Raw genomic sequence first — 112281 nt, 5'->3', positions numbered from 1 at the left:
TTCGCCAGCTTCGCCGCCTTGGCGGGCGCCGAAGTAGCATGGGCCGTGCCATGGGCTGCGGCACGCGCAGTGCCAGGTGCAGCGGAAGCGGCCACGGCGCGCCGCGCGGCAGGTGTGGTCGATGTAGCAGTCTTGGCTGCCACCGAGTGTGCCACCGCCGCAGAAACGTATTGCTGTGTGGCATCGAGCTTGAACAAGCCCACCACGTCGGCCAGCTTGGCCGCTTGTTCCTGCATGGATTCCGCCGCTGCGGCCGCTTCTTCCACCAGCGCCGCGTTTTGCTGCGTCACCTGGTCCATCTGGCCGATGGCCTGGTTGACTTGCTCGATGCCAGCGCGCTGTTCGTCGCTGGCGTCCGTGATCTGGTTCATGATCTGCGTCACATGGCTGATGCTTTGCACGATTTCATCCATGGTGCGGCCCGCCTTGTCCACCAGTTGCGAACCGGCCTCGACCTTTTGCACGGAATCGTCGATCAAGCCCTTGATTTCCTTGGCCGCCTGGCTTGACCTCTGCGCCAGGTTGCGCACCTCGGAGGCCACCACGGCAAAGCCCCGGCCCTGCTCGCCGGCCCTGGCCGCTTCGACGGCGGCGTTCAGGGCCAGGATATTCGTCTGGAAGGCGATGGCGTCGATGACGCTGATGATGTCGACAATCTTGCGCGAAGAATCGTTGATCGAGCCCATGGTGCTGACCACTTCCGACACCACCACCCCGCCCTTGCTGGCGATGTGCGAGGCGTCGATGGCCAGCTGGTTGGCGCTGCGCGCATTGTCGGCATTGAGTTTGACGGTCGACGTCAGCTCTTCCATGGAGGAAGCCGTCTCTTCCAGCGAGCTGGCCTGCTGTTCCGTGCGTGACGACAAATCCAGGTTGCCTGCCGCAATCTCGCTCGACGCCGTGCTGATGGAATCGGTGCCGGCGCGCACTTGGCCGACGATACTGACCAGCTTGTCGTTCATGTTTTTCAGCGCGTGCATCAATTGCCCTGTCTCATCGCGGCTTTCCACCACGATATGGCTGGTCAGGTCGCCAGCAGAGACGGCTTCAGCCACTTCGACGGCACGCGTAATGGGGCGCGTGATCGAGCGCGTGATCCAGTAGGCGCAGGCGATGCCCAGCAAAATGGCCGCCACGCCCAGCGAAATGAGCAATAAACGGCCATTTTCGTAGCGCGAACGGATGTGCGCTGCCGTTTCATCGAGCAATCTGGCTTCCAGCATTTCCAGCTTCTTCAGCGACGCCAGGTAGATGTCGCGCTTGACGGCCATGTCGCCTTCGTACAGGCGCTTGCCCAGTTCCAGGTCGCCTGCATTCTTGGCCTTGAAGACGTTCTTGCGCACCTCGGTGTAGGCTTTGCGCGTGCTCAGCACGTCCTGGTAGAGCGCCTGCTCTTGCGCATTCAGCTGGCTCTTGCCGATATCATTCTGGATTTCCGTGGCGCGGGCGGACGAGACCGCCATTTCCTGCTCAAACTGTTTCTGGTGCCCAACGTCGCTGACCTTCCAGGCGGCCGCCGTGCGCGCCGCGTTCACCTCAATGACCTTGGTCCACTCGCCGATCAGGCGCTCATTGCGCACCTTGACGTTGACGAGGGCATCGGTTTCCTTGCTGGCGCTTTGCATCTGCACGATGCCGACCACGGTCAAGGAAGTCAGCAGGAGCAATACGGCGGCAAAACCGCCACCGAGACGCACGCCAATCTTGAGGTTTTTCATTGCAAGATTCCAATCTGAAAGAACACTGCACGGTTGCCGCCGGCCTGGCCTTGCTACCATTCACGATAGCAAGCACCGCCGCTCGGCAATCGCAAGTGGGACCGCAGGGTGTAGCCGTGTCCGGCTCCCAAGGCGCCGCTCACGCACTACTTTGGTGCTGATTGTGAGTGAATCAGAGTGGCATTGCAAGAAATAACATGCAGGAATACAACAACCAGAAGGCGCGATGCCGCCATGAACGGGCGGCATGCAAGCTGCATCAGTTTTGCTTCACATAGATCAATTTTGACGTATCGAAACCCAGTCCCCGGGCCTTGTCGACCAATTTCTGCTGTAATGCGGGGTCCATCGTGGGCGTACGCGACAGCAACCACAAGTAGGATTTGTCGGGTCCGCTGATCAGGGAATAGCTGTAAGCTTGCGGGTCCAGGTCGAAGATGATGTAGGAACCATAGAAGGGGCCAAAAAACGACACTTTCAGATAGCCCACGTCTTTCCTGTCGACGAAATACGCCTTGCCTTCGACTTCCTTCCAGACCGCATCCGCATCCTTGTAACCACGGTTGATCACTTTCAGGCCGCCATCCTGGCGCAGGCTGTAGTCGGCCGTCACCTGGCTCAGGCCACGTTCGAAGGAATGCTCGAGGCGCGCGATTTCGTACCACTTGCCCAAATATTTGCTGCTATCGAAATGGCTGACAGGTTCAATATTCTCGGGCCGGCCCACGCAGCCGGCCAGCAGTAGCGCGCACAGGAATAGCGTTTTTTTCATTATTTCTCCAGGGATAAAATCCTCACGGTACGGATGCCGGGCAGGCTGGCGCAGCGTGAAACCCAGTTGGCCCTGCCGGCTGGCCAGCTGCACCGTTTCGGGTATCGTTACGTTAGCATCGGCGCTCGCGCTCGATGCGCTGCCATACAGCTGCACGGGCTGGCAGCGAAAAACAGGCAGGGCGCGGCAGGTAAAAAGAGCCAGCCGGACATGCTGGCAGGGTAGCATAGAAGGCACAAACATCCTCACCCGTTCGCGCTGTCCGTGCCCAGCATCTCGTCGAGCTGCGCCAGCGTGCCCTGGTCCTTGACGACGGCGCGCAGCCACAAATGCAGGGGCAGCTCGCCCCAACTGGCGGCCTTGTCGGCCAGATAGGCGACGGGACTGTGCGGCTCCGTGCGGCGAAAGAAATCAGCCACCTGGCGCAGCTGGGCCAGCGCCTGCTGGCGCTGCACGATGGCGCCTCCTTGGCCGGCGCCCGAGGAAGAGACCGGCGGTGCGCCGGAAAAATCCCCGTCGGACGCCAGCGGTGCGATGAAGTGGATGGCGTTTTCCAGCGCTTCGCGAGCGGCGCGAAAACTCGGCCCGTCCGTGCCGAAGCGCGCATCGACGCTGCGTTCGAGCGCCAGCAGCGACTGCATGCAGTACTGCGCATCGGCCAGCAAAGCTTCGGAAAACTCGCGCGTGTTTTTCTGCCGCGCCGTCTCCATCTGCGCTAGGGTCGCCGCAGCATCCTGCTGCGGCTCGCCCCAGCCTTGCTCGGGCACGGCCGCTCTGAGCGCGCGCTGGCGCGCCGCGTCGAAATCCTGCAGCGAAAACTGGCCGTCGGCGCCGGCCGTCAGGGCAATCTCGCGCACCAGGTGCGGCGTACGTGACAAAAGCCAGAACAGGTTGCCGATGCGCTGTTCGTGGCCGCCCTCTTCGGCCAGCGGATACAAGCCATCCCAATAGCGCTCGCACAGGCCCGCCAGCAGCATGTAGCCGTCGCCCAGGCCACGAAAATGGCGCGTCTTGGCATGCGCCTCGGCCAGCCACACGGCCACGCGCATGTCCTTGCTGTGCGAGGCGATCAGCTGTTCGCAGCGCGTCGCCACGAACGGCCAATCCGCTTCCTTCAACGCCGTTACCCACTCGCCCTGGTCCAGGCTGGGGTCATCGTGCTGGCGCGCGCGCGCGATGGCGTCAAGCTCCTGGCTGAAGGTGATGTCGCCACCGCATGGGCTGACGGCGCTGACAGGGTGCAGCAACTGATCGAGATTGAACATGGCGTGCTCCGACGGTTGGCCTTACTTCACTGTGTACTTGAACTGCCCCAGCTTGCTGGCGCCGACGCGAATGGAGACGACCGGTTCGCCCTCGGCCATGCGCGCCAGCACCGCTTCGGCAATCGCCGGCAGCAAGCTGCCATTGAGGATCTGGTCGACATTGCGCGCGCCCGAATCGACCTCGGTGCAGCGCGCCAGCACAGCCTCGACCAGCGCTGCGTCGTGGCTGAACTGTGCCTGGTGGTTGCGCGCGATGCGCGCGCCGATGCGCGCCAGCTTCAGGGCGATGATCTCGGCCAGCACGGCATCGTTCAATGGGTAGAACGGCAGCACCTTCAGGCGCCCCAGCAAGGCCGGCTTGAAGTGCGCCACCAGTTGCGCACGCACCAGTTCTTCCAGCGCGCCCGGCGTGGGCAAGTCTTGCGTTGCCCGGTTCAGGCAGGCGGCCATCACGGCGCCCGAGCCCAGGTTCGAGGTGGCGATGATGATGGTATTGCGAAAATCGACTTCGCGTCCTTCGGCGTCATCGAGCACGCCCTTGTCGAACACCTGGAAGAACAGTTCGAGCACATCGGGGTGGGCTTTTTCCGCTTCGTCGAGCAGCACCACGCTGTAGGGCTGGCGCCGCACCGCTTCCGTCAGCACGCCGCCTTCGCCGTAGCCCACATAGCCGGGTGGCGAACCTTTCAGGCCGGCCACGCTGTGCGCTTCCTGGTACTCGCTCATGTTCAGGGTAATGAGTTTGCGCTCGCCGCCGTACAGCAGGTCGGCCAGCGCCAGCGCCGTTTCCGTCTTGCCCGTGCCGGATGGCCCGGTAAACAAAAACACGGCCTGCGGCTTGTTCGGCTCATCCAGGCTGGCGCGCGCCGTGCGCACGCGCTGCGCCACCGCGTCGATGACGTGGTCTTGCCCCAGCACCCGTTCGCGCAGCGCCGCGTCGAGGGTCAGCACCGTGCGAATCTCGTCCTTGAGCATCTTGCCCAGCGGGATACCGGTCCAGGCGGCGACGATGCCCGCCACCACTTGCGCATCGACTTCCAGCGGCGCCAGGGGCGACTCGCCCTGCAGCGCCGCCAGTTCTTCCTTCAGCGCCAGCAGGCGCGCCGCGCCGCCCTCGCCCGGACGCTCGCCGCGCAACTGCACGCGCAAACCGCCGATCTGCGCCACCAGCGCCTTTTCGCGCTCCCAGCGCTGCGCCAGCGCCGCAATCGCCGCCTGCCCGCCCACATGCTCGCGGCGCAGCTGCGCCAGCCGCGTGGCGCCAGCTTTATCGGGCACTTCGCCATCGGCCGCCTCACGCGCCAACGCGGCGATTTCCGCGCCGATGCGCTCGTGCTGGCGGTTGGCGTTTTCCAGCTGCGCCGGCGTGGCGCTCTGCCCCAGCGCCACCTTGGCGCAGGCCGTATCGAGCACGCTGATGGCCTTGTCGGGCAGCTGGCGCCCACTGACATACCGGTGCGACAGGCGCACCGCCTCGACGATGGCGGCGTCGCGCACGCGGATACCAAAATGGCGCTCCATCAGCGGCGCCATGGCGCGCAGCATGGCGCAGGCGATGTCTTCGCTGGGTTCTTCCACCTTCACCACCTGGAAACGCCGCGCCAAGGCCGCATCCTTCTCAAAGTATTTTTTGTATTCGCTCCAGGTGGTGGCGGCGATCGTGCGCAGGGCGCCGCGCGCCAGTGCCGGTTTGAGCAAATTGGCCGCATCGTTCTGCCCCGCCTGGCCACCGGCGCCGATCATGGTGTGCGCCTCGTCGATGAAGAGGATGACCGGGTGCGGGCTTTTCGCCACCTCGTCGATGACATTTTTCAAGCGGCTTTCGAACTCGCCCTTCACGCTGGCGCCGGCCTGCAGCAAGCCCATATCGAGCGTGTGGAGGTGCGCGCCCTGCAGCACCTGGGGCACGTCGCCGGTGGCGATGCGCAGGGCCAGCCCTTCCACCACGGCAGTCTTGCCCACGCCCGCCTCGCCCGTCAGGATCGGATTGTTCTGCCGGCGCCGCAGCAGGATGTCGACCGCCTGGCGTATCTCCGCTTCGCGCCCGATCACGGGATCGAGTTTGCCATCGCGCGCCAGTTGCGTCAGGTCAGTGGTGAACTGGTCTAGCGCGGGAGTCCTGCTGGCCAGCGTGGCGACAGGATCGTCAGGTGTTTCGGAACGTTGCGGCATGGCCGAACTTTCCTCGTCGGAGCCGGCCGTCAGTCTGTCCGGATGGTGCTTCAATTGTTCCACGCTGAAGCGGGCAAACAGCTTCGAGCCGCGGTACGCGAGCTGCGACAGTTCCGGCTCCGTCAGCAACGCCAGCAGCAAATCCCGACTGCGGATCGAGCCGGGCTCGGCCGTGCCCAGCGAGGCGATCAGCCAGGCGTGTTCGAACAGCAGCGGCACATGGGGAGAAAACACGGGCGTGCGCGCGCTGCCCGTCTTGAAGCTGCCGATCTCGCGGCGCAAGTCTGCCTCCAGCGCGGACAGGCTGATTTCGCTGCGCCGCGCGATGGTGACGAAATCGCTGCGTTCCTGCTCCAGCAGGGCCAGGAACAGGTGTTCGATATCGACTTCGTACTGGCCCAGTCCCACGCAGATACCAGCGGCGCGCGTGGCGGCCGTGCGCGCCGTGTCATTCAGCTTGGCGATCAGGGTTTTCAGCTTATTACTCATACGGCGGCTCCCTTGCGGTTGATCGAGTAGCGCAGCGACGACGGCTGCAGCACGGCATCGAAATTGACCGTCTCGCCGCCGGCTGTCACGGCCAGGGTGCCGCTGATGACGAAACCGACCCGGTTGATGGCGCCCGCTTCGCGTTCCAGGCGCGCACGCACATTGCGCAAACGCGGCTCGTGGCGCTCGATGGCCGCGGTCAAAGCGGCGCAGATGCGTGCGCGGTCATCGCTGCTGGACAAACACATGCCGGCAAAATCAATCAGGCCGTAGTTGACGATCGAGGCGGCGCATTCGGGGTAGGCGTCAAGCGCGCCAGGCGGCAAGGCCACGCGCGTGTTGAGCAATTCCTCCAGGTCGCGCGCCACCGCATCCTTGAGCTGATCGAGCGACAGGCGCGCCACCACGCCACCGGCGGCCCCACTGGAATCGCCCATCAGGCGGTCGAACAAGCCAGGTACATAACTGTCCATGCGCACTCCTGAAAAGTCGGCGCGGCACGCGCCGGCATCACCGCCGCGTGCCGCGCACGATGGATCAAGCCACGCGGTTCGCGGCCAGGTCCCAGCCGCCCGAGGTATTGCCACCGGCGCCGCCCGTCACTTTTTGCTGCGTGTATTTCCACTTCACTTTCGAGAACTTGAAGCCGACATGTTCGCCCAAAATATCGCCCTCTGCCACATTGGGCGTGACAGCGCCGATCAGCACATTTTCGATCTCGATTTCAAAGTACTTGACGCGCTCGCCCTGGCCATCGGCACGCATGAATTCAAAGCGCGCCTTGGGGATGGTCTTGCCGGCCGAGCAAGTCTGCAGCAACACCGGCGAGGCCAGGTCGGCCAGCTTGGAGATGACGATGTCCTTGTGCTCGCAGCGTTCGGCCGTGTGGCCGCCACCGGTCGAGGCGGTGGCGGACTTCGGCTGCTCGACGCTCCAGCTGACCGATTTGCACTCGATCCACTCCTTGTGCTTGTCATCGGTGGACTCGCCCTTGATGCCGTCTATCTGCAGATATACATCGATTGCCATGGTGTGCTCCTGTGGTTGAAAGATGATCCGATGGATCAGGAATTGGTCGACTTCGGCAACTCCGCGACCAGTCGGAGTGAAACGGATAATTCATCGAGCTGAAAGTGCGGCCGCAAAAACGACACGGCGCGGTACACGCCGGAGCGGCCCGGCACTTCATGCACTTGCACCGATGCTTCGCGCAAGGGGAACTGCGCCTTTTGCTCCTGGCTGGCGTTATCGTCGAGCAGCACGTACTGCATCAGCCAGCGGTTCAGGAAATCCTCCACGTTGGAGGCGGCGGCAAAGCTGCCGATCTTGTCGCGCATCATGGCCTTCATGTAGTGGGCGATGCGCGAGACGGCGAAAATGTACTGCAGCTGCGACGACAGTACCGCATTCGCATTGGCCGCGTCGCTGCCATACTTGCGGCTTTTCTGCGCCGACTGGGCGCCGAAGAAAGCGGCATACGCCGTGTTCTTGCAGTGCACCAGCGAGATGAAACCCAGGTCGCTTAATTCCTTTTCGCGGCGGTCGGTGATCGCCACTTCGGCCGGGCATTTCAGGGCCACGTCGCCTTCGTCCGTCTTGAAGGTATGCGTGGGCAGATCGTCCACCAGGCCGCCGCCTTCCACGCCGCGGATGGCGGCGCACCAGCCATAGTCGGCGAAGGCGCGCGTCAGCTTGCTGCCAAACGCATAGGCGGCGTTGCACCACAGGTATTTATGGTGGTCGCTGCCATCGACTTCCTCGACAAAATTGAATCCCTCCACGGTGGTGCCGTCGACGGGGTTGAATGGCAGCCGGCCCAGGAAGCGCGGCAAGGTCAAGCCCACGTAGCGCGCATCTTCTGATTCGCGGAAGGCTTTCCATTTCGCGTATTCGATGGTGTCGAAGACTTTCGCCAGGTCGCGTGGCTTGCCCAGGTCGCCGTAGCTTTCCAGGCCAAACAGTTCCGGCGCCGCCGAGGCGATGAACGGCGCGTGCGCGGCGGCCGCGATATGCGACATCTGCTCGACAAAGTACATGTCTTCGGGCTGGCGCGAGATGGCGTAGTCGCCCAACAGCGCTGCGTACGGCGCGCCGCCGAAGGTGCCGAATTCCTCTTCGTAGACCTTCTTGAATATGCTGCTCTGGTCGAACTCCAGCGCCGCCTGGAAATCCTTCACCAACTCGCGCTTGGTGGCGTTGAACATGCGGATCTGCAGGCGCGCCCCCGTATCGGAATTGCCCACCAGGTAGCGCAGCCCGGTCCAGCTTTGCTCTAACTGCTGGAACGGCGCCGCGTGCATGATTTCGCTGAGCTGGGCGGAAATCAGGCGGTCGATTTCAGCCACGCGCGCGTCCAGGGTGGCCGACAGGCTGTGCGACATCAGCACCGTGCCATCGAGCACCTGCGCCACCAGTTCCGAGATCAGGTCGCGGGCGCGCGCATGTTCGGCGCCGGACTTGGCGACACGGCTTTGTTCGACGATCTGGTCGAGCAAGTCCGTCGCCGGGGCTGGCGCGCTGGCTGCCGGTAATGCATTGACTTCTGCCTGGGCGTTCATCTCAATCCTCCTGCACTGGGAACTGCGGTTTCAGGGTGGCCAGGCTGCCGGTGTTGTTCAACACGTCCGTCAGCAAGTCTTCCAGCTTGTCATTGCCCGCCAGCTTGTTGCGCAAATCGGCCAGCTTGGTGCGCGCTTCGAGCAGCTTGCGCAAGGGCTCGACCTGGCGCACCACCGACTCCGGACGGAAGTCGTCCATCGAGCGGAAATGCAGATCGACGGCGAAGGTGCCGGCCGCCTCGCTGATGCGGTTCTGCACGGCGAAGCGCGCCACCGGCTCCACGCCGGCCAGCACTTCGTCGAAATTATGGCCGTCGACGGCGACGAACTTGCGGTCCTTTAGGCGCTTTTTCTCGCTATCGGGATTACCGCCAAAGTCACCCAGCACGCCCACCACGAAGGGCAGCTCCTTGTTTTCAATCGCGTCGCCGATTTCGACGTCGTAGGTCATCTGCACGCGCGGTGCGCGTACTTTTTGCAGGCGTTTCTGCACACTGTCGGACTTGGGCATGTCGATTCCTTTGCAAAGTGGGAGAAGCGGCGCCGGTTTATTTCAAGCCGCTGAACGGGTCGGCCGTGCTGCCTTGCGCGCCTTTCGCCGCCGCAGCTGGCGCGCCGGAGCCGGCCGCGCGTTTTCCTGCCGCCACCGGGCGCCTGGCCGGTGGCACCAGCACTTCCTCGCCGATGCTCAAGCGCAGCAGCTTGGCCAGCTCTTGCGCCTCCGAACGCAGCGAACCATTCAGATTGTTTTGCCGCGACAAATCGGCCAGGGCCTTGCCCGACAAACGCAAGCCGCTGACGGCGACGATGCTGTTGGCGACCTTGTCGTCGGGAGCGCGTTCGAGCGCTTCGAGCGCATGGCCGATGGCGTCGCCGTACTGGCCGCGGTCAAACTTCATCTGCGCCATCTGCAGCCACGGCGCCTTGTCGGTCGGGTAGCTGGCACCGCCACCTTTGAGCAAGGCTATGGCACGTTCATACTGGCCGGCCCGCGCAGCGGCATCGGCGTCGCTCATGACTTGCGCCAGGGTCGGCGCGGCAGGATTTTTGGGCGCCGGCTGTTCCGGCGTGGCGCAGGCGGCCAGCAGCAAGGCGCTGGCAAGGCAGGCAATACGAGACAAGCGTGTGGCTGATTTCATCGGGGTATTCCTTCACGTGGAGGACGCTACCGCTGGGAACGATGGGCGGCGCCTTGGTGGAGGCCATTATTGATCGCCAATTTTGTTGCCAGATTGAGATTAATCAGCAAAGAAGAAGTTCCACTCAACAACGCAATACATCCGCCTGACACCTGATCTGGCACAGCAATGACGACGATCGCAGATCAGTCTTTGCGCCAACGCAAGTAGCGTCATGGCGCATGCGATTAAATGACTGCAGCACTTTCTTTCCACGCATTACTTTTGCGAAGGCTGGCCAGCCATGCCATTTCCCTGCATGCCATTCCCCTTTCCCTTTCCCTATTCACTGCGCCTGCTGTCCTGCGCCACCGTGCTGCTGCCGCTGGCCGGCTGCGCGGGCGGCGCCATCGGCACCTTCGCCAACGCGGCGCTGCAAATGGCGGGCGTGGCCAGGCCGCCTTTGGCACTGCCCGACGCGCAACAGCCGCCGTACGCGGTGAGCATCCGCCTGCACGCGGCACAGCGCCTCAATACCGATGCCGAAGGCCGGCCGCTGGCGCTGGTGGCGCGTATCTACAAGCTGCGCCAGAGCACCGCCTTCGAGCAGGCGCCGTACGACAGCTTCCTCGACGCGCACAAGGAAAAAGCCGCACTAGGCGCCGACTTGATGGAAGTGAAGGAAGTGCTGCTGGTGCCCGGCCAGCGCTACGAGGTGCAGGAAAAGGTTAGCAAGGAAGCATATTTCATCGGCGTGGTAGCCCTGTTCCGCGCCCCTGCGGCGCAGCGCTGGCGCGCAACCTTTGCCGCCGCCGATGTGCAGCGCGGCGGCATTACCGTCGGCCTGCATGCCTGCGCCCTGAGCGTGGGCGGTGGCGCGGACGGCGCCATGGCGTCGCTGTCGGCCCTGCGCTGCCAGTAACGCTCATTCATCGACACGCCACTCACACCAGGAGAAACGACATGGGCATGGCAACGAAAGTCTTGTGGGGCGAAGGCCTGTTCCTGCGGCCGCAGCATTTCCAGCGCCAGGATCAGTATCACGAAATGCGCCTGCATCATACGGCCAGCGCGCTGCACCCGTATCTGTGGGGCGTGGCGCACATGGAGTGGGACCTGGCAGCACTGAAGAGCGGCACCTTGCGCCTGCAGGCGCTGTCGGCGATCTTTCGTGATGGCGAAATATTCGACGCGGCGGGCGACGGCGCGCCGGGCGGCGACGCCCTGCCCCCGCCGGTGGACCTGGCAGCGCTGCCGCCCGCCTTGCAGGAAGTGACGTATTACGCGGCCCTGCCGGTGCTCAACTGCGAAGGCATGAACTACACGGTGCACGGCAAGCCAGAAAGCACGGTGGGTAGCACGCCGCCCACCACCCGCTATGTGCATGCCATGCGCGCCACGCCCGACCTGTTTACGGAATCAAGCGTGGCCGACGTGGCCTACCTGAAAAAAACCCTGCGCCTGATTCCCGACAGCGAGGCGCGCGGCTCCTACGACTGCCTGCCGCTGATCGCGCTGCGGCGCACGGTATCGGGCGGTTACGAACCCGTGCCATCGTTCATGGCGCCCAGCCTGGCGATTGCCGGCGCGCCGCGCCTGCAAGGCATGCTGGAACACCTGCTCGATGCGCTGCAGGCCAAGGTCGCCGCGCTGCATGGCCACCACCGTGAACCGAGCCGCAACGTGATCGAATTTCGCTCCGGCGACGTGTCCTCGTTCTGGCTGCTGCACACGGTCAGCACGGCGGCGGCCGCGCTAATGCATTATGTGCGCCACCCTGCCCTGCATCCGGAGCGCCTGTACGAAGCGCTGCTGGGGCTGGCGGGCGGCTTGCTCAGCTACTCCAGGCACTACACCCTGGCCAGCCTGCCCGCCTACGACCACGCCCAGCCGGGCGCCTGTTTTGACGCCATCGACGCAATCATCCGCGAACTGCTCGATACCGTCATCTCCTCCAAATATTTTTCCATCGCCCTGGCCGAGGACAAGCCGTCCTACTACCTGGGCAAGCTCGATTCGGGCAAGATCGACCAGCACACCACCTTGTACCTGGCCATCCGCGCCGCCATGCCCGCCATCGAGCTGGTGGACGTCGTGCCGCTGCGCGTCAAGGTCGGCGCGCCAGACGACGTGGAAAAATGCGTGCTGTCGGCCATGCCCGGCGTGAAACTGTCGCACGCGCCACAAGTGCCGGCCGCCATTCCCGTGCGGCCCGACACCTATTATTTTGCGCTCGACAACCGCGGCGTGCTGTATGCGCAAATGCTCAAGGCGCAGTCGATTTCCGTGTATGTGCCAGCCGGCATACGCGACCTGCAACTTGAACTGATCGCGATGACAGCATGAGCCAGCTCATCGAACGGCGCGCGGCGCCCTCCCTCCTGGGGCCACGCGGCCCCTCTCCTGCCTATGCCGCCGGCACGGCCAATCGCCATACCGGCAACGCCCTGTTTGAGCTGATGCACGAAGGTTTTTACATGCTGTTCATGCTGAAGAACGGCTCGGCACCCGGCGACGAACAGGGCTTCATGGAGCGCATCACGGCCTTCCTCGGCGACTTCGAACGCGAAGCGAAGAAGATCCGCGCCGATGGCGACGATATCGAAGCGGCCAAATATGCATTTTGCGCGGCCGTCGATGAAATCATCCTGGCCTCGCCGTTCGCCCTGCGCACGCAGTGGGAACGGCGCCCGCTGCAGCTGCTGATCTTTGGCGACCAGCTGGCCGGTGAACATTTTTTCGACCGCCTCGACGCGCTGCGCGGCAAGGGCGCCATGCGCGTGCAGGCGCTGCAAGTGTTCCACATGTGTTTATTGCTCGGCTTCCAGGGTAAATATGCGATCGACGGCGGCGAAAAGCTCAGCTATCTGAGTGGCCGCCTGGGCGACGAGATCGCCCACATCAAGGGCAAGAGCCGGGGTTTCGCGCCGCGCGCTGAACGACCCGACCAGGTAGTCAACAAGCGCCGCAGCGATGTGCCGCTGTGGGTCTTGTCGAGCTTTTTCGCCCTGCTGGCCATCTGCGCCTATCTGGGCCTGAAAACGCATCTGACGCGCGGCACGCAGATCACCTTGGCGGCGTATGCCGACCTGGTCAAGCTGGCGCCACGCCCTGCGCACCTGAGCATCACGTTACCGTGAAGTGCGCCTGACTACTGCGCGTTGATCATTGTGCAATTCTGAACTCGATGCGCCGGTTGCGCGCCCGCCCATCGGCCGTGGCGTTGCTGGCCACGGGACGGTCCGGGCCCTGGCCCGACGTCAGCACCGCCTCGGCCTTGATACCTTGCATGCTGAAATAGCTGCGCACGGCGTCGGCGCGCGCCTGGCTCAGGGCCACGTTGCTGGCGCGCAGGCCCGTATTGTCCGTGTGGCCGATCACTTCCACCTTGCGCTCCTTGAGCTTTTGCATGACGGCCGCCATTTCGCCCAAGATGGCCATGCCGGCCGGCGTGATGCTCGCCTTGCCGCTGTCGAATTCGATGATGCGCTTGTCGAGCGCCGCATCGAGCATGCCCTGTTCGGCCTCGGCCGCCTTGACGCGCAAGCCATTGTTGACGATATACGTGGGATTGAGGCTGGTGGCGATGTCGCTGGCGATCTGCTGGCGCTGCGCTTCATTCGCCACTTCGCCGCGCACGCTGACGTTGTTGCCGTCGATGCTGATCTGTCCGCGTGAAATGAGCTTCAGGTTCGGCACGATCAGTTTCTGCACATAGGCGTTCCAGTTGGCTGGCACGGCCACGTTACCGACGGCGATCTGGTCGACCACGCGCTCGGCGCCATACAACTCGCGCAAACGGGCCAGCACGGCCGCCTTGCCCGCTTCATCGGCCAGGGTGCCGGTGACGAGGATCTGCCCCGGCAAGGGCGTGGCGGGTGCTTGCGCCTGCGCCTGGGCGCGGCAAGGGGCGCCAGCAAGCAGCAGCAAGAGGAAGAAAACGGGTGGTTTCATCGCAATCCTTCAGGCAAAAGTATCGGCAAACATGGCGCAGGCCGAACGCAGCGAGAGCTGCTCTTGCTGCAGGCAGGCGGACAACCGGCGCAGCGCAGGGTCTTGCCCCAGCTGCTCCTCGACCCAGTCCAGCTGGTCGAACACGACCAGCCGTTCGCTGCCCGCCCGCGGCTCGATCAGGGCGCGCAAGCCATGCGGATCGGCGCCGCAAAAGCCGATCACCAGCACCGGTGCTGCATCAAGATGGGCGAAGAACAGCGCCAGTTCGAAATCGGCCTGGCGCAAGAATGGCGTGACCAGGTGCAGCCAGAAACTGGCCACCAGCGCGCGCTCTTGCGCCTCTTGCGGCAATGGCAGCACCAGGCTTTTTTCCAGGCGCGGCCGGCCACTCTGGCGCACTGGCCGCAGCAGCAAGCCGAGCCCCAGCAACAGTTCGCGCAGCGTCACGGAAAACGTAGGCGTGGCCAGCATGGCTTGCAGGCTGTGCACCGTCTGCGTCTGCAGGAAGGCGAACAATTGCGCCGCATGGCAGGCGGCGGCCGTATCGATTTCCACCACATTGCCGGCCAGTGCCAGCAGCGCCGGCCCCGGTTCGGCACTGGCCACGATGCCTTGCGACAGCTGCTCCACGCGCTGCCACAGCGGCGCCAGCACCAGCGGGCTGCAGGCGACAAAGGCGTCGGCGTCATCGACTTCCAGCGCGCCCATGGCCATGAAGGGAAAGCGCCGCTGCGACTGGTCGCTGCTCGCCTGCAAGCGCCCGGCGATGGCGCGCCGGCTGCGCGTGCCGACGAAGGCAAAGCGCAGCGGCGGCAAGGCATCATAATTGAGTTTCCAGCGCGGCTCCGCCGTCAGGGCGTTCATGGCCTGCGCCAGCCAGTCGTCGAGCAGTTGCACCAGCGCGTGGTTGTCGCACGCCTTGATAAAGTCGCCACGCGCGGGGATTTTGCCAAAGTAGCCCAGGCGCACCTGTTGCGGCGCGCGCTTCACGGCGTCACCTCGGCCACGGCATCTGCCACGCCCGCGACGCTTGCCGGTTTGGCAGCTGCTGCGCCGGCGATGGTCTCGGGCAGCTTCATGCCGCGAAAGCCCTGTTCCAGCACGGCCGCAGTCCCGCCCGCGCCCGCGCCCGTCGTCTCGGCGCTGCTGGTGATTTTCAGGTCCAGCGCCACGCTGATGTCGCCGCGCGTCCAGCGCAATTCGAACACGCCGCCATCCTTGCGTTTTTTTGTCGCCGCATCGATCATGCGCTTCAGGCCAAACTGGCCCGGTTCGTTGAACAGTTCCAGCGTGCGCCCGTCGAAGGTGACGGCCGTTATGCGTGCACCCTGCATGCCAGATGCGCCCTGCGGGCCAGGATGCAGCATATTCGTCCACTGCGCCGGCGTATTGCGGTAGCGTAGCTGCTGGCCGTCGATCTCCACCGTGTATTCCTGCGTGCCCGGTGCCGGCGACGGCTGGATTTGAAAGACGGTCTGCGCCGCCGTCGACGTGGCCGCCACGCCGCCCGCACCCAGCGGCGCGATCCAGCCAGGAAAGCGCGCCACTACCTGCGGCGACAGGCTGATGCCCATGTCGGCCCAGGTGCGCGGCGCCAGCACATCGCCGCGCCGCACCACCAGGGGGCCCATGGAGGTGGTGACAAATTTCGCCACCAGCCCTTCCGGCCCGAAGAACTGGCCGATCTCCAGATTGCTCGCCTCGATGCGCGCCGCAGGCGCAAACGGATATTTATTCGCCAGCGACTTCTGGAACGGCTCATACACTTGCGCCGCCCAGGTCTTGTTGATCTCCAGTTCGGCCGGCGCGACGATGACGGCGAAGGTCTGCATCAATGGCCGCACGAGGATGGGGCGTATGGCCTGCTTTTGCGCGTCGCTCATCCCCGTGAGCATCTGTTCATCGACCAGTTTTAGGGCGTCGGCCAGTTCGGAGCCGCTGCCTTCCAGGGTCTGCTGCATGAACTGGCGCGCGCCGGGGCCAGCGTCGCCCTGGTTCTTCAGCTGGTTCAATCGGCTGCGCAGTTTTGACAGCGCTTCCAGGTAGGCGCGCATCAGCGATGCCCCCTTGTCCTTGGCGGCCACCAGCTTGCCCACGCCGGCAAATTCGCGGCCCACGGGCCCCATCGATTTATCCAGGCGGGCCGGATCGATCTGCGCGTTCAGGCCGGGATTGGCCGTCAGTTGCGACGGCGCGCGGCGCAGCAGCGTCTCCTTGAACCAGGCGATGATGCCCCGCTCGGCCTTGCGCAATTGCGCATTTTGCAGCGCCGGATTGTCCCACGAGGTTTCCTGGTAGATGCTCGTCAGCAGCTTGGCGATGGGCGACGCTTGCGGGTCGCCCAGGCGGTTCATGGCTTGCACGGCGCCGTCAAAGCCTTTCAGGTCGGCGATGGCCACGCCCTGCACGAACTTCTGCCATTCGCGCGCATAGTCGGCCTTGTACATGGCCACCAGGTTTTTCTCGATCTGTTCCGGGCTGCCTTCGAGTGTCAGGTCGTCGGTGGACGCGCTTTTCAGGACCCAGTCGGCGCTTTGCAGTTCGCCGTTGGCGGCCTCGCGAAACGCCCCTTCAACGAACGTTTCCCAGGCCTGGCGGGTGTAGGCGCCGGACACCGCATGACTGCCGGCCAGCAGCGCCTGGTCCTGTTCTCCGACGATGCGCGCCACCGTCACGCCGGCAAAACGCGTCGCCGCGCGCGCCTTGATGTCGGCGTACACGCGCTCGCGCGCCGGCATGCCGCGCACCACGCGGCGCAGATTTTCGCGCGCCTGATCGACCAGCGCCAGCTTCTGTTCGATGCGCGGCCACGATGGATCGGCCACCTGCGCCAGATAAAACGTCAGCAGCCGCTCGGCGCTGCGTATCATCTGCTCGCGCGGCATGGCGCCCCGGTTGCCCTCCAGCCAGCCGCGCCAGAAGCGCGTCATCTGGTCATTCAAATGGCTGCTCTCCGCATGCGTTTTATCGGCCAGCATCAGATAGGTTTTCAGCGCGTTATAGGCGTCTTCCACATTCGTCGGCGACGCGGCCTGGTACTGAAAGGTGCGCAGAGCGACGGGAGATACGGCGGGCGATGCGGCTGGAACGGCGGCCGGCGTCTGCGGCGTGCGCGCCGTCGGCTGCAACTGATCGGCGCTGGCGTTCATTTCCGCCAGCAAGCCTTCCAGCGCAGCCACCACGGGGTCGAGCATGACGTGGCGCGCGCCGGCGAAATATTCTTCGCGCAGCTTGCGTTCGAGCAACTCTCCCTGATACAGGCCCATGCGCAAGGACCACGGCCGTTGCGTGCGGTACGCTTCGAGCTGCTCGATGCGGTCCTGCAATATCTCCAGCGCTTCGAGGCGCGATTGCAGGTCCAGGCGCTGCTCCTGCAGGCGCACCACCTTGTTTAGATCGGCCTCGACATTGGCCACCAGTTGCCGGTTGCCCAGGTACGACCAGCTCCAGCCGCCCAGGCAGGCGCCCAGGGTCACGGTGGCCGTCAGGAACACGGCATACTTGAAACGCGTCTTGGCACGGCTGGCATAGTTGGCCACCAGGTGCTTGTCAGCAAAAATTACCTTGCGAAACAGATCGAGCAGGAAATAGCCATGCTGGCGCGCACCCGCGGGCAGCAAGGCCGGCGCTGGCGCGAAGGCCAGGTCGAAGCGGCGCGCCACCTGCTGCGAGGAAGCGCTCACGGGTACGCCTTCCTGCAGCGCGCTGGTCAGGTAAAAGCCGCGGAACACAGGCTGGAACTGGAACGGATTTTCTTCGAACAGAGTGGCGATGAAGGCGCGCAAGGCGGGCTTCATGGCGGCGAACTCGAGCGGAAAAGTAAATACGCCGGGCGCCATCGTCGTGCGTTGCCGGTGCGCCATGTTGGCCAGGCTCAGTTCCGTCAAGCCATCGTGCAATTCGTCGAAACTCTGGTCGAAAAAATTCAGCAGCTGCGCCGTGGGCAGCTTGCGCTGATACGCCATGGTGGCGCCCCAGACGCGCTCGCGTTCGCTGCGTTCGGCTTCCCCGAAAAACTCCGTGAAGCCGGCGATCAGGTCGGCCTTGGTAAATATGATGTACAGGGGCGCGAACACTTCCAGGCGCTCGATGACGTCCTGCACGCGCTTGCGCAGGCTGCGCGCCAGTTGCATGCCGACATCGGGGTCGCCGCCCAGTTCGGCAATGCTGACGGCGATGAGGATGCCGTTGATGGGCGCCTTGCGCCGGTATTTTTTCAGCAGGTCGAGAAAGCCGAACCATTCGCCGCGGTGCTCGTCGACGACGCAATAGCGTCCCGCCGTGTCGAGCACGATGCCATCCGTGGTGAAGAACCAGTCGCAGTTGCGCGTGCCGCCCACGCCTTGCACGACCTTGCCATCGGCGAAAGGAAATTGCAGGCCCGAGTGCACGATGGCGCTACTCTTGCCGGCGGCCGGATTGCCGATGATCATGTACCACGGCAATTCATACAGGGCGGCGGCGCCCGACTTGAGACCCAGCTTGGAACTCTTGATCGTGTCGATGGCTTCCAGCATGCCCGTGCGCACGGCGTCGAGTTCGCCATGCTGCGGATGTGATGCCGTCGATGCCGAGGCTGCCTGAGCAGCGGCGATCTCGGCCTGGTTGAGGATGGCCTGGCCCAGCGCCAGCGCATCGCGCCGCGCGCGGCGCCGGCGCCACAGCCACACGCCCAGCCAGATCATCAAGGCCAGCAGCAGCAAGGCCAGCGCCCAGATCAGCGCCACTTCCAGCACCTCGGCGCCCAGGTAAAGAAACACGGCCAGCGCCACGAAACCGAGGATGCTCAGATTGCCGCTGTCGGTCAGGAAATGCCAGATTCGTCGCAGCATGATGAGCCCAGGGTGAGGTCGCAAAGCAGGAATGGCGCCGCCGCAAAGCAAGGCGGACGCAGCCCATCCTGACAGCAATGCAGCGAGACTTTGTTGATAAATGACAAGTTCCAGTGGGCCGTCCCAGGCGCGCGGCGCCTCGCCGTTGACGCTGCGCAAGCATCAGCTCGCCAGTGAATCAGCCACGCGCTGACGGCGCTAGAATGGCTGGCGCGCCCTGTTGTGACTGCTTACTTGCCCAGGACGCGCGGTTGTGGCAATTCCGTATGGCCGAAATCCATCATGCTCCAGCGCCCGCCCCAGCGCAGGCCCACCGATTCGGCCGTCACGCCATATAAACGGTAGCCGCGCATGGCCCAGGCATTTTTTTCAGAAATGATGAGCTTTCCTTCATGCATGAATGCGCAATCGGCCGCCAGGCCGTACTGGTGATAGCTTTGAAACGCCTTGGCATTCGTCACGTTCGGACCGGCCGCCGCCAGCTGGTTCTGGCGCCCCGGACTGCGGTAACCCTCCAGCAAGACCATCTCATAGCCATGCACGTCTTTCATGATTTTAAAGACCAGTAGCAGCCGTTGCGCGTAGTCATGCTCGAGCAATTGCCAGTTACGGCTGGCGCCGCCCAGCAGCGGTCGCAGCTGCGTCACCTCCGCCGTGGAAAACAGCAGCGGCGGCAGGGTCGGCGGCGGCACCAGTTGCTCGCCCTTGAGCAAGTCGCTGACCTGGTCATTGATGACATGTTGCCGGTCAGCATAGCCGCGCAGGGCGATGCGGTCGCTCGACAGCCAGGCCAGCAGTGGCGGCACGAGGATCAGCACACTGCCCGCCAGCGACAGCCAGCGGTGTTGCAACAGCTGGTGCCAGGCACGCGCCATGCCGGAACCCGTGTGCAGCTGCAGGCGCTGCCATTGCGCGCCACCGCCACGGTTCAGGCGCTGGGCGCGCCGCTGCACGCGCCAGCCCAGGTTGACCATGGCGTGCAGCAGCAGCGCGCGGCCGCCGGGAAACAGCAGCAGCCAGCAAGCGAAACAGGCGAGCAGGAAATACATCAGGACCAGGGCGACGAACATGGGGCGCTCCGTGACAGGGATCAGCGAGGGGCCGGACAGCAATTGCTCGGCAGTATCGCTAGATCGTATGCGCCCACGCGCCGCAGGCACGCGGTTTACATCAAGTTCGATCCAGTTCGGAGGTGATATTTTGTCTTTACTGAAAACCGGGGATGGCCATCCGCGCGGCCCGAACCTGCTGAGCCTGGCCAATGTGGCCGCCAGCGAGGCCGACGGCAACCGCATCCTGTCCCAGCTCGAACATGGCGCAATACCGGCCGCTGCCCCGGTAGTTGCGCGCTGGCGCCCCACCTTGCCGCGCGCTGCAATGGCGGCCGCGGCCGTGGGCGCAGCGGCGCTCATCGTGGCAGTGCTCGTTTATGCGCCCGAATCGGCCCCGCCTCTCAAAACAAACGGGGCAGCCACGCCGCATGCCGCCGCCGTGACTGCCGTGACCGCCGTGCCCAGCATCTCGCCGCAGCAGCTCCCCACGGCGGCCACCATCATCAATGAGGCCGCGCCGCCAGCCGTGCCGGCCCTGGCCACCACAATGCCCGCGCCGCGCAAGACGCCGCCCGGGCGCCAGGCCACCGTCCGCCGGCCAGCACCCAGGCCGGCGACAACGGCGCCAGGCGACAGCGATGTCGCCTTGTTGACGGCCATGGTGGCGCATGCGCATCGGCAAGAAGGCACGGCGGCGCCGGTGCGCGACGTGGTGCTGCGCAAGGAAGAGGAGGAAACAGCGAGTCTGTTGCAGCGCTGCAAGCAACTAGGCCTGATCGAAGGCATGCTGTGCCGCTCGCGCATCTGCTCAGGCCGCTGGGACAGCGATTCCGCCTGCCATTGAGCGGCGCGGTTTAGCACGCTTTAGCGCGGGTCGTCAGCACCAGTTGCTCCAGGTGGATGCGCATCCTGTCCCCGGTGATGGGGCGCATCCATGCGTCCCCGTAAAAAACCTTCCATCAGCGCCAGCAGCGCTTGCGGCTGCTCCTGGTGCGGCGTGTGGCCACACTGCTCGACCATGGCCGGCATGGCGTTCAGCGCCTGCGCCACGATGGTGTCGACCTGGGCCGCACTGCCGTACTGGTCTTGCGTGCCCTGCACCACCAGCGCCGGACATTCGATGGAAGGCAGCAAGTATTCGATGTTCCAGAACTGGAAGCCATAGCTGAGCCAAGTGTCGGACCAGGCCTTGAAGATGTTCCCGGTTTTTTCGCCATGGTACTTCGCCAGTGCACCCAGCTTGCCCGCGCCAAACGCCGCGTCCGCCGTACGGATGCCATCGAGTGTCATGCTTTCCACGAACACGTGCGCTGCTTCCGTGATGATGCCGCGCAAGCGCGGTGCTTGCTGCGCCGCATAAATCAGGGCGATGCTGCCGCCATCGGAGTGGCCGACGAGAAAATGATCCTGCCCCGGTATCAAGCTGGCAAGTACTTGCGGCAGCTCGCACAGTGCGTAGTCATGCAGATAATGGATCTGGCGGCGCACCATCAGCGGCGACGACTGCCCGTAGCCGTGGCGGTCATACAGCAAGCCGCGGCATCGCGTGGCCTGGCATAGCTGCGCCGGAAAATCTTTCCACATCGCACAGCAACCGAGCCCCTCATGCAGGAAGACCAGATAGGGCCTGGCGGGGTCGCCCTCGATCAGTTCGTAATAGATATCGGTTTCGGTGCTCAGGTTCAGTATCGGCATGGGCTAGGCTCACAAGGGGGTCTGCATCGACAGGCTGGACTATTGTGCCATCGTCTGCATGCGCACGCGCACGCCCCACGGAAAAATAGCCGCCTGGAAATGACATGGCCGCCCGCCCGCACGCAGTTTGCGCCAGCACAAATGCCCGCTGCTTTTCCTGCGCCAGGCAGGCCTTTTTGCCTGGCCACTGGCCTAGAATCAATGTCTCCACCTCCTCGGGAGCACACGGCTACCTTATCAGCCAGGACGTGACACTGGCCGTCACGGCAACAGATAGGGCGTCTTGCCGCACGACGACAGGCGCGGCGTCCAAACTATCGATCAGGAGTACATCATGGAAATGAAAACAGAACACCGCACCGGCAGCAACCTGGCCCCGGAAGCCACCACTGCGCCGATGGAACAGGAAGGCAAAAGCGCGCAGGGCGCCGTCGCACAGGACCTGAGCCTGAGCGGCGGCGCCTTCACCACGTATTACACGTGGCGCGCCAATGGCGTGCACACTTCGGTCAACTTCATCAATGCCAAAGTGAAGGCCAATTCGCGCGTGCTCCTCAACATCAGCGAATACAGCGCAAATGCCCAGGACCGCTTCATCGGCGCAGCGCGCATGGCGGTGTACAACATTGCGCCCTACAACGGTGGCTTCCGGGCCTGGGTCGACATCTCCTGGGGCAGCCCGCTCAATATCCGTTTCGACGTGTTCGTCGATCCCTGATACGGGAAGGAAAACCGCGCTGCAAACCCCGGCTACCCGCAGGCAGGCATCGCGTGCGCCGGTAATGCATGGAAGAAATTGAAAGCACAAAACGGGAAAGTGGGAAGTAAGAAGCGGCGCACAAAACAAAGCGGCCACGTGTTGCCACGTGGCCGCTTGCTACTGCTTGTTCTGGCTCCCCGACCTGGACTCGAACCAGGGACCTGCGGATTAACAGTCCGTCGCTCTACCAACTGAGCTATCAGGGAAAAGAGGCCATATTATATAGGGCAAATCCTGTCGGTGCAAGACACCAGAAAACTGTCGAAAAATCTCAGCTGCCAGCATGACGGCATCCTGCTTCAAGTCAGAACGGCCAGCTCAGGGTTGTCCATGCGTGGGGCGGCCGTCATGGTGCACCGCCATCATGACGGCGCGACGCAATTGCGCTGGCAGGGCCGTACGCTAGCGTATGACACCCTGTGGCAATCACCGGGTCCGAGCAATCAATGCGCCCCCGTCGACGGCAAGCAGGTCAACGATCTGGTCGATTGCATCATCGAATCACGCGCCCGGGTGGTGCCAGAAATAGGTCACCCTTGGAAAAAGCGCATGCCGATACTCGACGCCATGGGAAAACCGCCGCATGCAAGGTTCTGACTAAGAGAAAATCCATCAATTGCACTGAACCCAGGGGACATTTCTACTTGGGACAAAAGGGGACATTTCTATTTAGCGTTGACAGATTCCCATGGGGATTCCCATAGGGAAATATGCAGGATGGCACAAACAGGATGCAGTAAGCGCTTACAGCAAGCCAGTGCGGCGCGCTTACACCATACGGAGCAAGCCCGCGCAAGCTGGCTGCGTCCGTCTGCGCAGCGCGCCGCAAGATAGTAGAATAGCCTGGCCTTCTCAGTATGGAAGGCGCAAAAACAGCATGCAGATGGTGGGAGTGCTATTGACGTCGCCACGCTGCCGCATCGGCATGCACTTGCAAGGCCTGGCCTTGCCCCTGGCTTTCTGCTCTCACCTGACATGACCGAATCAAGCGCACCAGCGGTGGACAAGCCCGGCAGCGGCGACAGCTCGCAGGAGATTGCCGAACATATTGCGGCGGCCATCGTGGCGCGCCAGTTGCCGCCCGGCACCCGGCTGCGCGAAGAGGCGCTGTGCCGCCTGTATGGCGTGAGCCGCACCAAGATCCGTGCCGCCCTGCTGATCCTGTCGAAAGACAAATTGATACGCATAGTACCGGACAAAGGCGCCTTCGTCAGCCAGCCCACGGAAGCGGAGGCACGCGACATTTTCGCCGCACGGCGCATCATCGAAGCGGCGCTGGCGCGCGAATTCGTCGCGCGGGCCAGACCGGCCGACTACAAGATGCTGGACAAGCACCTGAAAGCCGAACGCATGGCGCTGGCCCAGGCCACGCCGCTGCGCTCGCAACTGCTGGGCGACTTCCACGTGCTGCTGGCCGACATCGCCGGCAATGCCGTCTTGCGCGATATCGTGCGCGAACTGGTGGGCCGCAGCTCGCTGATCACCATGCTGTACCAGTCCGGCCACGATGCTGCCTGCTCGTGCGACGAACATGGCCGCTTTCTCGACGCCGCGCGCAGCGGCGACGCCGATCTGGCGGCACGCCTGATGGTGGAGCACCTGACGCATGTGGAAGCGGCATTGCGCTTTGACGGCAGCGCCGGCGACGACAGGAAAGACCTGGTGGCGGCGCTGCTGATGTAAGCGGCAAAGCCAAAAGCAAAGGCCGCCGGTGCTGGTGCACGGGCGGCCTTTTCATTGCTGCGCCAACTCTTGGCCGGCTCCTGTCCTTGTTCGCCCAGCTTATTTGCCCAACTTATTCGCCCAGATAAATGAACTTGAACAGGAAGATGGCGGCAATGATGTACGCCACCGCCGACACTTGCTTGCCCTTGCCCGTCAGCAATTTGAGCACGGCGTAGGTGATGAAACCGAAGGCCACGCCGCTGGCGACCGAATAGGTAAATGGCATCATCAGCGCCGTGATGGCGGCCGGAATGCTTTCCGTACTGTCATCCCAGTCGATGTAGGTCAATTCGCGCAGCATCAGGCAGGCCACATACAGCAGCGCGGGCGCCGTCGCATACGGCGGCACGGTGTGCGCCAGCGGAGCGAAGAACAGGCTGCCCAGGAACAGCAGCGCGACGGCCACGGCTGTCAAGCCCGTGCGGCCACCGGCTTGCACGCCGGCCGCGCTTTCCACGAAAGCCGTGGTGCTGGACGTGCCCAGGCAGGCGCCGGCGGCAATCGCCGTGCTGTCGGCCAGCAAGGCCTTGTTCATGCGCTCCATCTTGCCGTTTTTCAACAAACCGGCACGGTTGGCCACGCCCATCAGGGTGCCGGTCGCATCAAATAGTTCCACCAGGAAAAACACCAGCACCACGTTGACGATGCCGATCGACAGCGCGCCCATGATGTCGAGCTTGAACAGGGTCGGCTCGATGGCGGGCGGCACCGAGACGATGCCGTTGAACTGGTTGCCGCCGAAGAAGAAGCTGGCGACGGTGATGGCCAGGATGCCGATCAGGATGGCGCCCGGCACTTTCAGGCGGTCCAGCGCAACGATGATGAAGAAACCGATGATGGCCAGGATGGGCGCCGCCTGGTGCAAGTCGCCCAGGGCGATGATGGTGGCGGGATTGGACACCACCACACCCGCGCTTTTCAGTGAAATGATCGCCAGGAACAAGCCGATACCGACCGTGATGGCCGTGCGCAGCGCCGGTGGAATGCTGTTGATGATCATCTCGCGCACCTTGAACAGGCTCACCAGGATGAACAGGCAGCCGGAAATGAAGACAGCGCCCAGCGCCACTTCCCAGCTCATGCCCATGCCCTTGACCACCGTGTACGAGAAATACGCGTTCAAGCCCATGCCCGGTGCCAGCGCGATCGGATAATTCGCGTACAGACCCATGATCAGGGTACCGATGGCAGCGGCCAGGCAGGTGGCGACGAAGACGGAGTCTTTCGGCATGCCGGCGTCGCCGAGGATGGACGGGTTGACGAAGATGATGTAGGCCATCGTCAGGAATGTGGTCAGGCCGGCCAGCAGCTCCGTGCGCACATTGGTCCCGTTGTCCTTCAATTTGAAATAGCGTTCCAGGAACTGCATGATTAACCCCTTATTTTGGTAGGACCGGGCGCCCGCTTGTGGCCAGTGCGCCTCTTTTTATGACTAAATGACTATTTTCCGCTGGCGCTGGCCGGCTTGAACGCCCACCAGCGGCTGCCGGCAAAATTCCACAGCAGGCCGATGCCTGTCGCCAGCACCTGCGCCAGCCAGTAATACCAGCCCAGGTGATGTACCAGCAGCCACATCAGCCCTGTATTGATGCACCAGCCGATGCCCAGCAAGGTGAAATACTTGCTGGCCGCCTCGCCATGCCCCTTGTCGCTCTTAAAGGTAAAAAAGTAATTGAGCACGTAATTAACCAGCGAACCGAGGATATAGCCGACGCCGGAAGCGGCGGCGGCGCTGATGCCGGCCCATTCGACGCCGCTCCACAGCACGGCATACTGCACGGCCGTGCCGGAAGCGCCGACGGCGGCGAAGCGCAAAAACTGGTGATGCAGGGCATGCGAGGTGGTCGATTGAGACATAGTCGATTGAAACGTGGTCGATTTTCAAATGGGGCGATAGCCAGGGCCAGACAAGAATAAAAAATGGCTACGATTGCTCGTAACCATTTTTCAGCCTGTATTTTACTGCAAGTTGCGCCGAACGTTCAGATTCACGTCCGCTTTGCCGTTGACGCCTTGCGCTGGCGACGCCGCCGCAACCAGACGAATAGGGCGACCAGCAGCAGCACGCCCACGGCGGCGCCCGGCAGCACGAAGGGCTGCACGCGCGCCGTTGATGGACCAACATGGCTGGCAAGCACTGGCGTGCAGCTTTTGTCTTGCTGAAATGCAAAAAGCCCGACCGTAAGGTGGGGCTTCTTGATACTGCGGCTACTTTTCGCCAGCCGTGACGGCAGCAAGGCCGCCAAGCCTGGCAGGACGTCAGTCGCGCAAAGCGCGGCGGCGGCGTACCACCAGACCCATCAGCCCCAGGCCGGCGGCCAGCATGGCATAGGTCGACGGTTCGGGTACGGCTGCAGTCACCGACACATTATCGAGCGCCGCACCCCACGCGCCGTTGGCGCTGCTCCCCTGGAAATACAGGGTACTGCTCGCGCCGGTCGCAATAAAGCTGAAGCCCTTGGTGACCCAGCCCATGTTCGAGTGCGACTGGCCAGTGGCATCAAAGCTGAACGTATGCACGCCAGTCACCCCAGTATCGAGCAACTTGAGGCTGCTGCCGCCGTCCGTATTGCCAGCGAGGCTAAAACTGACGTTGTAAAGCTGCCCAGCCACGGTGCCGAAGGATTGCGAAATGCGCCCTGCCACGTCGCCGTTCAAGTCCAGGCTATAGCTGCCTTCCGCCGGTACCCAGTAATTATTGATCAGGTCAACGCTGCCACTGTCCACGCTCCATGCGCCCAGCGAGCCGCCACTACTGATCGTGCTGAAGCTGCCGTTGAATACGCTCGATTCGAAACCGCCATTGTTCAGCAGATTCGCATGTGCCGCAGGCGCCATCATCGCTAGCGCCGTGATGCTGGCCAGTATCGTCAATTTCATGTTTTCACTCCCCATTATTTTGGACAGGAAATTTATTTCCCCTGAACTACTCAGCTTAGAACATGCCCTTTAAAATATCAACAAGACATTTAAGTTGGCAAAAAATAATTCAAGCAGGTGCAACAGTTGCATGCAATTCTGCCCACACACATACCACAGTAGAGATAGGCTCGACGCGCCCAGGCCCTTGAGCGATGCGACTGCCAGGCAACCACGGCATCGTGTCGCCAGAAACAGTGCCAGAGCAACCTTGGCGGCATGTCCACGCCAGATGGCGACATGGCAAAAAAAAACCAGCCGTTAAGGCTGGTTTTTTCTACTGCTGATGTTCTGGCTCCCCGACCTGGACTCGAACCAGGGACCTGCGGATTAACAGTCCGTCGCTCTACCAACTGAGCTATCAGGGAAAAGAGGCCATATTATATAGGGCAAATTTTCAACTGTCCAGATTCCCATAGGGAAATTCTTACTTTACCGAACGCGCATGCCAGCGGCGAAAAACAAAAAAGGCCACGTTTTTCAACGTGGCCTTTCGAATTCTGGCTCCCCGACCTGGACTCGAACCAGGGACCTGCGGATTAACAGTCCGTCGCTCTACCAACTGAGCTATCAGGGAAAAGAGGCAATATTATATGTCGCTTATTCCGTATTTGCAAGACTGATACTGCAACTTGCCCAACACAGCCATCACTGACCTTCTACTGCCATCAGCGCCACACTTGCATGCAGCGCCGAAGAAGCAATATCTTAAAGCACTTTGGCGATGGCGTCAATGACGATGTCGATATTGCGCGAATTCAATGCTGCCACGCAGATACGGCCCGTGTCGACGGCGTAGATCGATTGCTCGCGCAACGACGCCACTTGTTCCTTGGTCAGGCCCGAGTACGAGAACATGCCGATTTGCTGGCGTACAAATTCGAAATCGTGGCCTGGCGCTTTTTCCTTCAGTTTTTCAACGAAGACATTGCGCATTTCGCGGATGCGCACGCGCATGCCGGCCAGTTCCTCTTCCCACAACTGGCGCAGTTCCGGCGTGGCCAGGACAGTGGCGACCACTTTACCGCCGTGTACCGGCGGGTTCGAGTAGTTGGTGCGCACCACGCGCTTCAGCTGCGACAGCAGGCGGGCCGCTTCGTCGGCGCTGGCAGCGACAACGCTCAGGGCGCCCACGCGTTCGCCGTACAGCGAGAACGATTTCGAGAACGAATTCGACACCAGCAGCGGGCCGCCCGCGTCGGCAAAGCGGCGCACCACGGCGCCATCTTCGGCGATGCCGTTGGCGAAGCCCTGGTAAGCCATGTCCAGGAACGGCACCAGGGCGCGCACGGTGACAACGGCGATGATCTGATCCCACTGGGCGACGCTCAGGTCGGCGCCAGTCGGGTTATGGCAGCAAGCGTGCAGTAGCACGATGGAGCCGGCCGGCATGGCGTTCAGGCTAGCCAGCATGCCGTCGAAGTTCACGCCATGGGTAACGTCATCGTAATAGGTGTAGTTATTCACGACGAAGCCGGCGCTTTCGAACAGCGCGCGGTGGTTTTCCCAGCTTGGGTCGCTGATGTAGACTTGGGCGCCCGGCGCGAAGCGCTGCAGGAAGTCGGCACCAATTTTCAGTGCGCCCGTGCCGCCAATGGCTTGCACGGTCACGGCACGGCGCTCTTGAATGACGGCGCTATCGACGCCAAATACGAGTTCTTGCACCGCCTTGTCGTAGGCAGCGAGGCCTTCGATCGGCAAATAGGTGCGTGGTGCTGCCTGTTCGATCAGGATCGCTTCTGCCTTGCGTACGCAAGCTAACAGAGGCACCTTGCCGTTGTCGTCATAATAGACGCCAACGCCCAGATTGATTTTGGCGGGATTCTGGTCCGCGTTAAATGCTTCGGTGATGCCCAGGATCGGGTCGCGTGGGGCCATCTCGATGGCGCTAAACAGACTGGCAGAAACAGTTGGGTTCGTCATGATAAGATTGGATTCGATTGGAAGCAGGTTCACAGCGGAGTTGTAAACAGCGCCCCTGAATACAACGCCAGGGCCGCCAGCAGAGCACTATTCTAACAAAGGTCTGATTCACATGCCCGAATTATCTACCGCCAGCGAGGCGGAAAGCGCAATTATCTCTTTCCCGGACTCCCCCTTCAAACTGCACCAGCCCTTCCCTCCGGCCGGTGACCAGCCGACGGCGATCACCCAACTGTCCGAGGGCATTGCCGATGGCCTGGCCTTCCAGACCTTGCTGGGCGTGACCGGTTCGGGCAAGACCTACACCATGGCCAACGTCATCGCGCGCATGGGCCGGCCAGCCATCGTCTTTGCGCCGAACAAGACGCTGGCCGCACAGCTGTACAGCGAATTTCGCGATTTCTTCCCGCAGAACGCCGTCGAATACTTCGTCAGCTACTACGATTACTACCAGCCCGAAGCCTACGTGCCGCAGCGCGACCTGTTCATCGAGAAGGATTCGTCGATCAACGAGCATATCGAGCAGATGCGCCTGTCGTGCACCAAGTCGCTGATGGAGCGGCGCGACGTCATCATCGTCGCCACCGTCTCGGCCATCTACGGTATCGGTAACCCGAACGAATACCACCAGATGATTTTAACCTTGCGTGTGAAGGACCGCGTCAGCCAGCGCGACGTCATCGCGCGCCTGATCCAGATGCAGTACACGCGCAATGAAGTCGATTTCGGCCGCGGCACCTTTCGCGTACGCGGCGATACCATCGACATCTTCCCCGCCGAACATGCGGAGCTGGCCGTGCGCCTGGAAATGTTCGACGACGAAATCGAATCGATCCAGCTGTTCGACCCGCTGACGGGCCGCGTACGGCAGAAAATCCCCCGCTTCACCGTGTATCCGGGCTCGCACTATGTGACGCCCCGCTCCACCGTGCTGCGCGCCGTGGAAACCATCAAGGATGAGCTGCGCGAACGCCTGGAATTCTTCCGCAAGGAAAACAAGCTGATCGAGGAACAGCGGCTGGAACAGCGCACGCGCTTCGACCTGGAAATGATGGCCGAAATCGGTTTTACCAAGGGCATCGAGAACTATTCGCGCCACCTGTCCGGCGCGCAGCCGGGAGAACCGCCGCCGACCCTGGTCGACTATTTGCCGCCCGACGCCCTGATGTTCCTCGACGAGTCGCACGTGCTGACGGGCCAGCTGAGCGCCATGTACAACGGCGACCGCTCGCGCAAGACCAACCTGGTCGACTACGGCTTTCGCCTGCCGTCGGCGCTGGACAACCGCCCCTTGAAATTCGAGGAATTCGAGCAGAAATTGCGCCAGACCATATTCGTCTCGGCCACGCCAGGCGAATATGAAAAAACGCATTCCGACCAGATCGTCGAGCAGGTGGTGCGCCCCACCGGCCTGGTCGATCCGCAGATCATCGTGCGCCCCGCCAGCACGCAGGTGGACGACCTGATGTCGGAAATCGTCGAGCGCATCAAGAAGGACGAGCGCGTGCTGGTGACGACCCTGACCAAGCGCATGTCGGAACAGCTGACGGAATACCTGGGCGACCATGGCATCAAGGTACGCTACCTGCACAGCGATATCGAGACAGTGGAGCGCGTGGAAATCCTGCGCGATCTGCGCCTGGGAACCTTTGACGTGCTGGTGGGGATCAACCTGCTGCGCGAGGGCCTGGACTTGCCGGAAGTGTCGCTCGTCGCCATCCTCGACGCGGACAAGGAAGGCTTCTTGCGCTCCGAGCGCAGCCTGATCCAGACCATCGGCCGCGCCGCGCGCAACCTGAACGGCACGGCAATCCTGTACGGCGACCGCATTACCGACTCCATGCGCCGCGCCATCGACGAGACGGAACGCCGCCGCGCCAAGCAGATCGCCTTCAATACGGCCAACAACATCATCCCGATCGGCGTGAAGAAATCGATCCGCGACATGATCGACGGCGTCTACAGCCCGCAGGAAGCGCGCGAAAACCTGCAGGTGGCGCAGGAAGCGGCGAAGTTCGAATCCATGAGCGAGAAACAAGTCAGCAAGGAAATCAAGCGCCTGGAAAAACTGATGCTCGACCACGCCAAGAACCTGGAGTTCGAAAAAGCGGCGCAAGTGCGCGACCAGCTGCACATCCTCAAGCAGCAGCTGTTTGGCGCGCCAGGCACCGACAACGTGGCGTCCATCCTGGGCCAATAAGGTCCAGGGTCGTCAGGGCGCCAGCACAAACGCCGCCAGCGCCTCGGCCAGCCCGAGAGCGAGCGGCAGTTCGGGATTACTGTAGGACGGCATCTGCAGCGCCTGGTCGCCGCTCACCATCTTCAGCACATGGTTCATGCCTGGCACGACGAGCAGCCTGGCCGATGGCGCAGCAGCCGACAAGGCCTGCGCATCGGCGACGGAGACCTGAAGATCGGTCGTTCCCTGTACGATCAGCACCGGCATGCGCAGCCTGGCGACCGTGTCGCGCGGTGCGTATTTCAACGACGAGATCAAATACGGCTGTACCGAAGGCCGGTACAGCGCCAGCAAGGCAGGCGGCACGTCCGGCACCAGCGCGCCCTGTTTCAGCGCCAGCAGGATGCGCTCGTTTTGCTGATACAGCTCGGGTGGCAGGCGCGGCTTCAATTGCATGCGCAAGATGTCATCGAGCGCGCTGCCCGGGCCGGCAATCGATAAGGGGAATCGTCACCTGCGTCAAACGGCTTACTCTGACGCTGGCAACGAATAGTCGAGGTCGTAGAAATGCTGGCCACCCTCGATGCGAATCACCATCGTCCCCCTGATGCCCGTGAGTTGCCCCGTGCCGGAATGCGGCACGATCACGATGGCCAGCTCCTGTTTGCCGTCGGCCATCGTGCCCGCATGCTGCACCACGAAACTGCCCTGCCTGCCCTGCAAAACGCCCGTAATGGCTTCCATGGCGACATAGCCGGCCGCGCCTTTGGTATCGGTAACGGCACTGAGCATCTCCCCGCTGGCCGTGGCAGCCAGTTCGCCCGTGTAGACCTTGTCCAGCAGTACCCTGCCCAACGCCGTGCGCCCCGAACGTTGCGGCGTAGCCGCCGGCGTCATGGTGATGCTAAAATTTCCCGAAACACGTGTACTCATGCGATGATTTCCTTGTGTGGACGGCGCCGCGATGGCGGGCGCCGAAAAATGACAATAGCCGGCCAACATCAAGCCCAGCATCGGGCCCACTACTACGCTGTGCGATTTCATGATCGTCCTTCAGTCAATGCGAGAACGCCACCATAACGCCACGTGCGAGATCAATATTGGATAAAACCGACAACCGCAGCAATGTGCTTGCAGAGCGCGAAGATACGCCCAAGGGCATCGTCGATCCGCGCGCCACGGCGCGCCGGATACGGCTGGCGACCTATCCGCCCACGGCCGCGCTGGCGCCGTTTGTCGATTACTTCTGGGTGGTTGAATGGGACTTTCGGGACCGCGCGCCCGAAACGCAGCGCGTGCTGCCGTATCCGAACGCTCATCTGGTTTTCGATGCGGGCCGCACCGCCATCCATGGCGTGGTGCGCGGCGCTTTCGATCGGCCTTTGGCAGGCTCGGGCAAAGTACTGGGCGTGCGTTTTGCACCGGGCGGCTTGCGCCCGTTCATTGCCCAGCCGCTGGCGTCGTTTACCAACAGCACGATCACCGTCGATGCACTGCTGGGCATGCCGGCTGATCGCGCCGAGGCGCTGGTATTGCGGCAAGTCGATGACAGCGCGATGGTGGCGCAGGCACAGGCGATGCTGCTGGAGGTACTGCCGGAAATTGATGGCGCAGCGCTGCTGGCCGGCCAGCTGGCCGCCGCGGCGGCCGCCCATCACGGCCCTGTCAGCGTCGCGCAACTGTGTGAAACAATGGCGATCAGCGAGCGCAAGCTGCAGCGCCTGTTCGCCAACTATATCGGGGTCAGTCCAAAATGGGTGATTCAGCGCTACCGCCTGCAAGAGGCGATCTGGCGGCTGGCCCAGCCAGGCGCGCCCGACCTGGCCAGCCTGGCGCATGATCTGGGCTTTTTTGACCAGGCACACTTCAGCCGCCAGTTTGCGGCGCTGGTGGGCAGCACGCCGCTCGACTACCGCCGCTCGCAGCTGCCCGGGCTCGCCTAGGCAACGGCCTTCGTATCGTCAATATAGGCACGGATGATGGCGGCGAAATCCGCATCGGCCGTCAAACCCAGCGCTTCAGCGCGGCGGGTGTCCCAGGCGCCGGGCCAGCTCTTGACGATACGTTCGACTGCCGCATCGGGCACGTAGCTGATCTTCGCTACCACCTCGGGGCCGGCCACCTGCTCCAGTGCGGCGATCATCTCGCCCACGCTGACGGACAGGCCCGGCAGGTTGACCGTGCGGCTGGCGCCAAATGCTTCGCCCGCCAGTTCATGGCCGGCGATCAGGGAAGCGATGGCGCCGCGCGGCGACAGCAGCCACAGGCGCAAATCAGTCGCTACCGGGCAGACGGCCGCCTCGCCATTCAAAGGCTCGCGGATGATGCCACTGGCGAACGAGGATGCGGCCTTGTTCGGCTTGCCAGGACGCACGCTGATGGTCGGCAGGCGCAGCACGCGTCCGTCGACAAAGCCACGGCGGCTGTAATCGTTGAGCAGCAATTCGCCGATGGCCTTTTGCGCGCCGTACGACGATTGCGGATTCAGGGCCGTCGCATCTTGCACCACCTCCGGCAGCTTGCCGCCGTAGACGGCCACCGAGCTGGTAAACACCACTTTCGGCTTATGCCCCAGTTCGCGGCAGATATCGAGCAGCAAACGCGAAGCATCGAGGTTGATACGCATGCCCAGCTCAAAATCGGCTTCCGCCTGGCCGCTGACGATGGCGGCAAGATGGAAAATCGAGGACGTCTGCGCATCGACGGTGGCGCGCATCAGGGCGCCGTCGGCGATATCGCCCGTGACCACCTTCACCCGCGCATCGTTGAAATCATGCGCGGGCACCACGTCGACCAGCACCAGCTCACTGATCGTGTGCAATTGGCCATGGCTGTCCGTCAGCTGGCCTTGCGCCAGCAACTGGCGCGCCAGGCGCTGTCCGAGGAAACCGGCGCCGCCGGTAATCAATACTTTCATGTGATCTCTCCTTACTTGTTGTTGTATGCGGCGAGCCAGCCGAGGCCATCCTCGGTGCGCCCGCGCGGACGGTATTCGCAGCCGATCCAGCCGTCGTAGCCCAGCTCATCGAGCAGGCGGAACAGATACGGGTAATTGACTTCACCATCGTCCGGTTCATTGCGCGCCGGGACGCTGGCGATCTGTACGTGGCCGATGCCGTCGAAGTTGTTCTTGAACGTCATGGCGATATCACCCTCGACGATCTGCGTATGGTAAAAATCCATCTGCACCTTGACGTTGGGCTGGCCCGATTCAAGACGCAGCGCATGGCCCTGCGCTTGCGTGACGAGGAAGTAGCCGGGCATGTCGCGCCCGTTGATCGGTTCGATCAGCAACGCAATACCATGCTCGCCCACGGCCTTGGCCGCATAAACCAGGTTGGCCAGGTAGGTGGCGCGGTGCAGTTCGATATCGGCCCCTTCTGGCACCAGCCCGGCCATCATGTGCACGCGCGGTGTGCCCAGCGCCAGCGCATATTCGATGGCGCGCGCTACGCCCGCGCGAAATTCTTCTTCGCGGCCCGGCAGCGAGGCAATGCCCCGCTCGCCCGCCGCCCAGTCTCCCGGCGGCAGGTTGAACAGTACATTTTTCAAACCGTGCTCGCGCAGCCAGCCGGCTACTTCCTGCGGCGCGTAATCGTAAGGGAACAGAAATTCGACGGCCTGGAAGCCCGCTTGCGCCGCTGCGGCAAAGCGCTGCGGGAAGGCGACTTCGTTGAACATCATGGTCAGATTGGCGGCAAAACGGGGCATGCGGTATCTCCTTGCAACTTGTTGGTCTATATATCGAGCTTGAATGTATTTTTCAGCTCAAGGATCTGCTCTGCATCGAGTGGCCGCGTGGGCACGTCGCGCAGCAGCAGGAACAGCTTGGCCGTCTCTTCCAGCTCCTCGGCCGCATACACGGCCGCTTCCAGGTTCGTGCCCGACACCACGGGACCGTGATTGGCCAACAGCACGGCCGAATGCTTGCGTGCCATGACGCCAATCGCCCGTGCCAGGGCCGGATCGCCCGGACGGTGGTACGGCACGAGCGGCAAGCGCCCCACCTTCATCACGAAATACGGCGTCAGCGGCGGAATGCAGTCGTCATGATTCAAGCCGCACATGCAGGACACGGCCGCCGAATACGTCGAGTGCAGATGCACGATGGCGCCGGCGCTACCGCGCTCCTCGTACATGGCGCGGTGCAGAAACGCCTCTTTGGAAGGCTGCGCGCCGCTGATCAATTTGCCGTCCCAATCGAGCTTGGACAATTGCGCAGGATCGAGCCGCCCGAGGCTGGCGTTCGTTGGCGTCAGCAGCCAGCCGTCGGACAGGCGCACGCTCAGATTGCCGCTGCTACCGGCCGTCAGGCCACGCTCGAACAGCGACCTGCCGAAATCGACGATCTGCTCGCGCTGGCGCATTTCCTCGGGCGAGGTGTGGATGGCAGGGGTGGCAGTAGTCATGCCAGTACGTCCCAGGCTTTGCTGAAGAAATCGACCGTACCAAAGTTGCCGGACTTGAGCGCCAGCAGCAAAGGCGCACCGCCCTCATCGCCCAGTGCGGGCATGGCTTGCGTCCAGGGCACGCCCGGATCGATTTCCGGCCCGATGCGCAAACCCGCCACGCCGAGCGCCTTGACGACGGCGCCCGAGGTCTCGCCGCCAGCGACAATCAGCTGGCCCACACCCAGGCGTACCAGTCCTTGCGCGATGGCGGCCAGGGTTTCCTCGACCAGGGCGCCGGCCCGTTCCACGCCCAGCTGCGCCTGCACGGCGCGCACGGCATCCGGCGTGGCCGTGGCATAAATTAGAATTGGTCCTTGCGCCAGGTGTGCACCGGCCCACTCCAGGGCTTGCTCGACGACCGCATCGACCACCTCGCCGCCAGCAGCGAGCTGCAAGGGATCGACATGAAACGACGGTGATCGCTCGCGCAAGTGCGCCACCTGCTGCTGCGTGGCCACCGAGCAGCTGCCCGAGATCACGGCGCGCATGCCGGACGGCGGCGGCAAACGGCCCGCCTGGCCCGCATTCGATGGCGCCAACTGGCCACGCTGGCGGAAATTCTGCGGCAGTCCCAGCGCGATGCCGGAGCCGCCCGTAATCAGTTTCAAGTCGGCGCAGGCTGCGCCGATGGCTTCGAGGTCGCGGTTAGAGACGGCATCGACGACGGCGAAGCGGCAGCCTTGCGCGCGCAAGTCCGTGAAGCGCTGCGCAATGGCAGCCGCGCCTTTTTCCACCACGGAGAAATCGGCCAGGCCCACTTTCGCCTGCACCTGCTGCTGCAGCACGCGCACCAGGTTCGAATCCGTCATCGGCGTCAAGGGATGGTCGCGCATGCCCGATTCGGCCAGCGGCACATCGCCGACAAACAGATTGCCCTTGTAGATGGTGCGCCCGTTGGCGGGAAACGCCGGGCAGGCAATCGTAAAGTCGGTGTCGAGCGCCTGCATCAGCGCCTCGGCCACGGGGCCGATATTGCCGCGCGGCGTGGAGTCGAACGTGGAGCAGTACTTGAAGTAGAACTGGCGGCATCCGGCCTGTTGCAGCCAGGCCAGCGCGGCCAGCGATTCGGCCACCGCGTCTGCCGACGCAGTCGTGCGCGACTTGAGCGCGATGACGACCGCATCAACGTCCGCCGGTGGCGGCCCTTGCGGCACGCCGATCAGCTGCACCGTGCGCATGCCCGCCTTGACCAGCATGCCGGCCAGGTCGGTACCACCCGTGAAATCGTCGGCAATACATCCCAGTAGTACAGTCATGATTCTTCCTTCCTTGATTCGTTACGCTTTCGCTGGCAATGTAATTCCAGGGAAAAGCTTGATGACTGCAGAGTCGTCCTCGCCGCCGTAACCGGCGGCCGAAGCCTGCATGAACATCTGGTGGGCCGTGGCCGACAGGGGCAAGGGGAAGACGCTTTTTTTCGCGTAATCGAGCACGATGCCCAGGTCTTTCACGAAGATGTTGACGGCCGACAGGGGCGTATAGTCGCCCTTCAAGATGTGCGGCACGCGGTTCTGGAACATCCAGGAACTGCCAGCGCTGTTCGAGATCACTTCGTACAGTGCATCCGGGTCGCAGCCGGCGCGCAAACCCAGCGCCATCGCTTCGGCCGCGGCGGCGATATGCACGCCGGCCAGCAGCTGGTTGATCATCTTTACTTTCGAGCCCTGCCCCGGCTGTTCGCCCAGGCGATACAGCTTGGCGCAGATGGCATCAAAGATGCCGGCGCAGGCGTCGAAGGCGTCGGGCGTGCCGGCCGCCATCACCGACATCTCGCCGGCAGCCGCCTTGGCCGCGCCGCCGGAAATGGGTGCATCGATGAAACGCAAGCCCATGGCCGCCAGGCGCACCCCGAGCGCTTCGGCAAATTCGGGCGCCACGGTGGCGCAGGCGATCACCACGCTGCCCGGCGCCAGATTGGCTGCGGCGCCATGCTCGCCAAACAGCACGGTTTCCGTCTGCTGCGCATTGACGACAACGATCAGCAAGGCCTGCACCTGCGCCGCCAGGGCGGCCGGCGAGGCGGCAGCATGGGCGCCGCCATCGACCAGCTTTTGCACGGTTTCAGGGCGCACATCGCAGGCATGCACTTCAAAGCCGGCGCGCAGCAAGGATTGCGCAATGCCCATGCCCATGGCGCCAAGGCCTACCACGCCAACTTTTTTGATTATTGCAGTCATTGTTTGCTCCACTTATTTATTCACCAGCTTGGCCGGCACGCGCATGATGATGGCCGCGCCGATCACCAGAATGCCCGCCAGCAGGTAGATGGCCATGTCGGTCGATTGGGTCATATCCTTGATGGAGCCGATCATGTAGGGCGCAGCGAAGCCGGCCAGGTTGCCTACCGAGTTGATGGCGGCGATGCCGGCGGCGGCCGAGACGCCACCGAGGAAGGCCGTCGGCAAGCTCCAGAACATGGGCGAGGCGGCCAGGATGCCACCGGCGGCGATCGTCAGGAAGAAGATGGCCCAACCCGTGTTGTCGGCGCCAGCCAGCGCGCTACAGACGATGGCTGCGGCGCCCACCACCAGCGGGATGGCCATGTGCCAGCGCCGTTCGCGGTATTTGTCCGAGCTGCGTCCCAGCAAAATCATCGTTACCACGGCAAACGAGTACGGAATCGCCGTGAACATGCCAATATTGAGCACGCCCGTCACGCCGGCCGCCTTGATCAGGCTGGGCAGCCAGAAGGTCAGCGAATACTGGCCCATCACGCAGCAGAAATAAATCAGGGCCATGAGCCAGATGCGCGGGTCGGCAAACATGGCGCGGATCGACGGGTGCGATACCTTGCCATTCGCTTCCGTGGCGATGCGCTGCTCAAGGATGACTTTTTCGTCTTCCGTCAGCCATTTCGCAGCGCGGATACTGTTGTCCAGGTACAGCAGCACGGCCACGCCCATGATCACGGCGGGAATCGCTTCGAGCACGAACATCCACTGCCAGCCTGCATAACCATGCCAGCCGGCGAAGGTTTCCATGATCCAGCCCGACAGCGGGCCGCCGATCAGGCCAGCGACGGGAATGGCGGCCATGAAAGTGCACACCATGCGCGCACGGCGTTCAGATGGATACCAGTAGGTCAGATACAGGATGATGCCAGGGAAGAAACCCGCTTCGGCGATACCGAGCAGGAAGCGCATGACGTAGAACATGGTCGGCGTAGTGACGAACATGAAGGCGCCCGAGATGATGGCCCAGGTGATCATGATGCGGGCGATCCAGACGCGCGCGCCGATCTTGTGCAGCATCACGTTGCTGGGCACTTCGAACAGGAAATAGCCGAGAAAGAAGACGCCGGCGCCCAGGCCGTACACGGTCTCGGAAAATTGCAGGTCGGCCAGCATTTGCAGCTTGGCAAAACCCACGTTGACACGGTCGAGGTACGCGACGATGTAGCACAGCATGAGGAAGGGGATGATGCGCCAGGTGACCTTGCGGTATACGGCGTCGTCGATGGTTTTCTGGCTTGCGGCGGTGCCGGCCGGCTGGCCCGGCATTGCTTGCGGGTGTACTGGTGAAGCTTCCATGCTTGTCTCCTGATCACTAAGGGATCGACCGTGCCGGATTTTTATGGTCCACCGGAGGTGGCTGGCAACTTGTCTAAAATTTGTATTGATGTATATTATGTGTGTGTTTTATGTGTGTCAAGCTGTATATTCCATATAATGGCAAGCAGGCAAACTTGATCCCCACCCAAAACCCAAGACCAGGATGCATCCGATGGACCGCACGTTCCGCTTTACCCTCCCCGCGCCGGAGTCCGCTGCGGGCAGTTTCACCACTGGCACCCTGGGGGCGCGGGTGGCGGCACGACTGCGCCAGCAAATCCATCACGATGGCCTGGCCAGCGGCACGCGCCTGCCGTCGGAGCAAGCCATGGCCGAGCATTTCGGTGTCAGCCGCACCGTGCTGCGCGAAGCCATCGCCCTGCTGCAAGCGGAAGGCATCCTCGTCACGCGCAAGGGCAGCGGCACGTTTGTGTGCGCACAGGATGGCGCGAAGGGCGGGGAGCGCGGCGACGCGCTGACGGAGCAATCCGTGCAGTCGCTGCTGAACCTGATCGAGGTACGCCAGGGACTGGAAGCGGAAATCGCCGCACTGGCGGCCGTGCGGCGCACGCCGGGCCAGCTGGCCGACATCGAACATGCGCTGCGGCGCATCGAGGACGCCGTGGCGGCCGGGGTCGATGGTGTGGAAGAGGACGTGCGCCTGCACCTGTGCATCGCCGAGGCGACCGGCAATCCCTATTGGCCGAAATTTGTCGCCATGTTCGCCGACCCGATCCGCTCGGCTGTCAAGGTGACGCGTGCGAACGAAGCGCGACGCAGCGACTTCTCCATCGAAGTGCGCCGCGAGCATGAAAAGATCGTGCAAGCCATCGCTGCCGGCGACCCGCAGCTTGCCCGCCAGGCGGCAATGGAACACATGCAGCATGCGGCCGAACGGGTGCGTCTGGCCGACCGCGAATTCTGGCGCGGCGACGGCGGCGCGCTGGCGCGCACCCTGGGACGCGATCCCATCATGCAAAAATAGCGCGCTGCAGTCACCCGATCAAGGGTAGCCGGGCCGGCGCATCTGAAACAGGCTGTGCGGCCCGATTTCAAAATAATCGGCCGGTCCGCCGCCGCGCAGGATCGGCTTTGCTGCCGCCGTGTCATAGATTCCGTCGGTCAGCAGATGGCGCGCGATATGCACGCCAACCACTTCGCCCAGCACCAGCCAGCTGCCGACGCCCTCCCCATTCACGCCTTGCAGTTCGATGATCTGCGTGCGCCGGCATTCGAAAGACACCGGGCTTTCGGCAACGCGCGGCACCTTGACGATGCGCGAGGCAACCGGCGTCAGGCCGGCCAGCACGAATTCATCCACCTCGGGCGGCGCCGGCGCGCAGCTGGCGTTCATGGCCCCGGCCAGCGGACGCGTCGCCAGGTTCCACACGAATTCGCCGGTCTGCTCGATATTGCGCAAGGTGTCCTTTCGGCCAATGCTGGAAAAGCCGATCAGCGGCGGATGGTAATTGAAGGCGTTGAAAAAGCTGTACGGCGCCAGATTGAGCACGCCCTCGCCGCTGCGCGAGGCGATCCAGCCGATCGGCCGCGGCCCCACGATGGCATTGAACGGATCGTGTGGCAGGCCATGGCCCCGTGCAGGTTCATAAAAATGAATGTGATCGGCCACGCGTATTCCTGAAGTGAAAGGCGCCGGGAATCGGACGCCTGGAACGACAGCTTACTGGAATTGCCACGCGTATGTAGCATGGCGCACGCAGCGCCACAATTGTGTGGCACGGGGCGCCCGGCCTCGCTTATGATGAGGTAACCCAACCATTATCATTCCGCTACCGCCCATGCATACACTCACGCTGCACCAGAAAGTGTTCTTGCTCCTGTTGAGCATCGTCACCGTCGGCTTCGGCTCGATACTGGCGCCGTACGCGGGCGCCGTCTTCTGGGGCGTGGTGCTGGCGATCCTGTTCGCGCCCGTCCACCGCTGGCTGCTGCAGAAAACCAAGGGGCGCGCCGGCCTGGCTTCGTTGTTGACCTTGCTGTTGATCATCGTCATCGTCATCCTGCCGCTGTCGCTCATTGCCGTGTCGCTGGTCAACCAGGCGGCCGGCGTGGTGGAAATGGTGCGCTCGGGCGAGATCACGGTGGGCATGTTTTTCAATAAAATCATGGCGGTTCTGCCGCAATGGCTGCTCAATCTGCTGGAGCGTTTCAACCTGTCCAGCCTGGCGAACCTGCAAGACAAGCTGGCCGAGGGCGCCACGCAGCTGAGCCAGGTGGTGGCCGTGAAAGCCATCAATGTCGGCTTGTACACCTTTGAATTCCTGACCAGCCTGTGCATCATGCTGTACCTGCTGTTTTTCCTCATGCGCGATGGATCGACCCTGTCAGCCCGCATCCGGGATGCCGTGCCGCTGAGCCGCAAATACAAGCAGCGCCTGTTCAACAATTTCACCACGGTGATCCGCGCCACCGTGAAAGGCAACATCCTGGTGGCCATTGCCCAGGGCGCCCTCGGCGGCCTGGCCTTCTGGTTCCTCGACGTGCCGGCGCCACTGCTGTGGGCCGTGCTGATGGCTTTCCTGTCGCTGCTGCCCGCCGTCGGCGCCGCCCTCGTCTGGGCGCCCGTGGCCGTCTACTTCCTGGCCACGGGCGCCATCTGGCAGGGCGCGGGCCTGGCCGCCTTCGGCGTCTTCGTCATCGGCCTGGTCGACAACGTGCTGCGCCCCATCCTGGTCGGCAAGGACACCAAGATGCCCGACTACGTGGTGCTGCTGTCAACCGTGGGCGGCATGGCCCTGTTCGGCCTGAACGGCTTTGTCATCGGCCCGGTGGTGGCCGCCCTCTTCATCGCCTCATGGGACTTGTTCGTCTCGGCCAGCGAGTTTCATGCGGACTGAGGCCAGTGCTGCTTACCCGAACACCGGCCGGAAAAAACTGCGCTCATAGCTGACGATGCAGCGCGTCTCCTCGGCGTAGCGGAACGCGGCCTGGCACTCGGCATCCTGCAGCGAATCGCTGCGGTACTGTTCGTACTGGGCCAGGCTGGGGAACGAGAACATGGCCAGCGCCACGTTGCTGGCGCCTTCTGACGGCAGAAAGTAGCCGTGGTGCTGGCCGCCGAAGCGCTCGACCAGCGGTATCCACAACTTACCGTAGGCTTCGAATTCCTGCAATTTATAGGGGTCGATGATGTAGCGCAGGTAGCAGGTGATCATGCGGTTTCCTTGTGTAAGGGGCCGTGAATAAATAAGTGTTACGTTTGGGGGGACTCTGGCGGGATGCGATGGCGGCCAGACGCGTGCCCAGCTTCGGGGGCTTGTGCAACGCCGTCATGGGCGCGCCAGGCGGTACACCACGCTATCGAGGTCATAATGGCGCGCCATGCCCACGTACTGCATGCCCAGGCGCGTCATGACCTTGATCGAGGCGGCGTTGCCGGGATGGGCCACGGCCACCACTTCGGGCGCACCAACGACATCGAAGGCATGCGCGACGATGGCGGCCGCCGCTTCGCTGGCGTAGCCCTGGCCCCAGCAGGCGCGCGCCAGGCGCCAGCCGATTTCATGCGGTTTGCGCTTGTCGCCATCGATGTGCTGCAGGCAGGCCATGCCAACCAAGGCGCCATCGTCCAGGCGGATCAGCACCCACCACGAATAACCCCATTCGGCCCAGCGGCCCATGGTGCGGCTCACGGCAGCGCGCGTGTCTGCCTCTGTCTCGGGCTGGCCGGCGTTCAGGTATGTCATCACCTCGGGATCGGTATTGAGCGTGCGCAGGCGCTCGTAATGGTGCTCGGCGATCGGTTCCAGGCGCAGGCGCGCCGTCGTCAGTATGGTCATCGCATTTCCTTGGACGAAAAAAAAGACGATACACGATCGTCTTTTTTTAGCAAGAATGCAAGCGAATTACTTGCCTGCTTCGCCCTTTTTGATCCACGCTGCCAGCTGGTGCGGGCGCAGGCCATCGTAGTCTTCGAACGGCTGGTGGATCCACGGGTTGTGCGGCAGCTCGTCGAGGAAGTAGTCAGGACGCACGACGGAGCAGCCTTTGAGCCAGATCACGGCCGACTTGACTTCGGTCACGTCAGGAAAGTTTTCCTTCAGGTGGCGCGTGACCTTGTCCAGCGTGACGCCGGAATCGGCCAAATCATCCACCAGCAGGATGCGGCCAGCCAGCGGGCCCTTGGTCATGGTCATGTACTTGGCGATATCGAGGTCGCCGCGCACGGTGCCTGCGTCTTCGCGGTAGGAGCTGGTCGACAGGATGGCCAGTGGCAGGTCGAAGATGCGTGAGAACACATCGCCAGGGCGCACGCCGCCGCGCGCCAGGCACAGCACCTGGTCAAATTTCCAGCCCGATTCGTAGACCTTGAGCGCCAGGCGCTCGATCAGGCGGTGGTATTCTTCCCAGTTGACCCAGAGATGTTGATCGTTCGATTGTGGGGTAGTCATGATAGTGAAATCTTATTATTGGCTTGATTAAAAAAATCCGCCTTGCGGCGGATTGTGTCCAGCAGCTTATTCGAATGGGTGGCGCAGGACGATCGTTTCTTCACGATCAGGACCGGTCGAAACCATGTCCACCGGCACGCCGACCAGTTCTTCGATGCGCTTGATGTAGGCACGCGCCGTTGCGGGCAGGGCCGCCAGCGATTTCGCACCGACGGTGCTTTCCGTCCAGCCTGGCATTTCTTCGTAGATCGGCTCGCAGCGTGCTGCGTCTTCGGCGCCAACCGGGAAAATATCGACGATCTTGCCATCGAGCTTGTAGCCGGTGCACAGCTTCAGCGTTTCCAGGCCGTCCAGCACGTCCAGCTTGGTCAGGCACATGCCCGACACGCCGTTGATCTGTACCGAACGGCGCAGCAAGGCGGCATCGAACCAGCCGCAGCGGCGGGCGCGGCCCGTCACGGTGCCAAATTCATGGCCGACTTTGGCCAGGTGCAAGCCAACGCCTGCATCCGTAGGCAGTTCCGACGGGAATGGGCCGGAGCCGACGCGCGTCGTGTAAGCCTTGGTGATGCCCAGGATGTAGTGCAGCATGCCAGGACCGACGCCGGCGCCGGCCGATGCATTGCCCGCCACGCAGTTCGACGAAGTGACAAACGGATAGGTGCCGTGGTCGACGTCGAGCAGGGAACCCTGCGCGCCTTCGAACAGCAAATTGGCGCCGGCCTTGTGCGCTGCGTACAGCGCGCTCGACACGTCGGCAACCATCGGACGCAGGCGCGGCACATAGGCCAGCGCGTCGTCGAGGGTCTTCTGATAGTCGACTTTCGGCGCCTTCAGATAATTTTCCAGCACGAAGTTGTGGTAATCGAGGTTTTCTGCCAGTTTTTCGGCAAAACGGGTCTCGTTCAGCAGGTCGGCGATACGGATCGCACGGCGTGCCACTTTATCTTCGTAGGCAGGGCCGATGCCCTTGCCGGTCGTGCCAATCTTGGCCGCGCCGCGTGCCGCTTCGCGGGCCGCGTCGAGTGCCGCGTGGTAAGGCAGGATGACTGGCGAAGCTTCGGAGATTTTCAGACGCGAAGCGACTTCGACGCCGACCGCTTCGAGCTTGTCGATTTCGCGCAGCACATCTGGGACCGACACGACCACACCGTTACCGATGTAGCAGGCGACACCGGCGCGCATGATGCCCGACGGGATCAATTGCAGCGCGGTCTTGACGCCGCCAATGACCAGCGTGTGGCCTGCATTGTGGCCGCCCTGGAAGCGCACCACACCCTGGGCGTGATCGGTCAACCAATCGACGATCTTGCCTTTACCTTCATCGCCCCATTGGGTGCCGATGACAACGACGTTCTTTGCCATAATTTTCTTTGACATCACTCAACCTAAGTTTTTAAGAATCCAGCTACTACCATTATCGGCAAGTACCAGCGCGCGATCGCACTCGAACTCGTCTTGTTCATTACTGTGACCCGGCATACTCTGGATCACGACCTCGCCCGCCTTGCGCAACTCGGCGATTTTTTCCTTCAATTCTGGCGCGCTGCCCCACGGCGCGCGGATCGAATGCTTCCGTTCCGCGGTCGGCAACAGGCGCGCCAGTTCGCGCAAATCGAGCGAGAAGCCGGTCGCGGGACGTGCCCGGCCGAACGCTTCGCCGACGTGGTCATAACGGCCGCCGCGCGCAACCGCGTTCGGCAAGCCAGGTACATACAGCGCAAACATCGCGCCACTTTCATATTGGTAGCCGCGCAGATCGGCCAGGTCGATCGCCACTTCGGCGCGGCCCAGGGCCGATCCAGCCAGCGCGGCCAGTTCGGCCAGCGCCTTGAGTACGCCGGGCAGCGGCGGCAGCACTGCGCGCGCACGCGCCAGCACATCGATGTCGCCATACAGGCCAGGCAAGGCCAGCAGCGCATCGCGCGTCACGGCATCATAACCGGCGGTCAGCGCGCGCAGGCCTGGCGCATCTTTCGCGCGCAGCAAGGTGTACAGCGCAGCTTCGTCGCGCACGGCAGCGGCATCCTGCGCAATGATAGCGCGCAACAGGCCGACGTGCGACAAATCCAGGCGCACGCTATCGAAACCTGCCAGTGCCAGCGAAGCGAGCGCCAGTTCCTGGATCTCGGCGTCCGCTTCCAGGCCGGCATGGCCATAAATTTCGGCGCCGATCTGCAGTGGTTCGCGGGTGGCGTGCAGACCCGAAGGACGGGTATGCAGCACGCTGCCGGCATAGCACAGGCGCGTCACTGTGGCGCGGTTCAACAAATGGGCGTCGATACGCGCCACTTGCGTGGTCATGTCGGCACGCAGGCCGAGCATGCGGCCAGAGAGCTGGTCAACCAGTTTAAAGGTGCGCAGGTCGGTATCTTTGCCAGCGCCGGTCATCAGCGATTCCAGATACTCGAGCAGCGGCGGCATCACCAGTTCATATCCGTACAGACGGAAATTATCCAGCATGAGGCGGCGCAGCTCTTCGATCTTGCGCGCTTCCGACGGCAGAACATCGGCAATATTTTCGGGCAAAAGCCAATTCGGCATGAGGGAGCGAGATACGGAAGAAAGTTGAAAAAATGCATCATGCGAGGCAGCGGCAAGCGCGCCAGGCAAGAGGCCGAACCTGATATTTTACGCGAAACGCGGCCCTTTAGGGATAAGTTCTCCGATTCACTGCCGCGCAAGCCTAAAAACACCCCATTTTACGCCTTCCCGCAACAGCATGGCGGGCACAAAAAAACAGGGCCGGCGTCTATGCCGGCCCTGCTGATACCGCCACCTGTCCTCGCGGGCAGGTGCAGGCACGATGCTGCCTTACTTCTTGGCCGAACCGGCTGCGCCGCCGCCCTTGAAGTACTTGAAGAATTCCGAGCTCGGATCGACCACCATCACGTCACCCTTGTCCTTGAAGGTAGCGCGGTAGGCTTCCAGGCTACGGTAGAACTTGTAGAACTCCGGATTCTTGCCAAACGCTTCCGCGTAGACCTGCGACGCCTTGGCATCGCCTTCGCCGCGGATCTTCTCGGCTTCGCGGTATGCTTCAGCCAGGATCACCGTGCGCTGCTTGTCGGCGTCGGCGCGGATTTTCTCAGAATCGGCCGAACCGGTCGAACGCAGTTCATTGGCGACACGCACACGCTCGGACTTCATGCGGTCGTACACCGAGTTGTTGATCTGCTCGACATAGTCGACGCGTTTCAGGCGCACATCGACGATGCCCACACCGATGGCTTTCGCCTCAAGCGCGACCTTGGCCAGGATCGCTTCCATCACCTTGCCGCGCTGGCCGGAGATCACTTCGCGCACGGTGCGTTTGGTGATTTCATCGTTCAGGGCGGCTTTGACGATTTGCGACATGCGATTGCGGGCCCGGCTTTCATCGCCACCGAAACTGCGGAAATACAGCTTCGGATCGGCGATGCGCCATTTGACGAAATTGTCGACGAGGATGTTTTTCTTCTCGGCCGTGATGAAGCGCTCAGGCTCCGGCGTGTCGATGGTCAGCACACGCTTATCCAGGTACATCACATTCTGGAATGGCGGCGGCAGCTTGAAATACAAGCCCGGCGTACTGATCACTTCCTTGACCTCGCCCAAGGCGAAGACGATCGCGTATTTACGCTGATCGACCACGAACACGGTCGAGGACAAGAGCATGATCGCGATAAAGCCCGCGATCAGGGCGGCGACGATACGGTTCATTAGCGGCTCTCCCGTTCACGCGAAGGGCGGCTATCGCGACGCGAATTGACTTCTACTGTCTGCATGGCTTCCTGTGGCATTACGGTATTGGCTGCAGGTGCGGCCGCTGCTGCGCGCGCTGCCGCAGCCGTGGCGTCCGACGCTGCCGTCTGGGCGATCAACTTGTCGAGTGGCAGATACAGCAGGTTGCTGCCCGTCTTCGCATCGACCATGACCTTGCTGGCACTGCTGAACACCTGCTGCATCGTTTCCAGATACATGCGGTCACGCGTGACGGCCGGCGCCTTCTGGTACTCGACCAGCACCTGCTTGAAGCGCGACGCGTTACCTTCGGCGTTCTCGGTCACCATGGAACGATAGGCTTCGGCTTCCTGCATCAGACGGAATGCGGCACCGCGCGCTTTCGGAATGACGTCGTTGGCATACGCCTGGCCTTCATTCTTCTGGCGCTCGCGGTCCTGGCCAGCCTTGACGGCGTCGTCGAAGGCAGCTTGCACCTGCTCCGGCGGCTGCACGGCCTGCATCGTCACATTGTTGATCAAGACGCCAACCTTGTAGCGGTCGAGGATCTGCTGCATCAGTTGCTGCGTTTCGTAAGCGACTTTCTCGCGTCCTTCATACAGCACAAAGTCCATCTTGCTGCGTCCGACCACTTCGCGGATCGCCGTTTCGGCGACCTGGCGCAAGGTGTCTTCCTGGTCGCGCACGTTGAACAGCCACTCGCCCGGATCTTTCAAGGTGTACTGCACCGCGAACTGGATGTCGATGATGTTTTCATCGTCCGTCAGCATCAGCGACTCGCTGGCCTGCTTGTTGCGCAGCGACTGGCGATAGCCCACTTCCACGGTACGCACCTGCGACACATTGACGGTTTCGTCGGCCTGGAACGGGTACGGCCAGCGCCAGTTGAAACCGGCCGGCGTGGTACGCGTGTATTTACCGAACGTCAGCACGACACCGCTCTGACCCTCTTGCACGATGAAGGCGCCGCTGGCGAGCCAGATCAGCACCGCGATCACGCCGACGACGCCAGCGGTGATACCGGCGCCCTTCATGTCAGGACGCGGGCCACCATTATTGTTGCCGCCATTGCCGCCATTATCGGGACGGTTCTTCTGTCCGAAAAAGGCATTCAGGCGCTGATTGAAATCGCGCCACAACTGGTCGAGGTCCGGCGGACCTTCGCCGGGCTTTTTGCCTTCTTGGGCTTTCTTGCCGTCGTCCTTGCGATTGCCCCAGCGGGGATCGTTCAGGGACAACTTCAAGCCTGTTTTTTTGAGTAGGGAGACAAGCATAACTATCGTGTTCCGACTTTGGAGTGGGTGGAAAACCTATCGTCCTCGCCAGGCTCTTCGGCCTGGTCCGGGGCGGCGCCATCGTGCTGGTCGTGCTGGTCGCACTGACCGTCAAACTGATCTTCCTGCAGTTGAGTTTCGCCGTTCTGATCGTTCTGATAGCGGTGGGCCGAAGCCGGCGCCTTCTTGGCCATCTCGACAATGGCATCGCGCAGCAAATCGAGACCGCTGCCCTTCTGCGCACTGACGAACACGCGACTGATCGTAGCATATTCGTCGCGTTCCACCGAAGGCTCCAGCCCGGCCGCATCGATCTTGTTCCACACGAGAATTTGCGGAATATGATCGGCGCCGATCTCTTTCAAGACCAGGTTGACCTGCTCGATCTGCTCCATGCGCACCGGCGACGCGGCGTCGACGACGTGCAGCAGCAAATCTGCATGGATGGTTTCTTCAAGCGTGGCGCGAAAAGCGGCCACCAGTTGGTGCGGCAATTCGCGCACGAAACCGACCGTATCTGAAATAACCACATTGCCCACTTCCTGGCCCAGGTAAACCCGGCGCGAGGTAGTGTCAAGGGTGGCGAACAACTGGTCGGCAACATATACGCCAGCCTTGGTCAGGGCATTGAACAGGGTCGACTTGCCGGCATTGGTATAGCCGACCAGGGACACCGAAAATGTGTGATTGCGGCCGCGCGCACGGCGCTGCGTTTCGCGTTGCTTGTGCAGCTTTTCCAGGCGCGCACGCAGGGCCTTGACACGGTCGCCGATCAGCCGGCGGTCAGTCTCGAGCTGCGTCTCGCCGGGACCGCGCAAGCCGATACCGCCTTTTTGCCGTTCCAGGTGAGTCCAGCCGCGGATCAGGCGCGTGGCCAGATGCTGCAACTGGGCCAGCTCGACTTGCAGCTTGCCCTCGTGGCTCTTGGCGCGCTGCGCGAAGATATCGAGGATCAGGCTGGTACGGTCGAGCACCCGCACATTCAGGCGCTTTTCCAGATTGCGCTGCTGGGCAGGAGACAAGGCGTGATTGAAGATGACAATTTCCAGGCCATCATTGACGACGACGTCACCAATTTCATCGGCCTTGCCGCTGCCGACAAAATAAGCCGAATCCGGACTGGAACGCTTGGCCGTGATGGTGGAAATCGGGTCCACACCGGCTGAGCGCGACAACAGCGTCAGCTCCTCCATGCTGGCGGCGAAGTCGCTGTGACCGAAGTCAACCCCGACTAGTGCCGCGCGCATGATGGGAACAGACAAGTTGAGGCGGACTCGGACTCGGACGCCGACACCGATGCAAACGCATCAGCGCCGCTGGCGCGGACGGGGGCGATGGCGGGTGAAAGGCGCTGGGCCGTCAAGCTCAACGCTTTACTCCGCTTCAGGTTCAATATTGAGATTGACGGCACGGGCTGGCACCACTGTCGAGATGGCATGCTTGTACACCATCTGCGTGACCGTATTGCGCAGCAATACGACATATTGATCGAACGATTCGATATGGCCCTGCAGTTTAATGCCGTTGACCAGGTAGATCGAGACAGGAACATGCTCTTTGCGTAATGCATTGAGGAATGGGTCTTGTAACAGTTGCCCTTTGTTGCTCATAACAGCTCCGTTTGTTTATGTTGTTGTGTAAGAATTGGAGGCGACTCGCTTGATTTCAAGTGCTCTCACACCTTTCAAAGAGAGAAAGATGCATCACAGCTACTGTAACCTGTTTTCGCGATCGCTGTCGCGCATGGCGCATTAACACTTTATTATTTCCGTGCAAATGGCCCTATTTATTTACTGTCGGCGCCGCATTATCGATGCGGCGCCTTAATTGACGCTTAACTCATTGCATTTTTTACTTGCTTGGCGTGCGTGCAAATGGGTTTTTACCCGTGCGCAGTTCGATGCGCAATGGCGTGCCGACCAGCGCAAAGGTATCGCGGAAATGCTTTTCCAGATAGCGCTTGTACGGATCGCCGACGGCATCGAGTGCATTGCCGTGAATAACGATCACAGGCGGGTTCATGCCGCCCTGGTGGGCATAACGCAGCTTCGGACGGATCGAGCCCTTGCGGCGCGGCTCCTGCTTCTCCACGGCCTCGATCAGGGCGCGCGTCAGCTTCGGCGTCGACAGGTCGCACATGGCGGCCGCATACGCGGCGTTGAGCGACTTCATCAGTGGAGCGATGTTGGTGCCCTTCAGCGCCGAAATGAAATGCATCTGCGCGAATGACAGGAAATCGAGCTTGCGGTCGATATCGATCTTGATCTCGTCGCGTTCGTGCGATTGCAGACCATCCCATTTGTTCACGGCCACCACCAGTGCGCGGCCCGATTCCAGGATGAAGCCGGCGATATGCGCGTCCTGCTCGGAAATATCCTGCTGCGCGTCGAGCATCAGCACCACCACGTTGGCTTCGGAAATCGACTGCAGGGTTTTCACCACCGAGAATTTCTCGATCGCTTCAAACACCTTGCCACGGCGGCGGATACCGGCCGTGTCGATCAGCGTATATTGCTGGCCATCGCGCTCGAACGGAATCTCGATCGAATCGCGCGTCGTGCCCGGCATGTCGAAGGCGATCACGCGCTCTTCGCCCAGCAGGGTGTTGATGAGGGTCGACTTGCCCACGTTCGGACGGCCGACCAGAGCGATCTTGATGCCGCGATCGGTCTTTTCCAGCTCTTCAGGCTCATCCGGACGCTGCGCAAACGCCACGTCCAGCATCACTTCGACGAGGTCATTGACGCCGTCGCCGTGCGCCGACGAGACCGCATACGGATCGCCCATGCCCAATTCATAGAATTCGGACACGACGGCCGTATAGCGCATGCCTTCGCTTTTGTTGACCACCAACAAGACCGGACGTCCGCTCTTGCGCAGGAAGTCAACGATGGTCTTGTCATGCGGGGTCAGGCCTTGACGGCCGTCCACGATGAAGACCACCACGTCGGCCTCGGCCACAGCCTGCTTGGTCTGCAGTGCCATCTGGTGCATGATGCCTTCCTTGGCGACGGGCTCGAAACCACCCGTATCGATGACCAGGAAGGGACGTTCGCCGACACGGCCTTCGCCATAGTGACGATCGCGCGTCAACCCAGGCAAATCCGCCACCAGCGCATCGCGCGAGCGGGTCAGACGATTGAATAAGGTCGATTTCCCAACATTGGGTCGACCAACTAGTGCAATTACCGGCTTCATTGTATTACTCGACCGCGAGAGCGGTCACTGTCCCTGATTGGGTTTGAAAAATCAAATTCGAACCGGCGACAACGGGAGCCGAAACAATCGGACTACCGTCGGTGCTGACCCGACCTATTAATGCACCATCTTCCCGTGACAGGAAGTGGATGTAACCTTGATAGTCACCGACGGCGACGCTGCGGCCATACGACGCTGGCGTCGACAGGCGGCGGCGCGCCAGCGCATCATTCTTCCAGGCGCTCTGGCCGCCATCGCGGCTGAACGCCACTACGGCGCCCTTGTCATCGGCGGCAAACACGAAACGCTGGTCGACCGCCACGCCCACATCGGACGACATCGGCTTGGTCCAGCGCGGCGCACCCGTGGCGGCATCGAAACAGCCTGCCTTGCCCTGGTACGTGACGGTGCATACTTCGCCTTCAAACACCACCGGCGTGCCGGCGATGTCGGAGACGCGTTCCAGTTCGGTGGCGCCGCGCGGTTCGCTGACAACAATCTCCCAGCGTACCACACCGGTGGCCGCCGTCAGTGCCAGCAGCTTGCCGCCAGGCTGGGCCACGTAGACATTCGCGCCGCCCAGCACCATGCCGGGGGCATTGCGCAAGGTCAACGCCGGCGTGGCGCGCTGCACCACCCACTTGCGCTCGCCCGTCTTGGCGTCGAGGCCGACGATGCGGTTGTCCACGCTGCGCACCACCACCACGCCCTGCCCAACGACTGGCGGCGTCAATACTTCGCTCGATGCCTGCGCCGTCCACAAGGACTTGCCGTCGGCGTCAAACGCCAGCACGGTACCCTTGGCGGCGCCCACGGCCACGACCGTGCCATCGCTGCCGGCACTCGAGGTGATATCGCTGCCAGCCTTGATACGCCAGGTTTCACGGCCACTGGCCGCATCCAGGCGCGCCAGCGCGCCATCGGCATTGACCACGTACAGGCTGCTGCCCGCCAGCGCTGGCGTGAATGCATACACGCCCGCCTTGCCGATCGAGTATTTCCAGGCATCGCGCACGGCAATGCTCGAGGTTAACTCGACCAGCTTGGCCGGCTCGGTTTTCGGGTCTTTCGAGGAGAACGGGTTCCAGGACGAGCAACCGGCCATCAGGACCAACAGGCTTGCAGCTACCAGCTTTTCAGTGACACGCATAAGTGTTATCCAACCTTTTTCTTGTACTTGTAAGGGTCAGGCAGGCGGCACGCAGGCCGCGCAGCAGAACCGGTTCCTATCAGGCGGCAGCCTTGTCAGCGTTGGCCTTGTCTTCCGGCACCGTACCGCCAATCGCTTCCAGTTTGACCTGGATCAACTGACGGCCTGGATTATTCTTGTCCGTTGCGGCCAGCGCTGCCAGGTAGGCGGTGCGGGCATCGGCCAGCTTGTTTTGTGCCACCAGGATGTCGCCCTTGCGGTCGGCCACGGCGCCGGCAAATTGCGGCACGCTGGCCGTCGCCAGCACTTTCAGCGCTTCATCGTAGGCTTTTTCATCCAGCAAGACACCGGCCAGGCGCAGCTTGGCGATGGCCTTGTATTCTTCCGTGCCGTGCTCGGCGACCCATTGCAGCTGGGTCTTGGCCGTTTTCAGGTCATTCGCATCGAACGCCACCTTGGCCGCAGCCAGGGCGCTCATCTGCGCATACGCCGTGCCGCTGAAGCGCGACTGCATGTCGCCGGCCGCACGCATCACCTTGGCCGTGTCCTTGGCGGCGATGGCGTTTTGCAGCTCGTCATACAACTGGCCCGCTTGCGCCGCCTGGGTGCGCTGGTAGTACTGCCAGCCAGCCCAGCCGCTATAGCCGGCCAGCGCCACGATCAGGACCCATGAGGCCAGATTGCCATTGCGCTGCCACCAGGCCTTGAGAGTTGCCAGTTGTTCTTGTTCTTCGTGATCGTATGCCATGGTCGTCAGTTTTAATGAGTAGTTGATCGAGGGTAGAACTGTGTTGCTTCAAATCAATGGTGGTGATGCACGTGACCATCAGGACCGTGGTCGTGGCCGCAATCGTGGCCGCCGATGATCTGGTCGACCAGGTAATCGACGACATCGTCGAACGGCACCGTGTTTTGCTGCGACCCTGCATCAGCTTCGCGCATGGCCTTCACCGTGGCCACCTTGTTGGCGATTTCATCGTCGCCCAGGATCACGGCAAACGCCGCGCCGCTGGCATCGGCCTTTTTCATTTGCGTCTTGAAGCTGCCGCCGCCATTGCTCGCTGCGCAATGTAGCACAACGTCCAGGCCGGCATCGCGAATCCGCTCTGCCAGCACGAACGCCTGCAAGCCCGCTTCCTCGCCCTGATGCACCAGGTAGACGTCGCACTGGGCTGGCGCTTCCGGTTCGGCCGCGTCCTTCATCAGCAAGACCAGGCGCTCGATGCCCATGGCAAAACCGACGGCGGGCGTCGACTTGCCGCCGAACATTTCCACCATGCCGTCATAGCGGCCACCGGCGCAGACCGTGCCTTGCGCGCCCAGCTTGTCCGTCACCCACTCGAACACGGTGCGGTTGTAGTAGTCGAGGCCGCGCACCAGGCGTGGATTGATGGTGAATGGAATATTGTTGTGATTCAGAATCTTTTGCACGCCGTGGAAGTGCGCCAGCGATTCTTCGCCCAGGTACTCCAGCAGCTTCGGCGCGCCATTGACCAGGTCCTGCATGGCAGGGTTCTTGGTGTCCAGAATGCGCAGCGGATTGCTGTGCAGGCGGCGCTTGGCTTCTTCGTCGAGCAGCTCGCTGTGGCTTTCCAGGTAGGTGATCAGGTCGGCGCGGTGGCGCAGGCGCTCGGCCGCGTCGCCGATCGAGTTCAATTCCAGGCGGATGCCTTCCAGGCCCAGGTCATCCCACAGGCGGCGCGACAGCATGATCATTTCGGCGTCGATATCGGGCCCCGTAAAACCGATGGCTTCTGCGCCGAACTGGTAAAACTGGCGGTAGCGGCCTTTTTGCGGGCGCTCGTGGCGGAACATCTGGCCCTTGTACCACAGGCGTTTCGGGCCTTCGTACACCAGGTTATGCTCGACCACGGCGCGCACCACGCCAGCCGTGCCTTCCGGGCGCAGGGTCAGGTTGTCGCCGTTCATCGAATCGGTGAACGAATACATTTCCTTTTCCACGATATCGGTCACGGCGCCGATGGCGCGCGCGAACAGCTTGGTTTCTTCCACGATCGGCGTGCGGATCTGCTGGAAGCCATAGCTTTGCAGCACGGATTGCGCCGTATTTTCAAACAATTCCCACAGCGGGGCGTCGGCCGGCAGCACGTCATTCATGCCTTTGACTGCGGTAATCTTATCTGCTTTTTTATTTTCTGACATGGTATCTACTTTTATTAGCTACGATTGCTGTTCAATTTTGGGCGTATTCAGGAGTCTAGGCTTGCAAACCTATACCGCTCAGGAGTCTAGGCTTGCAAGCCTATACCGCTACGCTGGCGAGCGACATGTCGCTCGAAACCCCAGCTACGCCGTAGTGACTCTTTACATAATTCAAGACGATGTCCTGGAATTGCTCGACGATGCGCTCGCCGCGCAGGGTGACGACTTTTTCGCCATCGACGAACACCGGCGCGGCCGGCGATTCGCCCGTGCCGGGCAAGCTGATGCCGATATTCGCATGTTTCGATTCGCCAGGTCCGTTGACGATGCAGCCCATGACGGCCACGTTCATCCCCTCCACGCCTGGATATGACTTCTTCCATTCCGGCATCTGCTCGCGCAGATACGTCTGGATATTCTCGGCCAGCTCCTGGAACGTGGTCGAGGTCGTGCGGCCACAGCCTGGGCAGGCGATCACCATCGGTGCGAACTTGCGCAAACCCATGGTTTGCAAGATTTCCTGGCCGACGATCACTTCGCGCGTGCGGTCGCCGCCCGGCTCCGGCGTCAGCGAAATGCGGATGGTGTCGCCGATGCCCTCTTGCAGCAGCACCGACAGGGCCGCCGTCGAGGCGACGATGCCCTTGCTGCCCATGCCCGCTTCCGTCAAGCCCAAGTGCAGCGGATAGTCGCAGCGCTTGGCCAGTTCGCGGTAGACGGCGATCAGATCTTGCACACCAGAAACCTTGCACGACAGGATGATCTTGTCGCGGCCCAGGCCCAGCTCTTCGGCGCGCACGGCGTTTTCAATCGCCGACGTCACCAGTGCTTCGTACATGACGGATTGCGCCGGCCATGGCTCGGCGCGGCCAGCGTTTTCATCCATGATGCGCGCCAGCAAGGCTTGATCGAGGCTGCCCCAGTTCACGCCGATGCGCACCGGCTTGTCATACTTGCACGCTGCTTCGATCATCTGCGCAAATTGCGTGTCGCGCTTGGCACCCTTGCCCACGTTGCCCGGATTGATGCGGTACTTCGACAGCGCGCGCGCACAATCGGGATAATCGTTGAGCAGGGTATGGCCGTTGTAATGGAAGTCGCCCACCAGCGGCACGTCGATGTCCATCTTGTCGAGCTGCTCGCGGATGTAGGGCACGGCCGCGGCCGCTTCCGGACGATCCACCGTCAGGCGCACCAGCTCCGAACCGGCACGCGCCAGCTCCTTGATCTGGATTGCCGTACCGATGGCATCGGCCGTATCCGTATTCGTCATCGACTGCACCACCACGGGGGCGTCGCCGCCCACCCAGATCTGGCGCTGGCCGTGCGCGATCAGCACCTTGCGGCTGTCGCGCCGATCGGAAGGGCCGGAGCCAATCGCTGTTTTCGAGGTCGCCATAATATTATCTTCTGAGTTTACTTGCTTAAACTATTACTTAACTACTTCATTTATTTGATGCTTATTTGATACTGATGCGCGAAATCGTGCCGCCGCCTGCGGTCGGCAAATCCAGCCGGGTGCCGCGCAACGTTGCCTGCACGGCAGCAGGCTTGCCCACCACCAGCGTGGCCGGACCGGTGATATCAAACGTTTCCGTGCTACCCGCCTTGACCATGCGCGAAATCAGCGGCGAGGCGCCGGTACGGCGAATCTCGACCCAGGAATCCTGCTCCACCTTCAATACCAGCGCGTTCGCGCCCACGGCGGCCGGCGTAGCGGCTGGCGGCACCACGGCAGCGGCTGGCGCAGAAGCGATACCGGAAGCCGGCGCGCCCGTCTGCGTATCATTGCCGGGCGGCGGCGGTACGGAAATGAGCGGCACGGACGGCGTTTGCACGGGCGTCAGGTCTTGCCCCGGCTTGATCAGGGTCGTTTCTACCGGCCCCACGTCCGCATGCACGGCTTCTTTCTCGGCGTGCGAGGACAGCAGGCTAGCCGGTACATAACCAAACTTGTATGCGCCAAAAGCGGCCGCCACGACGACCGCCACGGCGCCGGCGACCCAGATCGGCGCCTGGTTCGACGAGCGCTGCGTCATCGACGGAAAGCGCGATTCGGAAAACGTGGCGGAAATTTCCCGCCGTACGGGCGCGGCCGGGTCTTGCGCCGGTGCCGGATGGACTTCGATCATGGCCACCAGGGGCGCCGCATCGAGACGCACCACCTTGGCGTAGGCGCGCACGAAACCACGCACCACGGCCAGGTTCGGCAAGGCCGCCATGTCGCCCTCTTCCAGCGCGATCACCTGGCGCGGCGCCAGCTTGAGCTGGTCGGCCACCTGTTCCACTGGCCAGCCCAGCGCTTCGCGCTGTGCCTTCAACTGTGCGCCTGCCAACGCAAGATTGCCCTGGGGCTGCTGCTGAGGCGTTTCTGCCCGCTCTGAATTCATTGGTATCCCTGTCTCACTCATCAAACGCCCCACTTTGATAAGCAGCATATTCGGACGAGCCGGAATGGTGGTTGCGCAAATGCGCCCCCAGGCCAGCTTCCGCACCCGCATCCCCGAGCTTATGCTGCACCTTGATCGCTAGCCACAGCACATCGGCCGTCTGGCTCTCCATTGTCGCTATTTTACCGAGCTGCTCAAGATAATGAGCCGCTTGCCGGTAGTCTTGCTGCTGGTAAAACACGCGCACCAGGCCGGCGTTCGTCACTGCCACATCCGGCGCGATGCGTACCGCGCGCAACAAATACGCGCCGGCACGCGGGTAATCATTCAGGGCCAGGCTGCAAGCGCCCCCATTATTGAGCGCCTTTTCCGGCGACACATAGGCCGCGTCCGCCAGCGCCGCATCGAAATACGCCAGCGCTTGCGCGGCGCGTCCCGTCTGGCACAAAAACAGGCCGTAATTATTGCTCAACTCAGGATTGTGGGGCGCAAGGCGCAAAGCGTAAAGGAAATCTTTCTCAGCAGGCAAAGTTTGACGCTGGGCCGCGAGGATCAGGGCGCGCATGCCGTACGCCTGCGCATCGTTCGGCGCCAGCTGCACGGCTTGCGCCGCCTCCGCCAGGGCCACGTCGAGCTGGCCTTGCGCATAATACGCGCTGGCCAGCTGCAAGCGCAACGCGGCGCGCTCCTGGGTACTCGCCTGCCTGTCCTGGCCAGCGGCCCGAACAGGAGCATCGGATGAAGAGGATGCACAGCCGACCAGCAGCACAGCCAGGCTAACAGCGGCCACAGCGAGCGAGCGAGGGTAAGCCATGCTATCTCCCATCAGGAGCGGATCTCCACGATCTTGCCAAAATTGGCACCAAATTTTTGTTGATACTCAGTCATCTTTTCCATGCGTTCCTGCACCCGCGTGCGATCCTTGACTTCGCCGGCCAGCTGGCCACAGGCAGCATCGATATCATCGCCGCGCGTCTTGCGCACGGTGGTGATGATGCCGCCATCCATGAGGACTTGGGCAAACGCCTTGATGCGCGGGTTTTTCGAGCGGAACAGGCCCGACTCGGGGAAAGGGTTGAAAGGAATCAGGTTGAACTTGCAGTTCACGCCAAACTCGCGGTCTTGCACCAGCGCCAGCAATTCGCGCGCGTGCTCGTCGCTGTCGTTGACGCCATCGAGCATGCAGTATTCGAAGGTAATGAAATCGCGCGGCGCGAACTCCAGGTAGCGCTTGCAGGCCGCCATCAATTCCTTCAGCGGGTATTTCTTGTTCAGTGGAATCAAACCGTCACGCAAGGCATCGTTCGAAGCGTGCAGCGAGACGGCCAGGGCCACCGGCACTTCCTGCGACAGCTTGTCCATCATCGGCACCACGCCCGAGGTCGACAGGGTCACGCGGCGGCGCGACAGGCCGTAGGCATTGTCGTCGAGCATCAATTTCAGGGCCGTGACGGTCGGCTCGAAGTTCAGCAGGGGTTCGCCCATGCCCATCATCACCACGTTGGTGATCTGGCGCTCGCCTTTCGGGCCCGGCTCGATGCCCTTGGTGCGGCGCAATTCAAATTCTGCCATCCACAGCTGGCCGATGATCTCGCCCACGGACAAGTTGCGGTTGAAGCCTTGCTTTCCCGTCGAGCAGAAACGGCAGTTCACGGCGCAGCCAGCCTGGGTCGAGATGCACAGGGTGCCGCGGTTTTCTTCCGGAATGAACACGGTTTCCACGGCATTGCCATTGCCGACATCAACCAGCCACTTGCGCGTGCCATCCGTCGACGTGTGGTCGCTGATGACGGCGGGGGCGCGCACTTCGGCGCGCGTGGCCAGCTTGTCGCGCAGCGACTTGGCCAGGTCCGTCATGGCGTCGAAATCGGAGGCGCCGAACTGGTGTATCCAGCGTTGCAATTGTTTCGCACGAAACGGTTTCTCCCCCAACTCGGCGCAGTAGGCGATGAGTTGCGCGGGATCGAAGTCCAGCAAGTTGGTGAGGGTCGTCGTATTCATGATCATGCCTATTCTAAAAATCCGTCCCCGCGCGCATCAGGAGCAAGAAGCCACCACAGCGCAGCGGGAACAGGGGGTGATAAGTTATTTCACAGATAACGCCAGGAAATAACGTTATCTAAGGCAATTAAGCCTTCAATTCTGGGAAGAAGTAAGCGATTTCTTCTTTGCCAGCTTCGACAGCGTCGGAACCGTGTACGGCGTTAGCGTCGATCGAATCGGCGAAATCGGCGCGGATCGTGCCTTTTTCTGCTTTCTTCGGATCGGTCGCGCCCATCAGGTCACGGTGGGCCAGGACGGCGTTTTCGCCTTCCAGGGCTTGGATCATGACTGGACCGGAAACCATGAAGTCGACCAGGTCCTTGAAGAAGCCGCGCTCTTTGTGCGCTGCGTAGAAGCCTTCAGCTTGTTCGCGCGACAGTTGGGTCATGCGCGCAGCAACGATTTTCAAGCCAGCGTTTTCAAAACGGGTGTAGATTTGACCAATTACGTTTTTTGCAACTGCGTCTGGTTTGATGATCGACAGGGTGCGTTCGATTGCCATGTGTGAAAACTCCAATAAAAAGAAAGGTTTAAAACGATAAATTGATAACTCAATCAACCTTCGATTTTACCATACTCCACCCCATATCACCCAGACAGGCAGGGGGCATCTTCCCGCCCTGCCTGCGTTTAATGAAATCTTAAGCTGCTTTTTTTGCAAAATCCGGGGTCCATGCTATCCTTGGGCAAAGTAGTAATTTGAATTGACAACACGGAGGCAATATGAATCAGAACATGCAACGCACCTTTGACCTGTCGGGGGGCATGCAGCAAGTGCGCCACCAGGTCTTGCGCAACACTTACTGGCTGCTGGCACTGTCCATGATACCGACCGTGCTGGGCGCCTTCATCGGCGTGCAAATGCATTTGCCGATGCTGACCGGCGGCATGGGCTTCATCATCTTCATGGCGGTCGCGTTCGGCTTCATGTACGCGATTGAAAAAACCAAGAACTCGGGCCTGGGCGTCGCCGTCCTGCTGGGCTTTACCTTCTTCATGGGCCTGATGCTCACGCCTATCCTAACGCGCACGCTCGGCTACTCGAATGGCGGCATGCTGATCATGACGGCATTCGGCGGCACGGCCACCATCCTGGCCGTAATGGCAACCATCGCCACGGTCTCGAAGCGCGACTTCTCGGCCATGGGCAAATGGCTGTTCGCCGGCGTGATCGTGCTGATCCTGGCATCGGTGGCAAACATCTTCCTGGGCCTGTCGGCACTGTCGATCGTGATCTCAATGGTCGCCATCGCCATCTTCTCGGCCTACATCCTGTATGACGTGCAGCAAATCATCAACGGCGGCGAGACCAACTACATCTCGGCCACCCTGCGCATCTACCTGGACGTGTACAACATCTTCACCAGCTTGTTGTCCCTGCTGGGCTTCGCCGGCGGTAACCGCGACTAATCGCAGCGATATAAGAATGAAAAGCCGACCCTCGGGTCGGCTTTTTTACGCCTGCAGAACTTACCTGACCTTCTCGGCCACGGCAAGCAGGCAGGCGCGGGCGCGGTCCAGGGTGGGGTTGCCGCGCTGGGCCGCATACACGGCGTAGGCGGAATGCGAGAATTCGGGCGCGTCGCGCACGCGATGCAGCAGGCCCGCGTCGAGGTAGGGCTGCGCGCTGCCGATGCGGAAATAGCTGGCGCCGCCCACCTCCAGCAGGTACACGAGCGCCAGCGGACCGAGCGAGATCGACACGGGCGGGCTGCTCAGCTCCGGGTACGCCGCCTGGTGATTGGCCGCAAAGCTGGGACCCCAGTCGACATACACATACGCGTCGGCATGCAGTTGCCCATCGGCGCGCGTAGTGACCATCACCAGCTTTTCCTCAGCCAGCAATTCACTGACGATGCCCGGGCGCTGCGGCGGGTTATACAGCACGGCCAGGTCCAGCGAACCGTCGTGCACGGCGTCGAGCAGGCGCGCCGGACTGTCGACTTCCGCGCGCAGGGCGATCTCGGGACAGTCCCGGCTCATGCGTATCAGCCAGTCGCCCAGCAGCGGCTGCCACAGGCTCAGTTCGCAGCCGATGCTGATGGCGTCGTCGCGCCCAGGCGGCAAGGCCACTTGGTGGCGCGCCCGCTCCCACACCTGCACCATGGTGGCCGCGTGGCGCATGAAGCGCTCGCCGGCCGAGGTCAGGCGCGCGCCCGCCTTGTTGCGCACAAATAACTGGCGCCCCAGTTGCTGCTCCAGGGTGCGGATGCGGGCGCTGACGGCCGTTTGCGTCACGTGCATGCGCTCGGCCGCCATGATGAAACTGCCGCAGGACGCGACTTCCAGAAAGGTACGTGCTTGATTAATATCCATCAAGCCATGATATCAGCTGACGCGCGCATCAGCTGACCCGCTCGTAGCCACCCAGCACGCCCTGCTTCGACAAGACCCATTGCCATAGCTGCAGATCGCGCGCACGGAAGGCGCCGGCACAAGACAGCAAATAGTATGACCACATGCGGTGGAAGCGCTCGCCCAGCTGGGCGGAAAACTGCGGCCACGCCTGCTCGAAGTTGGCATGCCAAGCCATCAGGGTCTTGTCGTAGTCGGCGCCGAAGTTGTGCAGGTCTTCGGCCACGAACAGATCGTCCATGGCGTCGCCAATCTGGCCAAGCGACGGCAAATCGCCATTCGGGAAGATGTATTTGTCGATCCACGGATCGCACGTGGAATGGCGCTTGTTCTTGCCGATCGTGTGCAGCAAAAACAGGCCATCGTCTTCCAGGCAGCGGTGCGCCACTTCCATGAAGGTGCGGTGGTTCTTGTGCCCCACGTGCTCGAACATGCCGATGCTGACGATGCGGTCAAATTTTTCATGCGTGTCGCGGTAATCCTGCAGGCGAAAATCCAGGTTTTCACCGCCCGGCATGCCGCGCGCATACTCGACCTGCTCTGTCGAGATCGTCACGCCGACGCATTGCACCTGGTATTTCTCGGCCGCATAGCGCATGAAGCTGCCCCAGCCGCAGCCGATGTCGAGCACGCGCATGCCGGGCTCCAGGCGCAGCTTGCGGCAAATCAAATCGAGCTTGGCCTCCTGCGCCTCGGCCAGGTTGGCCGCATCCTTCCAGTAGCCGCAGGTGTAGGTCATGCGCGCATCGAGCATGGCCGCATAGAAGGCGTTGCCCAGGTCGTAATGTTCCTTGCCCACCATCCAGGCGCGGCGCTCAGTCTGCAGGTTGAACAGGCGCGCGTACAGGGCATGGAAGGCCAGGCGCATGGGACGTACATCGTCGGCCACCCTGGCGCGCAGCAGATGGCAAAAGAATTCGTCGAGCTGCTGCGCGTCCCAGTCGCCGTCCATGTACGCTTCGCCCAGGCCCAGGTTGCCGCTGGCGAAGGCCCGCTCGGGCACCCCGGGTTTACGCAACTGCATGTCCCAGGCGGCGCGGCCATTCAAATGTATGTCGGCCCTGCCCAGCAATTCGGCCGCTTCGCGGGTCAGCCGCGTATCGAGATTGAGTTCCGGTGTTGGGTGCAACTGCATTGCTGCTTGTATCGTGTGCTGCATGTTCATGGCCTTGCTGCCTCCAGATGGTTGTCGGTGCTGGCGCGCGCCAGCAAGTCAACATCAGCTACCGGGCGGCGCAACAGCAATAAAATTATCCGCCCACCATACTCATCTGGATAATGAAACATCATGGCTATTCATATCAATAATTTTGCACCAAAATGACTTGAATCAATTATTTCTAGAAGTACTCTTTACATGAAGCACGCTGTAGCATGAAAAAACGCGCCTGTTCGCAGCTGTTTCAGCACGTTCCCGCCATCCGCCACCACGATCAAAAGTCGTTATTTATCGGATACTTGCTGTAAAAATCGTTATCCATTTGAAATTGGCAAAGGTGACCGTCATCGACATGTCCAGCGCTTCGACGGCATGCCAGCCACCGACGGGCAAGAACAGGATCTCACCGGGTGCCAGCACGCATTCGCGCACCTGCACGTCAGCCATCAGCCATCGGCCATCGGCGACTAGCTTGCCGGCCACGCCGCGGGTATGCACGCTCGCCACTTCGTCATCGCGGCCATACATCGCAGCCATTTATCGCTGCCATACTTGCCCCACTGCGCGAAGTACGGGGCGGAAAGACTGCAGGGGGAAGAGGAAGAAAAGCGCTTGGTCAAAAAAATACGGACCAATTTTATATAACAGCTTGGTGGTATTGCAGTGGCTTGCTGTCCCGCTGCACAAGACAAGGGCGGGCGCCTGCCTGGCCACCGGCCGCATCATGACTTTAAGCCAGGTCAAACACGGCCATGGATTCCACATGCGAAGTATGCGGGAACATGTTGACCACGCCCGCCTTGCTCAGCACATAGCCCGCTTCCCGCACCAGAATGCCGGCGTCGCGCGCCAGGGTCGACGGGCTGCACGAAACGTAGACGATGCGCTTTGGCAGCATGTCCGGACGCACTTGCGACAGGCCGGCCAGTGCCTGGCACAGGGCCATGGCGCCATCGCGCGGCGGGTCGACCAGGATGCGGTCGAACTTGCCCAGCGCGATCAAATCGTCGGTGGTCACTTCAAACAGGTTGCGCGTCGAGAACGAGGTTTTCTCCGCCAGGCCATTGGCCAGGGCGTTTTCCAGCGCCCGCTCCGTCAGGGCCGTGCTGCCTTCGATACCCACCACTTCACTGCCCTGCGTGGCCAGCGGCAAGGTAAAGTTGCCCAGGCCGCAGAACAGGTCGGCGACACGGTCTTGCGGCTGCACTTCCAGCAAGCGCAGGGCTTTCGACACCAGCACACGGTTGATGTGATGGTTCACCTGGGTAAAATCGACAGGTTTGAATGGCATCTTGACGCCGAATTCCGGCAGCAAGTAATGCAATTGCTGGTCCAGCGGGTAGAACGGCACGGCTGTTTCCGGCCCCTTCACCTGCAACCACCATTGCACGCCGTACTCGTCGGCAAATGCCTTCAGCTTGGTTTCGTCGTCTGCCGTCAGCGGTGCCATGATACGCAACACCATCGCCGTCACGTCTTCGCCGACGGCCAGCTCGATCTGCGGCATCTGGTCGAAGATGGACAGCGAACCGATCAGCGCGCGTAGCGGCAGCAGCATAGCGGAAATGTGCGGTGGCAAGATTTCGCAGCTATCCATGTCGGCGACGAACGCCGATTTCTTTTCATGAAAGCCCACCAGCACGACGTCTTTTTTCTTCACGTGGCGCACCGACAGGCGCGCACGATAGCGGTAGCCCCACGTCGGGCCATACATGGGGCGCATCACGCTTTGCGGACGCACCTTGCCGATGTGCCACAGGTTATCTTCCAGCACACGTTGTTTGATCGCCACTTGCGCCGAAGGTTCCAGATGCTGCATGGAGCAGCCGCCGCAGTGATCGAAGTGCTTGCACTTGGGCGTCACGCGCATCGACGATTCCCGGTGCAGCGCCGTCATGCGGGCCATTTCCCAGTTTTTCTTCTTCTTGAACGACACAAAGCTGACGCGCTCGCCGGGCAGCGCGCCTTCGACAAACACGACCTTGCCCGGCGAGCCGTCTTCATTCTCGATATGGCCAACGCCGCGGGCGTCCATGTCGAGTGATTTGATTTCAATGATATTTTCTTGCATAGCGATCAATAGGTAAGAGTGGGCCAGGACGCAGGGCCGCGCTGAAACTTGAAAGAATGGGAGGGAGCTCAGGCGCCGCGAGCGGGGCGTATGATAGCAGATGCGGGCTAGTTGAAGTCTGCGGCGCAGCCGCTCCGATCAGCGCGCCCTGGAAAATGTGCAACGCAGCCATGTGCGTTTTATGCGGTGCGCTACAAAAGCGAATCGCGCACCACGCCGCGCGCGGCCATGGCCCGTTTGAGCTTGATCAAGGCCTCTTGCTGGATTTGCCGCACGCGTTCGCGCGTCACGCCCATTTCTTCGGCCAGGGTTTCCAGGGTGGCGGGGTCATCATTATCGAGACCGAAACGGCGCATGATGACCACGCGCTGCTTGTCGGGCAGCTTGGTCAGCCAGTCGCGCACCAGCACCGTCATTTCATGGTGTTCGGCGCGCGCGTCGGGACTGTCTTCGCTGGCGCCGGGCAGCATGTCCATCAAGGATGATTGCGGGTCGTTGTCGAGCGGCGCGTCGAGCGAGGTGGCGTGCTCGGACAGCGCCAGGATATCTTGCACCTCTTCCACGGGACGCCCCACCAGGTGGGCGATATCTTCCGCAGTGGCATCCTTGCCGTCGTGGTGCTGGGCTTCGAGGTGGTATTTGCCGCGCAGGATCTGGTTCAGTTCGCGCACCATGTGCACCGGCAGGCGCACCGTGCGCGCCTGGTTCATGATGGCCCGTTCGATGCTCTGGCGTATCCACCAGGTGGCGTAGGTGGAAAAACGGAAACCGCGTTCAGGCTCGAACTTGTCGATGGCGCGCATCAGGCCGATGTTGCCCTCCTCGATCATGTCGAGCAGTACCACGCCGCGGTTGATGTAATGCTTGGCGATCGACACGACCAGGCGCAAGTTGTGCTCGATCATGGTTTGCCGGGCTTCGAAGTTGCCCTGCTTGGCCAGGGTAGCGTAATGCACTTCCTGCGCCACCGTCAGCAGGGGCCGCGTGCCGATCTGGTTCAAATAGTGCTGCGTGGTATCGGTCGACAGCTCGGCCGCCAGCACTTTCTTCAATTCATCGACACTTTCGACCAGCACGCTGACACTGGCCACTTCACCGCCTTCGCCTGCCTCGACGGCGTCAATACCGTCGAGTTCGCCGGCATCGTCCGTCACGACTTCGTCCGCCCCGTCTTCCGGCGGTTCCGGGTCATCGTCCAACTGTTCGTGCGGCGCGTGTGTCATTGCTTTACCTAACGGTTAGGCAGGAATTTCGTAGGATCGACAGGCTTGCCTTGCTGGCGGATTTCAAAGTGCAGCTTCACGCGGTCAGCATCGGAATCGCCCATTTCGGCGATGGCCTGGCCTTTATTGACGGTCTGTTTTTCCTTCACCAGAATGCTGCGGTTATGCGCATACGCGGACAATAAACTATTACTGTGCTTCACGATGACAAGATTACCATAACCACGGATTCCACTGCCGGCATACATGACTGTCCCCGCCCCGGCCGCCACCACCTGCTGGCCCGCCTTGCCGGCGATGTCGACGCCCTTGTTCTTGCCTTCATCAAAAGTACCGATGACTTTGCCTTCGGAAGGCCACATCCAGCTGATCTTGTCGTCGCCGGCCACTTGCGCGGCGGGTGCCGCTGCCGCTGCCGCAGTCGCAACGACAGGTGCCGGCGCTGGCGCCACTGCAGGCTTGGCATCGGCACCACCATCGGCGCGCAGCTCGGCCAGGGTGGCATCGGAATACGCGCGCTTCTCGCCACGCGGGCCCGTCTTCTTCGGCACGACTGGCGCAGCAGGACGCACTTCCGTGACTGGCGGCATGATGACGGCCGATGTTTGCGCACCGCCCGTGTCGCCCGTTGGCGGCAGCACGCGCAGCATCTGGTCGACCTTGATGTCGTTCGGATTGCTCAAGTCATTCCAGGCCACCAGGTCGCGGTAGTTCTGGCCGTGCTCCAAGGCAATGCGCAGCAGCGTATCGCCGCGCTTGACCCGATAAAAGGCGGGATCGCGATCCCTGGGATCGTTTGCCGCTGCATTGCTGGTGGACGGCTGACGCTCGACGACCGGCGCCTGGACGCCCGTCGTGCCGCAACCGCTCAACAGGGCGGCCAGGGTGATACTGCATAGTAGTAGCTTACTTTTCTTAATCATTCGCATGTCATTGTTGGTCCTGCTGCTAACTGATCCGGGGATCATATGGTGCCCGGGCGCAAAGGCACGAAATGGCAGTCTTCCAGGGTTTGGCTGGTCCATTCCATTTTTCCCACCCGGGTAATGAGTTGTAAGTGTTGCAATTTCGCACCGACTGGCGCAACCAGGCGCCCGCCGAGCGTCAGCTGTTCCAGCAGGGCTTGCGGGACTTCCAGGCCGGCTGCAGCAAGGATGATGCCATCAAAGGGCGCCGCCTGCGGCAGGCCAAGCATACCATCTCCGTACTGCAAGCGCAGATTTGCCACACGCAGCGGGCGCAGGTTGGCCTTCGCCAGTTCGTGCAGGGGCCGGATGCGCTCGATCGAATACACCTCCCGGGCCACCAGCGACAGCACCGTTGCCTGGTAGCCGCAGCCCGTACCGATTTCCAGCACGCGCTGCAAGCTGCCGCCATTGCGCATCACTTCAATCATGCGTGCCACGATGTAGGGCTGGGAAATAGTCTGGTGATGGCCGATGGGGAGCGATGCATCGATATACGCTTGCGAGGCCAGCGCCTCGTCCATGAACATGTGGCGCGGCACGGCCTGCATGGCGTCGAGCACCACCTGGTCTTTCACGCCCTGCTTCGCAATGCGGGCCACCATGGCGCGCCGCACGGCGTCCGAGACCAGCGGGTTTTGGCGTGGCGGCGCCACTACCACCGGTTGCGCCCGCTCATTGGCGATGGCCTGAGCGCGCGACGGCGCGATGGCCGCAGGCGCGCCATACGGCTGCGCACCGCCCCGGGCCGCGCTTTGCGCCGCATTCTGCGTGGCCGTCTGCGGCGTGGCGATCCTGGACTGCGCCAGCGACTGCCCCCCGCCCAGCCTGGCAGGCTTGCCGGCCAGCGAATCGAGCGATAGGGGGAAAGTGCGCGGCTTATTGGTCATAGTGAGCGGTCATGGTGAGCGGTCATGCCAGGCCTTTAGCCAGTGCATCGAGTTGCGTAGTATGCGTCAGGTCGATCTGCAACGGGGTGATCGAGACTTGTCCTTGCGCAATGGCATGGAAGTCCGTGCCAGGACCGCCTTCCTTGGTGGCGCCGGCGGGGCCGATCCAGAAGATTTCGCGGCCGCGCGGATCGAGCGCGCGGATTACCGGTTCAGCCGAATGGCGCTTGCCCAGCCGCGTAGCGACCACGCCTTGCAATTGCGCGTAAGGAATCGCCGGGATATTCACGTTCAGCAGATACGGTTTTTGCAAGGCATCAAAGCGGCGCTCGACGATTTCCCGCGCCACGCGGGCGGCGGCATCCAGGTTGGCCCAGCCAAACTCGGACTGGGAAAAGGCGATGGCCGGGATGCCGAACAGATAGCCTTCCGTGGCGGCGGCCACGGTGCCCGAATACAGGGTGTCGTCGCCCATATTGGGGCCGTTGTTGATGCCCGAGACCACCAGGTCGGGACGCTCGATCAGCATGCCCGTCAGCGCCACGTGCACGCAATCGGTGGGTGTGCCGTTGACATAATAAAAGCCGTTGGCGGCCTTGTGCACGGAAAGGGGCCGGTCCAGGGACAGCGAATTGGAGGCGCCAGAGCGATTGCTGTCGGGCGCCACCACCACGATCTCGGCGATGGGTGCCAGCGCCTCGGCCAGTGCAGCAAGGCCAGGCGCGAGGTAGCCGTCGTCGTTACTGATAAGAATTCTCATAACGAGATTTTACCTGAAGCAATGCCATCACTGCGCGTACGGCACGCCGATCGGCAGCATTTTTTCTGCCGCCTGGCCAGCATGGCGCACCTGCTCAGCGCTGCTCGATGCGCACTTCCGACAGCGCCCCCTCCAGCGCCTGCACCGCGTCTTCCTGCAAGGCCAGCAAGCCGTCCAGATCACCTTGCAATTTATATATTCTTTTCAGCTGGACCATGCCCCGCTTGCGCAATTTTTCCGGCACACCAAGGCGCAGCAGGCACGGCTTCAAATGCTCGGCCAGTTCGCCTCGATGAGGTCATTCTTGAACTTGTTCATGAACGCATGTTGGCCGTGCGCATAAATCAAGAAACAGCCGTAGCCGATATCCATGGCACCCCCTGCTTGGCCGTGCGGCCCTGCCTTCGCCGCGCCCCAAACCCACAAGGCGCAAGGCATGCTGCCACTGTAAGCCGCCGGGCAACGGCCTGTTTGCGCTGGCGCAAAGATGTGTCCGGCGTCCTGGACATTGAAAAATGCCAGAAACTGGCGCGATCACGCCGCTTTCTGGCATGCCAGGCGCGCAAGCGTGCGCGGCGGAAAGCGCCAATGGTTAGCTTGCACAGGGAAATGGCCAGCGTGCGGGCGCCGGCCAGAAAACTACTCGGCCCGGGCGGGCAGGTTGCGGAAGAACTCGATCACTTCTGCCGTATCGCGCGTGCGCTTGAACGGTGGCAGGCTTTGCCAGATGCGCTTGCCATAGGGCTTGGAAATGAGGCGCGGATCGCAGATCATCAGCACGCCACGGTCGCCTTCATCACGGATCAAACGGCCCGCCCCCTGCTTCAGGTTGATGATCGCTTCCGGCAGCGAGTGGTGCATGAAGCCATTCTTGCCCTGCTTTTCCATCACTTCGATACGCGCCGCCAGCACGGGGTCGTCGGGCGGCGCGAACGGCAGCTTGTCGATGATGACCAGGGAGAGCGCATCGCCGCGCACGTCGACGCCTTCCCAGAAGCTCTGGCTGCCGATCAGCACGCCGTTACCGGCGGCGCGGAACTGGTCCAGCAATTCCGTGCGGCCCCGGTCGCCCTGCACGAACAGGGGAAAGTTCAAGCCCCGCTGCTTGAATTCGTCGGCCAGGCGCTCGGCCGCCCGTTTCACGGCGCGCAAGGTGGTGCACAGGAAGAAGGTGCGCCCGCCCGCCGCCTCGATGATGGGCAAGGCACAATCGATGACGGCGTCCGTGTAGCCCAGCGAATTGGGTTGCGGCAGGTTTTGCGGCACGAACAGCAAGCCTTGCTGGCCATAGTCGAATGGCGACGGCCAGGTGTGCGACGGTTCGCCCGTCAAACCCATCTGTTCCGAGAAATGCTTGAAGTCGTTTTTCACGGCCAGGGTGGCAGACGTGAAAATCCAGCTGCGCGGCGTGCCTTCGCGCTGGTTATTGAAAATCGGCGCGATCGACAGCGGCGTCTTGTGCAGCTGCAGGGAGCTGGAAAATGCTTCCACCCAGAACACGGCCTCTTCGCCGGCAACAATCTTTGCCTTCGGGTCGAACTTCCAGCTACTCAGCTGCTGCGCCAGCTCGACGCCGCGCACGCGGCACTGCTCCAGCGTTTCCGCCCGTTCGGCCTGGGTTTCCAGCACGGCCACCATGCCGTCCAGTTCATCCTTGAGGGTCTCCAGCGCGGGGAAGAAGTCGCTCGATGGAGCGATTTGCGGCAGGGACAGGCGCACAATGTCTTGCGGAAACGTCAATCGCAAATCGCGCGCGGCCTTTTCCACCACCGTGACGGTCTTGCCCCAGTCGATGCCGCGCGCATGCGCCAGGCCTTCGGCCAGCACGTCGCGGCACAGTTCCAGGATTTGCGAGGTGGAAACCGTGTTACCAAAGAACAAGGTAGCCGTATCGGGCAGCTGGTGCGCCTCATCGAAGATGATGGTATTGGCCGAAGGCAACAATTCGGCCACGCCCGTGTCTTTCAGGGCCACGTCGGCAAAGAACAAATGGTGGTTGACCACCACGACGTCCGCCTGCTGGGCTTCCTTGCGGGCCTTCATGACGAAGCAATCCTGGTAATACTGGCATTCGGCGCCCATGCAGGTGTCGCGCGTGGACGTCACCAGGTTCCATATCATGGCGTTTTCCGGCACCTTGGCCAGTTCGGCCTTGTCGCCCGAGCTGGTCATTTTCAGGAAGCGCGAGATTTCGCGCAGGTGGCCCACGTCGTCGCGCGAGGTCATGCGCCCATTCTGCAAGGTGCGTTCCAGGTGGTAATGGCACACGTAGTTCGAGCGCCCCTTCAGCAGCGCCACGGAGACGGGCGCCTGCAGCGCGGCGCGCACGGTGGGGATATCGCGCAGGAAGAGTTGATCCTGCAAGTTCTTGGTACCGGTGGAAACGATGGTCTTGCCGCCCCACATCAGCGCTGGCACCAGGTAGGCGAAGGTCTTGCCCGTGCCCGTGCCTGCCTCGGCGATCAGGGTGGTCTGGCTGTCGATGGCGTGGGCGATCGCCTTGGCCATCTCGGTTTGCGAGCGGCGCGGCTTGTAGCTGCCCACGGCCGGGCCCAGCGGGCCGCCGGCGCCAAACAGGCGTTCGATGTCGGCATCGTGCTTGCCAGGCGCAGCCTGCGGTTCGGCCGCAGCCACTGGTAGCTGGCCGTCTTGGCTTGCAGGCATTAAATTGTGATCGGTCAAAATATACTTAAAGTTATGGCAGGGCTGGACTGGGCGCTACTGGCGCCCTCAGGCTGGAACATCGGGCACTAATTGCATTTTCAGCAAGGTGATGTGGTCCTTCAGTTGCAATTTGCGCTTTTTCAGGCGGCGCAATTGCAATTCGTCATGATGGCCATCGAGTATCAGCAACTCGATAACGGCATCGAGGTCACGGTGTTCCACGTCGAGTTCAATCAGGCGCCCCTGTATATGCTGTGCATCGCTCATGTGTTGCGTTCCAGGCAGTGTTGGTCAACAGGCGCGCGCAACATGCGCAGGCAGCCATCTGCGCCGGGATCACCGGCGAGTGCATAGTTTAACCCGCCGCGCGGGATTGGGCACGCCATTTGGCGCGCCATTTCCGGCCCGCCCTTGCGTGGAGGCGTTACTTGGCCGGTGGCGCGACGACGGCCGGCGTACTGGCAGCGGCGGCCGCCGCCTTGGCCGCCTTGGCATCCGCCTCGGCCTGACGCTCGGCCAGGCGTTGTGCCACGCGCTTCTGGCGCGCCACGGCGTCAGCCTGCTTGCGGGCATATTGCGCTTCGCTGGCCGCACGGCGCGGCGCCTCGGCAGCCTCGTCGGCAGCCAGCTTTTTCAGTTTCGCCGCATGCTCGGCCTCGCGCTCGGCCAGGCTCTTGCCTTGCGGCTTGCTCGGCGCCGGCTCGGGCACCATCACCTTCACGAGCTTGGGCATGGCGGCAGCGCGCTGCTCGGCATCGAGGCGCGCATCTTCCTGCGTCCTGGCCAGGTCGATATCGCGCAGGCGCACCGATTCGGCACGCTTGAAGTGATTCGCTTCGGCCTCGATGGCGCGCGAGCGCACCAGGATCAGGCGGCGCTTTTCCTTGGCCTTGTCGAGGCAGCTATTCACGAAAAACTTGTTGTAGCACTCCTGTTCGCGCGCGGCATATTCACTTTCCGACGCCTCGCGTTCACTGGCCGCCAGCTTCAGCTTGGCATCTGCCTCGTCGACGGACAAGGTGGCGGGCACCTGCGGCGCACCGACCTCATCCAATGCTGCCTCGCCCTGGTGCGCGCAGGCGGACAAGGCCAGCGCCAGACCCAAGCCCGCTACCAGCTTATATAGTGTTTTTACCATCATCTTCATTCTTTTGCCTCAAACGATCGCGTCGGCCGCGCCGCGCTGTTCTTTTTCCATGTATTCGCGCGATTGCATCTCAATGATACGCGAAACGGTACGCTGAAACTCGTTGGCCAGCATGCCGTTCGTGTACAACTGGTCAGGCGCTACTTCGGCCGACATGATCAGCTTGACCTTCTGGTCATAAAAGACGTCGATCAGCCAGGTAAAGCGGCGCGCCTCGGACGACTGCGCCGCCGACATGGCCGGTATTGCGGACAATACCACTGTATGGAAGCGGCTGGCGATTTCCAGGTAATCATTTTGCGAGCGGGGGCCGCCGCACAGGGTGGCGAAATCGAACCAAATGATGCCGCCGGCGCGGCGCAGGCAATGGATTTCGCGGCTTTCGATGCGGATGCGCGCATCTTCGTCTGCAGTCTCGGCGATGCGCGCATAGGCGTCGCGCAAGGCCTTGTCGGTAGCGGCACCCAGCGGCGTGTAGTAGCTTTCCACCTGTTCCAGCGCGCGGCCACGGTAATCGACGCCGGCATCGACGTTCATGACGTCGAGCTTGGTCTTAAGCAACGCGATGGTCGGCAGCATGCGGTCGCGGTGCAGGCCGTCCGGGTACAGCAGGTCAGGGTCGTAATTCGAGGTCATGATGAAGGACACGCCATTCTCGAACAGGGCCGACAGCAGGTTGTACAGGATCATCGCGTCGGCGATGTCGGAGACGTGGAATTCATCGAAGCAAATGAGTCGGTATTTCTTGGCGATGCGCTTGGCGACGTCATCTAACGGGTCGGCCACGCCTTTCAATTCATCGAGCTGCTGGTGCACGCCGCGCATGAATTCATGGAAGTGCAAACGCGTCTTGCGCACCACAGGCACGACCGAATAGAAGCTATCCATCAGGAACGACTTGCCGCGCCCTACCCCGCCCCACATGTACACGCCTTTCGGCACGGAGGGCCGGTTCAGCAGGCGTTTGAAGGTGCTCGAGCGCGCCCCCTTGTAGGCCACCCACTCGTCATAGCACAGTTGCAGGCGGTCGACTGCGCGCCGCTGGGCCGCGTCAGCCTTGAAATCGCGCTGCTGCAACGCGTGCTGGTAAAACTCTTCAACGTTCATGGGATTCGATTCAACAGAGATTCTTGACATAGCGCAAACGGGCCGGCAAGGCAGAAACTGCTTTGCCGGCCCGCTGCGAAGTACTGTACTGGCTTAGAAGTTCAGCGTACGCTTGTCTACTGCCAATGCCGCTTCCTTGGTCGCTTCCGACAGGGATGGGTGAGCGTGGCAGATGCGCGCGATGTCTTCAGCCGAGGCCTTGAATTCCATCGCCACGACGGCTTCGGAAATCAGTTCGGATGCCATCGGGCCAACGATGTGCACGCCAAGGATTTCATCGGTGGTCGCATCGGCCAGGAATTTCACCATGCCCGAGGTGTCGCCCAGTGCGCGTGCACGGCCATTGGCCATGAACGGGAAGGTGCCAGCCTTGTAGGCGATGCCTTCGGCCTTCAGGGTTTGCTCGGTCTTGCCGACCCACGCGATTTCCGGCGAGGTGTAGATCACCCAGGGAATCGTGTTGAAGTTGGTGTGGCCATGCTGGCCGGCGATACGCTCGGCCACGGCAACGCCTTCTTCTTCCGCCTTGTGCGCCAGCATCGGGCCGCGCACCACGTCGCCCACTGCCCAGACGTTAGCCAGGTTGGTCTTGCAATCGCCGTCGACGGCGATGAAGCCGCGCTCGTCGAGTTGCAGGCCGACTTTATCGGCACCCAGGCCATTCGTGTTCGGCGTACGGCCGATCGAGATGATCAGTTTGTCGAACACGGCTTTTTGCGCTTCGCCCTTGGCGTCGACGAATTCCACGGTCACGTCTTTCTTGCCTGGCGTGATCGCACCGATTTTGCAACCGAGGTTGATCTTCAAGCCTTGCTTGATGAACAGCTTCGACGCTTCCTTGGCGATCTGCTCGTCCACGGCGCCCAGGAAGACCGGCAGGCCTTCCAGTACGGTGACGTCGGAACCCAGGCGGCGCCAGACGCTGCCCATTTCCAGGCCGATTACGCCGGCACCGATGACGCCCAGCTTGGCTGGTACGGCGTCGATGGCCAGTGCGCCCGTGTTCGACAGGATCAGTTTCTCGTCGAATGGTGCGCCTGGCAGTTCGCGTGCGTTCGAACCCGTGGCGATGACCACGTGCTTGGCCGTCAAGGTTTCGTTGGCGGCACCGGTGACGCTGATGTCATAGGTACCAGCGGCGGCAGCGGCGAAAGCGGCGCGGCCGTGGAAGAAGGCGATCTTGTTCTTTTTGAACAGGTACAGGATGCCGTCGTTGTTTTGCTTGACGACGGTATCTTTACGCTTGAGCATCTGACCCAGATTCAGCTTCAGGCCGGCGACGTCGATGCCGTGCTCAGCGAAGCTGTGGCCCGCGTGTTCGAAATGCTCGGACGATTGCAGCAGCGCTTTCGACGGGATGCAGCCGACGTTGGTGCAAGTGCCGCCAGGAGCGGCGCCGCCCTTGGCGTTCGACCACTCGTCGACGCAAGCGACGGAAAAGCCCAGCTGCGCTGCGCGGATGGCGGCAATGTAGCCGCCAGGGCCCGCACCGATGACAACTACGTCAAATTGTTTAGTACTCATGTTTTGTTATTCCAATCTCTTCGTCTGGTACGAAAATCCACAATAGAAGGTAAATCACCACGCCGAAGCCGAAGGTCAATGTAAACAGGACGAATACCAGGCGCCAGATCCACGCTTCCATGCCGGAAGCGCGTCCCAGGCCGCCGCACACGCCACCAAGCCAGCGGTCGTTGCGCGAACGGCGCAGGCGGTTGAATTCCTGCACCAGGTCGTTCGCCGGGCCAGTAGCGGCACCGGCAGCAGAGCCGCTGTCCGGCTTGTCCAGGTTGATATTGCTCAGGAGCGTGGCTTTCGCTTGCGCGAATTCCGCATCGCTCAGGGCGCCCGCCAGGTGCAACTCGTGCAGACGCTTGATTTCTTCAGAGACGTTCATAGGAATCCTCTTTCATGATGAGATCAGCCAGCTGCGTCTTCTGGCAAGGGGTAGCAACTACATTGCCCCGGCGGCTACGCCGGGGTGCTTCGGTGCTTACAGGTCCAGCAACAGGCGAGCAGGATCTTCCAGCGCTTCTTTCATCGCCACCAGGCCCAGGACGGCTTCGCGGCCGTCGATGATGCGGTGATCGTAGGACATGGCCAGGTAGTTCATCGGACGTACCACGATCTGGCCGTTTTCCACGACAGCGCGGTCCTTGGTCGCGTGCACGCCCAGGATGGCCGATTGTGGCGGGTTGATGATCGGGGTCGACAGCATGGAGCCGAAGGTGCCGCCGTTCGAAATCGAGAAGGTGCCGCCCGTCAGGTCGTCCAGGGTCAGCTTGCCTTCTTTGGCCTTCTGGCCGAATTCACCGATTTTTTTCTCGATGTCGGCGATCGACAGCTGGTCCGCGTTGCGGATGATAGGCACCACCAGGCCGCGTGGCGAACCGACAGCGATACCGATGTCGAAGTAGCCGTGGTAGAGGATATCGTTGCCGTCAACAGACGCGTTGATGATCGGGTACTTTTTCAGGGCGGCAACAGCTGCCTTGACGAAGAAGGACATGAAGCCCAGCTTGACGCCGTGCTCTTTCTCGAACTTGTCTTTGTACTTGGTGCGCAGATCGATGACCGGCTGCATGTTCACTTCATTGAACGTGGTCAAGATGGCGTTGGTCGATTGTGATTGCAGCAGGCGCTCGGCGATACGTGCGCGCAGGCGGCTCATTGGCACGCGCTCTTCCGGACGGTCGCCCAGGCTGGCGATGCTCGGCGTAGCCACTTGCTGCAGCGCTGGCTTGGCAGCGGCTGGCGCCAACGGCGCAACAGCAGGCTTGGCGGACGCGGCCAGGGCGTCGCCCTTGGTCACGCGGCCATCTTTACCCGAACCGGCGACATCGCCAGCGGACAGGCCTTTTTCGGACAGGATCTTGGCGGCGGCAGGCATGGCGACATCGCCTTTGGTGGCAGCAGCTGGCGCCGAAGCGCTGGCAGCGTCTTGCGCGGCGGCAGCCAGGGCTGGCGCGGCAACGGCCGACACTTCCATCGGGCTGACCTTGGCCACACCGTCGGTATCGATGATGGCGATGACTTCGCCGGCAACGACGATTGCGCCATTATCCTTGATGATCTGGATGATCACGCCGGCCATTGGCGCCGGCAGTTCCAGCACCACTTTGTCGGTTTCGATATCGATCATGTTTTCGTCGCGCGCCACTGGCTCGCCGACTTTTTTATGCCACGCCAGCAGGGTCGCTTCTGCAACCGACTCGGACAACTGGGGAACTTTGACTTCGATTTGTGCCATGTAAAACTCCGTATATTTTGTTATTGCGGCGCCGCCCGTGCGTAGCAAGGGCGGCGCTCCGTGATGATTTGCTTATTTGGTCAAAAGCCGTGCGACTCGCACGGCGCCTTGAGCTTACTTGGTCAGGATGAAGCCTTTGAGCTTCGAAAACGCCGTTTCCAGCAGGTCTTTTTGCTGGGCGTAATGCTTGTCATAGTAACCGACAGCAGGCGACGCCGAAGCAGGACGGCCGGCATACGCCAGGCGTTGACCCGATTCCAGGCCTTCAAAGATGTTGTGCTGGATCTGGAACCACGCGCCCTGGTTTTGCGGCTCGTCCTGGGCCCATACGACTTCCACCAGGTTCGGGAACTTTTTCAGTTCCGCAGCGAACGACTTGTGCGGGAACGGATACAGCTGTTCCAGGCGCACGATGGCCGTGTCGGTCTGGCCGCGGGTCTTGCGTGCGTTGACCAGGTCGTAATAGACCTTGCCCGAGCAGGCGATGACGCGCTTGACCTTCTTGGCATCGATTTTGTCGTCGACTTCGCCGATGACGGTCTGGAAGCCGCCCTTGGCCAGGTCGGTCAGCGGCGAACCGGCATCCTTGTTGCGCAACAGCGACTTCGGCGTCATGATGACCAGCGGCTTGCGGAACTGGCGCACCATCTGGCGGCGCAGCAAATGGAAGATCTGCGCGGCCGTCGTCGGCTGCACCACTTGCATGTTGTTGTCTGCGCACAGCTGCAGGAAACGCTCAGGACGCGCGGACGAGTGCTCAGGACCCTGGCCTTCGTAACCGTGCGGCAGCATCATGACCAGGCCCGAAGCGCGGCCCCACTTCACTTCGCCGGAGCTGATGAATTGGTCGATCACCACTTGCGCGCCGTTGGCGAAGTCGCCGAACTGGGCTTCCCAGATCGTCAGGGTGTTCGGTTCAGCGGTCGAGTAGCCGTATTCGAAGGCCAGTACGGCTTCTTCGGACAGCACCGAGTCGATGACGGTGAACGGCGCCTGATTGTCCGACACGTTTTGCAGCGGAATGTAGGTACCGGCATCCCAACGCTCGCGGTTTTGATCATGCAGCACGGCGTGGCGGTGCACGAAGGTACCACGGCCCGCATCCTGGCCCGTCAGGCGGATGGCGTAGCCGGACGATACCAGCGAAGCGTAGCCGAGGTGTTCGCCCATGCCCCAGTCCAGGTTCATTTCGCCGCGGCCCATGGTGGCGCGGTCGCCCAGGACTTTCTCTACCAGCGAGTGGACCTTGAATTCTTCCGGCACGGTGGTGATGCGGGCGGCCAGGCGTTTCAGTTCCGTCATCGGCACGGCGGTATCGGCCGTATCGGTCCATTTCTTGTTCAGGAACGGCAGCCAGTCGACGGCGTACTTGTTCTTGAAGTTCGAGATGACAGGATCAACGGTGTGCTTGCCGGCGTCCATGGCGTCGCGGAAGGCGGTAACCATCTTGTCGCCGCCATCGGCAGGGATCACGCCTTGTGCTACCAGCTTGTCCGCGTACAGCTTGCGGGTGCCTGGATGCTGGGCGATCTTCTTGTACATCAATGGCTGCGTCAGTGCCGGCGTATCTTGCTCGTTGTGGCCAAGCTTGCGGTAGCAGATGATGTCGAGGACGATGTCCTTCTTGAATTCCATGCGGTAGTCGAGCGCGATCTGCGTCGCCAGCACCACGGCTTCCGGATCATCGGCATTGATGTGCAGGACCGGTGCTTCGATCATCTTGACGACGTCCGAGCAGTACAGGGTCGAGCGGGCATCGCGCGGATCCGAGGTGGTGAAACCGATCTGGTTGTTGATCACGATATGCACCGTGCCGCCGGTATGGTAGCCACGGGTTTGCGCCAGATTCAGCGTTTCCATGACCACGCCCTGGCCGGCGAAAGCGGCATCGCCATGCACCAGGATAGGCAGCACTTGCGCGCCCTGCGCATCGCCGCGGCGGTCCATGCGGGCCTTGACGGAACCTTCGACCACGGGGTTGACGATTTCCAGGTGCGACGGGTTGAACGCCAGCGACAGATGGACCGGGCCGCCTGCGGTGGAGATATCCGACGAGAAGCCTTGATGGTACTTCACGTCGCCGGCAGGCAGGTCGTCGCCATGCTTGCCTTCGAATTCTTCGAACAGTTCCTGCGGCGCCTTGCCCAGGGTGTTGACCAGCACGTTCAGGCGGCCACGGTGGGCCATGCCGATGACGATTTCCTGCACGCCTTTTTCGCCGGCGCGCTGGATGGTTTCATCCATCGAGGCGATGAAGGTCTCGCCGCCTTCCAGGGAGAAGCGCTTCTGGCCCACGTAGCGGGTGTGCAGATAGCGTTCCAGGCCTTCAGCCGCGGTCAGGCGGTCGAGGATGTGGATTTTTTTCTCTGGGGTGAAATTCGGGGTGGAGCGGATCGCTTCCAGTTTCTCTTGCAACCAGCGCTTTTCGGCCGGATCGGAGATGTACATGAATTCGGCACCGATCGAACGCGTGTAGGTATCGCGCAGATAGTTCAGCAGATCGCGCAGGGTGGCGGTCTCGGGGCCAAAATAGGTATTGCTGATGTTGAACACGGTGTCCATGTCCGCATCGGTGAAACCGTAGAAGCTCGGGTCCAGTTCCGGGATCATCGGACGTTCCTGGCGTTGCAGCGGATCCAGGTTAGCCCAGTGCGAACCGAGGTAGCGGTAAGCGGCGATCAGCTGGGTAGCGGCGACGCGCTTGCGGCCCATTTCAGCATCGAAGGAAGCCGTCACTGTGCGGATAGGACCGGCTTTTGCGCGCTCGGCGAACGAGGCAACGACGGAGGCATGCGCCACGTCGGGTTTGTTGCTGCCATCGACTGCAGGCACATGCTGCATGGCGTCGAAATAGGCGCGCCAGTTGTCCGGCACCGAACCTGGGTTATTGAGGTACGCTTCGTACAGGTCTTCCACGTACGGAGCATTCCCACCGAACAGGTAGGAGTTGGACGTTAATTGTTGCATCATATTGCTCACCTTTCTTCGCGTTTCGCGAGATTAGCGGGTTAATCTAACCTTCCGCGACACGGCCTGACCGGTTAGCGGATTGCACATCAAGTTGTGGGGGAAGGGCTTTTTTATTGCGCCAGCATTCTTCATACCGTCATTTAGAATAGCACGCGGTATTGTAACGCAACAACCACTAGTTGAATTTTATTTGGCAAGCAAATGTAAGCTGTGTTGTTGATTTCCCGGGCTTGCCAGCCTGTTACTGTTGCGCTTGCGGCACTTCCTTGCCGACACCCGCGCGGCGCTTGCGGCCAAGTGGCCTGCCTGGCAACACCGGCGCGGCAATGGCCGCCAGCCACTGTGAATCCCTGGCGAACCATTCCAGCAGAAAGTCAAGCATGGTGCGCAGCAATGGTGACATATGCTGGCGCGACGTATAGATACCGTAAATGCCCATGTCCTGCGGCTGGTAGGCTGGCAGCAACTCCACCAGTTGCCCGTTGGCGATCAACGGTGCGGCCGAATACCGGGGCTGCAAGGCGATGCCCGCCCCCGCCACCGTCGCCACCAGCAAGACCAGCGATTCATTCGCCGACAGACGGCCACTGACAGGCACAGTGAGCACTTGCCCATTATGCGTAAACTGCCACAGGCTCTTGCCAAAATACGTGTATGTCAGGCAATTGTGCAAGGCCAGGTCTTCCGCCCGGCGCGGCGTGCCGTGCGCCGCCAGATACGATGGTGCGGCGCACACTACCGAGGCGCAACTGGCCAGCTGTCGGGCGATCAGGTTGGGCTCGAGCGCATTCGTGATGCGGATCGCCAGGTCGATACGCTGCTCCACCAGATTGACGGCGCGGTTCTCCATCTGCAGATCGACGGCGGCGCGCGGGTAGCGCCGCAGGTAAGCGGTCACTGCGCCGGCCAGCGCCGTCTGCGCCAGCGATTGCGAACACGTAATGCGCAACAATCCGTGCGGCGACGCGGCGCCTTCCGCAGAAGCAAACGCCATGGCGCCGGCCACTTCCAGCATCTGCCGGCAGCGCGCCAGGGTCGCATCGCCCGCATCCGTCAGGCTCAAACGGCGCGTGGTGCGATGCAGCAGGCGCGCTCCCGCCCACTGCTCCATCTGCGCCAGATAGCGCGTCACCATGGCGCGCGACATATCCAGCGCGACACTGGCGGCGACCATGCTGCCCCGCTCGGCGATGGCAACAAACACTTGTGCTGCGACGATGCGATCCATTCCGGCAGCCCCCTTGATGCATTCGATCCATGCAATTGCGTATTGTAATTTACCCTCCCTTCGCCCACGCCCGAAAGGATAATCTGTGTCGGTGATAAGGTATGTTGAACCGAACCAGGATCAAGCTGCGCGCATAAAAAAACGGGCCGAAGCCCGTTTTCTGTTTGCTCAATACCGCCGTGGATTAACGCTTGTCCAGTGGCAACACTTCGCGCGTGGTCGAACCGACGAACAATTGACGTGGACGGCCGATTTTTTGTTCCGGGTCGGCGATCATTTCGTTCCATTGGGCGATCCAGCCGATGGTACGGGCCATGGCGAAGATACCGGTGAACAGCGACACAGGGATGCCCAGCGCCGATTGCACGATGCCCGAGTAGAAGTCGACGTTCGGATACAGTTTGCGCGACACGAAGTATTCGTCGTTCAGGGCAATCTTTTCCAGTTCCATCGCCAGCTTGAACAGTGGGTCGTCTTGCAGGCCCAGCTCTTGCAGCACTTCGTAGCAGGTTTCACGCATCAGCTTGGCGCGCGGGTCGAAGTTCTTGTACACGCGGTGACCGAAGCCCATCAGCTTGACGCCGGAGTTCTTGTCCTTGACTTGCTCGATGAAGGCAGGGATGTTCTCGACGGTACCGATTTCCTTCAGCATGTTGAGTGCCGCTTCGTTGGCGCCACCGTGGGCAGGGCCCCACAGGCAGGCGATACCGGCAGCGATACAGGCGAACGGGTTGGCGCCCGACGAACCGGCCAGACGGACGGTCGATGTCGAAGCGTTTTGCTCGTGGTCTGCGTGCAGGATCAAGATACGGTCCAGGGCGCGCACCAGCACGTCATTGACCTTGTAGTCTTCGCACGGGTTGGCGAACATCATGTGCATGAAGTTGGCGCTGTACGACAGGTCGTTGCGTGGGTAAGTGAACGGCTGGCCGATCGAGTACTTGTACGTCATGGCGACCAGGGTCGGCATCTTGGCGATCAGGCGGATGGCCGACACTTCGCGGTGACGCGGGTCGTTGATGTCCAGCGAATCATGGTAGAACGAGGCCAGCGCGCCGACGGTGCCGACCAGGATCGACATCGGATGCGCGTCGCGGCGGAAGCCACGGAAGAAGAATTGCATCTGCTCGTGCACCATCGTGTGCTTGGTCACGGTGTCGACGAACTTGGTTTTTTGCGCCGCGTTCGGCAGTTCGCCGTTCAGCAGCAGGTAGCACGATTCCATGAAGTCGGCGTTGACGGCCAACTGTTCGATCGGGTAGCCGCGGTACAGCAGTTCGCCCTTGTCGCCATCGATGTAGGTGATCGACGAATTACAGGCGGCAGTCGACATAAAGCCTGGGTCGTAGGTGAACTTGCCGCTACCGGCGTACAGTTTGCGGATGTCGATGACGTCCGGACCAACCGTGCCTTTGTAGATTGGAAATTCAAGCGATGGGCTGCCATCGGAGAACGACAGGGTAGCTTTTGTGTCAGAGATATTCATGGGCTCTTCCTTCTCGGGAGTGAGTCGAAATTAAAATCAAAAATTCTGGCTGCAATTCGCACCGCACTTTCGGCGGGGCTACAGCGCGCCACTCGCACCGTTTGCAATATATCGCCCAGGCGTCTAGGCAATGCGCAGTCGTTGCAGCAATGCGCGCACATGCGGCAGATCGACTTCGCCTTCCGGCTCTTTACGAGCCAGTACCAGATCCATTAACGCATTGTCCGACAAATCCAGCAAACGCGTCAGCGCGTCAACTTCTTCATCGGTCAATTCGGTTTCATACGCATCGAGAAAACGGCTCAGGATAATGTCGTTTTCCAGCAGGCCACGGCGTGAACGCCAGCGCAGGCGAGCGCGGTTGGCCGGGTCGGCCTGATGCGAGGACAAAATTGATTCTGTCATTTGGTTTACCACTTTACGTGTGCCTTGCGGCACGGTGCTGCTTTGCAGGCGCCGCCTGCCGGCAAGGGAGGATACCCTTTTCCGGCATACGGCGCCCGGCGGACGCGAACAGGGTGATCAGATCGCGCGGCGAACCATCAATTCCTTGATCTTGCCAATCGCCTTGTTCGGGTTCAACCCTTTCGGGCAAACATCGACACAGTTCATGATCGAGTGGCAGCGGAACAAACGGTACGGATCTTCCAGGTTGTCCAGACGCGCACCAGTGGCTTCGTCGCGCGAATCGGCGATGAAACGATAGGCTTGCAGCAGACCAGCCGGACCGACAAATTTGTCCGGATTCCACCAGAACGACGGGCACGACGTGGAGCAGCATGCGCACAGGATGCACTCGTACAGGCCATCGAGTTCTTCGCGCTGCTCCGGCGACTGCAGGCGTTCTTTTTCAGGCGGGATCGACTCGTTGATCAGGAACGGCTTGATCGAATCGTACTGCTTGAAAAATTGCGTCATGTCGACGATCAGGTCGCGGATGACTGGCAAGCCTGGCAACGGACGCAGCACGATAGGCTCGGAGAGTTCGTTCAGGTTGGTGGTGCATGCCAGGCCATTCTTGCCATTGATGTTCATCGCGTCCGAACCGCACACGCCTTCGCGGCACGAGCGGCGCAGAGCCAGTGAATCATCGACATCGGCCTTGATACGCTGCAGTGCATCGAGCAGCATCTTGTCAGTGTCTTGCAGTTCGACCGTCAGGTCTTGCATGTACGGCTTGGCATCCTGATCAGGATCGTAGCGGTAGATTTTAAATTTAAGAGTGCGTGCCATGGTATAGCCTTAGAAAGTACGTGGTTTCGGTTTGAAGGTATCAACCGTCAGCGGCTTGGTCACGACTGGCTTGTATGCCAGTCGGTTGCCTTCCGAATACCACAGAGTGTGCTTCATCCAGTTGTCGTCGTCACGTTGCGGGTGGTCATCCTGGGCGTGGGCGCCACGCGATTCCTTGCGGGCGGCTGCCGAGACGATGGTCGCTTTCGCCGTTTCGATCAGGTTGTCCAGTTCGAGCGCTTCCACGCGGGCCGTATTGAAGACCATCGACTTATCCTTGAACGAGACGTGCTTGCGGCGCTCGTCGAGCTTCATGATTTCTTCGACACCCTTGTTCAGCATCTCGTCGGTACGGAACACACCACAGTATTTCTGCATGGTGGCGCGGATTTCATTCGCCACGCCCTGCACGGTTTCCGTGCCGGTCGAGTTTTCCAGGCGCGCCAGGCGGCCCATGGCGAATTCGGCAGCGTCGGCTGGCAAAGGCTTGTTTTCCTTGGCTTTCAGGCCACTGCCCACGATATGGTTACCGGCCGCGCGGCCGAAGACCAGCAGATCGAGCAGCGAGTTCGTACCCAGGCGGTTGGCGCCGTGCACCGAGACGCAGGCGCATTCGCCGATCGCGTACAGGCCGTTGACGACAGCAGCCGAACCTTCAGGGCCGGTCGGGGTGACGACCTGGCCGTGGATGTTGGTCGGAATACCGCCCATCTGGTAGTGAATCGTCGGCACGACAGGAATCGGTTCCTTGGTGGCATCGACGTTGGCGAACTTGTGACCGATTTCCAGGATCGACGGCAGGCGCTTGGCGATGGTGTCGGCACCGATATGGCGCAGGTCCAGCATCACGTGGTCCTTGTTCGGACCGCAGCCGCGGCCTTCCTTGATTTCCTGGTCCATCGAACGCGAGACGAAGTCGCGCGGCGCCAGATCCTTCAGGGTCGGCGCATAGCGCTCCATGAAGCGCTCGCCTTCGCTATTGATCAGGATGCCGCCTTCGCCGCGCACGCCTTCGGTGATCAATACGCCCGCGCCGGCCACGCCGGTCGGGTGGAACTGCCAGAATTCCATGTCTTGCAGTGGCAGGCCGGCGCGTGCCGCCATGCCCATGCCGTCGCCGGTGTTAATGAAAGCGTTGGTCGAGGCGGCGAAGATACGGCCTGCGCCACCCGTTGCCATGACCGTCGTCTTTGCTTCCAGGATCATGCATTCGCCGGTTTCCATTTCCAGCGCGACAACACCGATCACGTCGCCTTCGGCGTCACGGATCAGGTCGATTGCCATCCACTCGACGAAGAAATGCGTACGCGCACGGACGTTGCGCTGGTACAGCGTGTGCAACAGGGCGTGACCGGTACGGTCGGCTGCCGCGCAAGCGCGCTGCACCGGCTTTTCGCCGAAGTGGGCCGTGTGGCCGCCGAATGGGCGCTGATAGATGGTGCCGTCAGGATTGCGGTCGAATGGCATGCCGAAGTGTTCCAGCTCGTACACGACTTTCGGTGCTTCGCGGCACATGAATTCGATGGCATCCTGGTCGCCCAGATAGTCGCCACCCTTGACGGTGTCGAACATATGCCAGAACCAGTTGTCTTCGGCCATGTTGCCGAGCGACGCGCCGATACCGCCCTGCGCCGCAACAGTGTGCGAGCGGGTCGGGAAAACCTTGGACAACACAGCGACATTCAGACCGGCTTCAGCCAGTTGCAACGACGCACGCATGCCGGAACCACCGGCGCCAATGATGACCGCATCAAAGCGGCGGGTAGGGATTGCAGATTTATATGCTGCCACGATTACACACTCCAGAGTATCTGTACCGTCCAGCCGGCACAAGCGATCAACCACAGCATGGTGGCAATTTGCAGGGTCAAACGGAGGCCAGCGCTTTTCACGTAGTCCATCCAGATGTCGCGTACGCCGACCCATGCGTGGTAAAACAGCGCCAGGAAGGTCACCAGGCTGAATAATTTAAACCACTGCTGTGCGAACAGACCAGCCCAGCCTTCATAGGTGAAGTTGCTGCCGGTCAGGAAAGAAATGAGCAAGATGGCAACATAGGCCACCATGACGATGGCGGTGACGCGTTGCGCCAGCCAGTCGCGCAAGCCGTAATGGGCACCGACGACGAGGCGTTTCGGTCCGATATTATTGTCTGCCATGTTTAAAATACTCCAAACAGTTTCAAAGCGACCAGAGCGGTCAGCACCAGACTGACGACCATGACCGACGAGGCGGTCTTGCGTGCCGAGTCTTTTTCGATGGCGACGTGCACATCCATGAACAGATGGCGGATACCGGCGCAGAAGTGGTGCAAGAAAGCCCAGACCAGACCCAGGGTGATCAGCTTGACGAACCAGTGCGAGGCGATGCCCTGAAAGTAGGCGAAGGACATTTCGGAACGCAGACTCAGTTCCAGCATGTACAGGATGCACGGCAGCAGGGCGAACATGATGAAACCGCTGATACGATGCAAGATCGAGACGATGGCGCCGATAGCCATGCGGTAGTTCGACAATTCGGTAACATGGATGTTACGGAATTGCGGCCGTTCTTTTTTTGGTACTTCTCTTACGGCTTCAGACATAACAAAAACCTCCCCTTTGAATTTCAACTAAATATTGAAGCCGCGATTTTCGCCGATTTTCGCCGCCCATACCAATATCTATTGTCACATATAACCAAAATGGTTTTTTACTACAAAATATCGCGCTACTTTCCGTAGTTCACGTAATTTAATTACAGAATCGCCGGCAAAACACAGCCCGCCGGGGCTGGCCATGCTTTACCTGCGCGCTCTGTTGTCTCCCATGCCTGCCTTGCGACAGGCACGTTCAAGCGATGCATTTCAGCCTTGCTGCTTGTCCGGGCGCCCAGGAGCACCCCGCTACTTCAGCTGAGTTCATTCTGATAATGATGACGACTGGTCAGGTACAAGCCCCGGCGCAGTTCGACCGGCTTGTCGCCGTAGGTAAACGACACGCGTTCGGAACTGAGCAAGGGCGTGCCGAAGTCGATATTCAATAGCTGCGCGGCGCCCGCGTCGGCGCACACGGCGCGGATCTGTTCGGATGCACGGATCATGCGCGTGCCAAATTCTGTTTCGAACAAGCCATACATGGGGCCCTTGTATTCCACCAGGCGCTCGGCCGTCAGGCCCTTGAAGATCAGGCCCGGCAGCCACAGCTCTTCGACGATGGTGGGAATGCCGTCGAAATACTGCACGCGCTTGATGAAGATCACGGCGTCGCCGGATTTCAGGTCCATCAGGCGCGCCACGTCGGCCGGCGCGCGCACGCGCTTGACTTCGATAAATTTGCTTTCCGGATAATGCGGCACGCCTTCGTCCGGCACCAGGCGCAGGAAGCGGAAATGCGCGCGCGCTTCATGGTGGGTGGAAACGAAAGTACCCTTGCCCTGGCGGCGCATGACGAGGTTTTCGGCGGCCAGCTCATCAATGGCTTTGCGCACCGTGCCCTGGCTGACCTTGAAACGCCCTGCCAGCTCGACTTCGCTAGGGATCAGCTCACCCGGCTTCCACTCGCCCGATTGCAGGCTTTGCGTGATGAGCGCCTTGATTTGCTGATACAGGGGGCTGAAGGTAGGCGAAGCGCTGGCGACGGGCGCGGCCGCCACAGTGGCATTGACGCTGGCGACAGGAACAGAAACGGTACTGACAGGGGCGTCAGCAGGCGTGGCCGAGGTGCCCGCGGTCGGACTGACCGCCCCGCTTGCAGCAGTGGCATTGTTGGTCAGGTTGGACGAGGCGGAATTCATAGTCCGACATTTCAACACAAATCACTGCCTGCGTCCAGTAAAACACGTGTAGTTATCTGTCTTATATAAGACATAAGATATGATTGACAGATACAGATCGGAGGCCTAAACTGCCCTCGATAAAACTTGTGAGCCAGCGTTTTATGTTGTCGGCCAGCCACTCTGGCCTCGTGCAACACAGGCGTTACGGCAGCGTACACCAGCAATTCGGTGGCGTGGGCCGGTTTTGGTATCATTATAGTTTTTCCGGATAAGCGTAAGCCCAGCTTCAAGCCCGTTTTCTTTCCCATTTTTGGAGATTCATCATGGCTAAAACCCCAATGCGTGTTGCAGTGACCGGCGCCGCCGGCCAGATCGGCTACGCTCTGTTGTTCCGCATCGCCAATGGCGACATGCTCGGCAAAGACCAGCCTGTCATCTTGCAATTGCTTGAAATCCCGGACGAAAAAGCCCAGAAGGCGCTCAAGGGCGTGATGATGGAAATCGACGACTGCGCATTCCCGCTGCTGACCGAGATGACCGCCCACTCCGATCCGCTGACCGCATTCAAGGATGTCGATGTCGCCGTACTGGTCGGCGCACGTCCACGCGGCCCAGGCATGGAACGCAAGGACCTGCTGGAAGCGAACGCACAGATCTTCACGGTGCAAGGCAAGGCGCTCGACGCCGTCGCTTCGCGTAATGTCAAAGTACTGGTGGTCGGCAACCCTGCCAACACCAACGCTTACATCGCCATGAAATCGGCACCATCGCTGCCAGCGAAAAACTTCACCGCCATGTTGCGCCTGGACCACAACCGTGCGCTGTCGCAAGTCGCTGCCAAGACCGGCACCGCCGTCAAGGATATCGAGAAGCTGACCGTCTGGGGCAACCACTCGCCGACCATGTACGCCGACTACCGTTTCGCCACTGTCAACGGCAAGGCCGTCAAGGACCTGATCAACGACCAGGAATGGAACGCCAACACCTTCCTGCCGACCGTCGGCAAGCGCGGCGCGGCCATTATCGAAGCACGCGGCCTGTCGTCGGCAGCGTCGGCAGCGAACGCCGCCATCGACCACATCCATGACTGGATGCTGGGCACCGCCGGCAAGTGGACCACCATGGGCGTGCCTTCCGATGGCTCGTATGGCATTCCTGAAGGCACCGTGTTCGGCTTCCCTGTCACCACCGACAACGGCGAGTACACCATCGTTCAAGGCCTGGAAATCGATGCATTCTCGCAAGAGCGCATCAACCTGACCCTGAAAGAACTGACCGAAGAGCGCGAAGGCGTGCAGCACCTGCTGGCCTAAGTCCAGTTTTGGCGGCGCGGCAATGCGCCGCCTGCCAAAGAAGGCCGCCCCGCGCATGTCGCGGCGCGGCTGTTTTATCAAGTAGTTTTTACCTGCAGAAATGCCCTAAGCATGCACCCTTCCGAGGTTTTATTCCAAGGCAAACGCCAGCCGCTGTTGCTCGCCGCTTGCGACCACTACGCCGGCTCTGAAAAGCTGATGCGTAAATCGATTGCTTTGCAACAAGAGCTTGGCCCCCTGTTCGACATCACGTTCGACTGCGAAGACGGCGCCAGCGCCGGCAATGAAGAAGCCCACGCCCAGATGATCGCCGGCCTGCTGGCCAGCGACGAGAACCAGTTCAACCGCATCGGCGTGCGCGTGCACCACGTCGACAGCCCGTTTTTCACACGCGACGTGGAAATCATCTGCGCTGCGGCATCCCGCCTGGCCTACATCGCCGTACCCAAAGTGGGCGGCGTGCAGGATGCCATGCTGGCCATCGACCTGATCAACCTGCATGCGCGCCGCGCTGGCCGCGACAACCTGCCCGTGCACATATTGATCGAGACGCACGGTGCGCTGCGCGATGCCTACGCCATTGCCGCCCTGCCCCAGGTCGAATGCCTGTCCTTCGGCATCATGGATTTCGTCTCGGCCCATTACGGCGCCATTCCGGCCGCCGCCATGCGCACGCCGGGCCAGTTCACGCACCCGCTGGTGGTGCGCGCCAAGCTGGAAGTGGCGGCCGCTTGCCACGCGCACGGCAAGGTGCCATCGCATAACGTGACGACCGATGTGCGCGATTCGGCCGTGGTGGCCAACGATGCCCAGCGCGCGACGGCAGAATTTGGCTACACGCGCATGTGGAGCATCCATCCGGATCAAATCAAGCCCATTATCAAGGCTTTCACGCCGCGCCTGTCCGAAGTCAATGAGGCCAGCAATATCCTGAATGAAGCGCTGCGCGCCAACTGGGGCCCGATCGCACAAAATGGCCGCTTGCACGACCGCGCCAGCTACCGATATTATTGGACCGTTTTGCAACGCGCCAGACTGGCGGGCCTGGGCCTGCCCGAGGCGGCCTCTGCATTATTGAATACGCCCTCTTCCAGCACCACTGAAAACTGACAGGAATTACACAATGTCCATCTCCAAATTAGCAATTGCCTGCAGCGTCGCGCTGGGCGCCCTGACCCTGACCCTGGCGCCGACCAGCTTCGCTGCCATGGACACCAAGGAGCCAGCAAAAGCCAAGGCGGCCAAGGCCACCAAAACCGCCAAGACAAAGACTGTCAAGGCGCAAGCTGCCGCCAAGGAAGCGCATCCGCTGGCCATGTCGGTGGTCGATAAGGAAGAAGCGGACGAACCGGATACGGCAGGCTCGGCCTCCACGGAATTCAATTGTGAACTTGGTAATAAAATTACCATTTACACCAATGCGACTGATGACAAACACATCGCCCTGCGCTGGAAGAAGCGCCTGCATCGCCTGAGCCGTGTGGGCACCACCACCGGCGCCAATCGCTTCGAGAACCGCTTGTATGGACTCGTCTGGATCGGCATCCCGGCCAAAGGCATGCTGCTCGATTCCAAGCAGAGCCGCCAACTGGCCAATGAATGCAAGGATGCGGAGCAAGCCAAGCCGGCAGCACTGGTGGAAGTCCCCGTCTCGCTGGGCGTGCTGCCAGTTTCCGGCGGCTGATGTGCGTAGCAAGGGCCTCTTCGGGGGCTCAGTCATGTTTTGTACCCTGAATAATCAATAAATAGACGATACCCAACAAGGAGAGGTCATGTCCCGCAACACTCTGAACACGCTCAAGGACTTTAATATTTCAGACAGCAAGAAGGGCAAGCTGTATTCCCTGCCTGCGCTGGAAAAAAGCCTGGGCATCAATGTCTCCCGCCTGCCAGTGTCGATTCGCATCGTGCTCGAATCGGTGCTGCGCAACTGCGACGGCAAAAAAGTCACCGAAGAACACGTCAAGCAATTGGCGAGCTGGGGCCCGACCGCCGAGCGCACCGACGAGATTCCGTTCGTAGTAGCGCGCGTCGTGCTGCAAGACTTCACCGGCGTACCACTGCTGGCCGACTTGGCCGCCATGCGTAACGTGGCTGCCAAAATGGGCATCGACGCCAAGAAGATCGAACCGCTGGTACCGGTCGACCTGGTAGTCGACCATTCGGTCACCATCGATCACTACCGCGAAAAGAAAGCGCTGGACCTGAACATGAAACTGGAATTCTCGCGTAACAACGAGCGTTACCAATTCATGAAATGGGGCATGCAGGCATTCGACACCTTCGGCGTCGTGCCACCAGGCTTCGGCATCGTCCACCAGGTCAACCTGGAATACCTGGCACGCGGCGTGCACCACTCGGGCAAGAAAGCCGGCGACGTGTACTACCCGGATACCCTGGTTGGCACCGACTCGCATACCACCATGATCAACGGCATCGGCGTAGTCGGCTGGGGCGTGGGCGGCATCGAGGCGGAAGCCGGCATGCTGGGCCAACCGGTCTACTTCCTGACGCCTGACGTCATCGGCGTGAACCTGTCGGGCGCGCTGCGCGAAGGCTGCACCGCCACCGATCTGGTGCTGACCATCACCGAACTGCTGCGCAAGGAAAAAGTCGTCGGCAAGTTCGTCGAATTCTTTGGCGAAGGCACCGAATCGCTGACCCTGACCGACCGCGCGACGATCGCCAACATGGCGCCGGAATACGGCGCGACGATGGGCTTCTTCCCTGTTGACGATGCAACCATCGACTACTTCAAGGGCACCGGCCGCAGCAAGGCTGAAATCGCCGCGTTCGAAGGCTACTTCAAGGCGCAAAACCTGTACGGCATTCCAAAAGCCGGCGACATCGACTACACCCGCGTGGTGGAACTGGACCTGGCGACGGTCGCACCGTCGCTGGCCGGCCCGAAACGCCCGCAAGACCGTATCGAAATCGGCAATGTCAAAGCCAACTTCGCGGAACTGTTCGCCAAGCCTACGAGCGAAAATGGTTTCAACAAGAAGCCGGCTGACCTGAACGCCGTGTACGAAACGACGAATGGCGTGAAAGTATCGAACGGCGACGTGCTGATCGCTGCCATCACCTCGTGCACCAACACCTCGAACCCGAGCGTGATGCTCGCTGCCGGCCTGCTGGCCAAGAAAGCCGTGGAAGCTGGCCTGAAAGTCGCTCCGCACATCAAGACTTCGCTCGCTCCTGGCTCGCGCGTCGTGACCGAGTACCTGACCGCTGCCGGCCTGCTGCCGTACCTGGAAAAACTGGGCTTCGGCGTGACCGCCTACGGCTGCACCACCTGCATCGGCAATGCCGGCGACCTGACGCCTGAGCTGAACGCTGCCATCGCCACCCACGACATCGTCGCTTCGGCCGTGCTGTCGGGCAACCGCAACTTCGAAGCGCGTATTCACCCGAACATCCGCTCGAACTTCCTGGCCTCGCCACCGCTGGTCGTCGCTTACGCGATCGCCGGCAACATGACGCGCGACCTGATGACCGAGCCAGTTGGCAAGGGCAAGGGCGGCAAGGACATCTACCTGGGCGACATCTGGCCGACCTCGGCTGAAGTCTCGGCCATGATGAAGTTTGCCATGAACGCCAAGGTATTCAAGGACAACTACGCCGACGTCAAGGGCGCACCAGGCAAGCTGTGGGAAAAAGTCACCACCGTTTCCGGTCAAGTCTACAACTGGCCAAAATCGACCTACATCGCGGAACCACCGTTCTTCGACAACTTCTCGATGACGCCTGCGGCAGTGGCCACCGGCATCGAAGGCGCACGCGCACTGGGCGTGTTCGGCGATTCCATCACCACCGACCACATCTCGCCAGCCGGCTCGATCCAGGAAAACGGTCCTGCAGGCAAATGGCTGAAGGAAAACGGCGTCCTGAAAGCGGACTTCAACTCCTACGGCTCGCGTCGCGGCAACCATGAAATCATGATGCGCGGCACGTTTGCCAACGTGCGTATCAAAAACCGCATGATCCCTGCCAAGGCAGACGGTTCGGCAGTCGAAGGCGGCATCACGATCCACCAGCCTTCCGGCGAAGAAATGTCGATCTACGACGCAGCGATGAAATACGTTGCTGAAGGCACGCCAACCATGGTCTTCGGCGGCGAAGAGTACGGCACGGGCTCGTCGCGCGACTGGGCAGCCAAAGGCACCCAGCTGCTGGGCGTGAAAGCCGTGATCACCCGTTCGTTCGAACGTATCCACCGCTCGAACCTGGTGGGCATGGGCGTATTGCCGCTGCAATTCATCGGCGACGACAGCGTGCAAACGCTGGGCATCACCGGCAAGGAAACCTTCGACCTGAAAGGCCTCGAAGGCGAAATCAAGCCACAGCAACAAGCTACCCTGGTGATCCACCGCGCCGACGGCAGCAGCGCCGAAGTCAAAGTCCTGCTGCGCATCGATACGCCTATCGAAGTCGATTACTACAAGCATGGCGGCATCCTGCCATTCGTACTGCGTCAACTGCTGGCCGAGTAATCACTCCAGCTGTGAAGTAGCATAAGAGCGCCGGTTTCGACCGGCGCTTTTTTTCGCCCGTCCACTCCATTTCCGCTTGAAATGTCGACTATTGGCATGATCTACAGACAGGTTCCGCATCGCGTGTGGCCGAATCGCCTACAATACGGTTATAAGGGTTTATCATTGTTTGACTGATCCATTTTTTTCCACTTTCCGAGACTCTTATCCCGCTATGCGTCGTCCTTCCAAAGATTCATCCCATAAACTGACTGCCGACAGCCAGCGCCTGGTCACCTTTGCCCAGGCGATCGTGCAGGCAGCCAGCCGTCTCGAAGAGCGGTCCTGGGAACACAGCCTGGATACGCAGCTCCAGAAATTACTCAAAACCGGCCACCAGGACACCATCGACAACACCCTGGGCAGCTTGTTCAAGGAAGACTTGAACGCCTACGACGTGCTGATGGACTGCGTTGAAGCCGTCAGCGAATCGACCGTCGTCATTCACGAAGACGTGCACTACGATGCCCTGCTCGTCGCCGTGCCCATCCTCGCGTGGACGCGCTTTTCCATCGCCTCCGGCCCCATGGCCGGCGACGCGCACGGCGTGCTGTCGGCGCACTTTGCAGCCCACCTGCTGGCCGACGGCACGAAAATGGCCATGGCGCCAACCCTGTATTCAATCGACCAGCTGCCGCGCAGCCATGTCGAAACCTATACTAAGACACAAAAATTGGCGCAAGCCGCCCTGAAAGGCACGGCCGTCAAGCCGTCGCCGAAAGAGGCGGAAACGGCGCCCTTCCTGGCCGACACGCGCTACCTGCTGGTGGCTGTGGTGGCGGCTAGCGGTGCGCCGCTGTTCCGCTGGCAAACGCCGGCCAGCCAGCTCGACTTCATCGCCGAGCGCAGCGCCGCCCTGGAACAATGGCGCACGCAAGCCACGCCGACGATCACCCGCATGCTGCCCGGCTGCGGCCTGGAGTTGCTGCTGCCGGAAGCGTATTACGTGGCGTGCCGCGAAGCGGACAAGCTGATACGCCCCGTCTCCGTGCGCGCCGCCGTGCACTACCTGACGCACACGCTGGCCATCGAGCCAGCGGAATTGCGCGCCGTGATCGCCGGCTTCGGCGAGGAAGCGGCCGATGGCCAGGTCGATGAATACCGCATCGCCTTTACCCTGCGCCAGGCGCCGGACGTCATCTACGGCATCGTCTGGCCCCTGTACGGCCAGGAAGACGAAGATGGCACGCCGATCGAAGGCTTGATCCAGGTCGGCATCGCCGCGCTGGACAAGCAAAAGACGCCTGTCGATGAAATTATCGAGCATTTGAACGCCGCCGGCGTGACGCAGATCAAGCGCCACGAGGAACGTTTTGTCGGCGAATACTGCGACGATTGCGGCGCGCCCCTGTTTGCCGACCCTGTCGGTGAGCTGGCGCATGCGGAAATGCCGGAAGATACCCCCCAGGGCACCGAGCATTTTCACTAAATGATGTTGGTGTAAAAAAGGCGGAACCTCGGTTCCGCCTTTTGCATTTCCAACGACGCTTAACGCGCCATCACCACTGTGAAAACGGGTGGCGGATCAGATTCGCATTGTAATAACGCGCGTCGCCCGACACTTCCGCGCCGATCCAGTCGGGCTTGTCGAACGGCTGGTCTTCCGATGCCAGTTCGATCTCGGCCACCACCAGGCCCGCGTTGGCACCCAGAAACTCATCGACTTCCCACACCATGCCCGCGTGGGTGATGCGGTGGCGGTACTTTTCGATCAGCGGCTGCTCGCACAGGCCGTCGAGCAATTCGACGGCGTCCGCCAGCGGAATCGGGTATTCCCATTCGCCGCGCGAGGCGCCCACGTTCGCGCCCTTGATCGTCAGCATCGCCTGCCCGCCTTCGATACGCACGCGCACGACCCGCTCGCGCGCCGACGACAGATAGCCCTGGCGCAGCAGGACCGGCTGGCCCAAGGTGCGCCAGGCGTCGCCGGCAAGCAGAAATTTACGCTCGATCTCGATACCCATGAACAACGCCGCTCAATCCAGCGACAGCAAGATAGGCTGCAGCAGCGCCGCGCCCAGGGCCGCGCTGCGCGCGCCATTCCAGCCCACGGCTGGATCAGGCAAGTCGGCGTTTTCCTTGAACGGCATTTCCAGGGTCAGTGCCAGGCACTGGAAGTGGTGGCCAATGTATTTCGATGCCAGGGTCAGCATGTCGGACTTGTACTTGCTGGCCGCATAGCCGAACTTGTCCTGGAAGTCGGGGCTGGCGTTCTTGTAGCGCTCGATGAAGGCTTTCTGCTGCGCCGCTTGCGCTGGCGTAAAGTTTTCCAGCATTTCGTTGCCGGCCACGAAGTTGTATGGCAGCGCCTCATCGCCGTGGATGTCGAAGAACATGTCGACGCCCGTTTCGTGGATCTTGTTTTTCACGCACAGCACTTCCGGGCTGGTTTCCAGCGATGGCGTCATCCATTCGCGGTTCAGGTTGGCGCCGGCCGCATTCGTGCGCAGGTTGCCGCGGATGGAGCCGTCCGGGTTCATGTTCGGCACGATGTGGAACACGGCGCGCTGCAAGAGTTTACGCGCGATCGGGTTGGCATCGTCCAGCAAGGAGTCGATCAAGCCTTCGACATACCATTCTGCCATCGATTCGCCCGGGTGCTGGCGCGCGATGACCCAGATTTTCTTTTCCGCCTGCGGGTTGCCGATGGTGACCAGGTTCATGTCGCGGCCATCGACCGTGCTGCCCAAATCGGATACGCGTGCCAGCGGATGCTCGGCCACTTCGCCCAGCAAACGCAGATGGCGTTCCCACGAATATGGCTCGAAATAGGCGTAATACACGCTGTCGAGTTCAGGCGTATGCGAAATCGTCATGACCTGGCCATCAAACGAGGTCGGCACGCGGAACCAGTTTTCGCTGTCGTAGCTGGCCATCGCCTGGTAATCTTCATAGCCGGCCGGATAGGTGGCCTGGCCTGCGTTCAGGAAGCGCATCGTGCATGCCTGGTCGCGCGCGCCCTGCAGGCGGAAATGGAACCACTGGTGGATATCGGCGTGGCTATCCTTGCGCAAGTTCAGCTCGATGGCACCAAAGCTGGTGGCGCTCACCACGTCGATGGCACCCGAGTCGAAGTTCTGGCTGATTTTAATGGTCATGTAAGATCCCGTCCAAATGTAAGTGTTCCGGCACAGCCTCGTGGGTTAGCGCCGTCGCGCTAAAAAACGCAGTGTAAGCTATCCCGCTATTTTCCGCCCTTTGGCCCCGTTCGCAAAGCCTGAGATGCCCATTCACAGAGCAATCAGGGGCATCGATGGAAAAGCGCCAGGCAAAAACGCGAAAAGTTGGCCAACTGTCGCATCTGCCGGACAAAAATCTGATTTGTAACAATGTCAGACACATTGGCAACCCGCAGCAGCCCTATAATTCTTTCTTTCATAGGTCGCCAGGAAAGAGTCGTGGACAAGAAGTTAACGAATATTCAAGAAAGAAAGTTACGCGAAGCTCAGGCGCGGCGCGAGCACATCATCGACGTCGTCAAGGATCTCATCAAAAAGGGTGGTGCGCGTGCCGTTTCCATCCGCAAGGTGGCCGAAGCGGCCGGCTTTTCCACTACCGTCGTGTACGCCCTGTTCCGCGACAAGGCCACCCTGATCGCCCAGGCCATGGACAAGGACTTGCTCGAACTGGTGCGCGCCATGCGCGACGCCTGCGCCGGCAGCGACGACCCGTGGAAACGCATCATCCTGGTTGGCCGCGCCTACATCGAGTATGGTTTTCAGCACCCCGACGAGTATTGCCTGATCTTCATGGAGTTGCGTCCGCACGCAGAAATCGATGCCGCCCTGGTCGAGCACGGCAATATCGAACAGGACCCGTATGCCTATGCCTTGAGCCTGTTCCAGGACTTGGCGCAGGCAGGCCAGGTGCGCAATGATGAGACGGCCCTGCACGCCATGACGCAAATTTTCTGGCAATCGCTGCATGGGCTGGTGTCGCTGCGCATCGTCATGGACGCGGGCGACCCGTGGACGCCGCACCTGGAAATGGAGCAGCATATCGACGATTTGCTGGCCGTCGTCACGACAGGCATCGGCCTGCGCTTTGCGGCTTGAGCTTTAAGCTGGCGCAACATGCGCCAGACAAAAAAATAGGCAGGTGCGGGAATGATCCGCCCTGCCTTGCCTTACCTTGCTGTCAGTAAACTTACTGCGCTTCGTGCATGCTCTGCGTTTCCTGGTAGCGCACATGCCACGACAGCGCCTGTTCCAGGATGTGCGGCGTGTGGCCGCCACGCTGGCATGCCGCATCATAATAGGCGCGCAGTTGCGCACGGTAATCGGGATGCGTGCAGCGCTCGATGATCAAAGGCGCCCGTTCGCGTGGCGCCAGTCCGCGCAAGTCCGCATAGCCCCACTCCGTGACCAGCACATCGACGTCATGTTCCGTATGGTCCACATGCGAGACCATCGGCACGACGCTGGAAATGCGCCCGCCCTTTGCCGCCGATTTCGACACGAACATCGACAGCTGGCCATTGCGGGCGAAGTCGCCCGAGCCGCCGATGCCGTTCATCATGTGCGTGCCGCACACGTGCGTGGAGTTGACGTTGCCATAAATATCGAATTCCAGCGCCGTATTCAATGCAATGATGCCCAGGCGGCGCACGATTTCCGGGTGGTTGCTGATCTCTTGCGGGCGCAGCACGATCTTCGAGCGGTAATGGTCGATATTGTCCATCAGCTTCTGGTGCACGGGTGCCGACAGGGTAATCGACGAAGCGGAAGCGAACGCCAGCTGGCCCGAGTCGAGCAGCTCGATGGCGCTGTCCTGCAGCACTTCCGAATACATCGTCATGTTGCGGAAGGGCGAACCGATCAGCCCATGCAGCACGGCATTGGCGATGGTGCCGATACCCGCCTGCAGCGGCAGCAATTCGGGGCCCATGCGCCCGGCCGCCACTTCGCCTTCCAGGAAGGCGATCACATGGCCGGCGATGGCTTGCGTTTCCGCGTCCGGCGGCAAGGCGTTCGACGGGCTGTCGGGGCTGTCCGTGATGACGATGGCGGCGATGCGGGCCGGATCGATGGCAATGGCCGTGCTGCCCAGGCGCTGGTCGACGCGCGTGAGGGGAATCGGCTCGCGGCCAGGCAGGCTTTGTGGAATATAAATGTCGTGCAAGCCTTCCAGCGCCAGCGGCGTGGACAGGTTGATCTCGATGATGACCTGCGTTGCCTGCTGGGCAAAGGCGGCAGAGTTGCCCACCGACATGGTCGGGATGATGGCGCCAGCTGCCGTGATGGCGGTCGCCTCGATGACGGCGATGTCGACGGCAGCCAGATTGCCCGAACGCAGTTGCTCGGCCGTTTCCGACAGATGCTGGTCGATGAACATGACTTCGCCACTATTAATCTTGCCGCGCAGCACGGGATCGACCTGGAACGGCATGCGGCGCGCCAGCACGCCCGCCTCGGCCATCAGGCCATCGCTGCCATTACCCAGCGAGGCGCCAGTGATCAGCGTCAGGCTGAGTGGCTCTTGCAAGGCGCGCTCGGCCAGTGCGCGCGGCAGGGCCTTGGCATCGCCGGCACGGGTAAAGCCGCTCATGCCGACACGCATGCCGTTGTGGAACAATGTGGCTGCCTCGGTTGCGCTCATGAGCTTACTCAGCAAGCCTGGGTGGCGGATACGGTCCTCGTACATGGTGATGCTCCTGATATATTCTTAATATTCTCAAACTGGATGGCTGTCATACACCAGCCTCATAAGTGGATTCAGTATAAAATCCTGGCTACATGCATGGCATGAATTAATTTCGCCACATCCAGTCGATATTTTCATGCTTCGCCAAGGCGAGCACCATCTTGGATATCCGTTCCCTGCGCTATTTCGTCGAAACCGTGCGCCTGTCGAGCTTTACGCAAGCGGCCGAATCGCTGCACCTGACCCAGTCGACCATCAGCAAGATGGTGCGCCAGCTCGAGGACGAGGTGGGCGCCCAGCTGCTGGTGCGCGACGGGCGCAAGCTGACCCTGACCGACACGGGCCGCATCGTCTACCAGCACGGCCAGGAAATGCTGGCCAATATGCGCCAGCTGACCCTGGAAGTGCGCGACACGCAGGCGCTGGCGCGCGGCAGCCTGACAGTCGGCATCCCGCCCATGATCAATGTGCTGTTCACCCCCGTGCTGAAGGCTTTCCGTGCGCGCCATCCGAACATCAGCCTGACCCTGCAGGAAGACACGGGCCAGCAGATCGAGCGCAAGGTGGCGGCCGGCGAGCTGGAAATCGGCATGACGGTGCTGCCGGCCGATCCGGAACTGGACCTGGTGGCGGTGAGCATCGCCAGCTACCCGATCTGGGCCCTGGCCGAGCCGGGCACGTTCCAGAAAAACCGCACCACACTGCCGTTCAAGGCACTGGCCGACCTGCCGCTGGTGCTATTGAAAGATGATTTCGCCCTCACGCGCAGCCTGCGCCAGCACTTCGCGCAAGCGGGCTTCGCGCCGCGCATCGCCGCCCAGAGCGGCCAGTGGGACTGGCTGGTGGCAATGGCCTCGGCCGGGCTGGGCGTGGCCCTGCTGCCGGAACCGTTCATCCACCGCCTGGCCGGCGAGCCTCTGGAAACGGTACGCATCGTCGCGCCGGAAGTGGCCTGGCAGGTGGCGCACATCTGGAGCGGGCGCTACCTGTCGCACGCGGCGCGCGCCTGGCTCGAGGTATGCCAGGACGTACTGGGCACCAAATTCGAGCATTGACGTAAAAAAGGGTGGCCGAGGCCACCCTTCTCATTACCGCAACGATGATTGATTGCGACGACCAGTTGCTTACTTCACGGCGGCGTCATCGCTGTACATGCTGGCGTATTTCCAGCCGAAGTACAGGATGAAGGTGTAGCACAGGGCCGGCACGATGAAGGACAGCTGCAGGTTGATGCTGTCGGCCAGGAAGCCCTGGATGAATGGCACGATGGCGCCGCCGACGATGGCCATACACAGGATGCCCGAACCTTGGCCCGTTTGCGCGCCCAGCTTGTTCAGGGCCATGCTGAAGATGGTCGGGAACATGATGGAGTTGAACAGGCCGACGGCGATCAGTGACCACATGGCCATATGACCGCTGGAGAACACGGCGACGAGGATCAGCGCGATCACGATGGCGGCGTTGAATGCCAGCGTCTTGCCCGGGCTGACATAGCGCATCACGGCAAAGCCCACGAAGCGGCCCAGCATGGCGCCACCCCAGTAATAGCTGACGTAGTAGGCGGCGTCGGCATGGCTGAGGCCCGCGATATGGCTTTCGCCCAGGAAGTTGATCAGGAAACTGCCGATACTGACTTCACCGCCCACATACAGGAAGATGGCCAGCGCGCCCAGCACCAGGTGGCGGTGCGACCAGATCGAGACCTTGTGGCCATCCTGCGCCAGGCTGGCCGCGTCGTTGGCATGCGAAATCTTCGGCAGCTTGGCCAGCGCGAACAGCACGGCCAGGATCACCAGGGTAGCGGCCAGCACCATGTACGGACCTTGCACCGAGGCCGCTTCCTTGGCGCGGTAGGCCAGTTGCTCGGCCGCTGGCAGCAGGTCGAACTGCTGCACCGTCAGGACCGTGCCCGACAAAATCAGCACGCCACCGAGTGCCGGCGCCACCGTGGTGCCCAGCGCATTGAACGCCTGCGTCAGGGTCAAACGGCTCGACGCCGTCTGCGGGTCGCCCAGTTCCGTCACATAGGGATTGGCGGCCACCTGCAGCACGGTGATGCCGGCCGCCAGGATGAAGAAGGACAAGAGGAACAGCGCGTAGCTGCCAGTGGAGGCGGGATAGAACATGGCGCAGCCGGCGGCAGCGATCAAGAGGCCCGTGACGACGCCGTTCTGGTAGCCAATGCGCTTGATCAGCATGCCGGCCGGCAGGGAGACGATGGCGTAGGCGCCAAAGAAGCAGAATTGCACCAGCATCGCCTGGACATAGGTCAGCGTGTAGATCGAGCGCAAATGGGGGATCAATACATCATTGAGCGATGTCAGCAGCCCCCACATGAAAAATAGCACCGTGACAATGATCAGGGCGCCTGTATTGTTTTGCGTGCCGGCCCGTGCGGGCTGTGCGCCCAGGCCTTGCTTTACGTATTCCATACCTTCTCCATTTTTCAAATCCAAGTTTTGTCTTGCCAGGCATGGAAGCAACTCCATCCGGGCAGCAGCCGGACGCACAAGTATCCTCACCGAAGCGTGCGCCAGATATCAGCGTGGGCTATGACTGCCATCAGCAATATGGGGCAAGCATGGTGCAATTCTCGCGCGGCAGATGCACGGTCGAGCATTTCTCGCCAGGACACGATTTTTCGGAGCAGCACGTCGGCGGGCTGCGTCTGAAAACAACATCCAGGTAAAAACAGTCTTGTAGTAAAACTACGATGCTGCGCCCGCATTATGCCCGAAAGCCCCGTAATGCGCAGCTTTCCCGCCTGTTATTCCAAAATTGAATAGCCGACATTCGAAATAGAAAGTAGCCTTATATCTTGGAATTGATATACTTATGTTGCAGTGCAGCACAACGCGGCACGCCACACAAGGAGTCTGCCATGTCTACCGCATTTACCTATCACACCACGCAAAACAACAACATCATCGCCACCCTGTTGCATGCCGCAAAACGCCTCGGCACCTGGCTGGCCCAGAGCAGCGATCACCGCGAACGCGCCTATGAGGAAGCCTACCTGGCCGAAGCGACGGACCGCTACGATCTGGAATACCGCATGCGCGAACTGGCCCGTGCCAACCCGCAGCCAAGCTGGATGAGCGGTCTGAGTCGTTAATCATTGTTGAGCAGTGCATTCGCAGTAACAGCAGCACCATCAATAGTCCCATCCTGCTCGCCTCCGGCTTGAGCACAGGATGGGCCATGCCAGCGTATTTTGCTACCCGGCATGGCACCGGGCAGCAGCACTATGTTGCAGCGCATCAGGTCATTTTTCTGACACCTTGCCCGTTTACCTGTCAATCCATCTAGTTTTACTACGTACTTCTACCGATCCTTTTTGGCGGAATGATGTCTACTCTTCCCGCCCCGTGCGTTGAGCAGATCGGCCGTCGCCTCCAGTCCCAGCAAGTGGGGCGAGATGATCTTGCCGATCAGCCCCGGATACATGGTGCCATAGACGCGGCCGCCGATGCGCGTGTAGACGGGACAGTGATTCATGCAGGCGCCGCAGCGTATGCATTGCAGGGTGGCGCGCAGCTGCGCGTCCGCAAGCGCCTGCTCCGAACCGGCGCTGCCTGGCTCTATAATCAAGCCTCTCGCCAGCCACATGCAGATTGCCCCATGACCGTCCTCAGCCACACCCATCCGCTGGCCGTCCAGTTGGAAAACGACTTGCTACCTCTGTTTCGCGCCGCGCTGCCGCAGCTCTCGGCTGCCGCGCCACAGTTGCTGGCGTCGGTGTTTGCCTTTTCCAGCGGTAACAGCAGCGCCTTCCAGGACTATCACTTCGGCATTTCCTGTCTGCTCGACAATATTCCGGAAGATCAGCCCGAAGAAGTGGCCTTGCTGGTCAGCGTGGCGGGACTCGAAGGCAGCGCGCAACTGAGCGCGAAAGTGGCCTGGGGCCAGCCATCGGGGATGGTGGAAATGCAGGCCGATTTGCCGGAAGCGAGCATGCCAGCCCTGCACGCGGCGCTGCCTGGCTTGCTGGCCGCCTTGCGTCAGGCGGCATGCCGTGGCACGCCGCCCATTGTGACAGCAGCATGAAAAAGTGCCGCTAAACAACAACTTACGATTTCCGTATCACAACAATATAGGCTTGCACTAGCCATCCCCCATTATCCTTTCAGTGACGTTTGGTGAGAATGTGTGCCTGCTTATGCGGCCGCCTGACATGCGCTCGACCATGCCATCCCTGACGACTTCCCTACCGGGCTGCGCGTCGCTTGTGCTGGTGGCCCCGTTCGCACAAGCGCAGCCCGCCAGCGATGACTGGGACGCGTTTCAAGCCAGCCCGCGCCACGCCACGCCTTTGAACCGCTGCTGCCACATGCAGGCAGCGGATGCTTGGCATGAGAGGGGATATATTGATTTAAATCAACTCACGAATAGATTCAGTGAGAATTCCCCCCTATCGAAAATCCTATAATCAGGCCCCGCTACGGCATGCGTGCCTGGCCGATGAAAAGGATGATGGATGAAAAAGTATTGGCAATATTGTTCTCCACGAGCAGCGCCTTTTGGACGTGCAGCTTTAACCTCACCGGACTTGGCGCCCCCTCATACACTTGCGCCGCTTAGGGCGCGAATGTGCAGAATCGAACATACATTGCAAAAATAGAAAGGTATTCTATTGAAAAACAGGAGCTCTCCATGTCATCCACCACCTTTGCCCCACCGTCCAGCCCACGTTTCAGCCAGGCCGCCCTGTCCGCCCTGATGCCAGCGCCAGACGCCACTGCCTCGCCCATCGACAAGCTGCGGCGCCTGCTCGACGCCGGCCTGGACCAGTTGCCCCTGCCCGGCCATGGCGCCACATTGCAGCGCTGGCAGGCGCTGGCCGCCGTGGCCGCCATCGACCTCTCCCTGCTCAAGCTGTATGAAGGCCATACCGATGCACTGGCCATCCTGGCCGAAATCGACGGCCCCGGCGCGCCGGCAGGCAGCAGCTGGGGCGTGTGGTGCGCGGAAATGCCGGGCGCGCGCGTCAAGCTGCAGAAAACGGCCGATGGCCGCCATGTGCTCGATGGACGCAAGGCCTGGTGTTCCGGGGCAAGTGGCCTCAGCCATGCCTTGATCAGCTGCTGGAACGACGAAGGCCAGGCCTGCCTCGCCTCCGTGACCATGGCGCAGCCCGGCGTGCACGTCACGGACGAAGGCTGGCATGCGGTCGGCATGGCCGCCTGCAACAGCGTCGACGTGACTTTTTCTGCCGCACGCGCCTTTCCCGTGGGTGCGCCGGGCGCCTACCTGGAGCGCCCCGGTTTCTGGCATGGCGGTGCCGGCATTGCAGCGGCCTGGTATGGCGCCGCCTGCGCCATCGCCAGCCATCTGCATGCGCGCGCGCAACAAGCTGCACCCGATCCCGTCCGTCTGGCGCAACTGGGGCAGATCGACTGCGCGCTGCGCGCCGCAGGGGCGCTGCTGCGCGAAGCGGCCGCCGAAATCGACCGCCATCCGCAGCGTGACGCCATGGGCCTGGCGCTGCGCGTGCGCCTGGCGGTGGAAGACACCGCCACCCTGGTCCTGCACCAGGCCACGCGCGCGCTGGGCGCCGGCCCCTTGTGCCGCGATGCACAGTTCGCGCGCCTGGCGGCCGACCTGCCCGTGTTCCTGCGCCAGAGCCACGCCGAGCGCGACCAAGCCTTGCTGGGCAGCATCATCGCTGGCGCCGAAGAGCATCCCTGGAGCCTCTGACATGTGCACCGCTGCCGCCACATGCGAGCGCCGCATCGAAGGCGGCGGCACGACTAGTCTGGCATGGCAGGGTTGGCCTGGGTGGGCTGGCTTGCCCACCATCGGCGCGGACGAACTGGTGCCCCCTGGCGCGCGCGCCGTCATCGTCGCCCCCCATCCCGACGATGAAATCCTCGCCTGCGGCGGCTTGCTGCAACTGCTGGCGGCACAGGGCAGCGACCTGCTGCTGGTCGCCGTCACCGATGGCGACGCCAGCCATGCCGGTTCGCCACTCTGGCCGCAGGAACGCCTGCGCCGCGTGCGCCCGCAGGAGTCCGCGCAAGCGCTGGAAACGCTGGGACTGGCGCCGCCCGCCTGGCTGCGCCTGCGCCTGCCCGATGGCGGCGTGGCCGGCATGGCGCCGCATCTGGCAACCTTGCTGGCAGAGCGACTGCAGCCCGGCGACAGGGTATTTACCACCTGGCGCCTGGACGGCCACCCGGACCATGAAGCGTGCGGCTGGGCCTGCGCTTCGGCGTGCTCGGCCAGCGGCGCCACCCTGGTGGAAATGCCAGTCTGGGGCTGGCACTGGGCCGTGCCGGGCGACATGTGCGTGCCCTGGCACCGCGCGCGCCGCCTGCCATTGCCCGCATCCGTGCTGCAGCGCAAGCGCGCGGCCCTGCACTGCTTTGCCAGCCAGATGCAAGGCGATCCGTCGACTGGCCAGCCCCCCATCGTTGCCGGCGATGCCTTGCAGCGCCTGCTGCATGCCTGGGAGGTGTATTTTCTATGAATCCATCGAGCATGCCAGACGACCAGCGCAGCGCCTATTTTGAACAGCTGTACCGGCACGCTGCCGACCCATGGCAGGTGCGCCGGCGCTGGTACGAGGAGCGCAAGCGCGCCCTGCTGCTGGCCAGCTTGCCGCAGCAGCGCTACGGCCACGCGTATGAGCCGGGGTGCGGCAACGGCGAGCTGACGCTGGCACTGGCGCGGCGCTGCGAGCGCGTGCTGGCGGCCGATGCATCGCTTGAAGCGCTGCAGCTGGCGCAGCGCAGGCTGGGTGAAGCGGGCGGCGACGTCAACGTCCGCTTCGCACACCAGCGGCTGCCGCAGGACTGGCCGCGCATCTTGCAGGGCAGCGACAAGTTCGACCTGATCGTTCTCAGCGAGATCGCCTATTATCTGGCGCCCGAGGAACTGGCGCGGGTGGTCGAACACAGCATCGCCAGCCTGGCGCCGGGCGGCAGCATCGTCCTGTGCCACTGGCGCGCGCCATTTGCGCAGCGTCTGCTATCGACCGTGCGCGTGCATGCGGCCTTCCAGGGCGCGCCTGGCCTGCACCGCGTGCTGCGCCACGAAGAAACCGACTTCCTGCTGGGCATCTGGTCCAATGATGCGCGCTCGGTGGCGCAGCGCGAGGGCTTCACATGATCGGCGTGGTAGTACCCGTGCATGACGAGGAGGCATGCCTGGACGCCTGCCTGGAGGCGCTGCGCGCCGCCGCCATCTGTCCGCTACTGTGCGGCGAAGCGGTCAGCATCGTCATCGTGCTCGACGCCTGCAACGACCAGTCGCAGCGCATCGTACTGGCGCATGCCATGCAGGCCGACCTGCGCTGGCGCCTCGACTGCATCGCCGTCAATGCCCACAACGTGGGTGCCGCGCGCGCCGCTGGCGCGAAACTGCTGCTGCAGCGGGGCGCGCGCTGGCTGGCCTTTACCGATGCCGATACCCGCGTCTCGCCGGACTGGCTGAGTGCCCAGCTGGCACTGAACGCCGATGCCGTCTGCGGCACGGTAGCCGTTGACGACTGGTCACCGCACGGCGACAACGCCGATGCCCTGCGCATACATTTCGCGCAGACTTACACGGACGCCGACGGCCACCGGCATATCCACGGCGCCAACTTCGGCGTGTGCGCCAGCGCCTACCTGCGCGCCGGCGGCTTCGCGCCCTTGCCCTGCAGCGAAGACGTCGCCCTGGTGGCCGCCTTGCTGGCATGCGGCGCCCACATCGCCTGGAGCGCCGCCCCGCGCGTGACGACCAGCGCCCGCCGCGATGCCAGGGCCAGGGATGGTTTTGGCGATACATTGCTGCAGGTGGTGGCAGCGATGACGGCGCGCCAGGCGGGCCTGGTCACATAGTTGGCGCCATCGTTTTCATTAGAACCATGCCCCTAGAAAATTACACAATAAACAAGCCAAAATCCGCGGCCTGCCGACAGCAGGCACGCAGGTAGCCGCGCAATTCGTCGTCATTGACGGGTTTGGCAAAGAACACCACGCCCGGCGGCACTCCGCCCCGGTCTTCCAGCGCTTGCGCAGGCAAGCTCGATACCGATGGCCAGGTCCCGCGCAAACGCCTGACCGGTATCGTGCGCCACGGCGAGTAAGGCCGCGCCGCACCAGTTACCGGCGATCAGCGCAGCGCTTCCGTCAGCCCCGGCGCAAACTCGGCGCCGTGCTTGATTTGCGCGGTGGATGCCTTGATCGTGCCGCCTATCGGCTCGGCGCGGCCATCGAGGCATTTGCCGAGGAAGTTTTCCGTCACCGCGTTGAAGGCGATGTTGTTGACTGGCCGGGCAAAGCCGTGGCCTTCGTCCGGGAACAGCACATAGGTGACGGGAATATTCTTGGCTGCCATCGCCGCCACGATCTGCTCCGATTCGGCCACATTCACGCGCGGGTCGTTCGCGCCCTGGCCGATCAGCAGGGGCCGCTGGATATTTTGCGCAAAGTTCAGCGGCGAGCGTTCCTTCAGCAGCGCGCGGCCTTCTTCCGTATTCGGGTCACCCATGCGTTTGTAGAACTGCTGCTTGCCCGCTTCCCAGTACGGCGGGATGGTTTGCAGCAAGGTGAACAGATTCGACGGGCCGACGATGTCGACGCCGCAGGCGAACGTGGTCGGCGTGAATGCCATGCCGACCAGGGTGGCGTAGCCGCCATACGAGCCGCCCATGATGGCCACCTTGTCGGCCGTGGTCACGCCGCTGTGCACGGCCCATTGCACCGCGTCGAGCAGGTCGTCATGCATCTTGCGGCCCCACTGCAGGTCGCCGGCCGAGATGAACTGCTTGCCGAAGCCCGTCGAGCCGCGGTAATTGACCGACAGCACGGCATAGCCGCGGTTGGCCAGCCACTGGTGATAACCGTTGTAGCCGTAGGTGTCGCGCGCCCACGGGCCGCCGTGCACCAGCAGCACCATCGGCACCGCTTGCGTAGCCTTGCCGCTGGCGTTCGCCCTCGATGCTTGCGGCAAGGTCAGGTAGGACACCAGGGTCAGCCCGTCGCGCGCCTTGATTTCCTGCGGATACATGGGCACCAGCGGCGCGCCTTCCAGCTCGGGCCGCGTCACATACAGGCGCGTCAGCTTTTTGGCCTTGCGGTCGTACAGCCAGCTCGATGCCGGTGCAGTGACGGCATCGACGTTCACCAGCCATTTGTCGTCCGCATCGGTGCGCGAAGCCACGCTGAACTGGCCTTGCGTATTTTTCTTCAGGAACGCCAGGTCGGCCTTGAGTTCGTCCGTCAGCGGCAAATATTCCTGCTGCAGATACTCGACCGAATAGGCCTGCACCCGCCCCGTGCGCGTGTCGTACAGCGCGTTTGCAATATCGGCGCGCGGGTCTTGCGCCACTACCGTGCTGTTGCCGCTGGCCACATCCTGCGCCAGCAGCGCCGAGGTATTGCGGCCGCGCGAATCGGTCCAGTACAAAGTCTTGCCATCGACCGTGAACGCCAGCGGCGCCGTGGTCTGCGAATCTTCCAGGCCGACCTCGGCCAGCGGCGCGCTCTCGACCTTGCCATCGGCCATGCGGAAATACTGCATGCCGCCATCGGCGCGCGCCTTGCTGGCGATGCGCAAATTGAGCTGCTCGTCGGCCAGGTAGCCGCCATAGCCATCATTTTTCTGCACCAGGGTCAGCTTGCCGCTGGCCAGGTCGAGGCTGTACACGTCATGCCAGCGCGCATCGCGGTTATTGATGCCCACCAGGATGCGATCCCTGACCTTGCTGCTGATCTGGATCACCCGCACGCGGGTTTTCTCGAACGGCGTGTAATTGATCTGCTTGCCAGTTGCGACATTCACGCCGTACAGCAGGAAGTTCTCGTCGCCGCCCTTGTCCTGAATGAACAACAGGGTGGTCGAATCGGGCGACCAGAAACTGCTGCGGAGCGGGCGCACGGTTTCCTGCGTCAGCGCACGCGCCTGCGCAAGGTCGCTGGCCGGCGCCACCCACACATTGAGCACGCCATCACGGGGCGCGATCCACGACAGCCACTGGCCGTCCGGACTGATCTTGCCCCCGGACTTGCTGGGATTACCAAAGATCTTCGCCCGCTCGATCAGCACAGTCTCGTTGACAGGGGCTTGGGCATGCGCCGGCAGTACGCTGGCGAACAACAGTGCAGGCAGGATATAGCGAATCATGGACACCTCATGGTTGATGAATCAAGGAAAAACATCAAAATTGTGCATGTGCCAGTAAATCATAGGCGAAATATGTATTGCCAGGTTGATCACAGCGATGGAGTACGGAAATCGGCGGACAAGATGCCAGAAACGGAGGATGAGATGCAGAGACTTGGAATGTGAAAAGTCCGCATCTTGGCTGAGAAATACACAAAAACTACACATAAAATTATAATAGTGTGTATTTTTTGTGTATAATTTACAGTTTTAACAGCGCAGACATCATCAAACAACTAAAGTCCGACGGATGGGAGCACATCTCCACTCGCGGCAGCCATCACAAGTACCGCAACCCTAAAACTGGCAAGTCTGTCATCGTTCCGCACCCGAAAAAAGACCTGTCGATTGGCACGGTAAATTCGATACTGAAACAAGCTGAATTAAAGTGATGCCACAAATGTTATATCCACTCTACGTATGGAAGGATGCCGACAGCGCCTATGGCGCTTCGTTTCCCGATCTGCCTGGCGTCAACACTGCCGCCGAAGATCTGCATGATCTAAATAAAGCCGCCCAAGAAGCCGTTGAGGCGATGTATGAAGGAGAGACGAATATTCCTGCCGCTTGCGCCATCGAGAAATGGACAAGCGATCCGGATTATGCCGGGGGCTTTTGGATGCTGGTTAATATTGACCTGTCGAAAGTCAACACAAAGCCGGTACGCTTGAATATCTCGCTGCCAGAAAGCCTGTTGCGAGATATCGACCTGTTCGCAAAATCACATCACCTCACGCGCTCGGGCTTCTTGGCCCAGGCGGCGATGAGGGCAATGGCGGAATAAAAAAAGCCTGCGATCGTAAGGCGGCAGGCTTCATAGGGGCGCGACAAGGCATCAAACGTCTCGGCTTCAGATTAGCCGCTGCCCTGCATCGCGCCATAGCGCCAAGCTTGAATTATGCGCACTGGATGAATCGTAAGGCACTCCACCGGCAGGACCGCGGACCGCTATATCATGGAGGGTGTCCGTGGTTGCCCCGCACGGCGTGGAACTAGGGCTTGGCCAGCCACTCCAGCACCTGTTCGGACTCGGTGCCGCGGTCGACCAGGTTGCCAACACTGAATAGGCGGTCGGCCGCCGTGTCGAAGCCGATCTGATCCAGGCGCCTGCAGGCGGCTGAGACAGCCATGGATATCGCCGACGATGAAGTCACGCCCTGCTGCGCTTTGCAGGAATCGCTTGCTCATCAGGCACCTCAAATAAAAGGCCGCTGGCGCACGGTTGCGGTCAGCGGCTAAAGCCCAGCAAGCCAGGCGGCGAGCCGGCCTGCTCTATACTTATTTGTATGCACAAATAAATTGACATGATATCTATTTGTGCATACAATAAACTATGAACTACACACACGACCCAAAAAAACTCGCACAGAACGTAGCCAAGCATGGCGTGTGGTTCGATATCGCAGAAGGCTTTGACTGGGAAAATGCAGTCGTCCGCATTGATGATCGTAACGATTATCCAGAAGCCCGGCTTGTCGCGATGGCCCCGATTGGGAGCCGCCTCTATGCGATGGTCTTTTGTCTCCGTGAAACAACTGTCCGCATCATCAGCCTTCGCAAGGCCAACCGTAGGGAAGTGAAAGAATATGAAAACCAAGCCTAAACTGATCCTGCCCACCGAGGCAGAGGATATCCAAATCAACGCCGGCATCGCCGCCGATCCGGATAACCCGGAATGGTCGGCTGGCGATTTTCAGCGGGCGCAGCCAGCGAAAAAGTTCTTTGGTGCCGCAACCCTTGAAGGTCTGGCCGCATTAAAACGTAAGCCAGGTGAGCGCGGACCGCAAAAGACAGCAGTGAAAGAGCGCATCACGATCCGTCTGTCGCCCGATACCGTCAGTCGCTTCCGTGCTACCGGGCCGGGCTGGCAGGCAAGAGTCGATGAGGCGCTGGCAGACTGGCTCGGCGCACATTCACCGGATGAACTGAGCGCCTGAGCAACAAAAAAGCCCGCGACCGTTAGGTGGCAGGCTTCATAGGGGCGTAACAAGTCATCAATGGTCTCGGCTTCAGGTTGGCCGCTGCCCTGCGTCGCGCCGTAGCGCTAGGCTTGAATTATGCGCGTTGGATGGATCGTAAGGCGCGCAGTGTACCAATTATGTACCTGTGTTTACGAACAGTGGCAAGATTTCTTTCAAGAAAGCACAATAGGCTTTTTTTGGGAAAATGGACATAGACCAATGGCTCAAACTCGCCCACCTAGCACTAACGGCCTTTTTCGGCGCGACAACAGCATGGCTTGGGATTCGGCAATATTTGGACGGTAATAAAACTGCACGCAGAGAAGAGTATAAATTCGCAAAACTATTCTTCGACGAACTCAAGCAACACCCGCCCATGCATGCATATGCGCGCAAGAAAGGGTTTCAGGCCATTGGTCGAAATCAAGATCTCCCACCTAATGTCATTGAACACTTAATGGACCTCCGCGACCCTGTGGGTGCCCTACAAGACTATGAATCATCCAGGGCGTATCTGAAGCATACAGCCGGTCGGGGAAAGCGCCAACTCGATTTCGCGAGCACTATTTTTTCGACGGATAGACGGCGAGAATTCATAAGCACCCTATATATTTTGGGCGCTATTTTCTCCTATATTGTCGCGTTCACACCTTGGTTTCTAAAAACCATAGAGAAAATATCCACCCCGGTCGCCATCAGTGCATCAGCCGTCTTTTCGCCCATTGGAATATTCTTTGCCGTCATACTTCTACGCGAGTTTCTGCAATTACGCCGCGCAATGCGCCTCGTCAAGATGCAGAACCAAGAAGCAGACAGCTGGTGAGCGACAATTATCTTGGCCGGTAGACGACAACTATCTTGGCCGGTTTATCACCTGAAACCGGTCCGGTGCGGAAGCGAGGTTTACAGTTGTTTCATTCAGCATGGAGCTGG

Annotated in this window: 107 protein-coding genes, 3 tRNA genes and 2 pseudogenes (1 of these 112 only partly in view); 31 read left to right on the top strand and 81 right to left on the bottom strand. The window is 61.5% G+C overall.

What is annotated here, in order from left to right:
* From ACQ4W6_RS22015 to ACQ4W6_RS21975, 9 genes are all read right to left on the bottom strand, one after another.
* Positions 1–1718 carry the 5' portion of a methyl-accepting chemotaxis protein gene (locus ACQ4W6_RS22015; RefSeq protein WP_436569300.1) on the bottom strand. Its footprint begins 73 nt before the window's first position, so only the first 1718 of its 1791 coding nucleotides appear in the window; it begins with the start codon at positions 1716–1718; the stop codon falls past the left edge of the window.
* Between the two features lie 259 nt (positions 1719–1977).
* Entirely contained in the window at positions 1978–2490 is a 513-nt protein-coding gene (locus ACQ4W6_RS22010; protein ID WP_436569299.1) for a lipocalin family protein, read from the bottom strand.
* A 245-nt stretch (positions 2491–2735) separates the two neighbouring features.
* Positions 2736–3755: a type VI secretion system protein TssA gene (tssA, locus tag ACQ4W6_RS22005; RefSeq protein WP_436569298.1), complete on the bottom strand. Its 1020-nt coding sequence runs from the start codon at positions 3753–3755 to the stop codon at positions 2736–2738.
* A gap of 21 nt (positions 3756–3776) precedes the next feature.
* Positions 3777–6416 (bottom strand): type VI secretion system ATPase TssH, encoded by a 2640-nt coding sequence (tssH, locus tag ACQ4W6_RS22000; protein WP_436569297.1) that lies wholly within the window; start codon positions 6414–6416, stop codon positions 3777–3779.
* Positions 6413–6889, bottom strand: a complete 477-nt coding sequence (tssE, locus tag ACQ4W6_RS21995) for a type VI secretion system baseplate subunit TssE (RefSeq protein WP_436569296.1) — start codon at positions 6887–6889, stop codon at positions 6413–6415. Before tssE ends, tssH begins: the two co-directional genes overlap by 4 nt.
* A 64-nt stretch (positions 6890–6953) precedes the next feature.
* Positions 6954–7445 (bottom strand): Hcp family type VI secretion system effector, encoded by a 492-nt coding sequence (locus ACQ4W6_RS21990; protein WP_436569295.1) that lies wholly within the window; start codon positions 7443–7445, stop codon positions 6954–6956.
* A 35-nt stretch (positions 7446–7480) separates the two neighbouring features.
* A complete protein-coding gene (tssC, locus tag ACQ4W6_RS21985; RefSeq protein WP_436569294.1) occupies positions 7481–8974 on the bottom strand; it encodes a type VI secretion system contractile sheath large subunit in 1494 nt (497 codons plus the stop codon).
* A gap of 1 nt (position 8975) precedes the next feature.
* A complete protein-coding gene (tssB, locus tag ACQ4W6_RS21980) occupies positions 8976–9485 on the bottom strand; it encodes a type VI secretion system contractile sheath small subunit (protein WP_436569293.1) in 510 nt (169 codons plus the stop codon).
* Between the two features lie 37 nt (positions 9486–9522).
* A complete protein-coding gene (locus ACQ4W6_RS21975) occupies positions 9523–10113 on the bottom strand; it encodes a tetratricopeptide repeat protein (protein WP_436569292.1) in 591 nt (196 codons plus the stop codon).
* A gap of 283 nt (positions 10114–10396) precedes the next feature.
* Here ACQ4W6_RS21975 and tssJ point away from each other — a divergent pair, with 283 nt between their 5' ends.
* Genes tssJ through icmH form a run of 3 tightly spaced genes read left to right on the top strand, consistent with a single transcriptional unit; the run spans position 10397 to position 13232 of the window.
* Complete coding sequence (gene tssJ / locus ACQ4W6_RS21970; protein ID WP_436569291.1) at positions 10397–11014, top strand: type VI secretion system lipoprotein TssJ; 618 nt, start codon at positions 10397–10399, stop codon at positions 11012–11014.
* Positions 11015–11055: 41 nt separating this feature from the next.
* Positions 11056–12438: a type VI secretion system baseplate subunit TssK gene (gene tssK, locus ACQ4W6_RS21965; RefSeq protein ID WP_436569290.1), complete on the top strand. Its 1383-nt coding sequence runs from the start codon at positions 11056–11058 to the stop codon at positions 12436–12438.
* Positions 12435–13232 carry a type IVB secretion system protein IcmH/DotU gene (gene icmH, locus ACQ4W6_RS21960; protein ID WP_436569289.1) on the top strand — a complete coding sequence of 266 codons (798 nt, stop codon included), beginning with the start codon at positions 12435–12437 and terminating at the stop codon, positions 13230–13232. Before tssK ends, icmH begins: the two co-directional genes overlap by 4 nt.
* A 25-nt stretch (positions 13233–13257) precedes the next feature.
* Here the strand turns inward: icmH and ACQ4W6_RS21955 are convergent, their stop codons facing one another.
* The 4 genes from ACQ4W6_RS21955 to ACQ4W6_RS21940 all read right to left on the bottom strand — a co-directional run bounded on the left by ACQ4W6_RS21955 (position 13258) and on the right by ACQ4W6_RS21940 (position 19948).
* On the bottom strand, positions 13258–14046 hold the full coding sequence (locus ACQ4W6_RS21955) for an OmpA family protein (protein ID WP_436569288.1): 789 nt from the start codon (positions 14044–14046) through the stop codon (positions 13258–13260).
* Positions 14047–14055: 9 nt separating this feature from the next.
* Positions 14056–15036, bottom strand: coding sequence for a type VI secretion system-associated protein TagF (gene tagF, locus ACQ4W6_RS21950; RefSeq protein ID WP_436569287.1), 981 nt, complete (start codon positions 15034–15036; stop codon positions 14056–14058).
* Complete coding sequence (gene tssM, locus ACQ4W6_RS21945; protein WP_436569286.1) at positions 15033–18878, bottom strand: type VI secretion system membrane subunit TssM; 3846 nt, start codon at positions 18876–18878, stop codon at positions 15033–15035. The genes tagF and tssM overlap by 4 nt, the downstream gene beginning before the upstream one ends.
* Positions 18879–19108: 230 nt before the next feature.
* Positions 19109–19948 carry a M15 family metallopeptidase gene (locus ACQ4W6_RS21940; RefSeq protein ID WP_436569285.1) on the bottom strand — a complete coding sequence of 280 codons (840 nt, stop codon included), beginning with the start codon at positions 19946–19948 and terminating at the stop codon, positions 19109–19111.
* 130 nt (positions 19949–20078) lie between these two features.
* On the opposite strand from ACQ4W6_RS21940, the gene ACQ4W6_RS21935 reads away from it, so the two are divergent.
* A complete protein-coding gene (locus ACQ4W6_RS21935) occupies positions 20079–20774 on the top strand; it encodes a hypothetical protein (protein WP_436569284.1) in 696 nt (231 codons plus the stop codon).
* 20 nt (positions 20775–20794) lie between these two features.
* Here ACQ4W6_RS21935 and ACQ4W6_RS21930 read toward each other — a convergent pair whose 3' ends face one another.
* Complete coding sequence (locus tag ACQ4W6_RS21930; protein ID WP_436569283.1) at positions 20795–21625, bottom strand: alpha/beta fold hydrolase; 831 nt, start codon at positions 21623–21625, stop codon at positions 20795–20797.
* A 334-nt stretch (positions 21626–21959) separates the two neighbouring features.
* On the opposite strand from ACQ4W6_RS21930, the gene ACQ4W6_RS21925 reads away from it, so the two are divergent.
* Positions 21960–22343 carry a hypothetical protein gene (locus tag ACQ4W6_RS21925; RefSeq protein WP_436569282.1) on the top strand — a complete coding sequence of 128 codons (384 nt, stop codon included), beginning with the start codon at positions 21960–21962 and terminating at the stop codon, positions 22341–22343.
* A gap of 172 nt (positions 22344–22515) precedes the next feature.
* Here the strand turns inward: ACQ4W6_RS21925 and ACQ4W6_RS21920 are convergent.
* Positions 22516–22591: transfer RNA gene (locus ACQ4W6_RS21920), tRNA-Asn, on the bottom strand.
* 124 nt (positions 22592–22715) lie between these two features.
* Between ACQ4W6_RS21920 and ACQ4W6_RS21915 the strand changes: the two genes are divergently transcribed.
* Positions 22716–22982, top strand: coding sequence for a hypothetical protein (locus ACQ4W6_RS21915; RefSeq protein ID WP_436569281.1), 267 nt, complete (start codon positions 22716–22718; stop codon positions 22980–22982).
* Positions 22983–23360: 378 nt separating this feature from the next.
* Positions 23361–24068 carry a GntR family transcriptional regulator gene (locus ACQ4W6_RS21910; RefSeq protein WP_436569280.1) on the top strand — a complete coding sequence of 236 codons (708 nt, stop codon included), beginning with the start codon at positions 23361–23363 and terminating at the stop codon, positions 24066–24068.
* A 112-nt stretch (positions 24069–24180) separates the two neighbouring features.
* On the opposite strand, the gene ACQ4W6_RS21905 is transcribed toward ACQ4W6_RS21910, so the two are convergent.
* The 6 genes from ACQ4W6_RS21905 to ACQ4W6_RS21880 form a co-directional block, all read right to left on the bottom strand.
* Entirely contained in the window at positions 24181–25479 is a 1299-nt protein-coding gene (locus tag ACQ4W6_RS21905) for an NCS2 family permease (RefSeq protein ID WP_436569279.1), read from the bottom strand.
* Positions 25480–25550: 71 nt separating this feature from the next.
* Positions 25551–25967, bottom strand: a complete 417-nt coding sequence (locus ACQ4W6_RS21900; RefSeq protein WP_436569278.1) for a GtrA family protein — start codon at positions 25965–25967, stop codon at positions 25551–25553.
* A gap of 402 nt (positions 25968–26369) precedes the next feature.
* On the bottom strand, positions 26370–26990 hold the full coding sequence (locus ACQ4W6_RS21895; protein ID WP_436569277.1) for a choice-of-anchor C family protein: 621 nt from the start codon (positions 26988–26990) through the stop codon (positions 26370–26372).
* Positions 26991–27321: 331 nt separating this feature from the next.
* Positions 27322–27397, bottom strand: a tRNA-Asn gene (locus ACQ4W6_RS21890).
* Positions 27398–27530: 133 nt separating this feature from the next.
* Positions 27531–27606 (bottom strand) — tRNA-Asn (locus ACQ4W6_RS21885).
* A 131-nt stretch (positions 27607–27737) separates the two neighbouring features.
* Positions 27738–28952, bottom strand: coding sequence for an amino acid aminotransferase (locus tag ACQ4W6_RS21880; protein ID WP_436569276.1), 1215 nt, complete (start codon positions 28950–28952; stop codon positions 27738–27740).
* A 112-nt stretch (positions 28953–29064) separates the two neighbouring features.
* Between ACQ4W6_RS21880 and uvrB the strand changes: the two genes are divergently transcribed.
* Complete coding sequence (gene uvrB, locus ACQ4W6_RS21875) at positions 29065–31152, top strand: excinuclease ABC subunit UvrB (RefSeq protein WP_436569275.1); 2088 nt, start codon at positions 29065–29067, stop codon at positions 31150–31152.
* A gap of 12 nt (positions 31153–31164) precedes the next feature.
* On the opposite strand, the gene ACQ4W6_RS21870 is transcribed toward uvrB, so the two are convergent.
* Positions 31165–31587, bottom strand: a complete 423-nt coding sequence (locus ACQ4W6_RS21870) for an alpha/beta fold hydrolase (protein WP_436569274.1) — start codon at positions 31585–31587, stop codon at positions 31165–31167.
* 72 nt (positions 31588–31659) lie between these two features.
* Positions 31660–32064, bottom strand: a complete 405-nt coding sequence (locus tag ACQ4W6_RS21865; protein WP_436569273.1) for a DUF3224 domain-containing protein — start codon at positions 32062–32064, stop codon at positions 31660–31662.
* 167 nt (positions 32065–32231) lie between these two features.
* Between ACQ4W6_RS21865 and ACQ4W6_RS21860 the strand changes: the two genes are divergently transcribed.
* Complete coding sequence (locus ACQ4W6_RS21860) at positions 32232–33074, top strand: AraC family transcriptional regulator (protein ID WP_436569272.1); 843 nt, start codon at positions 32232–32234, stop codon at positions 33072–33074.
* Here the strand turns inward: ACQ4W6_RS21860 and denD are convergent.
* From denD to ACQ4W6_RS21830, 6 genes are read right to left on the bottom strand one after another with little or no spacing between them, the layout of a single operon-like run.
* On the bottom strand, positions 33071–34048 hold the full coding sequence (denD, locus tag ACQ4W6_RS21855) for a D-erythronate dehydrogenase (RefSeq protein WP_436569271.1): 978 nt from the start codon (positions 34046–34048) through the stop codon (positions 33071–33073). The genes ACQ4W6_RS21860 and denD overlap by 4 nt on opposite strands.
* 11 nt (positions 34049–34059) lie before the next feature.
* Entirely contained in the window at positions 34060–34842 is a 783-nt protein-coding gene (gene otnI, locus ACQ4W6_RS21850) for a 2-oxo-tetronate isomerase (RefSeq protein ID WP_436569270.1), read from the bottom strand.
* Between the two features lie 26 nt (positions 34843–34868).
* The gene (gene otnC / locus ACQ4W6_RS21845) at positions 34869–35540 is read right to left on the bottom strand and encodes a 3-oxo-tetronate 4-phosphate decarboxylase (RefSeq protein ID WP_436569269.1); all 672 of its coding nucleotides are present in this window, start codon (positions 35538–35540) and stop codon (positions 34869–34871) included.
* Positions 35537–36838, bottom strand: a complete 1302-nt coding sequence (gene otnK, locus ACQ4W6_RS21840; protein WP_436569268.1) for a 3-oxo-tetronate kinase — start codon at positions 36836–36838, stop codon at positions 35537–35539. Before otnK ends, otnC begins: the two co-directional genes overlap by 4 nt.
* A 21-nt stretch (positions 36839–36859) precedes the next feature.
* A complete protein-coding gene (gene ltnD / locus ACQ4W6_RS21835) occupies positions 36860–37750 on the bottom strand; it encodes an L-threonate dehydrogenase (protein WP_436569311.1) in 891 nt (296 codons plus the stop codon).
* A 21-nt stretch (positions 37751–37771) separates the two neighbouring features.
* Positions 37772–39082 (bottom strand): MFS transporter, encoded by a 1311-nt coding sequence (locus tag ACQ4W6_RS21830; RefSeq protein WP_436569310.1) that lies wholly within the window; start codon positions 39080–39082, stop codon positions 37772–37774.
* A 223-nt stretch (positions 39083–39305) separates the two neighbouring features.
* On the opposite strand from ACQ4W6_RS21830, the gene ACQ4W6_RS21825 reads away from it, so the two are divergent.
* Positions 39306–40118, top strand: coding sequence for a FadR/GntR family transcriptional regulator (locus ACQ4W6_RS21825; RefSeq protein WP_436569267.1), 813 nt, complete (start codon positions 39306–39308; stop codon positions 40116–40118).
* Positions 40119–40136: 18 nt separating this feature from the next.
* On the opposite strand, the gene ACQ4W6_RS21820 is transcribed toward ACQ4W6_RS21825, so the two are convergent.
* Positions 40137–40763: a flavin reductase family protein gene (locus ACQ4W6_RS21820; RefSeq protein ID WP_436569266.1), complete on the bottom strand. Its 627-nt coding sequence runs from the start codon at positions 40761–40763 to the stop codon at positions 40137–40139.
* A 169-nt stretch (positions 40764–40932) separates the two neighbouring features.
* Here ACQ4W6_RS21820 and ACQ4W6_RS21815 point away from each other — a divergent pair, with 169 nt between their 5' ends.
* The gene (locus ACQ4W6_RS21815; protein ID WP_436569265.1) at positions 40933–41991 is read left to right on the top strand and encodes an AI-2E family transporter; all 1059 of its coding nucleotides are present in this window, start codon (positions 40933–40935) and stop codon (positions 41989–41991) included.
* Between the two features lie 12 nt (positions 41992–42003).
* On the opposite strand, the gene ACQ4W6_RS21810 is transcribed toward ACQ4W6_RS21815, so the two are convergent.
* The 18 genes from ACQ4W6_RS21810 to ndk form a co-directional block, all read right to left on the bottom strand.
* Positions 42004–42309: an NIPSNAP family protein gene (locus tag ACQ4W6_RS21810; protein ID WP_436569264.1), complete on the bottom strand. Its 306-nt coding sequence runs from the start codon at positions 42307–42309 to the stop codon at positions 42004–42006.
* A gap of 114 nt (positions 42310–42423) precedes the next feature.
* Positions 42424–42933 (bottom strand): GNAT family N-acetyltransferase, encoded by a 510-nt coding sequence (locus ACQ4W6_RS21805; protein WP_436569263.1) that lies wholly within the window; start codon positions 42931–42933, stop codon positions 42424–42426.
* A gap of 66 nt (positions 42934–42999) precedes the next feature.
* On the bottom strand, positions 43000–43545 hold the full coding sequence (locus ACQ4W6_RS21800) for a phosphoribosyltransferase (RefSeq protein ID WP_034752020.1): 546 nt from the start codon (positions 43543–43545) through the stop codon (positions 43000–43002).
* Between the two features lie 66 nt (positions 43546–43611).
* The gene (locus ACQ4W6_RS21795; protein WP_436569262.1) at positions 43612–44925 is read right to left on the bottom strand and encodes an adenylosuccinate synthase; all 1314 of its coding nucleotides are present in this window, start codon (positions 44923–44925) and stop codon (positions 43612–43614) included.
* 3 nt (positions 44926–44928) lie between these two features.
* Positions 44929–46089 (bottom strand): ATP phosphoribosyltransferase regulatory subunit, encoded by a 1161-nt coding sequence (locus tag ACQ4W6_RS21790; RefSeq protein ID WP_436569261.1) that lies wholly within the window; start codon positions 46087–46089, stop codon positions 44929–44931.
* A 270-nt stretch (positions 46090–46359) separates the two neighbouring features.
* Positions 46360–47247, bottom strand: a complete 888-nt coding sequence (gene hflC, locus ACQ4W6_RS21785) for a protease modulator HflC (protein WP_436569260.1) — start codon at positions 47245–47247, stop codon at positions 46360–46362.
* Positions 47247–48542, bottom strand: coding sequence for an FtsH protease activity modulator HflK (gene hflK, locus ACQ4W6_RS21780; RefSeq protein ID WP_436569259.1), 1296 nt, complete (start codon positions 48540–48542; stop codon positions 47247–47249). Before hflK ends, hflC begins: the two co-directional genes overlap by 1 nt.
* 2 nt (positions 48543–48544) lie before the next feature.
* Complete coding sequence (hflX, locus tag ACQ4W6_RS21775; protein ID WP_436569258.1) at positions 48545–49789, bottom strand: GTPase HflX; 1245 nt, start codon at positions 49787–49789, stop codon at positions 48545–48547.
* Positions 49790–49915: 126 nt separating this feature from the next.
* Positions 49916–50152 carry an RNA chaperone Hfq gene (hfq, locus tag ACQ4W6_RS21770; RefSeq protein ID WP_010399872.1) on the bottom strand — a complete coding sequence of 79 codons (237 nt, stop codon included), beginning with the start codon at positions 50150–50152 and terminating at the stop codon, positions 49916–49918.
* A gap of 241 nt (positions 50153–50393) precedes the next feature.
* Positions 50394–51740 (bottom strand): ribosome biogenesis GTPase Der, encoded by a 1347-nt coding sequence (gene der, locus ACQ4W6_RS21765; protein ID WP_436569257.1) that lies wholly within the window; start codon positions 51738–51740, stop codon positions 50394–50396.
* 4 nt (positions 51741–51744) lie between these two features.
* On the bottom strand, positions 51745–52890 hold the full coding sequence (bamB, locus tag ACQ4W6_RS21760) for an outer membrane protein assembly factor BamB (RefSeq protein ID WP_436569256.1): 1146 nt from the start codon (positions 52888–52890) through the stop codon (positions 51745–51747).
* 79 nt (positions 52891–52969) lie between these two features.
* A complete protein-coding gene (locus tag ACQ4W6_RS21755) occupies positions 52970–53638 on the bottom strand; it encodes a YfgM family protein (protein ID WP_436569255.1) in 669 nt (222 codons plus the stop codon).
* A gap of 53 nt (positions 53639–53691) precedes the next feature.
* Positions 53692–55053, bottom strand: a complete 1362-nt coding sequence (hisS, locus tag ACQ4W6_RS21750) for a histidine--tRNA ligase (protein ID WP_436569254.1) — start codon at positions 55051–55053, stop codon at positions 53692–53694.
* A gap of 100 nt (positions 55054–55153) precedes the next feature.
* Positions 55154–56452, bottom strand: a complete 1299-nt coding sequence (gene ispG, locus ACQ4W6_RS21745; protein WP_436569253.1) for a flavodoxin-dependent (E)-4-hydroxy-3-methylbut-2-enyl-diphosphate synthase — start codon at positions 56450–56452, stop codon at positions 55154–55156.
* 61 nt (positions 56453–56513) lie between these two features.
* Entirely contained in the window at positions 56514–57374 is an 861-nt protein-coding gene (locus tag ACQ4W6_RS21740) for a helix-turn-helix domain-containing protein (protein WP_436569252.1), read from the bottom strand.
* A gap of 82 nt (positions 57375–57456) precedes the next feature.
* Complete coding sequence (gene pilW / locus ACQ4W6_RS21735) at positions 57457–58257, bottom strand: type IV pilus biogenesis/stability protein PilW (protein ID WP_436569251.1); 801 nt, start codon at positions 58255–58257, stop codon at positions 57457–57459.
* 11 nt (positions 58258–58268) lie between these two features.
* Positions 58269–59444: a dual-specificity RNA methyltransferase RlmN gene (rlmN, locus tag ACQ4W6_RS21730; RefSeq protein WP_436569250.1), complete on the bottom strand. Its 1176-nt coding sequence runs from the start codon at positions 59442–59444 to the stop codon at positions 58269–58271.
* Positions 59445–59571: 127 nt separating this feature from the next.
* The gene (gene ndk, locus ACQ4W6_RS21725) at positions 59572–59988 is read right to left on the bottom strand and encodes a nucleoside-diphosphate kinase (protein ID WP_436569249.1); all 417 of its coding nucleotides are present in this window, start codon (positions 59986–59988) and stop codon (positions 59572–59574) included.
* A gap of 221 nt (positions 59989–60209) precedes the next feature.
* Here ndk and ACQ4W6_RS21720 point away from each other — a divergent pair, with 221 nt between their 5' ends.
* The gene (locus ACQ4W6_RS21720; RefSeq protein ID WP_436569248.1) at positions 60210–60896 is read left to right on the top strand and encodes a Bax inhibitor-1/YccA family protein; all 687 of its coding nucleotides are present in this window, start codon (positions 60210–60212) and stop codon (positions 60894–60896) included.
* A gap of 60 nt (positions 60897–60956) precedes the next feature.
* On the opposite strand, the gene ACQ4W6_RS21715 is transcribed toward ACQ4W6_RS21720, so the two are convergent.
* The 26 genes from ACQ4W6_RS21715 to ACQ4W6_RS21590 form a co-directional block, all read right to left on the bottom strand.
* Positions 60957–61802, bottom strand: a complete 846-nt coding sequence (locus ACQ4W6_RS21715; RefSeq protein WP_436569247.1) for a LysR family transcriptional regulator — start codon at positions 61800–61802, stop codon at positions 60957–60959.
* 28 nt (positions 61803–61830) lie between these two features.
* The gene (gene cfa / locus ACQ4W6_RS21710) at positions 61831–63000 is read right to left on the bottom strand and encodes a cyclopropane fatty acyl phospholipid synthase (RefSeq protein WP_436569309.1); all 1170 of its coding nucleotides are present in this window, start codon (positions 62998–63000) and stop codon (positions 61831–61833) included.
* Between the two features lie 2 nt (positions 63001–63002).
* The gene (locus ACQ4W6_RS21705) at positions 63003–63131 is read right to left on the bottom strand and encodes a hypothetical protein (RefSeq protein ID WP_436569246.1); all 129 of its coding nucleotides are present in this window, start codon (positions 63129–63131) and stop codon (positions 63003–63005) included.
* Between the two features lie 157 nt (positions 63132–63288).
* Positions 63289–63537: a JmjC domain-containing protein gene (locus ACQ4W6_RS21700; RefSeq protein WP_436569245.1), complete on the bottom strand. Its 249-nt coding sequence runs from the start codon at positions 63535–63537 to the stop codon at positions 63289–63291.
* Between the two features lie 193 nt (positions 63538–63730).
* Positions 63731–65071, bottom strand: a complete 1341-nt coding sequence (gene rlmD / locus ACQ4W6_RS21695; protein ID WP_436569244.1) for a 23S rRNA (uracil(1939)-C(5))-methyltransferase RlmD — start codon at positions 65069–65071, stop codon at positions 63731–63733.
* A gap of 191 nt (positions 65072–65262) precedes the next feature.
* On the bottom strand, positions 65263–66294 hold the full coding sequence (gene rpoS / locus ACQ4W6_RS21690; protein ID WP_436569243.1) for an RNA polymerase sigma factor RpoS: 1032 nt from the start codon (positions 66292–66294) through the stop codon (positions 65263–65265).
* Positions 66295–66302: 8 nt separating this feature from the next.
* Positions 66303–67217, bottom strand: a complete 915-nt coding sequence (locus tag ACQ4W6_RS21685) for a peptidoglycan DD-metalloendopeptidase family protein (protein WP_436569242.1) — start codon at positions 67215–67217, stop codon at positions 66303–66305.
* Between the two features lie 41 nt (positions 67218–67258).
* Positions 67259–68149 carry a protein-L-isoaspartate(D-aspartate) O-methyltransferase gene (locus ACQ4W6_RS21680; protein ID WP_436569241.1) on the bottom strand — a complete coding sequence of 297 codons (891 nt, stop codon included), beginning with the start codon at positions 68147–68149 and terminating at the stop codon, positions 67259–67261.
* Positions 68150–68171: 22 nt separating this feature from the next.
* The gene (gene surE, locus ACQ4W6_RS21675; RefSeq protein WP_436569240.1) at positions 68172–68909 is read right to left on the bottom strand and encodes a 5'/3'-nucleotidase SurE; all 738 of its coding nucleotides are present in this window, start codon (positions 68907–68909) and stop codon (positions 68172–68174) included.
* Positions 68910–69003: 94 nt separating this feature from the next.
* Entirely contained in the window at positions 69004–69180 is a 177-nt protein-coding gene (locus ACQ4W6_RS21670; RefSeq protein ID WP_436569239.1) for a hypothetical protein, read from the bottom strand.
* A gap of 368 nt (positions 69181–69548) precedes the next feature.
* Positions 69549–71573 carry a DNA repair helicase YoaA gene (yoaA, locus tag ACQ4W6_RS21665; protein WP_436569238.1) on the bottom strand — a complete coding sequence of 675 codons (2025 nt, stop codon included), beginning with the start codon at positions 71571–71573 and terminating at the stop codon, positions 69549–69551.
* A 66-nt stretch (positions 71574–71639) separates the two neighbouring features.
* Entirely contained in the window at positions 71640–71840 is a 201-nt protein-coding gene (locus ACQ4W6_RS21660; RefSeq protein WP_436569237.1) for a YdcH family protein, read from the bottom strand.
* A gap of 157 nt (positions 71841–71997) precedes the next feature.
* Positions 71998–72714, bottom strand: a complete 717-nt coding sequence (locus tag ACQ4W6_RS21655) for a hypothetical protein (RefSeq protein WP_436569236.1) — start codon at positions 72712–72714, stop codon at positions 71998–72000.
* A gap of 15 nt (positions 72715–72729) precedes the next feature.
* Positions 72730–73827 carry a cell division protein ZapE gene (gene zapE, locus ACQ4W6_RS21650; protein WP_436569235.1) on the bottom strand — a complete coding sequence of 366 codons (1098 nt, stop codon included), beginning with the start codon at positions 73825–73827 and terminating at the stop codon, positions 72730–72732.
* Positions 73828–73920: 93 nt separating this feature from the next.
* Positions 73921–75351 (bottom strand): dihydrolipoyl dehydrogenase, encoded by a 1431-nt coding sequence (lpdA, locus tag ACQ4W6_RS21645; RefSeq protein ID WP_436569234.1) that lies wholly within the window; start codon positions 75349–75351, stop codon positions 73921–73923.
* Positions 75341–75724, bottom strand: a complete 384-nt coding sequence (locus ACQ4W6_RS21640) for a PspC domain-containing protein (protein WP_436569233.1) — start codon at positions 75722–75724, stop codon at positions 75341–75343. Before ACQ4W6_RS21640 ends, lpdA begins: the two co-directional genes overlap by 11 nt.
* Positions 75725–75820: 96 nt before the next feature.
* Positions 75821–77077 (bottom strand): 2-oxoglutarate dehydrogenase complex dihydrolipoyllysine-residue succinyltransferase, encoded by a 1257-nt coding sequence (gene odhB, locus ACQ4W6_RS21635; RefSeq protein WP_436569232.1) that lies wholly within the window; start codon positions 77075–77077, stop codon positions 75821–75823.
* A gap of 114 nt (positions 77078–77191) precedes the next feature.
* A complete protein-coding gene (locus ACQ4W6_RS21630; protein ID WP_436569231.1) occupies positions 77192–80047 on the bottom strand; it encodes a 2-oxoglutarate dehydrogenase E1 component in 2856 nt (951 codons plus the stop codon).
* A 241-nt stretch (positions 80048–80288) separates the two neighbouring features.
* Complete coding sequence (locus ACQ4W6_RS21625) at positions 80289–81275, bottom strand: LysR family transcriptional regulator (protein WP_436569230.1); 987 nt, start codon at positions 81273–81275, stop codon at positions 80289–80291.
* Between the two features lie 184 nt (positions 81276–81459).
* Positions 81460–82761 carry a citrate synthase gene (gene gltA / locus ACQ4W6_RS21620; RefSeq protein WP_436569229.1) on the bottom strand — a complete coding sequence of 434 codons (1302 nt, stop codon included), beginning with the start codon at positions 82759–82761 and terminating at the stop codon, positions 81460–81462.
* A gap of 123 nt (positions 82762–82884) precedes the next feature.
* The gene (locus ACQ4W6_RS21615) at positions 82885–83166 is read right to left on the bottom strand and encodes an FAD assembly factor SdhE (RefSeq protein WP_436569308.1); all 282 of its coding nucleotides are present in this window, start codon (positions 83164–83166) and stop codon (positions 82885–82887) included.
* A 117-nt stretch (positions 83167–83283) separates the two neighbouring features.
* Positions 83284–83994 (bottom strand): succinate dehydrogenase iron-sulfur subunit, encoded by a 711-nt coding sequence (locus ACQ4W6_RS21610; protein WP_436569228.1) that lies wholly within the window; start codon positions 83992–83994, stop codon positions 83284–83286.
* Between the two features lie 9 nt (positions 83995–84003).
* On the bottom strand, positions 84004–85785 hold the full coding sequence (sdhA, locus tag ACQ4W6_RS21605) for a succinate dehydrogenase flavoprotein subunit (RefSeq protein ID WP_436569227.1): 1782 nt from the start codon (positions 85783–85785) through the stop codon (positions 84004–84006).
* A gap of 2 nt (positions 85786–85787) precedes the next feature.
* Positions 85788–86153 (bottom strand): succinate dehydrogenase, hydrophobic membrane anchor protein, encoded by a 366-nt coding sequence (gene sdhD, locus ACQ4W6_RS21600; RefSeq protein WP_436569226.1) that lies wholly within the window; start codon positions 86151–86153, stop codon positions 85788–85790.
* A 2-nt stretch (positions 86154–86155) separates the two neighbouring features.
* A complete protein-coding gene (gene sdhC, locus ACQ4W6_RS21595; RefSeq protein ID WP_436569225.1) occupies positions 86156–86578 on the bottom strand; it encodes a succinate dehydrogenase, cytochrome b556 subunit in 423 nt (140 codons plus the stop codon).
* A 305-nt stretch (positions 86579–86883) separates the two neighbouring features.
* Positions 86884–87768 (bottom strand): UTRA domain-containing protein, encoded by an 885-nt coding sequence (locus ACQ4W6_RS21590; protein ID WP_436569224.1) that lies wholly within the window; start codon positions 87766–87768, stop codon positions 86884–86886.
* Positions 87769–88073: 305 nt separating this feature from the next.
* Here ACQ4W6_RS21590 and ACQ4W6_RS21585 point away from each other — a divergent pair, with 305 nt between their 5' ends.
* The 5 genes from ACQ4W6_RS21585 to ACQ4W6_RS21565 all read left to right on the top strand — a co-directional run bounded on the left by ACQ4W6_RS21585 (position 88074) and on the right by ACQ4W6_RS21565 (position 95024).
* Positions 88074–89063, top strand: a complete 990-nt coding sequence (locus ACQ4W6_RS21585) for a malate dehydrogenase (protein ID WP_436569223.1) — start codon at positions 88074–88076, stop codon at positions 89061–89063.
* 111 nt (positions 89064–89174) lie between these two features.
* On the top strand, positions 89175–90173 hold the full coding sequence (locus tag ACQ4W6_RS21580) for an HpcH/HpaI aldolase/citrate lyase family protein (protein ID WP_436569222.1): 999 nt from the start codon (positions 89175–89177) through the stop codon (positions 90171–90173).
* A gap of 13 nt (positions 90174–90186) precedes the next feature.
* On the top strand, positions 90187–90747 hold the full coding sequence (locus tag ACQ4W6_RS21575; RefSeq protein WP_436569221.1) for a hypothetical protein: 561 nt from the start codon (positions 90187–90189) through the stop codon (positions 90745–90747).
* Positions 90748–90835: 88 nt separating this feature from the next.
* Complete coding sequence (acnA, locus tag ACQ4W6_RS21570; RefSeq protein WP_436569220.1) at positions 90836–93556, top strand: aconitate hydratase AcnA; 2721 nt, start codon at positions 90836–90838, stop codon at positions 93554–93556.
* A gap of 214 nt (positions 93557–93770) precedes the next feature.
* On the top strand, positions 93771–95024 hold the full coding sequence (locus ACQ4W6_RS21565) for a DUF2863 family protein (RefSeq protein WP_436569219.1): 1254 nt from the start codon (positions 93771–93773) through the stop codon (positions 95022–95024).
* Between the two features lie 70 nt (positions 95025–95094).
* On the opposite strand, the gene ACQ4W6_RS21560 is transcribed toward ACQ4W6_RS21565, so the two are convergent.
* Complete coding sequence (locus ACQ4W6_RS21560; RefSeq protein WP_436569218.1) at positions 95095–95559, bottom strand: CYTH domain-containing protein; 465 nt, start codon at positions 95557–95559, stop codon at positions 95095–95097.
* A 12-nt stretch (positions 95560–95571) separates the two neighbouring features.
* Positions 95572–96693, bottom strand: a complete 1122-nt coding sequence (locus tag ACQ4W6_RS21555) for a M14 family metallopeptidase (RefSeq protein ID WP_436569217.1) — start codon at positions 96691–96693, stop codon at positions 95572–95574.
* A gap of 300 nt (positions 96694–96993) precedes the next feature.
* Here ACQ4W6_RS21555 and ACQ4W6_RS21550 point away from each other — a divergent pair, with 300 nt between their 5' ends.
* Positions 96994–97650 carry a TetR/AcrR family transcriptional regulator gene (locus tag ACQ4W6_RS21550; protein ID WP_436569216.1) on the top strand — a complete coding sequence of 219 codons (657 nt, stop codon included), beginning with the start codon at positions 96994–96996 and terminating at the stop codon, positions 97648–97650.
* 91 nt (positions 97651–97741) lie between these two features.
* On the opposite strand, the gene scpC is transcribed toward ACQ4W6_RS21550, so the two are convergent.
* Positions 97742–99238 (bottom strand): succinyl-CoA:acetate CoA-transferase ScpC, encoded by a 1497-nt coding sequence (scpC, locus tag ACQ4W6_RS21545; RefSeq protein ID WP_436569215.1) that lies wholly within the window; start codon positions 99236–99238, stop codon positions 97742–97744.
* Positions 99239–99399: 161 nt separating this feature from the next.
* Here scpC and ACQ4W6_RS21540 point away from each other — a divergent pair, with 161 nt between their 5' ends.
* Positions 99400–100293, top strand: coding sequence for a LysR substrate-binding domain-containing protein (locus ACQ4W6_RS21540; RefSeq protein WP_436569214.1), 894 nt, complete (start codon positions 99400–99402; stop codon positions 100291–100293).
* A 69-nt stretch (positions 100294–100362) separates the two neighbouring features.
* On the opposite strand, the gene fucP is transcribed toward ACQ4W6_RS21540, so the two are convergent.
* On the bottom strand, positions 100363–101670 hold the full coding sequence (gene fucP / locus ACQ4W6_RS21535; RefSeq protein WP_436569213.1) for an L-fucose:H+ symporter permease: 1308 nt from the start codon (positions 101668–101670) through the stop codon (positions 100363–100365).
* 506 nt (positions 101671–102176) lie between these two features.
* Here fucP and ACQ4W6_RS21530 point away from each other — a divergent pair.
* Positions 102177–102353, top strand: coding sequence for a DUF3563 family protein (locus tag ACQ4W6_RS21530; protein WP_436569307.1), 177 nt, complete (start codon positions 102177–102179; stop codon positions 102351–102353).
* A 254-nt stretch (positions 102354–102607) separates the two neighbouring features.
* On the opposite strand, the pseudogene ACQ4W6_RS21525 reads toward ACQ4W6_RS21530, so the two are convergent.
* Positions 102608–102805: pseudogene (locus ACQ4W6_RS21525) on the bottom strand (4Fe-4S dicluster domain-containing protein); the annotation flags it as partial.
* A 54-nt stretch (positions 102806–102859) separates the two neighbouring features.
* Here ACQ4W6_RS21525 and ACQ4W6_RS21520 point away from each other — a divergent pair.
* From ACQ4W6_RS21520 to ACQ4W6_RS21495, 6 genes are all read left to right on the top strand, one after another.
* Positions 102860–103285, top strand: coding sequence for a hypothetical protein (locus ACQ4W6_RS21520; protein ID WP_436569212.1), 426 nt, complete (start codon positions 102860–102862; stop codon positions 103283–103285).
* A 606-nt stretch (positions 103286–103891) separates the two neighbouring features.
* Entirely contained in the window at positions 103892–104935 is a 1044-nt protein-coding gene (locus ACQ4W6_RS21515; RefSeq protein ID WP_436569211.1) for an acyl-CoA dehydrogenase family protein, read from the top strand.
* 1 nt (position 104936) lies between these two features.
* Positions 104937–105707, top strand: a complete 771-nt coding sequence (locus tag ACQ4W6_RS21510) for a PIG-L deacetylase family protein (protein ID WP_436569210.1) — start codon at positions 104937–104939, stop codon at positions 105705–105707.
* A complete protein-coding gene (locus tag ACQ4W6_RS21505) occupies positions 105704–106348 on the top strand; it encodes a class I SAM-dependent DNA methyltransferase (protein WP_436569209.1) in 645 nt (214 codons plus the stop codon). The genes ACQ4W6_RS21510 and ACQ4W6_RS21505 overlap by 4 nt, the downstream gene beginning before the upstream one ends.
* The gene (locus ACQ4W6_RS21500; protein WP_436569208.1) at positions 106345–107061 is read left to right on the top strand and encodes a glycosyltransferase family 2 protein; all 717 of its coding nucleotides are present in this window, start codon (positions 106345–106347) and stop codon (positions 107059–107061) included. Before ACQ4W6_RS21505 ends, ACQ4W6_RS21500 begins: the two co-directional genes overlap by 4 nt.
* Before the next feature lie 122 nt (positions 107062–107183).
* Positions 107184–107309 carry a hypothetical protein gene (locus tag ACQ4W6_RS21495; RefSeq protein WP_436569315.1) on the top strand — a complete coding sequence of 42 codons (126 nt, stop codon included), beginning with the start codon at positions 107184–107186 and terminating at the stop codon, positions 107307–107309.
* Between the two features lie 26 nt (positions 107310–107335).
* On the opposite strand, the gene ACQ4W6_RS21490 is transcribed toward ACQ4W6_RS21495, so the two are convergent.
* On the bottom strand, positions 107336–109348 hold the full coding sequence (locus ACQ4W6_RS21490) for a S9 family peptidase (protein ID WP_436569207.1): 2013 nt from the start codon (positions 109346–109348) through the stop codon (positions 107336–107338).
* Between the two features lie 221 nt (positions 109349–109569).
* On the opposite strand from ACQ4W6_RS21490, the gene ACQ4W6_RS21485 reads away from it, so the two are divergent.
* Together ACQ4W6_RS21485 and ACQ4W6_RS21480 are read left to right on the top strand one after the other, a co-directional pair.
* A complete protein-coding gene (locus tag ACQ4W6_RS21485; protein WP_436569206.1) occupies positions 109570–109779 on the top strand; it encodes a type II toxin-antitoxin system HicA family toxin in 210 nt (69 codons plus the stop codon).
* An 8-nt stretch (positions 109780–109787) separates the two neighbouring features.
* The gene (locus ACQ4W6_RS21480) at positions 109788–110171 is read left to right on the top strand and encodes a type II toxin-antitoxin system HicB family antitoxin (RefSeq protein WP_436569205.1); all 384 of its coding nucleotides are present in this window, start codon (positions 109788–109790) and stop codon (positions 110169–110171) included.
* Positions 110172–110382: 211 nt separating this feature from the next.
* Here the strand turns inward: ACQ4W6_RS21480 and ACQ4W6_RS21475 are convergent.
* Positions 110383–110521, bottom strand: a pseudogene (locus ACQ4W6_RS21475) (serine/threonine protein phosphatase); the annotation flags it as partial.
* 199 nt (positions 110522–110720) lie between these two features.
* Between ACQ4W6_RS21475 and ACQ4W6_RS21470 the strand changes: the two are divergent.
* The 3 genes from ACQ4W6_RS21470 to ACQ4W6_RS21460 all read left to right on the top strand — a co-directional run bounded on the left by ACQ4W6_RS21470 (position 110721) and on the right by ACQ4W6_RS21460 (position 112171).
* Positions 110721–110990 carry a BrnT family toxin gene (locus ACQ4W6_RS21470; RefSeq protein ID WP_436569204.1) on the top strand — a complete coding sequence of 90 codons (270 nt, stop codon included), beginning with the start codon at positions 110721–110723 and terminating at the stop codon, positions 110988–110990.
* Positions 110974–111324: a BrnA antitoxin family protein gene (locus tag ACQ4W6_RS21465; RefSeq protein ID WP_436569203.1), complete on the top strand. Its 351-nt coding sequence runs from the start codon at positions 110974–110976 to the stop codon at positions 111322–111324. Before ACQ4W6_RS21470 ends, ACQ4W6_RS21465 begins: the two co-directional genes overlap by 17 nt.
* A 229-nt stretch (positions 111325–111553) precedes the next feature.
* Positions 111554–112171, top strand: a complete 618-nt coding sequence (locus tag ACQ4W6_RS21460) for a hypothetical protein (protein WP_436569202.1) — start codon at positions 111554–111556, stop codon at positions 112169–112171.
* Positions 112172–112281: the final 110 nt, after the last annotated feature.

Source organism: Janthinobacterium woesei, assembly GCF_051380875.1.
Taxonomy (GTDB): domain Bacteria; phylum Pseudomonadota; class Gammaproteobacteria; order Burkholderiales; family Burkholderiaceae_D; genus Janthinobacterium.
The sequence above is the reverse complement of the archived record's forward strand: the minus strand, read 5'-3'. Positions and strand labels throughout refer to the sequence as shown.

What these genes read in the sequence shown, in the direction of transcription:
- der (WP_436569257.1), bottom strand. Translation starts at nt 51,740, where the DNA reads ATGAAGCCGGTAATTGCACTAGTTGGTCGACCCAATGTTGGGAAATCG.
- fucP (WP_436569213.1), bottom strand. Translation starts at nt 101,670, where the DNA reads ATGGAATACGTAAAGCAAGGCCTGGGCGCACAGCCCGCACGGGCCGGC.
- pilW (WP_436569251.1), bottom strand. Translation starts at nt 58,257, where the DNA reads ATGGCTTACCCTCGCTCGCTCGCTGTGGCCGCTGTTAGCCTGGCTGTG.
- ACQ4W6_RS21815 (WP_436569265.1), top strand. Translation starts at nt 40,933, where the DNA reads ATGCATACACTCACGCTGCACCAGAAAGTGTTCTTGCTCCTGTTGAGC.
- otnC (WP_436569269.1), bottom strand. Translation starts at nt 35,540, where the DNA reads ATGACTACTGCCACCCCTGCCATCCACACCTCGCCCGAGGAAATGCGC.
- ispG (WP_436569253.1), bottom strand. Translation starts at nt 56,452, where the DNA reads ATGGCGACCTCGAAAACAGCGATTGGCTCCGGCCCTTCCGATCGGCGC.
- otnI (WP_436569270.1), bottom strand. Translation starts at nt 34,842, where the DNA reads ATGCCCCGTTTTGCCGCCAATCTGACCATGATGTTCAACGAAGTCGCC.
- ACQ4W6_RS21895 (WP_436569277.1), bottom strand. Translation starts at nt 26,990, where the DNA reads ATGAAATTGACGATACTGGCCAGCATCACGGCGCTAGCGATGATGGCG.
- ACQ4W6_RS21720 (WP_436569248.1), top strand. Translation starts at nt 60,210, where the DNA reads ATGAATCAGAACATGCAACGCACCTTTGACCTGTCGGGGGGCATGCAG.
- ACQ4W6_RS21580 (WP_436569222.1), top strand. Translation starts at nt 89,175, where the DNA reads ATGCACCCTTCCGAGGTTTTATTCCAAGGCAAACGCCAGCCGCTGTTG.
- ACQ4W6_RS21880 (WP_436569276.1), bottom strand. Translation starts at nt 28,952, where the DNA reads ATGACGAACCCAACTGTTTCTGCCAGTCTGTTTAGCGCCATCGAGATG.
- tssB (WP_436569293.1), bottom strand. Translation starts at nt 9,485, where the DNA reads ATGCCCAAGTCCGACAGTGTGCAGAAACGCCTGCAAAAAGTACGCGCA.
- ACQ4W6_RS21575 (WP_436569221.1), top strand. Translation starts at nt 90,187, where the DNA reads ATGTCCATCTCCAAATTAGCAATTGCCTGCAGCGTCGCGCTGGGCGCC.
- ACQ4W6_RS21480 (WP_436569205.1), top strand. Translation starts at nt 109,788, where the DNA reads ATGTTATATCCACTCTACGTATGGAAGGATGCCGACAGCGCCTATGGC.
- ACQ4W6_RS21685 (WP_436569242.1), bottom strand. Translation starts at nt 67,217, where the DNA reads ATGATTAAGAAAAGTAAGCTACTACTATGCAGTATCACCCTGGCCGCC.
- cfa (WP_436569309.1), bottom strand. Translation starts at nt 63,000, where the DNA reads ATGCAGCACACGATACAAGCAGCAATGCAGTTGCACCCAACACCGGAA.
- uvrB (WP_436569275.1), top strand. Translation starts at nt 29,065, where the DNA reads ATGCCCGAATTATCTACCGCCAGCGAGGCGGAAAGCGCAATTATCTCT.
- ACQ4W6_RS21870 (WP_436569274.1), bottom strand. Translation starts at nt 31,587, where the DNA reads ATGCAATTGAAGCCGCGCCTGCCACCCGAGCTGTATCAGCAAAACGAG.
- ACQ4W6_RS21925 (WP_436569282.1), top strand. Translation starts at nt 21,960, where the DNA reads ATGGAAATGAAAACAGAACACCGCACCGGCAGCAACCTGGCCCCGGAA.
- tssM (WP_436569286.1), bottom strand. Translation starts at nt 18,878, where the DNA reads ATGCTGCGACGAATCTGGCATTTCCTGACCGACAGCGGCAATCTGAGC.
- ACQ4W6_RS21715 (WP_436569247.1), bottom strand. Translation starts at nt 61,802, where the DNA reads ATGGATATTAATCAAGCACGTACCTTTCTGGAAGTCGCGTCCTGCGGC.
- ACQ4W6_RS21915 (WP_436569281.1), top strand. Translation starts at nt 22,716, where the DNA reads ATGCGTGGGGCGGCCGTCATGGTGCACCGCCATCATGACGGCGCGACG.
- ACQ4W6_RS21805 (WP_436569263.1), bottom strand. Translation starts at nt 42,933, where the DNA reads ATGACCATACTGACGACGGCGCGCCTGCGCCTGGAACCGATCGCCGAG.
- ACQ4W6_RS22010 (WP_436569299.1), bottom strand. Translation starts at nt 2,490, where the DNA reads ATGAAAAAAACGCTATTCCTGTGCGCGCTACTGCTGGCCGGCTGCGTG.
- ACQ4W6_RS21930 (WP_436569283.1), bottom strand. Translation starts at nt 21,625, where the DNA reads ATGCCGATACTGAACCTGAGCACCGAAACCGATATCTATTACGAACTG.
- ACQ4W6_RS21465 (WP_436569203.1), top strand. Translation starts at nt 110,974, where the DNA reads ATGAAAACCAAGCCTAAACTGATCCTGCCCACCGAGGCAGAGGATATC.
- ACQ4W6_RS21795 (WP_436569262.1), bottom strand. Translation starts at nt 44,925, where the DNA reads ATGTCAAAGAAAATTATGGCAAAGAACGTCGTTGTCATCGGCACCCAA.
- ACQ4W6_RS21615 (WP_436569308.1), bottom strand. Translation starts at nt 83,166, where the DNA reads ATGACAGAATCAATTTTGTCCTCGCATCAGGCCGACCCGGCCAACCGC.
- ACQ4W6_RS21800 (WP_034752020.1), bottom strand. Translation starts at nt 43,545, where the DNA reads ATGACTACCCCACAATCGAACGATCAACATCTCTGGGTCAACTGGGAA.
- ACQ4W6_RS21560 (WP_436569218.1), bottom strand. Translation starts at nt 95,559, where the DNA reads ATGGGTATCGAGATCGAGCGTAAATTTCTGCTTGCCGGCGACGCCTGG.
- ACQ4W6_RS21790 (WP_436569261.1), bottom strand. Translation starts at nt 46,089, where the DNA reads ATGCCGAATTGGCTTTTGCCCGAAAATATTGCCGATGTTCTGCCGTCG.
- ACQ4W6_RS21500 (WP_436569208.1), top strand. Translation starts at nt 106,345, where the DNA reads ATGATCGGCGTGGTAGTACCCGTGCATGACGAGGAGGCATGCCTGGAC.
- tssC (WP_436569294.1), bottom strand. Translation starts at nt 8,974, where the DNA reads ATGAACGCCCAGGCAGAAGTCAATGCATTACCGGCAGCCAGCGCGCCA.
- ACQ4W6_RS21755 (WP_436569255.1), bottom strand. Translation starts at nt 53,638, where the DNA reads ATGGCATACGATCACGAAGAACAAGAACAACTGGCAACTCTCAAGGCC.
- ACQ4W6_RS21460 (WP_436569202.1), top strand. Translation starts at nt 111,554, where the DNA reads ATGGACATAGACCAATGGCTCAAACTCGCCCACCTAGCACTAACGGCC.
- gltA (WP_436569229.1), bottom strand. Translation starts at nt 82,761, where the DNA reads ATGAATATCTCTGACACAAAAGCTACCCTGTCGTTCTCCGATGGCAGC.
- ACQ4W6_RS21640 (WP_436569233.1), bottom strand. Translation starts at nt 75,724, where the DNA reads ATGAACGTCTCTGAAGAAATCAAGCGTCTGCACGAGTTGCACCTGGCG.
- zapE (WP_436569235.1), bottom strand. Translation starts at nt 73,827, where the DNA reads ATGAACGTTGAAGAGTTTTACCAGCACGCGTTGCAGCAGCGCGATTTC.
- hflK (WP_436569259.1), bottom strand. Translation starts at nt 48,542, where the DNA reads ATGCTTGTCTCCCTACTCAAAAAAACAGGCTTGAAGTTGTCCCTGAAC.
- ACQ4W6_RS21565 (WP_436569219.1), top strand. Translation starts at nt 93,771, where the DNA reads ATGCGTCGTCCTTCCAAAGATTCATCCCATAAACTGACTGCCGACAGC.
- ACQ4W6_RS21610 (WP_436569228.1), bottom strand. Translation starts at nt 83,994, where the DNA reads ATGGCACGCACTCTTAAATTTAAAATCTACCGCTACGATCCTGATCAG.
- acnA (WP_436569220.1), top strand. Translation starts at nt 90,836, where the DNA reads ATGTCCCGCAACACTCTGAACACGCTCAAGGACTTTAATATTTCAGAC.
- ACQ4W6_RS21705 (WP_436569246.1), bottom strand. Translation starts at nt 63,131, where the DNA reads ATGATGTTTCATTATCCAGATGAGTATGGTGGGCGGATAATTTTATTG.
- ACQ4W6_RS21655 (WP_436569236.1), bottom strand. Translation starts at nt 72,714, where the DNA reads ATGATGGTAAAAACACTATATAAGCTGGTAGCGGGCTTGGGTCTGGCG.
- ACQ4W6_RS21590 (WP_436569224.1), bottom strand. Translation starts at nt 87,768, where the DNA reads ATGAATTCCGCCTCGTCCAACCTGACCAACAATGCCACTGCTGCAAGC.
- rlmN (WP_436569250.1), bottom strand. Translation starts at nt 59,444, where the DNA reads ATGAATACGACGACCCTCACCAACTTGCTGGACTTCGATCCCGCGCAA.
- tssJ (WP_436569291.1), top strand. Translation starts at nt 10,397, where the DNA reads ATGCCATTTCCCTGCATGCCATTCCCCTTTCCCTTTCCCTATTCACTG.
- ACQ4W6_RS21905 (WP_436569279.1), bottom strand. Translation starts at nt 25,479, where the DNA reads ATGCAGTTCCTGGAACGCTATTTCAAATTGAAGGACAACGGGACCAAT.
- denD (WP_436569271.1), bottom strand. Translation starts at nt 34,048, where the DNA reads ATGAAAGTATTGATTACCGGCGGCGCCGGTTTCCTCGGACAGCGCCTG.
- tssE (WP_436569296.1), bottom strand. Translation starts at nt 6,889, where the DNA reads ATGGACAGTTATGTACCTGGCTTGTTCGACCGCCTGATGGGCGATTCC.
- hfq (WP_010399872.1), bottom strand. Translation starts at nt 50,152, where the DNA reads ATGAGCAACAAAGGGCAACTGTTACAAGACCCATTCCTCAATGCATTA.
- ACQ4W6_RS21810 (WP_436569264.1), bottom strand. Translation starts at nt 42,309, where the DNA reads ATGATCACCTGCTACCTGCGCTACATCATCGACCCCTATAAATTGCAG.
- ACQ4W6_RS21585 (WP_436569223.1), top strand. Translation starts at nt 88,074, where the DNA reads ATGGCTAAAACCCCAATGCGTGTTGCAGTGACCGGCGCCGCCGGCCAG.
- scpC (WP_436569215.1), bottom strand. Translation starts at nt 99,238, where the DNA reads ATGTACGAGGACCGTATCCGCCACCCAGGCTTGCTGAGTAAGCTCATG.
- tssH (WP_436569297.1), bottom strand. Translation starts at nt 6,416, where the DNA reads ATGAGTAATAAGCTGAAAACCCTGATCGCCAAGCTGAATGACACGGCG.
- bamB (WP_436569256.1), bottom strand. Translation starts at nt 52,890, where the DNA reads ATGCGTGTCACTGAAAAGCTGGTAGCTGCAAGCCTGTTGGTCCTGATG.
- ACQ4W6_RS21940 (WP_436569285.1), bottom strand. Translation starts at nt 19,948, where the DNA reads ATGTTCGTCGCCCTGGTCCTGATGTATTTCCTGCTCGCCTGTTTCGCT.
- ACQ4W6_RS21660 (WP_436569237.1), bottom strand. Translation starts at nt 71,840, where the DNA reads ATGAGCGATGCACAGCATATACAGGGGCGCCTGATTGAACTCGACGTG.
- ACQ4W6_RS21490 (WP_436569207.1), bottom strand. Translation starts at nt 109,348, where the DNA reads ATGATTCGCTATATCCTGCCTGCACTGTTGTTCGCCAGCGTACTGCCG.
- rpoS (WP_436569243.1), bottom strand. Translation starts at nt 66,294, where the DNA reads ATGACACACGCGCCGCACGAACAGTTGGACGATGACCCGGAACCGCCG.
- ACQ4W6_RS21625 (WP_436569230.1), bottom strand. Translation starts at nt 81,275, where the DNA reads ATGGATCGCATCGTCGCAGCACAAGTGTTTGTTGCCATCGCCGAGCGG.
- ACQ4W6_RS21555 (WP_436569217.1), bottom strand. Translation starts at nt 96,693, where the DNA reads ATGACCATTAAAATCAGCCAGAACTTCGACTCGGGTGCCATCGACGTG.
- sdhC (WP_436569225.1), bottom strand. Translation starts at nt 86,578, where the DNA reads ATGTCTGAAGCCGTAAGAGAAGTACCAAAAAAAGAACGGCCGCAATTC.
- ACQ4W6_RS21865 (WP_436569273.1), bottom strand. Translation starts at nt 32,064, where the DNA reads ATGAGTACACGTGTTTCGGGAAATTTTAGCATCACCATGACGCCGGCG.
- ACQ4W6_RS21630 (WP_436569231.1), bottom strand. Translation starts at nt 80,047, where the DNA reads ATGATGCAACAATTAACGTCCAACTCCTACCTGTTCGGTGGGAATGCT.
- yoaA (WP_436569238.1), bottom strand. Translation starts at nt 71,573, where the DNA reads ATGCCTGCAAGCCAAGACGGCCAGCTACCAGTGGCTGCGGCCGAACCG.
- hflX (WP_436569258.1), bottom strand. Translation starts at nt 49,789, where the DNA reads ATGCGCGCGGCACTAGTCGGGGTTGACTTCGGTCACAGCGACTTCGCC.
- ACQ4W6_RS21910 (WP_436569280.1), top strand. Translation starts at nt 23,361, where the DNA reads ATGACCGAATCAAGCGCACCAGCGGTGGACAAGCCCGGCAGCGGCGAC.
- icmH (WP_436569289.1), top strand. Translation starts at nt 12,435, where the DNA reads ATGAGCCAGCTCATCGAACGGCGCGCGGCGCCCTCCCTCCTGGGGCCA.
- odhB (WP_436569232.1), bottom strand. Translation starts at nt 77,077, where the DNA reads ATGGCACAAATCGAAGTCAAAGTTCCCCAGTTGTCCGAGTCGGTTGCA.
- ACQ4W6_RS21505 (WP_436569209.1), top strand. Translation starts at nt 105,704, where the DNA reads ATGAATCCATCGAGCATGCCAGACGACCAGCGCAGCGCCTATTTTGAA.
- surE (WP_436569240.1), bottom strand. Translation starts at nt 68,909, where the DNA reads ATGAGAATTCTTATCAGTAACGACGACGGCTACCTCGCGCCTGGCCTT.
- lpdA (WP_436569234.1), bottom strand. Translation starts at nt 75,351, where the DNA reads ATGAGTACTAAACAATTTGACGTAGTTGTCATCGGTGCGGGCCCTGGC.
- tssK (WP_436569290.1), top strand. Translation starts at nt 11,056, where the DNA reads ATGGGCATGGCAACGAAAGTCTTGTGGGGCGAAGGCCTGTTCCTGCGG.
- rlmD (WP_436569244.1), bottom strand. Translation starts at nt 65,071, where the DNA reads ATGCAAGAAAATATCATTGAAATCAAATCACTCGACATGGACGCCCGC.
- sdhD (WP_436569226.1), bottom strand. Translation starts at nt 86,153, where the DNA reads ATGGCAGACAATAATATCGGACCGAAACGCCTCGTCGTCGGTGCCCAT.
- hflC (WP_436569260.1), bottom strand. Translation starts at nt 47,247, where the DNA reads ATGAACCGTATCGTCGCCGCCCTGATCGCGGGCTTTATCGCGATCATG.
- ACQ4W6_RS21830 (WP_436569310.1), bottom strand. Translation starts at nt 39,082, where the DNA reads ATGCCGGGCCAGCCGGCCGGCACCGCCGCAAGCCAGAAAACCATCGAC.
- ACQ4W6_RS21900 (WP_436569278.1), bottom strand. Translation starts at nt 25,967, where the DNA reads ATGTCTCAATCGACCACCTCGCATGCCCTGCATCACCAGTTTTTGCGC.
- ACQ4W6_RS21990 (WP_436569295.1), bottom strand. Translation starts at nt 7,445, where the DNA reads ATGGCAATCGATGTATATCTGCAGATAGACGGCATCAAGGGCGAGTCC.
- tssA (WP_436569298.1), bottom strand. Translation starts at nt 3,755, where the DNA reads ATGTTCAATCTCGATCAGTTGCTGCACCCTGTCAGCGCCGTCAGCCCA.
- ACQ4W6_RS21975 (WP_436569292.1), bottom strand. Translation starts at nt 10,113, where the DNA reads ATGAAATCAGCCACACGCTTGTCTCGTATTGCCTGCCTTGCCAGCGCC.
- otnK (WP_436569268.1), bottom strand. Translation starts at nt 36,838, where the DNA reads ATGACTGTACTACTGGGATGTATTGCCGACGATTTCACGGGTGGTACC.
- ndk (WP_436569249.1), bottom strand. Translation starts at nt 59,988, where the DNA reads ATGGCAATCGAACGCACCCTGTCGATCATCAAACCAGACGCAGTTGCA.
- ACQ4W6_RS21520 (WP_436569212.1), top strand. Translation starts at nt 102,860, where the DNA reads ATGACCGTCCTCAGCCACACCCATCCGCTGGCCGTCCAGTTGGAAAAC.
- ACQ4W6_RS21510 (WP_436569210.1), top strand. Translation starts at nt 104,937, where the DNA reads ATGTGCACCGCTGCCGCCACATGCGAGCGCCGCATCGAAGGCGGCGGC.
- ACQ4W6_RS21825 (WP_436569267.1), top strand. Translation starts at nt 39,306, where the DNA reads ATGGACCGCACGTTCCGCTTTACCCTCCCCGCGCCGGAGTCCGCTGCG.
- ACQ4W6_RS21955 (WP_436569288.1), bottom strand. Translation starts at nt 14,046, where the DNA reads ATGAAACCACCCGTTTTCTTCCTCTTGCTGCTGCTTGCTGGCGCCCCT.
- ACQ4W6_RS21515 (WP_436569211.1), top strand. Translation starts at nt 103,892, where the DNA reads ATGTCATCCACCACCTTTGCCCCACCGTCCAGCCCACGTTTCAGCCAG.
- ACQ4W6_RS21680 (WP_436569241.1), bottom strand. Translation starts at nt 68,149, where the DNA reads ATGACCAATAAGCCGCGCACTTTCCCCCTATCGCTCGATTCGCTGGCC.
- ACQ4W6_RS21700 (WP_436569245.1), bottom strand. Translation starts at nt 63,537, where the DNA reads ATGGCTGCGATGTATGGCCGCGATGACGAAGTGGCGAGCGTGCATACC.
- ACQ4W6_RS21470 (WP_436569204.1), top strand. Translation starts at nt 110,721, where the DNA reads ATGAACTACACACACGACCCAAAAAAACTCGCACAGAACGTAGCCAAG.
- hisS (WP_436569254.1), bottom strand. Translation starts at nt 55,053, where the DNA reads ATGTCAGAAAATAAAAAAGCAGATAAGATTACCGCAGTCAAAGGCATG.